Here is a 115,343-nt window from a genome sequence, read left to right as displayed (position 1 = left end):
GCCGCTCATTGATTTCGATCAATTACCGCCTGACGCATCCTGGTGGCAGGCCGATGCCGTCATCTGCACCCTGGGCACGACGATGAAGGTGGCCGGCACCCGGCAAATATTTTCGCGCGTGGACCACGACTATCCGCTGGCCGTGGCGCGGCTGGCGCTGGCGGCCGGCACGCGCACGTACGTGCTCAATTCTGCGGCCGGCGCCGACGCCGCTTCGCGCATTTTTTACAACCGCGTCAAGGGCGAGCTGGAACGCGGCCTGGAGCAGCTGGGTTTTGCATCGCTCACGCACGTGCGGCCCGGGCTGATCGGCGGCGAGCGCGCCGTGGCGCGGGCGGGCGAGGGCGCCGCCTTGCGCATCCTGCGCGTGCTCGGTCCCGTGCTGCCGCGCCGCTGGCGCATCAATCCCGCGCCGCGCATCGCCGGCGCCTTGCTGGAAGCGGCGCTGGCCGCCGCGCCGGGCGTGCATATCGTCGGTTCGGCGCAGCTGGCATGAATGCGCATCGCCTATAATCGGCATTCATGTTCTTTTGAGTACGGAAAATGCAAACAGTACGTCCCTACCGGTCCGGCGACCGCGACGCCTGCCTGGCGCTCTTTGACGGCAATACGCCGCGCTTTTTCGACCCGTCCGAGCGCGCGGACTTTGCCGCCTGGCTCGATACTTCGACGCATCCGTATCTGGTCATCCTGCGCGACGGCCGCATCGTCGCCTGCGGCGGCCATGCCATCGAGGCGGGCGGCAGCGTCGCCAGCCTGTGTTGGGGCATGGTGGCGCACGATGCGCATGGCCAGGGACTGGGCCGGGCGCTGACGCAGGCGCGCCTGGACGCCATCGGCGCCGTGCCGGGAATCGCCAGCGTGCGCATGAATACCAGCCAGCACACGCAAGGCTTTTATGCGGGCTACGGTTTCGTGACGGTCAACGTGACGCCGGACGGCTTCGGGCCCGGCATCGACCAGTGGGATATGGTGTTGCAGCTGCCGGCGCGCGGCGCGCACCGATGAGCGCCGCCAGGCACGGAGGGCGGCATGGCTGCTGACAGCCCGCCGCTCGTCATCGTCGCCAGCAGCGGCACGGGCGGCGACATGCAGCCGTTTATCGCACTGGCGCGGGGCTTGCGGCAACGGGGGCGGCGCGTGCTGCTGCTGGTGCCGGGCTGGCAGGAAGCGGCCGCGCAGGCGTCAATGTTGCCGTATCGCACCTTCGGCAGCGCGGAAGAGGGGCAGGCCATGCTGGGCAACCCGGGCCTGTGGGATGAGCGCAAGGGCTGGGGCGTGGTGTGGAATGGCCTCGTGCCCCACCTGGGCGCTGTGCGCGACATCGTGCGCGGCTTGCCGGACGGCGAGGCTTGCGTGGTGCTGTGCCACCCCATCCTGGTGCCCATGGCCGCCCTGGCACGCTCGGCGCGCCCGGACCTGCGCATCGTCGCGGCCTACCTCGCGCCATCGAATCTGTGCAGCAGCCATGATTTCCTGGCGGCCGGCTCGCTGCGTATTCCCGCCTGGGTGCCGCTGGGCTGGCGCCAGGCCCTGTGGCGCATGATCCACCGCACCATGATTGATCCGCTGATGCTGCCCGGCCTGAACGGCGCGCGCGCGCGGCACGGCTTGCCGCCGGAGGCGCATTTTTTCGCGCACATGCTGGCCGCGCCGGACGCCTCGCTGGGGCTGTTTCCCGCCTGGTTCGCCGCGCCGCAGGCGGACTGGCCGCCGCACTTCGCGCAAGCCGGTTTCACCGCCGCCGCCCCGGATGGCGCCGCGGCGCTGCCGCCGGAGCTGGAACGCTTTCTGGACGAGGGCGAACCACCGATCGTGTTCACTCCTGGCACCGGGCACCAGCACGCGCAGCGCTATTTCTGCATCGCCCTGGAGGTCTTGCGGCGGCTGGGGCGGCGCGGCTTGTTCCTCACGCCCCATGCGGCGCAACTGCCGCAGCACTTGCCGCCGAACGTCATGTGGCAGGCGCACGCGCCGTTCGCGGCGCTGTTGCCGCGCGCGGCGGCCATCGTGCACCACGGCGGCATCGGCACCAGCGCGGACGCCTTCCGCGCGGGCATCCCGCAACTGATCGTGCCGTTCGCCTACGACCAGTTTGACAACGGCTGGCGCGCCAGGCGGCTCGGCGTGGGCGAGGTCTTGCTGGCTAAGCGCCTGTCGGCGGGGCGCATGCGGCGGCAGCTGGCGCGCCTGCTGGCCGCACCCGAGGTCCAGCTGGCGTGCGGCGACGTGGCCCGCCGGATGGCGCAAGGGCCGGAAGCTGCCGGCCTGCTCGATCGGGTGGAGGCGGCGCTGGCCGCCCGGACTGCTTAGGGCATGCTGCGCGGCGTATCGTCGAGGGCGATGACGCGGTCGTCCGGGCCGGGCACGCAGCCGTCGGCGATGGCTTCCCAGCCGCGGTGCACCACCACCTGTTTGCCGTCGTGGCAGATTTCCACGCGCTCGCTGGCGGGCAGGCGCTGGCGCGCGAACGCTTCCAGGCTGGCCGGCAGGCTCACTGCCAGCCGCATCGTGCCGATGGCCTCGGGCGGATGGTCGTCCATGTGCACGAGGGGCACGAAGATTGAACCGAGCATCAGCCAGCGGGCGCCCACGTCGACGGCGGCGGGGGTGTAAGGCGCCGCGCGCAGCCAGTCCTGGGCGCGCGCGCGCAAGTCGCTGCCCTCGGCCAGTTCGCCCCAGGCGGCGGCCAGCATTTCCACCACCCATTGATTGCAGTTCTGGTATTTCAAATTGAATGCATACGCGTTGGCGCTGTAGCGGCCCGCCAGCAGCTGCTGCACGCGCACCGGGTCGAGCAGGGCGCGGCGCAGGGGCGGCACGGTTTCCGCCGGCAGCTTCACCAGCGAGATGTAGCCGAGCGAAGGATTGGCCGTGCCCATGGCGAAACCGGCCGTGCCCTGGTCGAAGATGCGCGGGCGGCCTTCGTCGCAGGCGTAGTACAGCTGGCGCGCGGACCAGCCGCTGTCGTTGTCGTGGCGCCAGGCCAGCGCCGCGTGGGAATAGCGGATGCCGAAGCGGGCCAGGTCCAGGCCGGAGCGGCTGATCAGGGCCACGCTGCCTTCGCTGGCGGCCAGTTCCTCGCGCACGACGGCGGCAAAGCGCAGCAGCCGGTCCTGCTCCGTGGCCGTGAGTTCCTGGGCGCGGTCGCAAAAGCGCGACGAGGCGAGCGAAGTAGCTGCCTGGACGGCGCCAGCCAGGACGAGGGCGGCGCAGCCGGCCAGCAGCGGCGCCAGCTTGCGCAAAATCAAAGGCTGACGGGACGCGTGGCCAGTTCGCCGTACCAGTCGTCGGCCAGCACGAGGAAGAAGGCGGCGCGCGTGTCATTGCGCGAGAATTCGATGCCGTAGGCGCGGTTTTGCGCATGCACCACGTCGCCCTGCGCCAGCTGCTGCTTGTCGAGCGCCGCCTGCGGCAGGTCCAGCACCAGCGGCGTGGCCGTGGCGTCGGCCTGCATGGTCAAACGCGTCATGCCGTCGCGGCCCGGCACGGCGGCCACGTCGATGATGCGGTAGGGGCCATTGGCCACCTTGTTGTCGCGCGAGGAGCTGTTGCTCGACCCGTTGAGCGAATCGGAAATGCTGCCGCTCGACTGGGAACCGGCGCTGGAGGCCGAGGAAACGAAGCTGTCGGCGTTGGCGTTGCACGCCACGGTCAGTGCTGCGGCCAGGCCGAGCATGCGTAAGGAGATAGTCAAGGCAGTTTTCCAGTGGACTGATAGGCAGTGGAGGATATCAACGAAAGCGGGCCGGGTCGTTTCCGGCCTGCGCCATCATAGCAGATCGTCTTTCAGCTGAGGAGTACGGCGATCAGGCCCCTGGCCTCGGCCGAGGGCTGCTCGCGCAGCGCGCGCAGCACGGGATCGCTGTCCAGGTAGGCCCGCAGCCGGTCGCTGACGGTGATGCTGGCCTGCGGCAGCGGCGAGGGCACGGGCGCCAGCGCCTTGGCCAGCAGCAGGGTGTCGCGCAAGCCTTCGGGCGGCAGCATGATGGTCGAGCCTGGCAGGGCGACTATGGCGTCAGCCACGGCCTGCGGCACGCCCAGCTGGCGCATCAGCGCGCGGCCGACGAGTTCCAGCGCGGGCGCCATCTGCGCTTCCAGCTGGGCGTACAGGCCCGGCGTCTTGTCGGCCTGGGCCAGCAGATAAAAACCGGCCACTTCATGCACGATGCCGGCAAACAGCGCCGTATCGGCATCCGTCTGCGTGACGGCGCCGGCGATTTCATGCGACAGGGCCGCCACATGCACGGTATGCGCCCACAGCTGGGTGGCGCGGGTGCGCAAGGCCGTGTCGCGGATGCCGGCGTTCAGCTGGCGGATGACGGCCGCCGTCGCCAGCGAATACAGGTTGCGGTGGCCCAGGCGCTCGACGGCCGCGCGCACGCTGGTGACGGCGGGCGCCTGGCCGCGCGCGAACATGGCCGAGTTGGCCAGCGCCACGGCGCGGGCCGACAAGGTCGGCTCGCACAGCAGCAGCCGGCTGATGTCGGCCGAATGGCAATCGGGGTTGGCCAGCTCCTTCTGCAGGAGCAGGGCCGTATTGATGCTGGTAGGAAATGCCAGGGTTTCCGTTTCGGCGCAGGCCATGAGCTGGGCCAGGCTGCTGAGCGTGTTGACGTGCATGGATGGGGGCCGGGAAGTCGCGATGCCCGATATTATCAGGCAATTGCCGCTTGCATGGCGTCCGCATGCCGAAGCGGCCATGCGCGGCATGGCGGCGTGCCGGGTTCCTGCCGCTTATGGCAACAGCAGCGCATGCTGGCTGGCCGTATGGAAATCGCGCCACACGCGGTTGATGGCGCTGTCTTCGCGCGCCGCGTACAGGCCGCAATACGGATACAGGCCGTCGACGGCCGCGCGGCAGACGGCGACCAAGTCGAGCGCGCTGTCCTGCACGGCCTGCATGGCGTCCGCGTCCAGCGCCGCGCCGCCTGCCACCTGCGCCCAGCTGGCGTCCAGCACGGCGTAGTAGCGGGCGCGGGCGGCAGAGCAGGCGTCTTTTTTGCTTTGCAGCAAGGATATCACTGCCGGCACCGCCAGCAGCGGCAGGCCGGCGCGCGCATGGCGGCGGTGGCCCATGCATTCCTCGGCCAGTTCCATGAAGTGCCTGGCCATGCCGGCCACGTTGGCGGCCAGGGTCACGTAGGCGAGCGAGTAAAACGGGTAGCGGTACAGGGGGCCGGCGGCCGTCGCGGCGGACGCATCGATGGTGAAGCCGTGTTCCTTGCCGACCCATGCGCCGTCGATGCGGTAGCTGTGCGAGGCGCTGGCGCGCATGCCGAGGCTGTTCCACGAGGGCAGCAGCTGCACCTGCGCGGCCGGCACGAGGAAGGCGCGGATGCGCGGCCTGCCTTGCTCGTCGAGCAGGGGCTGGCCAGCGCGCTGCAGCCGGGCGTTCAGGGTGAAGTGGGTCGCCATGGGCGCGCCGCTGGCGTAGTCCCAGCTGCCCGTGATGCGGTAGCCTTCGCCCTCTTCCTCCGCGTAGCCGGTGGCCGCGCCGCTGCCGCCCAGGCAGACGCGCGGCGTGCCGATGATGGCCCGCGCCAGTTCCGGCGCCAGAAAGCCGGCGAACCAGCCGGCGCCCGCGCACAGGGTCAGCACCCAGCCCATGCTGCCGTCGGCGGCGGCCACGGCTTCTTCCAGGCGCACCGCCTGCGGCAACGGCAGTTCCGCGCCGCCCGCGCTGCGCGGCGCCAGCATCGTCAGCCAGCCGCGCCGGTGCAGCAAGGCTTGCTGGACCGGGTGCAGGAAGCGGGCGGCGTCGGCCGCTTGGGCGTGGCGCGCGACGCGGCGCGCGTCGCGCTCGGAAAGGGGAGTAATGGCAGCGTGCGGCATGAGGAAAGTCCGGCAATGGCAAAGGCGGGCATTTTCGCACGGCGCGGCTTGCCGGGGATAGTCTGCGCCTGTTGCGGCGCCAGTCCGGCGCCTGTAAGCTGCGGGAAAGGGGAAAAACATGTGCAAAATCGTCCATGCAGGGAGCGCGGCGGCATTGCTGCTGTGCCTGGCCGCTTGCGCCAGCGTGCCGCCACCGCCACCGCCACCGGCGCCGGTCGTCATGGTGGGCAAGGAAGACATCATCGTGGCGGGCCAGCGCGTCCACACGGTGCAAGAGATGCTGGCCGTCCTGGCCGAGAAGAACATTGCCAGCGTTGCCTTGCGGACGGAGCCGGACGTGCCCCATGAACGCATCGGCGCGGCGATCTATTCCATCTTTCGCGCCGCCAGACAAGTGACGCAAGCGGGCAGCTCCGCGGCGCCGTGAGCCCGCATGCCGCCGTTTTGCCGCACCATGGCGCGGACCCGTGCCAGCCACCAGGAGCCTCGCCATGAGCACACCGGCTGCGACGCAAACGAAGCGCTGGCAGGATGTCAGCGCCGGCCTGTCGATTGCCGGCCTGCTGCTGCCGGAAGCGGTGGCGTATGCCAGCATCGGCAACCTGGCGCCGCAGGCGGGCATCCTGGCCCTGTTCGCGGGCCTGCTCTGCTATGGCGTGCTGGGCACGAGCCGCTTTGCCATCGTTTCGGCCACCTCGTCGTCGGCCGCCGTGCTGGCCGCGGCCATGGCGTCCATGCCGGGCGGCACGGCGGGGCACCGGCTCATGCTGATGGCGGGACTGGTGATGCTGACGGGGGGATTTTTCCTGCTGGCCTGGGTAGCCAGGCTGGGCAGCGTCACGCAATTCATCGCCAAGCCCGTGTTGCGCGGCTTTTCCTTCGGCCTGGCCATCGTCATCATCGTCAAGCAGCTGCCCGGCGTGCTGGGCGTGCAGCCGCCGCAGGGCGACGTGCTGCATCTCGTGCCCGGCTTGCTGGCGCGGGCGGGACAGTGGAACGGGCGCGGCGCGGCCCTGTGCGCGGCGGCGCTGCTGTTGCTGTTCCTGCTGCGGCGCGCGCAGCGCTGGCCCGCCGGCCTGATCGTCATCGCGCTGGGCATCGGCGCGGGCCGCTGGCTGGACCTGCCCGGCCACGGCGTGGCCCTGGTGGGCGCCATCGACGTCAGCCTGGCCATGCCCGTCCTGCCGCGCCTGACCCAGGCGGAATGGACGCGCCTGGCCGAGCTGGCGTTTGCGCTGGCGCTGATCCTGTATGCGGAATCGTATGGCGCCATCCGCAGTTTTGCCTTGAAGCACGGCGACCCCGTGGCGCCCGAGCGCGACTTGCTGGCGCTGGGCATGGCCAATGTGCTGGCGGGATTGCTGCAAGCCATGCCCGTGGGCGCCGGCTATTCGGCCACGTCGGCCAACGAGGCGGCCGGCGCTACCTCGCGCCTGGCGGGCCTGGTGGCCGCCGCCGTGGTAGGCGTCATCGTGCTGACCCTGCTGCCGCTGGTGGCGCTCACGCCCGTGCCCGTGCTGGCCGCCGTGGTCATCCATGCCGTCAGCCATACCCTGAACCCCGTTTCCCTGCAACCCTACTTTGCCTGGCGCCGCGACCGCCTGCTGGTGCTGGCGGCGATTGCCGGCGTGCTGCTGTTCGGCGTGCTCGACGGCTTGCTGGTGGCCATCGCCATCAGCCTGCTGCTGATGCTGCGCCGCCTGTCGCGGCCCGGCATGTCCGTGCTGGGACGGCTGGGCGAGAGCCACGACTACGTCAAGCTGGCGCTGCACCGCAATGCGCGGGCGCAGCCGGAGCTGCTGATATTGCGCCTCGACGAACCCTTGTTCTTTGTCAATGCCGAGCGCAGCCTGCACCTGGCGCGCGCCCTGGTGGAAGAGCGGGCCGGTCCGCTGCGCAAGGTGATCCTCAGTCTGGAAGAGTCGCCCGACCTCGATGGCAGCAGCGTCGAAGCCTTGCGCGACTTCGCCGCGTTCGTGCGCCAGCAGCGGCTGTCCCTGGCCCTGGCGCGGCTGAAGGAGCCGGCGTACATGGTGCTGCAGCTGGCGCTGGGCGACCTGCTGGCCGTCCAGGCGGGGCCGGCGCTGCTGCTCAGCGAACTCAGCGTGGCCGAGGCCGTGCGCCTGCTGGACGCTGCCGCGCCTGAAAAGTAGCGGCGACTATGCTACGCTGGCGGCCAGGCGATGCATATCGGGAGATGGCATGACAAGGGCGAAACCGCAACTGGTCAAGGCAAGGCTGAACAAGCTGCTGCCCACGCAGATCACGGTCGGCATGGCCGAGGTGGCGCTCAAGCGCGCGCACTGGGCCAGCCTGGGCAGGAAGGCGCGGGCGGCGGCGCTGGCCGATCACTGGTTTCCCGGCATCATCGGCCCGGAAGGACGCCACTACATCGTCGACCACCACCATTTCGGCCTGGCGCTGCACCAGGAAGGCGTGAAAACCGTCAGCCTGATGATACTCAAGGACCTGTCCTGGCTGGAACCCTTGCACTTCTGGCATGTGATGGACCACCACCAGTGGGTGCACCCGTATGACAGCGAAGGCTTGCGCCGCGATTTTTCCGCCATCCCCCGCCACCTGAGCGGCTTGCGCGACGATCCCTACCGCAGTCTGGCCGGCGAATTGCGCAGCGCGGGCGGCTACGCCAAGGATGTGACGCCGTTCAGCGAGTTTTTGTGGGCCGATTTCCTGCGCAGCCGCATTGCGCCGGCCAGCCTGCAAAAAAATTTCTCCAAGGCACTGGCGCAAGCGATGAAGCTGGCGCGCAGCCAGCAGGCCCGCTATCTGCCCGGCTGGAGCGGCGTGCTGCCGCCCGCCTGACAGCGTCTACAGCAGGAAGGCGCTGCCGGCCGCCAGGATGCCGGCCGCCGCCGCGCCGACGGAGCCCCACAGCAGCCAGCGGCGCCGCGTCAGCACGGTGATGGCGGCCAGCGCCACGGCGATCTGGATGAAGGTCAGGGCCATGGCCAGGCGTTCGTGCGGGCGCAGCTTGGCTTCCGACGCCTCGCCCAGTTTTTTCGATTGTTCTTCCAGCTGGCGCGCGCCCGCTTGCACGACCCGTTTTTCTCTTTCCTGCCTGGCCTGCTCCGCCAGGTAGCGGGTGCGCACCTCGGGCACCGTGGCCAGGGCGGCCGTCGCCTCGGCGATATGGCCCTTGGTCGATTTCGCCTGGTACAAGGCCCATTGGTCGCTCGCCTGCGCCTGCTTGAGGATGCTTTCGTTCTTCAGGAACATGGCTTCGTTTTGCGCATTGCCGCTCTGGTAGCTGATCAGGGCGCCGACGGTGGCGAGGATGGCCGTCATCAGGGCGATTTTTTGCGTCAGCCCGTCGCGTTCCTTCTCCGTCGCCTCTTCCACGGCATGTTCATGGGGGCTCGGTACTTCGTATTCTTCTTCCATGGCGGATCTTTCGCGGCGGCAGGTGGGAGCGAGGGAGCTGGCGTTGACATGACGATATTACCGCATCCGCCATGCAAACTGGCGAGCGCCGCAACATGGCGCGGACAGGCATAAGCGGGTACAGTACGGCGTTCCCTCCCTGAAAGCGCACAGCCCATGAACACGCCCCGTCTTCCCGATCCGCACTTCGCCGACCGCGTGCGCGCCAGTTTTGACTTGCAAAATGCCATGACCCTGATCCAGGCCAGCCTGCCCGTGGTGGCGCATGGCAGCACGGAAATCCACGTGCCGCACTGGAGCGGCATCGAGCAGCAGCACGGCTTCGTGCATGGCGGCGTGGTGGGCATGATCGCGGACTCGGCCGCCGGTTACGCGGCCATGACCATGGTGGCCGATGGCGCCTCCGTGCTGACGGTGGAATACAAGATGAACCTGCTGGCGCCCGCCGATGGCGAGAAACTGATCGCGCGCGGCAAGGTGGTGCGTCCGGGGCGCACCCTGATCGTCACGCAGGCCGAAGTGTTCGCCGTGCGCGATGGCAAGGAAACCCTGTGTGCGCTGATGCAGCAAACCATCATGGTGATGCACGGCAAGTCCGAAAAGACGTGAGCCGTGCACCACGGCGCGGGATTCAGGCGGCTTTTGCCAGGCCTTCTGCTGCCCAAGCCGCCTTGACGCTGTTGCGCTGGGCCATCCTGCCCAGGAAGGCTTGCACATGCGCCAGCTGCGACAAATCCACGCCCACGTTCGGCGCCCAGCCCGTGACGGCGAACAGATAGGCGTCGGCCACGGTGAATTGCTCGCCGGTCAGGCAGGCGCGGCCTTCCAGGCGGCTGTCCACGTACTTATATTTTTTGCCAAGTTGCTCGATGAATAATTCTTTGGCGGCGGCGTCGTAGCGGGGATCGAACAGGGGGCTGAACGATTTGTGCAGCTCGGAGGTGATGTAGTTCTGCCATTCCAGCACCTGGTAGCGGGCCAGCTTGCCCACGGGCGGCAGCAGGTCGTGCCGGCCCGCCAGTTCGGCCAGGTACTGGGCGATGACGGGGCCTTCGCTCAGGGTGGCTCCATCGTCGAGAACCAGCAGGGGCACCTGGCCTTTCGGGTTCAGTGCGTAGTAATCGCTGCCTTCCTGCGTCCGGTGCTGGCCCAGGTCGACCTTCACGAGGGTGAAGGCCGCGCCCGTTTCGCGCGCGATGATGTGGGGTGCCAGCGAGCAGGCGCCCGGCGAGTAGAAGAGTTTCATGGCGATCCTTGATCAGGTGGGAAAGATGCCACTATAGTCCTGCGCCGCCGCACGGTAAATGCGCGTTCATTCAATTCACTGTTGCCCCCCGGTGAATGATTGCGCTGCCTCAAACTCCCCGATAGCGCAAGGTGTCGAGCAGCACGGTGAACGCCGGCGAGGGGTGGCGCCGGCTCGGGTAGTACAGCTGGTAGCCCGCATACGCGGGGCACCAGTCGTCCAGCACGCGGACCAGGCGGCCGTCGGCCAGGCAGGGCAGCACGATATCTTCGGCCATGCAGGCCAGGCCCAGGCCGTCGAGCGCGCCATGCAGGCGCATGGCCATGTTGTTGACCGTCAGTTGCCCTTCGACGCGCACTTTCAGTTCCTGTCCATCCTTGGCGAATTCCCAGGCATACAGGCCGCCCAGGGTGGGCAGGCGCATATTGATGCAGTTGTGCGCCATCAAGTCCTGCGGCGTGGCGGGCGGCGCGTGGCGGCCGAAGTAGGCGGGCGAGCCGACGATAGCCATGCGGAAATCCGGGCCGATGGGCATGGCGATCATGTCCCTGGCCACTTGCTCGCCCAGGCGCACGCCCGCATCGCAGCGCGCGGCGACGATATCGGTCATGCCGTTGTCGACGACGACCTCGATATTGATGTCGGGATAGTCCGGCAGCAAACGGGCGATGGCCGGTTGCAAAATGGTCAGCGCCGCATGCTCGCCCGCGCTGATGCGGATGTTGCCGGCCGGCTTGTCGCGCCGCTCGCTGAGCAGGGCCAGCTCCGCCTCGATCTCGTCGAAGCGGGGCGCCACCGTGCGCAGCAGCTGTTCGCCCGCGTCCGTGGGCGAGACGCTGCGCGTGGTGCGCACCAGCAGGCGCAGACCGAGCCGTTCTTCCAGCGCGCGCACCGTCTGGCTCAGCGCCGACTGCGACACGCCCAGCGTGGCCGCCGCCCGGGTAAAACTGCCTGCGCGGGCCACGGCCACGAAGGCGAGGATGTCGTTGAAGTTGGTCTGCGCCATTCATTAATCCTGCTAATAAGTTCATGCGGACTTTAGCATCTATTCATCGTAATGCGCCAGCCTTATAGTGGTGGCATGAAAACTCTTCCCGCTCACGCCGCCGCGCCGTCCCCGCCGCACAAGGCGGCCATCCTCGCCATCATCCTCGTCAGCTATGTGATGATCGTGCTCGACACGTCCATCGTGCTGACGGGCTTGCCGAAAATCCATCAGGAACTGGGCTTTACGGATACGGTCCTGGCCTGGGTGCAAAGCGCGTATACGCTGACGTTTGGCGGCTTGCTGCTGCTGGCCGCGCGCGCCGGCGATGCGGTTGGCCGGCGCCGCCTGCTGCAGCTGGGCCTGGCGCTGTTCACCTCGGCGTCGCTGGCCATCGGCCTGGCGCAGTCGCCGGCCATGCTGATCGCCGCGCGCGCCATCCAGGGCGCGGGCGCGGCCATCCTGGCGCCATCCACGCTGGCACTGTTGCAAACCACGTTTGCGGAGGGGCGCGAGCGCACGCGGGCCATCGCCCTGTACAGCGCCGTGGCCGGTATCGCCGCCAGCGTGGGCCTGGTGCTGGGCGGCGTGCTGGCCGAATGGCTGTCGTGGCGCGTGGGCTTCTTCCTCAACCTGCCCATCGGCGCCGCCATGCTGGTGGCCGCGCGCCGTTTCATTGCGGAAAGTGAAACGAGCCGGGGCCGCTTCGACGTGGCCGGCGCCGCCAGCTCGACCGTCGGAATGGCGGCCCTCGTGTATGGCTTGATCCGCTCGGCCGGCGCCGGCTGGGGCGATGCCCTGACCCAAGGCGCCTTGGCGGCAGGCGTGCTGCTGCTGGCCGCTTTCATTGCCATCGAGCGGCGCGCTGCGCAACCGATCTTGCCGCTGCGCCTGTTTGCCGATAGGCAACGCAATGCGGCGTACGGGGCCAGGGTGCTGTTCATGGGGGCCATGATCGGCTTCTTCTTTTTCACCACGCAATTTTTGCAAGTGGTGCTCGGCTATCCGCCATCGTTGACGGGCCTCGCTTTCCTGCCCATGACTTTGGTGAACTTCGGCGTGGCCCTGTGCGTGCCGCGTTTGATGCGCCGCCTGGGCAATGCGCGCCTGCTGGCCATGGGACTGGGCTTGACCCTGCTGGGCATGGCATGGCTGAGCCGTGTCGACGCGGACACGGCCTACTGGCTGGGCGTGGCCCTGCCGATGCTGCTGATCGGCGCGGGGCAGGGCATGGCCCTGAGTCCGCTGACGGCGGCCGGCGTGGCCGGCGTGCCGGCACAGGATGCGGGCGCGGCATCTGGCATCGTCAACGTGGCGCACCAGCTGGGCAGTTCGCTGGGGCTGGCGACGCTGGTGGCCGTGGCAGGCGTGGGCGCGGGCCAGCTGGCGGGCGTGCCGCTGCTGGCGCACCGCGTCACCGTGGCGCTGGGCAGCGCGGCCGCCATGCTGGCGCTGGCCTTGCTGCTGGTGCTGTCATGCCGCCGGCGCGGCTGACCACTCGCGCAGCCATCGGCCGAACGCCTCGGCCGGCGTCGTCAGGCTTGCGCTGGCACAAATCTTTGGCGCCGTGATGCTGTACGGCGGCGTGGCGGCCTGTCTGTGTGCCGCGGCCAGCGGGCTGGTGTTTCGCGCCGGTCGCTCGGGTGCGCCAGGGGCCGGGAGGCTATAATCCGTGCACGTTGACAAGTGTTGCTCAACGTCATTACGAGGCCGCCCATGCATAAACTGATTTCCGCACTCACCCGCCTGTACCTGTTCGAGGAACAGCAGCAATACGTCGATGCGCAGGGCGGCGCCCAGCCTTTGATGCCGGCCGTGCTGGCGCGCCATTTGTCCGGCGAGCAGACGGTGGTCGTGCAGCTGGTGAGCGAACGCGGCCTGGCGCGCGCGCTGGTGCTGGAGTTTGGCGGCAAGGGCGGCGGCGAAGCGCACTGGAGCGCGCTGTGCACGATCGCCAATGCCGTGCAGCATGAGCTGGACTTGCCGGCGCCCGCCGTCAGCATCTCTGGCACGGCGTTCCAATTGTGGCTGTCGCTGGCCACGCCCGTGCCCGCCGCCCAGGCGCGCCAGTTCGCGCAGCTGTTGCGTTCCACTTTTTTACCCGCCTCGACCGACATCCTCGCCGTTGCGCCGCCCGCCTACGTGGAACAGGCGGCGCTGCCGCCATGCCTGCAGCCGTCGGGCAAGTGGGCCGCCTTCATCCACCCCAGCATGGGCGCCGCCTTCGTCGACGAGCCGGGCCTGGACATGCCGCCGCCACCGGCCGCCCAGCTGGGCTTCCTGGAAAGCTTGCGCAGCATCAATCCAGCCCAGTTCGCGCAGGCGCTGGCGAAATTGCAGGGACATGCGGGGCTGGTCGATGCCGTGCCTGCGCCCGTTCCCGTGGCAGCTGCGTTGCCGTCGGTAACGTCTGCCACCGCGTCAGGCTTGCTGCTGCAGGATGCCACGCTGGAAGACATCGTGCGCTGGCTGCACGCGCGCCATATCGAGCCGACGTTCCGGCACCGGTTGCCGTAGCGGAGCGCTGTGCCGGTGTTCCTGCGTTGGCGACAGGCGTCATTGCCGGCCGCTTCCCTCACTCGCTGAACGTATGGCCGTGAACATTGTAGATGTTGAGAGAGCATGAACGTAACGCATTGGCGGGCTCAGGAGTTAAAACATCACTCGGCGCAGATCGTCTGGCTTGATGCGGTGGCTGCGCGACGTGCATATGACTTGCTTGGCCTTTATGACTCGAAGACGCATTCCGGGCTGAACGGCAACAGCGTCGGCTCGGTCGAGCGCTTCGAATGCGCAGAGGATGCGGCCACCGCTACTCAATGGCTGCGTGCTCGCGTGCCGGGAGCGCAGCAGCTTGTCGTTGTGTTTGGAGAGGACGAGTGCTTTTCATGCAGCAGCGTGTTCTTCATAGAAAATTGGCCGGATATCTTTGTCCCTTTACGCGATGACGCGATGGTATATTCGAACGACACGCCTCTTATTCTATTTTATTGCCATGAAAATATATTTGAGCTGGGGCAGCGAATTGTCTTTGATTAACGCCTATTGCGGCTACTAGAATACTAGATTCATGAAGACTTTGCATATTGCTCTTGCCACCATTGTCGCCATTTTATTGCAGCCATTGCCTGGTCTGATTACCTTCCTTGTCATCTTCCCAGGCGAATTTCCTCCCTTGGAAGTGTTGGTTTTTTACCCGGCAGCTGTACTGCTTTTTTCTGGTTTGGCAATACTCTTGTTCGGTATTCCGTGCTTTGATGCGCTACACAAGACACAAAAACTCAATTTCTTCAGTTTAAACGGCTGTGCCACCGTCCTTGCGATGCTCCCTTATATGATTATCGCGCGTCCCCGCAACGTACATGGATATACGACAAATATTCAATGGCATGAGCATGTTTCTATGTTGTATGACCATGGTCATCCGATGACGCCAGCGTGGCTGGAGTATGCTGCAATCGCCCTATGGTTCGGAGTGCATGGTTTTCTCTGCGGTCTGGTTTTCTATGTATTTTGGCGACGATATAAAATATGACAAGCAACTGGCGTGCGGCGTATGGTATCGTTGTTATTTCTCGCGCCAACGGCGCATCTTGACCGGCCACGTCACATGCAGCCAATTTATTATGGGAGTATATGAACGAACGTTCCATCTGCGAAATGTGTGGTTTATATGGCCCGTCAGGCGCAACTGTTTGTATCTGCTGCGGTCTCGTTGTCGATAGACAGGAATGCGCTACTACAGCAGCTAGTGGTACTCAACCTTGCCTGGCCGACTTTGATTACCGACCTGCCGAAACCGACACCGAAATTTTCAAGGAAGCTGAAGCGCTTTACTTATCGAGCCTGTTTGTTGGAAATAGCGCATCGGAAATGGGTTACCGGCGAGAGCAGGTCCTTGAAAACGGCGACACGTTCTACTTTCCGATTGGCTGGATAGGTTGCGGCGGGAATCTTGTCATCAAAAATCCTCGCCGTCTGATCTCTTTCGGTTCCTACACAGGACCTGTTGCCCATATATGGGCGTATTATCAAGGTATCGGCATGGCGCCACTTGGCAAGGATCGAATCAATAATCTCACCATCCTTGATATTCAAGATGAGCAGAATACGCTACGTGTGCTGAAAACCTTTTTAAAACCTGGATGGGTGGACGAATTGCTTCCAAAGTTGGCTTCATTGCCTGTCGAAATTAAAGGAATCGACCTTTACTTCGGGATTCGGGGCTTACTTCAAGCAACAGAAAACAAGTGGTTCAGTTTCCACGTGTCGAATTGAACGAGGCGCCTGCTGCCTCCACGAGGACTTCCGGGCGTGAAGGAAGAGGCGGGAGCGGACGGAATGATCAAGCATAAGATTATGTAAAGGAAATTAATGACAACAGTTCTTCTGGACGTGGTCAATACGGCCAAGCGCGCCATAGATGCCGTTCATGAGCGCTCCAATGGCGGTCTTGATTTTTCTGAAGCCAGCCTTTCAATCGTGGAAGAGATGCTCGCGGAAGCATCAAGTCATGCAGAAGAAATGCCCTAATCCCAAATTTCAGGTTTAGCTCAACTGTTCGGTTGCTATATCCTTGAAGTTGCGCGTACACAGTATGGTGGCGAGTATGCATGGCTGGACGATACGCAAGGCCCCGTACTGGTAGTGGGGGAGCCTGAAACGCACATTGCCATCGCCACCTGGGGCAAAGTACGTGGTCGTTTGCGTGGTGACCCGGCAGACAACATTCCATTCTTCTTCCAAGGCTTTTCCGATATGGCCAGGATGCCAGCAACTGGAAAGCGCATGTTGTTTATCTGATTCAACTGCGATCAAGGATGGATTCGGGGCCGGATGCAATCATTGGTCGCAGCATCCGGACGGCGCGCAGCCAACTGAATAGCTGTCATGGCGGCACGCAGGTGAGCGGCATCCGTACATCAAGCCGTCATTTCCCTTGCCAAGGTCAATACCAGTGCCTCCGCCCCCATTTCCCGCGCCAGCGGCGCGCCCTGGCCGGCCCATTGCGCGGCGAATTCGCTGTCGCCGTGCCGGCTTGCCAGCGCATTCAGTTGCTTGGCGGCATCGTAGGCGACGGGATAATCGGCCGGCGGCGGGCTGCCCGGCGCTTCGCCATATTCGATCAGGCGGTTCACGATGCCGCGCGCCAGGCGGCCAGAGAGCACGCTGGTCAGGCGCGTGCTAGCGGCCCGCGCGCTTTGCAGCTTGGCGCGGTAGCCCGCATTGGCCGACGATTCCGGGCACAGCACGAAGGCCGTGCCCAGCTGGGCCGCCGCGGCGCCCAGGTCCAGCGCGGCGCGGATGCCTTGTCCATCCATGATGCCGCCGGCGGCGATCAGGGGCAGGGTGGTGCGGCCCGCCAGCAGGCGCAGCAGTACTGACGTGCTGTGGCGCTCGTCGGGCGCCTGCGGATCGAACACGCCCCGGTGCCCGCCCGCTTCCACGCCCTGCGCCACGATGGCGTCGACGCCCGCCTGTTCGATCAGCGCCGCTTCGCGCACGCTGGTGGCCGTGGCCATGGTGTAGACGCCGGCCTGGCGCAGGGCGGCGATCTGCTGCCGCGCCGGCAAGCCGAAATGGAAGCTGACGACGGCGGGACGCTGTTCCAGCAACAGGGCAAACGCTGCCTCATTGCCGAGAAACGTTTGATATATCTCATCGAGTGCCACGGGCACAGGCGCGCCCAGCTCCGCGAACAGGGGCGCCAGGTGGGCCAGCCAGGCCGCTTCGCGCCGCGCATCGCGCGCCGCCGGCGCATGGCAGAACACGTTCACATTGAAGGGGCGGTCCGTCAGCGCGCGGGTTTCCTCGATCATCTGGCGCGCCTGCGCCACCGTGCCCGCGCCGATGGCCAGCGAACCGAGGCCGCCCGCATGCGAGACGGCGGCCGCCATGCGCGGCGTGGAAACGCCCGCCATCGGCGCCTGGATGATGGGGTGCTGCAGGCCGAGGCGGCCGAGGAAGCGCTGGATTGAAGTCATGATGTTTCCTTCATCAAGTTGAGGATGCTGCATTCAATTCTTAATTTAAGAATATAATATCATGATAATTCTTCAACCGAGAACATGATGGACATGGAATCCCTGACGATTTTCTGCGCCGTGGCCAGTGAGCTGAGCGTCACCCAGGCCGCGGCCAGGCTGGGCCGCGCGCCGTCCAGCGTCACCACGCGCATCCAGCAGCTGGAAGCCGATATCGGCGCGGAATTGTTCGTGCGCGCCAATAAACGCATGGCGCTGACGGCGGCGGGCGAGCGCTTTCTCGAGTATGCGCGGCGTTTGCTGGCGCTGGCGGACGAGGCCCGCCACGTCGTCACGGGCGGGCGCGAGGGCGGAACCTTGCGCGTGGGCAGCATGGAAAGCACGGCGGCCAGCCGCCTGCCGGCGCTGCTGGCCGCGTATCACGCCCGCTATCCGGCGACCCGGCTGGAACTGGGCACGGGGCCGTCGCGTCCCCTGATCGAGCAAGTGCGCACGGGTCTGCTCGACTGCGCTTTTGTCGCCTTGCCGCCAGCGTTCGGCGGCAAGGCCGCGCTGCAGGAACTGGGCCTGGCGTCGCAAGCCGTGTGGCGCGAGGAACTGTGCTTGCTGCTGCCGGCCAGCGAAGCGCAGGCGCGCCGCCCCGCGGACGTGCGCACGCGCTCGCTGGCGGCATTTCCCCAAGGCTGCACCTACCGCGGCATCGCCGAAGAGGTGCTGGGCGTTGCAGGTTCGACCGATTGGCGCGTGCAGGAGCTGAGTTCCTACCACACCATGATCGCCTGCGTGGCGGCCGGCGCCTGCGTGACCGTGCTGCCGGCCAGCGTGCTGGCGCTGTCCGATGCGCGGGCCGTGCTGGCCACGATTTCCGTCGGGCAAGCCGACACCTTGCTGGTGTGGCGCGCGGGCTTCGACGTGCCCGCTTTCCGGCATTTGCTGGCGCAGCTGGGCGAGGCGGCGCCGTGAGCGGGGCCGCCAGGCTGGGTTCGGCCATCGCCGCGGCGGCCATTCTGGCCATCGGCATGGGCTTCGGCCGCTTCGCCTTCACGGCCATCTACCCGCTCATGGTGGCGGAAGGCGTCTTGAGCTTGCGCGACGGCAGCCTGGCCGCCTCGGCCAACTATGCCGGTTATTTGCTGGGCGCCATCCTGGCCATGCGCGCGCGGGCGTCCGGCGCGCACGGGCTGTGCCTGTGGTCGGTGGTCGGCACGGCGCTGTGCCTGGGCGTGCTGGCGATGCCGATGCCTGTCTGGCTCTTCGTGGCGGTGCGGGGCGCGGCGGGCGTCTTCAGCGCTCTGGCCATGGTGGCCGCTTCCTTGTGGCTGCTGGTGCAGCGCGGGCAGGGGCGCGGGGCGCCGCTGCTGTATGCGGGCGTGGGCGCCGGCATTGCCGTGTCGGCCGAATTGCTGGTGCTGGCAGCCCGCCTGGGCCTGCACAGCGCGGGCATGTGGCTGCTGCTGTCCGGCGTCACCGTGCTGGCGGGGCTGGCGGCCGCGCCGGCGATTGCCGCCGGCGGCCAGGCGCCGCCGGATGCGCCGCCGCAAGCAGCTGCACCGGCGCTGGCATCCGTGGCACCGTGGCCGCTGGTGCTGATCTACGGGCTGGCGGGGCTCGGCTACATCGTCACGGCCACGTATCTGCCCGTGCTGGTGGGCGCGGCCTTGCCCGGACTCAATTCCGCCCACGTGTGGGCCGTCTTCGGCCTGGGCGCTGCGCCGTCGTGCTTCCTGTGGCACCGGCTGCACGAACGCCTGGGCACGCGCCGGGCGCTGCGGCTCAATCTGCTGCTGCAGGCGCTGGGCGTGGCCTTGCCCGTGCTGGCGCCGTCGGCCGCCGGCTACCTGCTCAGCGCCATCCTCGTCGGCGGCACGTTTGTCGGCACGGTAACCATCGCCATGCCGGCCGCGCAGCGGGCCGCCGTCAAGGCCGGGACCAATATGATGGCCAGGATGACGGTGGTGTACGGCGTGGGCCAGATCATCGGCCCCGTGCTGGCCGGCAGCCTGTATGCGCAGTCGCACAATTTTAATAGCGCACTATTGGCCGCGGCCGGCGCGCTGCTGCTGGCCATTGCCGTCAGCCTGCGCTTGTAGGACTCAGAGACATGCGTACGTGCACGCCGGCCTCTGCCAGCGCCGCCAGTTGGTCTGTATGCTGGTTTGTTATCCGCATGATGACTGCCCTGCAGCGGCATGGTTCGTCACTTCCACCCCCAGCCAGCGCGCCACCGATTGCGCCAGCCATTCCCCCTCGTCCAGGGGCAGGTCGTGGCCCGCGTCGCGGTGGATCAGGCAATCGGCCTGCCAGGCGCGCGCCAGGCGCTGCGAGCAGCGGTGGTCGACCAGCCGGTCCTGTGCGCCGGCCATCACCAGCACGGGCATGGCCGGGCGGGTGAGCGGAGCGCGGTAGCGGGCGGCCGACAGCAGCTGGCGCAGCGCGTTGCGGCGGCTGACCGGGTATTGCTGCTGGTAGCTGAGCCAGTCGGCCAGCAGCGCGGGGTTGCCGCCCGCATGCCGGCGGCTGGTCAGGCGCAATATCAATGCTTCCTGGCTGCGCGCGTCGCCCAGCAGCAGCTGGCGCAGCAGGGCGCCGTAATTCTGCCAGCGCAGGCGCCGGTAAAACGGGCTGTACGGCCGCATGCTGGTGTTGACGAGCACGCAGCAGGCGACTTCGTGCGGGTAGCGGTGCGCCCATTCGACGGCCGCCATGCCGCCCAGCGACAGGGCCAGCAGGCGGTACGGCGGCGCAATGCCGCGCGCCAGCAGCTCCTGGCGGCAGCTTTCCACCATGCGCGACACGCGGGTGGCGCTGTCCTGCGCATGCTGCGTGCCATTGCCGGGCAGGTCGGGCGTGATGATGGTGGCGCCGGGCAGGGCGCGCGCCAGGGTGGCGGGAAAGCGGCCCCAGTGGCGCTGCTCGCGCATCAGGCCGCGCAGCAGCACCCAGCGGTCGCCCGTGTTGATCTGCGTCATGTTTCATACCATTGCGCCAGGGCGCGCCGGCGCTGCGCTTTTCTCGCCAGCCCCTCGGGCATCCAGCGGCCGTGGCTGCTGGCGGCGCGCATGAGGAAGTCGAACCACACCAGATGCCGGCGCAGCACGCGCTGCAGGCGGTGCGCGGCCGTGGGGTTGAAGATGCTGACGCGGTTGAACAGCTGGCGCGGGTTTTTCTTGACCCACAGCCAGGAGCCCATTTCCAGCGTCAGCGGCAGGAACACGCGCTCGCTGTAGCTGGTGCCGTTCAAATACAGATAATCCCACAGGTCGCCGTGCGTGCGGTATTGGCGGCTTTGCGGCTCGAACACATAGTTGTGGTTGGGATAGCTTTCGCTGAACAGCTCCTCCAGCGCGCCGATGTCGGCCAGATGCGCGATCGGCACCTTGGTGTGCGCGTGAGGAAACCAGATGCGGTCGCGCAAGCCGAAGCCGGAATGGCAGTCGAGCGCCATGCTGAACTGGCGCGACAGCAGTTCGCGCTCGACGAGCTCGCACACGGCCCGGCTTTCCGGCTCCATCGGCGCGCCCTGCGGCCCCCGGTACCACGGCAGGCGCCGGCTGTAGCGCTGGCCGCCCAGCATGAACGGCACGCTTTCGCGCGCGCTCAGCGGCGCGTTGCGCATCAGGTCCACGCCCTGCGGATTGCAGCGTGTGGCTTGCCACATGCCGCCGGGATTGACCAGCGGCATGAACACGAGGCGCATGGTTTCCAGCTGCTGGTGCAGGGTGGCGTCCCAGCGCAGGCGCGCCAACAGGCTTTCCAGGAAGGACAGCAGCACTTGCGTGCCGATGCGTTCGAGGCCGTGGATGCCGCCGAAAAAGCCCAGCGCGGGCACGTCCGGGCCGGGGTTGCCCAGGGCAATCGTGTACACGGGAAATTCGCGCCCATCCATGGCGATGCTGCAGGGCGTGGCCACTTCCAGGTGGCTGCCGCCCTCGTCGATGAGGCGTTTCAGCATGACCAGCTCGGGCAGGTTCTTTTCGATCATCAGGCGTCTGAAAGGGAAAGTAGCAGCCAGTGTAGCCGAAATTGCCGCCGTGCTCGATGTCCCGCATGGCGAAATTTACGCCGTTCCGGCATGTCACGAAGCCGTCATTTTTGCTGTGTAGGCTATTGCAGTTGACGCAAGAATTGTTACTTGATAACACTCCCATGCAGTGTCTTTCCACCCTTTCACGATAGCGACACGATAGCGATATGACAGGCAGCCCGGCATCCGTTCACGTGCTTGCGCTGGCGGGATACCTGGTCCTGCTGGGCTTTCTGACCGCCGCCGGTCCCGTGCGGGCGCAGGCCGCCGCCGATGGCGCCGTGCTGCAGTTCGATATCGCCGCGCAGAACCTCGGCGATGCGCTCGACCTGTACAGCCGCCGCACGGGCATCGCCGTGCTGGTGGACCAGCGCCATGCGCAGCGCCAGTCCGGCGCCGTGCGCGGCGCGCATGCGCCCGGCGCGGCCCTGCAAATCCTGTTGACGGGCACGGGCCTGCAGGCGCGCCAGTCGGACGCGCAAGCCGTCACCGTGTACGCGCCGGCCGGCGCCGCCGCTACGCCCGAGCCGCCGCCGGCCGCCGTCGTGGCCGCCGCCGACATACCGGGCGCGCGCCAGGGCGGCGCCGATGTGGCGGCCTACGTGAGCCGGCTGCAGCATGTGCTGCTGGGATTGCTGTGCCGCGCGGCGCAGACGCGCCCCGGCGGCTACCGCCTGGCGCTGCAGCTGTACCTGAACCGCGCCGGCGTGGTGGAGCGGGTGCAGCTGCTCGACAGCACGGGCTTGCCCGCGCGCGACACGGCCATCGCCCGCCTGGTGCTGGGCATGCAGGTGGGCGCGGCGCCGCTGCCGGCCCTGCCGCAGCCCGTGTCCATCCTGCTGCTGCCGGATGGGCCGGGCGTGGAAGTCGATTGCGCCGCCCGCGCGCCGGGAAGGCGCGCGCCATGAGCATGCCCGACCTGCGCAGCAAACTGAAACGGCACCTGAGCAGCCGCTACGCCGTGCTGCGCTGGCGCCTCGAGCGCGTCGTCGGCTGCAAGCACAATGCGGCCGATGCGCTGCAGGAAACCTGGCTGCGCCTCGAAGCGATGGCCCAGCCTGTCGCCGTGCACAATCCCGACGCCTACCTGCTGCGCATGGCGGCCAATATCGCCACCGATGCCTACCGCCGCGACCAGATCATCGTCACCGAGCGCGAACGCGAGGAACTGATGCACATGGCCGACGACAGCGCCAACGATGTCAGCGACCCGGCGCGCATCGTCGCCGCCCGCCTCGACGTGCAGGCGCTCGACGCGGCGCTGGCGGGCCTGTCGCCGCGCCGCCGCGCCATCCTGACGGCGGCCCGCGTCGATGGCTTGCTCAACGGCGAAATCGCCGAGCGCTTCGGCATTTCCGTGGCGATGGTGAAGAAAGAATTGCAGGCCGCCATGCAACACTGTAAAACGTGCATGGCCGACGCCGATGCCGCCCAGCGCAGCGATGTGGCGGGCCGACGAAAATATTGATAATGCTCATGAATACTTTTGACCGCGATCAACGCGGGCCTTCTACTACTGCCGACAGCGATGCCGCCATCGGCCAGCAAGCCGCTGCCTGGTGGGCGCGCCTGCGTGCCGACGATTTCACGCGCGCCGACGCCGACGCCTTGCGCGCCTGGTGCGCCAGCAGCCCCGACCATGCGCGCGCCTGGCGCGAACTGCAACAGCTGTGGCAGGCGCTCGACCCCGCCTTGACCCGCGCCGCCGCCGCGCCGCAGCGGGAAAACGTGCTGGCTTTCCCGGCCAGGCCCGGGCGGCGCGCCTTCCTCGGCGGCGCGCTGGCCGCCGGCGTGGCCGCGCTGGCCCTGCGCCCGCCGCTGGGCGCATGGCCGTCGCTGCAGGAGCTGGGCGCCGACTACCGCACGGGCACGGGCGAACAGCGGCAAGTGGCCCTGTCGCCACAGATGACGGTGCAGCTCAATACCCAGACGCGCATCGATGTGCGGGCGCCCGAGTCCATCGAACTGCTGGCCGGCGAGGCGGAAATTCTCGCCAGCGGCGCGCGCCAGCCCGTCAGCGTGGTGGCGGGAGCCGGGCGCCTGCTGGCGCAGTCGGCCCGCTTCAACGTGCGCCACACGGACGACGCCGTCTGCGTCACCTGCCTGGCGGGCGCCGTGGACGTCGTGTGGCGGCAGCGGCGCGTGACCCTGGATGCGGGCCAGCAAGTGGTCTACGACGGGCGCGGCGTGCAGGCGGCCAGGATGGCGGCGCCGGGCGAGGCCAGCGCGTGGCGCACGGGCGCGCTGTCGTTTGCCGGCAAGCCGCTGGCCGAGGTGGTGGCCGAAATCAACCGCTACCGGCCCGGCCGGGTGCTGCTGCGCAACCCGGAACTGGGGCGGCGCCTCGTGCGCATGCGCTTTTCCATCGCCCAGATCGATGGCGCGCTGGCGATGATACGCGACCTGACGGGCGCGCAGATGACCAGCCTGCCGGGCGGCGTGGTGCTGCTGAGCTGATCGCCGCATGTGCGGCGGCAGGGGCTGGCAAAATATTTTTCAAAAAACATTATCCTTTCCGCCACCGAGCTACGTCATGGAGGTGTGGACGCTTGTGCGACAGCCAGGCTCCGTTCCCATCTCACTAGCCAGGAAACCATTGCCATGACCAAGTTTCACACTGCCCAGCGCCCAGTCCCGAACGTCGACACGGGCGCGCAGCGTAGCTCCACGCTGGGCAGCCGCCTGCGGCTCACGCCGCTTGCCTATGCATTGACCACCATGCTGATGGCGGGCGCCTTCAGCACGCCGGCGCGCGCGCAGCAGGCGTTCAGCGGCAGCTGGTTCGCGGCCAAGGGCGCGGCGCAAAATACGGCGGCCACCTCGGGCCGCCTGCCGAACGGCCAGCCGCTGCCGCTGGGCAGCCGCCCCGAAGGGCAGCAACAGCAGGCCAATCAGCAGTTGCAGCGTTCGCTCAACAACCTGAACCTGGCCGCGCGTGCCATTGCCGCGCAGCAAGCGGCTCAGGCGCAGGCGCGCCAGGCGGCCGCCGGCGACGCCGGCGTGCCGAACGGCCTGGCGCAGGGCGGCTTGCAGGTCGACACCAACAGCCTGACGGCCGGCTGGCGCAACGCCCAGGCGCCCGTGCAGACGGTGGCGGCAGGCAAGACGGCCGTGGTGGTGCAGCAGACGGCGGACAAGGCCATCCTGAACTGGGAAACATTCAATGTGGGCAAGGACACGACATTGACGTTCCAGCAACAGAAGGACTGGGCCGTGCTAAACCGCGTCAACGATCCGCAGGCGCGTCCCAGCCAGATCCAGGGCCAGATCAAGGCCGACGGCACGGTATTGCTCGTCAACCGCAACGGCATCGTGTTTAGCGGCACGAGCCAGGTCGACACGCGCAGCCTGGTGGCGGCCGCGGCCCGCATCGGCGACGCGCAATTCCAGAAAAACGGCATCTACAGCGCCGGCACGGCCGGCGCCACGACTTTTACGGACGCGGGCGGCAAGGTGCAGGTGCAGGCGGGCGCGCGACTGGCCAGCAATGCGCCCAAGGGCAGCACGGAAGGGGGCGGTTACGTGATGCTGCTGGGCAAGGAAGTCCACCATGCGGGCGAGATCAGCACGCCCAGGGGGCAGGCCCTGCTGGCCGCCGGCGACAGTTTTACCATCAAAAAAGGCGTGGGCACGGACGGCAATCCGCTGTCGACCACGCGCGGCAGCGAAGTCACGCCGCAGTTTGCCGCCGGCAGCACGGCGGGCAAGGTCGTCAACACGGGCCTGATCCAGGCGCGCGAAGGCGACGTCACGCTGGCCGGGCGCGACGTGCGCCAGGAAGGCGTGGTGCTGGCCACCACCACGGCCGCCACGCGCGGCACCGTGCACCTGAACGCGCTGGGCAGCGACGCTGCCGTCACCGTGGGGCGCGGCGCCACCACGGCCATCGTGCTCGAGGACGACGGCAAGACGACGGCGCTCGACAGCCAGCGCGACGCCATGCGCGGCCCGGCCGTGACGGCGACGGACAACATCGTTGGCGTGAACGACCGCCGCGACCAGTCGCGCATCGAGATCGGCAGCGCCGGCACGGTGGAATTCCTCGGCGACTCGCTGACCCTGGCGACGGGCGGCCAGATCGCCGTCAAGGCGGCCAGCCGCAGCCTGCTGCGCGACGGCGCCCAGCTCGACGTCTCCGGCGCCGTCGGCGTCAAGGTGGCCATGGAGGCCAACAATATCGAGATCAACGTGCAGGGCAACGAGCAGCGCGACGCGCCCGTCAACCGCGACGGCAAGGCCTTGATCAATAACAATATCTGGGTCGACCGCCGCAAGCTGGTGTTCGTGCCGAAAGGCACGAACGGCTACGACAGCGACCGCTGGTACACGGCCGGCGGCTTGCTGGAAGTGGCCGGCTACCTGGGCACGCAGGGCCATTCCGTCAGCGAGTGGATGGCGCAGGGCGGCACGGTGAGCTTCGGCGGCAAGGATGTCGTCACGCAAGCCGGCTCCGCCATCAACCTGTCGGGCGGCACCCTGGACGTGCAGACGGGCGCGCTGCGCCAGACCTGGCTCAAGGGCGCGGACGGCAAATTATATGAGGCGGGCAGCGCGCCGGCCGACTTGCCGTATGCGGGCGTGTACAAGGGCTACGAGGAAGAACATGCGCGCTGGGGCAAGGAAGCGAGCGCCTTCTACGCCAATCCCCTGATCGCGGCGCAACAGCGGCTGGAAAACGGCTACACGGTGGGCCGCGACGCGGGCAAGCTGGTGGTCGCGACCGGTTCGGCCGTGCTGGAAGGGGCGATTGCGGGCGAAGTCTTCCAGGGCGAGCGCCAGACGCAGGCGCCGCAGGCCCTGCTCGACGGCTACCAGCAGTCGCAGCTGGCCGCCGCGCAGCGGGGACAATTGATCGTCGGCCAGTACCAGCCCATGTTCGACAAGCGCACGGGCGTGCTGCAGCACGCATTGTCGGCCGTCATGGACGAGGTGCGCCTGACGCGCGTGCAGGACGGCATCGCCGCCGGCCTCGACGTGACAGGCGTACTGGCGTCAGAGCGCCAGGGCAAGCTGCTGCTCGATACTGGCTTGCTCAATGAGCAACGCCTTGGCGCCATCCGCCTCGCCGCGAAAGGCGCGATCACGGTCGACAGCGCGCTGCAGGTGGCCGACGGCGGCAACATTACCCTGTTCGGCAAGGACCTGGCCATCAACAGCAGCCTGCGCAGCCATGGCGGCAGCATCATGGCCGGCAACGTGCTGAACCAGATCGGCGCGCTGGGCATGGTGGACACCGTCGTCAATCAGGGCGGGCCAGCGGGCAAGCTGGTGCTGGCCGACGGCGTCACGCTCGACACCAGCGGCCTGCTCAGTAATGTGCTGCGCGATCCGCTGGCCGCCGCCGGTTTGCCATATATCAATGGCGGCAATGTGTCGCTGCGGGCGAACGGCGACGTGCGCATCGGCAGTGGCAGCCTGATCGACGCCGGCTCGGGCGCGGCCATCCTGGCGCAGGGCAAGCAGCAGGGCGGCAAGGGCGGCAACGTGACCCTGGCCAGCTATGGCGCCAAGGCCGACCTGGTGCTGGGCGCGGGCGCGCAGCTGCGCGGCCATGGCGTGACGGGCGGCGGCAAGCTGGAATTACAGGCGAACAAGATCGTCATTGGCGACATTGAAAAACCCGTCGCAGGCGCCCTGCAGCTGGGCGGCGACTTTTTTGAACAGGGTTTTTCCAGCTACAGCCTGGTCGGCAAACAGGGCTTGACGGTCGCGGCCGGCACGCAAGTCGATGTGCGCATGCCCGTGCTGCGCGTGGTGGACAACGAGAAACTGGCCCTGTGGACGCCGGAGCCGGTCACGGAGAACCCGCTCAAGGGCACCTTGGCGCAGCGCAAGGGCGCCAGCCTGGCCCTGCAGGTGGGCGATATCCAGTCCGGCGCGGCCGACATGGCCACTGCCCAACTGCTGGTCGGCACGGGCGCCGTGGTGAGCGTCGATGCGGGCCAGTCCATCAAGCTGGCCAGCGTGGGCCAGCTGACGGTGGACGGGCGGCTGAACGCCTGGAGCGGCAAGATCAGCCTGGGCGGCGTGGGCGTGGACGTGAACGTGTCCGAAGCGGTGGAGGCGGCCGGCCATGGCCGTTCCATCTGGATCGGCGAGAATGCCGTGCTCGACGTGGCGTCGCGCGCCGTCACGGCCACGGACGCGCAGGGCCGGCGCTATGGCAAGGTGGCGGACGGCGGCAGCATCGTCGTCGGCGGCGAAATCGACCACGCGCAGGGCAGCACCTCGGCCGCCAGCCTGTTCGTCGTCGTGCGCGACGGCGCCGTATTGGACGCTTCCGGCGCGCATGCCGTGCTCGACGTGAACGGCGCGGCCGTCGACGTGGCCAGCGCGGGCGGCAGCATCGCGCTGGCGTCGAACAACGGCTTGTACCTCGATGGCCAGCTGCGTGCCTGGGCGGGCGGCGCGGGGGCGGCGGGCGGCAGCCTGTCCGTGGCCACGGGCTCGCCCGTCTACCTGAAAACGCTGGCGACGGACAAGGTGCTGCAGGGCCGCCAGCTGGCATTGACGCAGCGCAAGGTTGCCAGCGACCTGGCCGGCGGCGTGCATGCGCAGGATGCGGCGCAGGACGGGCCGCAGGCGCTGCAGTACGGCCATGGCCGCTACTCGGTGGAGCAGGTGGAGGCGGGCGGCTTCGGCAACCTGGCCCTGCTGGGCGCCGCCTCCTTCGATGGCGACGTGTCGCTGACGCTGCAGCAAAGCTTCCAGCTGTATGGCGCGCCCGTGCTGGCGCCAGGCAGCAAGCCCGGCGCGAAGGTCGGCATCGCGGCGCCGTACGTGCGCCTGGCCAGCGTCAAGCCGGCAGCACGCGACTACTATGTCACGCCGGGCACGGCGGGCCAGTCGCCGATGGCCGGCCAGGTCAGCATTGCTGGCGACCTGATCGACGTGCGCGGCCTGGTCGACATTCGGGCGGACGACGTGCGCCTGACGAGCCGCGGCGACCTGCGCTTCCTGCTGTCGCCGCTGGGATGGGATGGCAACCAGGCGACGACGGTGCTGTCCACGCCGGGCGACATGACCCTCGCTGCGGCCCAGCTGTATCCGGAAACGGGCGCCGGCGCCGCCGTGCGCGCCGGCTATAGCAGCATCAATGGCAAGATCGGCTACGATCCCGCCCATGCCCTGAACATCGCGCGCACCACCGACAGCGTGCCGGCCATGCCGTATTCCGCCTTCGGCTCGCTGGAACTGGCGGCCGCGCACATCGAGCAGGGCGGCGTCGTGCGCGCACCGCTGGGGCGCCTGGCCATCGGCGCGGCAGGCTATGACAATGACAAGAGCCTGAGCGTGAATCTGCTGTCCAGCAGCATCACCTCGGTCAGCGGCGCCGGCCTGGTGATGCCGTATGGCGGCACCGTCGATGGCCAGACCTGGAACGTCAACGGCAAGCCGGCCACCCTGATGGGCGTGGGCGGCATCAATGCGCAGGGCGGCCTGCGCATCGGCGTGGACATGGCCGGCGTGGCCGTGGACGTGCGGCCTGGCGCGCTGCTCGACCTGTCCGGCGGCGGCGAACTGACGGGCGCCGGTTTCATCGCGGGCCGCGGCGGCTCGACCGACGCGCGCTACCACCCGCTGGCGCAGGTGGGGGCCAATGGCGGCTTTGTCCTGCCGGGCCTGGCGACGAATCCCGTGTACGCCATCGTGCCCGGCGTACAGGCGCCGCAGGCGCCCGCGGGCGGCGACAAGGGCGCCGCCGATCCAGCCATCGGCCGGCAGGTGACGCTGGGCAGCGGCGTGCCGGGCTTGCCCGCCGGCACCTATACCCTGATGCCGTCGACCTATGCCCTGCTGCCGGGCGCCTTCCGCGTGGAACTGAACGGCCTGGCGGGCCAGGGGAGCGCAGGCACGCTGGCGCAGCCGCTGCGCAACGGTTCCTGGAGCGCGCCCGGCACCCTGTCGATCGCCGGCACGGACATCCGCGCGCCGCTGGCCAGCCAGCTGATACTCACGCCGGCCAAGGCCTTGCGCACCTATTCCCAATACAACGAAACCGGCTATGCGGCCTACGCGCTGGCCGATGCGCAAACGCGCGGCATCCCCCGCGCGCTGCTGCCGGCCGACGCGAAGACGCTCAAGCTGACCCTGGCGCAGGACGGCGGCCCGGACACCTTCCAGTTCAAGGGCACCGGTAAATTCGGCGCCGCCAAGGGCGGCTATGGCGGCACCGTGCTGCTGATGCCGGGCCAGAGTGCCAACGGCGATATTGAAATTCTCGCCGACGGCGCGCCCGCCACCAGCGGCGCCGGGCTGGTCAGCGTGCGCGCCTCCAGCCTGAACAATATCGGCGCTGCCCGCATGATGCTGGGCAATGCACCATCGGTGGAATATGGCCAGGCTGGCAACTACGTGAACTTCGGCGCCAAGTCGGCGCGCGCCATCTACTTGCGCGCGGGGGCCGTCCTGTCGGCGCCCGAGGTGTTCCTCGTCGCCCAGGACCCCAGTAGTTATCTGCTGGGCGATGGCTTGATCGATATCGCGCCCGGTGCCGGCATCAGCACCGTGGGCAAGGGCAAGGCCGCGTATGACGCCAACGACGGCTTCATCTACAAGAAGGGCCGCGCGGACGTGCACATGCTGGCGGCCTCGAACGGCTTGCTCAACGTGGCGCCGGCCAGCGGCACGGCGCGCGGCGGCATCCGCATCGGCGTGTGCGACGACGCCTGCACCGACAAAGGAACAGCGAGCCTGTACTCGGAAGGTACTTTGCTGCTGTCGACGAATGGCAGTTTCGCGCTGGACGACACGGCCCGCTACGGCACGCGCAACCTGAGCCTGGCCGTGGGCGCCATCAACATGGGCAGCGGCGAGGCGCTGGCGGCGGCCCAGGCCAGCGGCACGCGCTCGAGCGGCCTGACCCTGAACCAGGGCGTGCTGGACCGCCTGCTGCGCGGCGATACCGGCACGGGCGCGCCGGCCCTGCAGTCGCTCATGCTGAGCGCGGCCGACAGCGTCAATTTCTATGGCGACGTGGTGCTCGATACCTATGACAAGGGCACGGGGAAATCGACCTTGGAGCGCCTGGTGCTGACCACGCCGGCCATGTATGGCCAGGGCGGCGCCGATACCGTGGCCACCATCCGCACGGCCAACCTGATCTGGGGCGGCGCCCTGTCGCCGGCCGGCAATGTGATCGCGCACGGTGCCGGCACGGGCAGCGGCACCCTGAACCTGGAGGCGCAGCGCATCGATTTCGGCTTCGGCCCGTTCACGCAGCCGGCCGGCGTCGCCTCGTTCGACCGCCTGGCGCTCGGTTTTGGCAACGTCAACCTGAAGGCGTCGGGCCAGGTGACGGCCAACCACAAGGGCAGCCTGTCCGTCTACCAGGCGCAGGGCGCCTACGAGGCCGGCAAGGGCTACCAGTACAGCGGCGGCAAGCTCAATATCAGCACGCCGCTGCTGACGGGCGACTCCGGTTCCGTCCACAGCTACACGGCGGGCGGCGCGCTGACGGTGGCGGCGCCGGCGGGTACGGCGCCGGCCGCGCCCGTCAAGAATACCGATGGACTGGGCGCCCAGCTGGCCTTGAACGGCGACAGCGTGAGCGTGGCGACGGCCGTGGTGTTGCCTAGCGGTAAGTTGGCGATCGGCGCCCGGCGCGACATCACCGTGGCCGACGGCGCGCGCATCGACATGGCGGGCCGCAAGTCCACCTTCTTCGACGTGGACAAATACAGCTGGGGCGGCGACGTGACGCTGGACAGCCGCGCCGGCGATATCCGCACAGCTAGCGGCGCCGTGATCGACGTGTCGGCCGAGAACAACCGCGCCGGCAGCCTGAAGGCCGTGGCCCTCGATGGCGCGGCCGGCATGGTCGACTTGCAGGGCAAGTTACTGGGCGGCGCCAGCGGCAGCTACGACGCGGGCGGCACCGTCGTGCCATACAAGAAGGGCAGCGTGGACGTGCGCGCGCAGACGCTGGGCGCGGGCGGCACGCTGGACAGCCAGTTCGCGTCGCTGAACGCGCGCCTGACGGAAGGCGGCGTGACGGGCGGGCGCAGCTTCCAGCTGAAACAGGGCAATTTGACTATCGGCAATGAACTCAAGGCGGGCGAGGTGCAGGTATCGCTCGACAACGGCAAGCTGTCCGTTGCCGGCACCGTCGACGCCAGCGGCGAGCGCGTGGGCAGCATCCGCCTGGCCGGCAAGCATGGATTGACGTTGGCCGGCAATGCCGTGCTCGATGCGCATGGCACGCTGTTGCGCGTCGACAGCTATGGCAAGATCATCGACAGCCCGAACCGGGCCACGGTGGAACTGAACGGGGGCGAGGGCGTACTCGACCTGGCGGGCGGCGCGCAGATCGACGTGCGCCACGGCACGGCGGCCGTGGCCGGCAAGGGCAAGGGCGAACACGACGGCGCCGCGCGCGGCACCGTGGAATTGAGCGCGCCGCGCCTGGGCCGCGGCGGCGTTCGCACGGATCTTGATGCGGCCACGTTCGGCGACATCGCCATTGCGGCCGGCGGCGGTTTGACGATACGCGGCGCGAAATCGATCGCCGTCAACGCCATGCAGCGCTATGACGACGCGGCCTACGCCGCGGACGTGTCGGCCAGCGGCCGCCCCTACCAGGTGATCGACCAGGCATATCTCGACAGCAAGCATGCGGACAGCACGGCTTTCATCGATGCGGCGTTGGCCAACACGAACTTGCGCAATATCAAGCTGGCGGGCTTGAACACGGCCGCCTATGCCGATGCGCTGCATCTGCGTCCCGGCGTCGATATCGTCAGCAAGACGCCAGACGGCGACCTGGTGGTGCGGGGCGACCTGGATCTCTCAAACATGCGCTACGCCAGCCTGAACCCGCGCTTCCCGCACACGGCTGTGCGCGGTTCGGGCGAGGTGGGCAGCCTGCTGCTGCGCGCCGGCGGCGATTTGAGCATCTATGGCAGCATCAACGACGGCTTCGCGCCGCCGCCCGCCACCCAGGATGACAAGGGCTGGATCTTGCTGCCGGGGCGCGACATCAATGGCAGCGACGTCATCGTGCCGGGCCAGGGCGTGACCGTGGCCGATGGCACTTTGTTCCCGGGCGGCATCGCGCTCAATTACGACGTGCCCCTCAAGGGCTTCAATCTGGACGCGCAGACGCGCCTGCCCGTGGCCATGACCCTGGACCAGGCGGTCACCTTGCCGGCAGGCACGGTGCTGGCGGCCGCCGTGCGCGACAGCGCCGGCAACATCGTCCATGCGGCAGGCAGCCTGCTGGCCACGGCGCAGACCTTGACAGCCGGCATGCGCCTCGACGCGGGCAGCGTGCTGGCGCAAGCGGTCAAGGTGCGCGCCATGACCTGGCCCAAGGGCGTGCCGCTGCCTGGCGTGGCGGGCGAACGCTCGGTGTTTGCACTCAATGGCAACCTGGCGCTGGCCGTGGGGTCGCTGATCCCGTCCGGCACCGACGTCAAGCTGATGGCCGGCGTGGAATCGATCGCGCTGCGCCCGGACGTGGCGGGCAGCCAGGGCAAGCTGTGGGCCATCGCGCCCATGCTGGCGGAAGGCTCGCAGGCATGGGGCATGCGCCTGGTGGCCGGCGCCGACCTGGAAGGGGCCGACACGCGCGGCGTGCAGGCGCATCCCGCGCACGGCAGCCTGCGCCTGGCCGACAGCCATTACGGCATGTACGGCGTGCTGGTGCCGCCGAAGGGCGTGCAGTACTGGACCAAGGAAGCGCAGGAACTGGGCGAGCGCGAGGGCTTCCCCGGCATCGTGGCGGGCGAACCCATCACCGAGGAATTCACCAGCCAGTTCGGCCAGACTGTCGAGCAATTTTGCGCCAACGACCCGACGTTATGCCTGCTGAAGGTGGCCTACGTGTGGACCAAGGCTGGCGCGGAAGAGTATGCGGATGACAAAGTGAAGGCGGGCGACCTGCTCGACCCCGTGGCGCTGAAGTGGCCGACCATTTGCGAGGACAATCCCACCTGGTGCGGCACGGCCAACCCCACGTTCGACTACAAGGCGAGCAGCCTGCGCCACAGCGTGCTGCGCACGGGCACGGGCGACCTGGACCTCGTCAGCGGCGGCGACCTGCGCGTGGACAGCCTGTATGGCGTGTACACGGCCGGCATGTCGTCCGCGCCGACGGCGGCCGGCGACCCGTACAACCTGCCGCGCGCGCGCAATGCCGAAGGCAAGGTGCTGGGCAACCCCGACGGCGCCCATGAACGCCTGGTCGACGGCGGCGCCGACAGCATCTACCGCGCCTGGTATCCGGAGCAGGGCGGCAACCTGCTGCTGCAGGTGGCGGGCGACTTGAGCGGCTCGCTGGTCGACGCGTCCAGTTCCATCAACCTGCGTCCCGTTCCCTTGGATGGTATGGCCGATTCGGTGGCAGTGGGCAACTGGCTGTGGCGCCAGGGCAGCGGCGGCGTGGCCACGGGCGGCGCGCCCCAGCCGACAGCGTGGTGGATCAATTTCGGCAGCTATGTGGGCCGCGGTACGCTGGCCGACACGGTGCTGGGCTTTACAGGCTTCGGCACCCTGGGCGGCGGCAATGTGCGCGCCGAGGTGGCGGGCGATGCTGGCGTGCTGGCGCCGCTGACGGGCAGTTCGTATAACGGCAGCATCAATCCCCGTTCTCAGGGCTTGCTGCTGGCCGTGGGCGGCACGGGACGCGTGCTGGCCGACGGCAGCCTGCTGCAGACGGGCGGCGGCGACCTGGACCTGCGCGTGGGCGGCGCCCTCAACCCCGGCGGCGGCTCCGGTGGCAATCACCTGAACGGCGCGCTGGTGGACTTGCGTGGCCACGCGGAAACGTCGGCCACGCAACTGGGCAGCGTGGCGCTGCATTATGGCACCCAAGCCACCGATCACGTGCCGCTGGAAGCGCGCGCCTACGATGCCTTCCGCGCCACGCGCGCCACGGCCCGGGGCGGCATGACCCTGGTGCCGGGCGACGCCACGTTCAGCGTGGCGACGCTGGGCGACCTGGTGCTGCAGGATGTGGCCGATCCCGGCCGCGTGACCGCGTTCAATGCCACGCCGTTCACCGGCGCGGCCGGTGAGCAGGGCTACGGCTACAGCTGGTTCAGCCTGTGGACGCCGCGCACGGCGCTTGACCTCTACTCCGCCGGCGGCAACATGACGCCGCTGTCGGCGTCCGTCGGCACCGATACCGACCTGGCCACCGTCTATCCGTCCATCGTGCGGGCCGCGGCCGCGAATGGCAGCTTGTACTACGGCAAGACCATCACGGATTGGGGTGCTGCGTCCGCGTATGGCCCGCCGCTGCTGCTGGCGCCGTCTCCCAATGCCCAGCTGCAATGGCTGGCCAGCGACTCCATCTACGCGGGCGGTTTTGCCGTCAGCCAGTCCGGCGCCGCCGCCGACAGCATGGCGACGCCGTTCAAGCCAGCCTTCACGGGCTGGGATATCCGGCCGAATGAGACTAATCCCCTGGCCACGAATGTCTCGAGCACGGGGACGCCGATGGCGAAATGGAACTTCCCGCTGTTTGCCTTCGGCCCCAATTCCTCGGCCGGCCCCGCCAACAGCGGCACGCAGGTGACCCGTATCTATGCCGTCAAGGGCGACCTGGTGGGCGTAAACAGCGGGCGTATCCTCGCGTTTCATGACGCCAGGCGTGCGGGCATCACCTGGTATGAGGGCGGCCAACCCGTGTGGATGAAGGCGGGCCGCGATATCGTCGGCAGCGGCACGGCGCAGCTGGAAGCCAAGAACGGCAGTGCCAGCAACAGCGACATGAGCTTCATGAATATCAGCAACCTGTTCGTGCACAACAATGCGTTTGACGTCTCGGTGGTCTCGGCCGGGCGCGATATCCTGAACAGCTCCTTCAACGTGGCCGGCCCCGGCACGCTCGATATCAGCGCCGGACGCAACATATTGATGCAGGACAAGGGCAGCGTCGTCAGCCTCGGCCCCGTCGTGGCGGGTGACAAGCGCCCGGGCGCCGGCATCGCCATGCAGGCGGGCGTGGGCGCGGCCGGTCTCGACTACCTGCGCTTCGTCAAGCCGTATCTGGACCCGGCCAACGTGGCGCAGGCGGGCGTGCCGCTGGCCGGCCAGGCTGGCAAGGTGGTGAAATCGTACGAGGGCGAACTGGCCACCTGGCTGGCCGAGCGTTATGCTTTCAAGGGCACGGCCGCCGAGGCGCTGGCCTTTTACCTGGCCTTGTCCGAGCCGCAGCAGCGCGTGTTCGCCCGCGACGTGTATTTCGCGGAGCTGAAGGCGGGCGGGCGCGAGTTCAACGATGCGGACAGCCCGCGCCATGGCAGCTTCCTGCGCAGCCGCAACGCCATCGCGGCCCTGGCGCCGGCCACGGACGCCAGCGGCAAGGCCATCGATTATGCGGGCGACATCGTCATGTACCGCGGCCTGTACGCGGTGCGCAATGATGGCGAGCAGCGCTGGGACTATTTCCCCCGCAGCGGCTACGTGCACACCAACTTCGGCGGCGATATCCAGCTGCTCACGCCGGGCGGCAAGCAGGTGTTCGGCATCGAAGGCGAGGCGCCGCCGTCGACCTCGGGCGTCATCACCAAGGGCGGCGGGAATATCGAGCTGTTCTCGCACGGCAGCATCCTGCTGGGCCAGAGCCGCGTCATGACCACGTTTGGCGGCGATATCCTCGGCTGGTCGTCGCAGGGCGACATCAATGCGGGGCGCGGCTCGAAGTCGACCATCGTCTACACGCCGCCCAAGCGCGTGTATGACAACTGGGGCAACGTGACCCTGTCGTCCGACGTGCCCAGCACGGGCGCCGGCATCGCCACCCTGGCGCCGATCGCCGAAGTGCCGGCCGGCGACGTGGACTTGCTGGCGCCGCTGGGCACCATCGACGCGGGCGAGGCGGGCATCCGCGTCTCGGGCAGCGTCAACCTGGCCGCGCTGACGGTGGTGAACGCGGCGAACATCCAGGTCAAGGGCGAAGCGAAGGGTATGCCGGCGGTGGCGTCCGTCAACGTGGCCGCCATGACGAACGCCAGCGCGGCCGCCACGCAGGCCACGGCCGCCGCCCAGGACGTGGTGCAGCGCGAGCGCGCCGCCACGCGTGCCGCGCAGCCGTCCGTGTTCACGGTGCGCGTGCTGGGCTTTGGCAACGACGCCCCGCCCGACAGCGCGCAGGCGGCGCCGCAGGACGGCGCGCGCACTGAAGCGGCCGACTACAACCCGCGCAGCGCCGTGCGCGTGCTGGGCCTGGGCGCCTTGCCGGAATCGGCCGCGCGCCAGCTGACGGCGCAGGAACGCAGCAGGTTGTCGCCATGATGGCCGCTGCAAGCGCCGCGCCGGCGCCCGTGCGGGTGGTACATGCGGCAAGCGCGCCGCCGCGCGGCCTGGCCGCCTGGGGACCGGCCGTGCGCCTGCGCCCGCGGGCGGCCAACGACGTGGCGCCCGCGCCGGGGCAGGGCAGCCAGCTGCAGGCAGTGCTGGAAAGCAATTACGCAAGCCTGCACCGCCGCCTGGCGCGCCACCTCGGTTGCGCCGAGCTGGCCAGCGACTGCCTGCACGACGCCTGGCTGCGCCTGGGCGAGGCGCCGGCGGGCGGCAGCCGCACCGTGGCGCACAGCCCTGTCGCCTACGTGTTCCGCGTGGCCTGCAACGTGGCCACGGACAGCCTGCGCCGCAGCCGCGCCTGGCTGTACGCGGATGAGGAAGAAGGCGAGGCGGCGCTGGTCGACGGCGTGGCCGACACGGCGGCGGGGCCGGAGCGGCTGGCCGAGCTGCATGGCGACTTGCACCGGCTGGAGCAGGCCGTCGCGCTGTTGCCACGGCGCCACCAGCAAGTGCTCGAAGCATTGCGCGTGGACGAGATGAGCCGCCAGGAGGTGGCGCAGCGGCACGACATGTCGCTGCGCAAAGTCGATACGGCCTTGCGCCAGGCGCTCGACCATTGCGCCCGTCACACGGGCTACGCGGCGCTGGCCGGCGTGAGCGCCTCCCGGCGCATGGTGCGGCTGCGCGAAATGTGACAAAGCGTGTATTTCTGGTAATTTCCTGGTGTTATGCTCGGAACGCATGTTGTGGGGCAGTTTTCTGGCCCGCAAGATCATGCAGCCAGGAGATTGCATGGACAGGTCGACAACGCCGCCCCGGATACTGATCGTCGATGACGAGCTGGCGCACGTGCGCGCCCTGTGCGACACCTTGCGCGGGCAGGCGTACGACACGACGGGACTGGCGTCGGGCGAGGCGGCCCTGTCGCTGCTGGCCATCGAATCGTTCGACCTGCTGCTGGTCGACCTGATGATGCCGGGCATGAATGGCATCGCCGTGGTGAAAGCGGCGCGGCTGCTCGACCCGGACCTGGCCTGCATCATCATGACGGGCGAAGGCACGATCGCCTCGGCCGTGCAGGCCATGCAGGCGGGCGCGCTCGATTACGTCGTCAAGCCATTCAAGGTCTCGGGCATCCTGCTGATACTGGCGCGGGCGCTGGAGACGCGCCAGCTGCGCATCGCCAACGCGCGCCTGGAACTGCTGCTGCGCCAGCATACGGCCGAACTCGACGCCATGAACCAGGATCTGCGCCTGGCCCGCGAGGTGGCCGAGCGGGCGAACCAGGAAAAGACCAATTTCCTGTCCAGCATGAGCCACGAGCTGCGCACGCCGCTCAATGCCATCCTCGGCTTTTCGCAGATGCTGACGTCCGACTCCATTCCCTCGACGGCGCAGGAAAAGAAAACCTTTGCCTCGCATATCTACGGCGCGGGCCGGCATCTGTTGACTTTAATCAACGATATCCTCGATATCGCGAAAATCGAGTCGGGCAATCTGTCGCTGTCGATGGAAGCGGTGGGCCTGGCCGACATTTACCATGAATGCTGGCAGATGATGGAACCGCTGGCGCGCAAGCGCGGCATCACCTTGACCTTTGTCGAGGCGGGCAGCATGCATGTGCTGGCCGACCGCACGCGCCTCAAGCAGGTGCTGCTCAACCTGCTGTCGAACGCCGTCAAGTACAACCGCGAACAGGGTGAGGTCCACGTCGATTGCCAGCCCGTCGACGGGCGCCGGCTGCGCCTGTCCGTGCGCGATACGGGCGGCGGACTGAGCGCCGCACAGCTGGAGGCGCTGTTCCAGCCCTTCAACCGCCTGGGGCGCGATGCCCGCGACGAAGAGGGCACGGGCCTGGGGCTGGTCGTGAGCAAGCGCCTGGCCGAAGCCATGCAGGCATCCATAGGCGTGGCCAGCACGCCCGGGCGCGGCAGCACTTTCTGGCTCGATATCGCCAGTTGCCCCGAGCGGGCGCCGCAGCCGGAAAGCCCGCGCCTGCCCGTATTTCCCCGTCCGGCCGAAGCGTTGCCGTTGCCGGAACGCAAGACGCTGCTGTACGTGGAAGACAATCCCCTGAATGTCACGCTGGTGGCGGGCCTGATCCATTTCCGCCCCGACCTCGACCTGCTGTCGGCCGGCGACGGGCAGACGGGACTGGACCTGGCGCGCCGCCACCTGCCGCAGCTGATCCTGATGGATAGCGACCTGCCCGACATCAGCGGCACCCAGGTCATGCAGGTGCTGCGCGCCGATGCCCGCACCGCGCATATCCCCGTCATCGCGCTGACGGCCGTGGCGGGGCCGGCCGACGTGCGCCACGGGCTGGCGGCGGGCTTCTACCGCTATCTGACCAAGCCGATCGACGTGGGCGCGTTTTCCGAGGCCATCAACAGCGCGCTGGAGTCGGCCACGGCGCAGCGCAGCGCATGAATGCCCCGGCGCGGCGCGGGCTCTGGCTGGCGGCGGTCGCGCTGCTGCTGGCGCTGTCCGCCGCGGCCATCTGGCGCCTCAATGCCCGTGCCGGCCCGCCGCCCGGCCCCGTGGAAGTGCTGCGCCTGGCCGTGAATGCGGAATACGTGGGCAGCTGCCCCGTCCTGGCCGCGCGCGGCCAGGGGTATTTTGCGCGCGAAGGCATCCATGCGCTGCTGCAGCCGTATTCGTCGGGCAAGGCTTCGATGGAAGCCGTGCTGCAGGGCACGGCCGACCTGGGCACCGTGTCCGATATTCCCGTGGTGCTGGCCAGCCTGAAAAACCAGGCCGTCGTCATCATCGCCAGCATTTTCGAGGCCGAGCGCGACCACGGCATCGTGGGGCGCCTGGACCGCGGCGTGTCCACGCCCGCCAGCCTGAAGGGCAAGCGCATCGGCGTGACCCTGGGCACCTCGGGCCAGTTCACGCTGGACGCCTTTCTGAACCGCCAGAAGCTGCTGCCGGCCGAAGTCACCTTGCACAACTACGCGCCGGACCAGCTGGCCGGCGCGCTGGCGCGCGGCGAGGTCGATGCGGCGGCCGGCTGGGAACCGTTCCTGACGGGCATGACGCACGCCATCGCCGGCAATGCAGCCATCTTTTATGGCGAAGACGTGTATGCGGGGCTGTTCAACGTGGCCGGCACGGGCGATTACGTGCGCGGCCATCCGGCCACGGTGCGCAAGGTGCTGCGCGCGCTGCTCGCCGGCGCGCGCTTCTGCCGCGACGAGCCCGATGCCGCGCGCGCCCTGTTTTCCAAAGCGTCGGCCAGCGAGGCGGCGCGCCTGCAGGCGACCTGGCACGGCTACGAGTTCGGCGTCGTGCTCGACCAGCGCTTGCTGCTGGCGCTGGAAGACGAGGCGCGCTGGGCCATCAAAAACCGCCTGGCCGGCAGCGGCGAGATGCCGAACTTCCTCGACGCCGTCTACCTGGACGGCCTGGAAGCGGTGGCGCCATCGGCCGTGACGGTCATTCATTGAGAAAACCACCGTGAAAATCGTGACGCGCTTCAAGCTGGCCGAACTGTTTTGCGTGGCGCTCGTGGCCGTCATCGTCGCCGTGCTGTTTTCCACCACCATGGCGATGCAGCGCGAACTGGCGAAAAACAAGGCGGCGGCAGATATCCTGCAAGCCGTCACGTCGCTGCGCTACCTGTCGATCGAATACGCGCTGCACCATGGCGCGCGCACGCGCGCCCAGTGGCAGTTGCGCAGCGAGTCGCTGGCCACGGGGCTGCTGGCCACGCCCGCCTTCAACGGCGGCGAGGAGCGCGCGCTGCTGCGCGAATTGCAGGGCGACCTGGCCGGCGTGGGCACGCTGTTCGAGCTGTTCGTCGCCAACCACCGCGAACTGGGGCAGGACCCGCAGCGGCGCGAAGTGCTCGGCGAGCTGGAGTCGCGCCTGTCCGGGCAGATCATGGGCAAGGTGCAGGGCATGATCTCGGATGCGATGCGGCTGTCCGAATTGAGCCGGCAAGGGGTGCTGGCGGCGCAGCAGCGGGCCAACGTGGCCGTGGTGCTGTTCGGCGGCATGATCATCGCGCTGGTGGCCGGCTTGATCTATTTCACCATCACCAGCGTCACGGGACCGCTGGAAAAGCTGCGCCAGGGAACCCTGATCGTCGGCGCCGGCAAGCTCGATTTTGCGCTCGGCGTGCACACGAAAAATGAAATCGGCGACCTGGCGCGCGCCTTTGACGGCATGACGGAAAAGCTGCGGCGCACCACCGTCTCGCGCGATGAGCTGGCGCGGACGAATACCGCGCTGGAAAACCAGATCGCCGAGCGCCAGCTGGCCGAGCGCAAGGTGCATGAACAGGTCGAGCGCCTGAACCTGCTGCAGCAGATCACGCGCTCGATCGGCGAACGGCAGGACTTGCGCAGCATCTTCCAGGTCGTGGTGCGCAGCCTGGAAGACCAGCTGCCCATCGATTTCAGCTGCATCTGCCTGTACCGGCCGTCCGAGCACGCGCTGCAGGTGACGTGCGTGGGCGTGCGCAGCGAGGCGCTGGCGCAGTCGTTCATGATGGGCGAGCAGGCGCACATCCCCATCGACGAAAATGGCCTGTCGAGCTGCGTGCGCGGCAAGCTCGTGTATGAAGCCGACATCGCCGGGGTGGCGTTTCCGTTTCCCCAGCGGCTGGCGCAAGGGGGGCTGCGCGCCCTCGTCATGGCGCCGCTGCTGGCCGAAAACACGGTCTTCGGCATCCTCATCGTGGCGCGCCGCGCCGCGCACAGCTTCACCAGCGGCGAGTGCGAATTCCTCAGCCAGCTGAGCGAACATGTGGCGCTGGCCGCCAACCAGGCGCAGCTCTACGGCGCGCTGCAGCGCGCCTACGACGATTTGCGCCAGACGCAGCAATCGGCGATGCAGCAGGAGCGCCTGCGCGCGCTGGGCCAGATGGCCAGCGGCATCGCGCACGACATCAACAACGCCATTTCGCCCGTGGCCCTGTACACGGAATCGCTGCTGGAGACGGAAACGAGCCTCAGCCCGCATGGCCGGCATTGCCTGGAGGTAATCGAACGCGCCATCGACGACGTGGCCGCCACCGTGGCGCGCATGCGCGAATTCTACCGCCAGCGCGAACCACGGCTGGCGCTGGCGCCCATCAACGCCAACCTGGTGGTGCAGCAGGTGCTGGACCTGACGCGGGCGCGCTGGAGCGACATGCCGCAGCAGCGCGGCATCGTCATCGTCCTGCACACGGAGCTGGCGGACGAGCTGCCCATGCTGCCCGGCAGCGTGGGCGAAATCCGCGAAGCGCTGACCAACCTGGTCTTCAACGCCGTCGACGCCATGCCGGAGGGCGGCACCCTGAGCGTGCGCACCAGCTGCGTCGGCGTGCCGGGGGGGACGGCGCGGCAGGTGTGCATCGAGGTCGGCGACACGGGCGTCGGCATGGACGACAATACGCGCCGGCGCTGCCTGGAGCCGTTTTTCACCACCAAGGGCGAACGGGGCACGGGCCTGGGCCTGGCCATGGTGTACGGCATGATGGAACGTCACGGCGCCAGCATCGACATCGTCACGGCGCCGGGGCAGGGCACGACGGTGCGCCTGGCGTTTCCCGCCGACGCGGCGCAGGACGTGGCCGAACCGGACGAGGCGGCCCACGTGGTGCCGCCGCGCCTGCGCATCCTCGTCGTGGACGACGACCCGATGGTGCTCAAGTCCCTGCGCGACATCCTGGAAATCGACGGCCACGAGGTGGTGTCCGCCGACGGCGGCCAGGCCGGCATCGACTGCTTCCGGGCCGCATACGGCAGCCACGCGTATTTCGCCGTGGTCATCACGGACCTGGGCATGCCCTACGTGGACGGGCGCAAGGTGGCCAGCGCGGTGCGCCAGTGTTCCCCGGCCACGCCCATCATCATGCTCACGGGCTGGGGCCAGCGCCTTTCAGCCGACAGCGACTATCCCGAACACGTCAACTGCGTGCTGGGCAAGCCGCCCCGGCTGAAGGAATTGCGGCGCGCCCTGAACAAGGTCATTTCGACGGGTTAGCGCCGCCGAGTCGTTCAAGCTCTATCATCCTTGTTTAATCCGTATCAAGCTTCGCTGCGACGTCCGCACAGCCGCGTGACGACTCACTAGACTTGTATGAATGGACCCGTCATTCCAGCCTTTGCCAAAGGCGTGATGAGTTTGTTTGTTATCTGTCCAAGCGAGTCAAACGACTTGTCGTGAATTAGGGCGATACTGTGATCATACCGAGACCCCCGCCAGGAGCGGCACCTGTCCCGACGTACAGCAGCGATTCGCTGAGCAAGAAAATAGCGATCCTCGACCTCGTGACGACCTTGACATATAAACTGGCCGTTGCAGCGGGTGCCATCGTCACGCTGACTTATCTGTTTGACATTCAATTTTTCCCCAGTGGCCTGACGCCAGGGGAAGTGGTGTTCTTTATCTTTGTGGCACTGATGTTCGGTTTTCTGTACTGTATCTTCCTGTTGTTCGGGGCCATGTCCGCACTGTGGCTGCTGCAACTGCTTTCTTTGTCGGAACGGTGTATTGCCACGCGGCGCGCCTTCCATGGGCGCGCGGCCCTGTTTGTCGTTCCAGCCGGGCTGCATGGCGTTGGCTATTTTCTAGTATCGCTTTCCTTTTTTTTGCTGTCCTTGCATTTTGCTTTCGCCGGCGCACAACCTTCCTTGTTTTTGCTGATACTGATCTTTTTTTGTGCCGGTTTCCTTACCCTTTTTATAAGCACGGCTGGTACGCAAGCGGGTATCACGGTCGCAGGCGCGCAGCCGAAGCCGCAGCGCAGATTGGCGCAGCTTGCCGCAGTGTTCGTGGCACCGCTGGTACTCGTGCTGTTCTTCGGGCCGTTCATGAATATGGTGCATATGGCTTTCCAGCTATTGGGTGTGCGTATTCCCGACGTGAGCATTGAATTGCCCGAGAGCGAGCTCGGTGAAATCGAGCGCGTCACGGAAGTCGTCGGCCGCCCCATCCTTGACTGCCGCAGGGGCGCCGGGGGCAGATTGCTGGTACATCATGCCGATGTCTTGTGGACCAGCGTTGGCGGCGTGTCGCTTGTCACGTTCACTGTACGCACGAAGCCGGAGGCCGGCATTTTCAGCCCTGAGCCGACCATCCTCAGGGTTGCCACCCTGCGTCTGGACGCGGCAACGATGCGTGTCATCAAGAGCAGGCCTGCGCTGAATCCCTGTTTCGATCTTTCCAATGACTTGCTGTTCAAGACCGCCAGTGCGCAATTATTGCCAACGGCACAAGCGCGTCTGCAGGCTCTTGCCTCAGCCATTCTGGCAGCGGGCGCCCCGAGTGACATTCTGGTGCGGGGTCACAGTGACGCCCGTCCTTTCGCGAGTAGCATTGCCGGAAAAGCCGTGGATAACCAGCGTCTATCGGAGCTGCGCGCAGAGGCGATCGTCAATGTGCTCAGAACTGCGCTGCCTGGAAAGAAGCTGACATTTACCGCGGAAGGGGCTGGTGCGCGGGAGCTGCGCGTGAAATGCCCTGCCGAGGCAAGTACCACCTCCTATGAAACGGAACAATGCAATGCCTTGAACCGCAGGGTGGAGGTGCGCGTGATGTACGCACGAATGCAGTAGGCGAGCGGTGGCAACGGCGTTTTAGCCGTTGCCACCGCTCGCCTGGCCCTTAATGGCTGTACAACTTGTATCAGAACCGGTACGTCAACGTCCCCCGCACGCTGCGCGGCGCGCCGTACGTGCCTTGCGCATAGGTGTTGATGTTGATGTACTTCTTGTCGAGCACGTTTTCCACGTTCAGCTGCGCCGTCAGCTGGCGCGACAGCTGGTACGTGGCCATCAGGCTGACCGTGCTGTAGGCTTCCTGCGTCACGCGCTCCTTGCCGTTCGTGCCTTCATCGTCAAAGTAGAACTTGCTTTGCCAGTTGACGCCGCCGCCCACGGTGAGGTCGGGGCGCACTTTCCAGGTGGTGAACAATCGCGCCGTCGAGCGGGGCGACAGGGTGTTGATATCCTGCTGTTCGCGGTCCCTGGCGCGGAAGTGGCTGGCGCTGGCCATCAGGTTCCAGCCGGGCGCCAGACGGCCCGACAATTCCGCCTCGAAGCCGCGGCTGGTGGCGCCGCGCGCCGCATAGTATGCCTGCGTGGTGGTGCCGGGGACCCGGTGCGCGCCGTCCGGCTGGGCCAGCTTGTCCTGCTTGATCTCGAAGATGCCGATGGAGCCGTTGGCCTGGCCGCCGGCCAGTTCCCCCTTCACGCCCACTTCCATGCTTTGCCCCGTCAGCGGGTCCAGCCAGGCGCCCGCGCGGTCCTGGTTTTCCTGCGGGCGGAAGATGTCCGTGTAGCTGGCATACGCCGAATACGTGTCGTTCAGGTCCAGCACCACGCCCGCATAGGGCACGAATTTGCTCTTGGCGAAGGCGAAGCGGGCGCTGCCGTCAAAGCCGGTGCGGTCCTTGTCCCAGCGGCTCAGGCGACCGCCGACGATCAGTCTGGCGTTGTCGGCCAGGTTCAGGCGCGCCGCGCCGTACGCACCATATTGCCTGGTCGTGTATTTTTCCGACAGCACCGGTTCGCCCCAGGCCGGCTGCGGGTAGCTGCCGTCCCAGGCGAGGAAATTGCCGATCGGTTCGGGATCGAGCGCCTCCTTGACGCTGAACTCGGCATGCTGCAGCGTGTAATTGGCGCCGATGATGACTTCGTGCTGGCGTCCGCCAAGGCTGAACGGGCCTGACAGCTTCACGTCGGCGCTGCTCTGGTCGCGCTGGCCGATGTAGCGGTTCGGGTAGCCGAGCATGCCCAGGCCCGTGATGCGGTCGGGCCGTTCGGCCAGGAACACCAGCGGCGTGTCTTCCGTGTGCTTGCTGTACATGGCTTGCGCCTGCGCCTTCCAGCCTTGTCCCAGCGCGTGTTCCACGGTGGCGTGCACGTTGGTCTGCTCGGTGGCCCAGGCGGCCCAGCGGGGCGCCGTGGTGACGGAACGGTCGAAATCGGTGCGCGAACCGTCGCTGTACCACAGCGGGAAGCCGCCCCAGTTGCTGCCTTTCGGGTCGTTCTTCTGGTAGCTGGCGCCCACCGTGGCCACCGTGCCGGGTGCCAGGTCCGCCTCGGCGGTGGCGTAGACGAGCTGGCGCTGGTTGGAATAGCCATTCGTAAACGATTTGCGGTCCTGCCAGGCGCCCGCCACGCGGCCGCGCACGGAGCCGTCGCCATTCAGCGGCGCGGCCAGGTCGAGCGTGCCGCGGTAATCGCTCCAGGAACCTGCCGCCAGCGACCATTGCCCCTCGAACTGCCTGGCGCTGGCCCGCTTGCGCACCAGGTTGATGGAGGCGGACGGGTAGCCGGCGCCCGTCAGCAGGCCCGTCGCGCCGCGCGTCACTTCCACGCGGTCGTAGATCAGCGAATCCATTTCCGATTCGCCGCCCGAATACTGCACCTTATAAGTGGTGGGCACGCCGTCGTACTGGAAATTGTCGACGTCGAAGCCGCGCGCGGAAAACGTGCTGCGCTCCGTGTCGAACTGGTTGACGGCGATGCCGGGCGTGTTGCGCAGCACGTCGCGCACCGTCAGCAAGTCCTGGTCATCCATGCGCTGGCGCGTGATGACGCTGACCGATTGCGGCGTCTCGCGCAGGGACAGCACCAGTCCCGTGGCGCTGGCCGTGGCCGGCGTCGTGTACGCATTCGTCCCTTCCGTGCTGGTGCTGCGCTCAGCCGTGGCGCGCACGGCGATGCCGGGCAGGGTGGTTGCCTCGGCCGCCGACGGCAGCCTGCGCACGGCGTAATTGCCGCCGCCCTGGTCGACGGCAACGAGGCCGCTGCCGTCGAGCAGGCGGGCGAAGCCGTCGGCCACGCTGTAGCTGCCGCTCAAGCCCTTGCTCGCCAGGCCCGCGTACAGGCTGGCGGCGCCGGAGATGCTGACGCCCGCGTCGGCCGCAAACGCGGACAGGGCCGTGCCGAGGGGGCCGGCGGCCACCTGGTAGTGGCGCGCGGGGCCATTCTGCGGATGCGGCAGGTGCTGCTGCGCGAATGCGGGCGGCGTCAGGGCCAGGCTGCCCAGCAGGGCCAGGGTCGTGGTGGTGTTGCGGTAGTGCTTCATCAGGTGCTTCCCTTCGTTCATGTGTTGGTCCTGTGTGGATTGACGGGGCACATGCGTGAAAGGGACATTTTTTTCAGAAATTTTTATACTGGTTCGAGCGAAATCCAGAAACGGCTGTGGCGGCGCACGCGGATGGGCAGCGAAGATTGCAATAGTGACAATAATTGATCCGTATCATGCAGCTGGTACACGCCCGACACGCGCAGCCGCGCCACGGCCGGGTCGCAGCGCACCACGCCGTGGCGGTAGCGGGCCAGCTGCGCCAGCACGTCGGCCAGCGGCGCGTCGTCCGCGTACAGCAAACCCTTGAGCCAGGCATCGGCCCGGGGCGCCAGCGGCTGCGGCGCGCCGGCGGCCGACGCGTCGAAGCTGGCTTGCCAGCCCGCCTGCACGATGACGGGGCTGCCTTCGGCGGGCCGCACTTCGACGGCGCCCTGCGAGACGGCCACGCGGGTGCGCGCGCCCAGCAGGCCGTCGTCCTGGCGCACCGTGAAGCGCGTGCCGAGGGCGCGGATGCTGCCATTGCTGGTGCGCACGATGAACGGCCGCCCGAGGGCATCGGGGCTGGTCGCCACGTGAATCTCGCCGGCGCGCAGCAGGACCAGGCGCAGGCTGGCGCTGAAAACGATGTCGGCGGCGCTGGCCGTGTTCAGGCCCAGGGCGCTGCCGTCGGCCAAGGCGAGACGGCGGATTTCGCCCGTCGCCGTGCGCAGCTCGGCCGTCCATGCCTGCCACGGCGCCACCTTCAGCATGCTCCAGCCGGCCGGCCCGGCGACGATCAGCAGGGCCAGGGTTTTCAGCGCGGCGCGGCGGGCGGCGCCGGCCGGGCGGTCGAGCACGGGCAGGGCCAGCGGCGCGGGCAGCATGCCGAAGGCGCGGCAGACCTGCTCGGCGCGCTGCCAGGCCGTTTCATGGTCGGGGTGGGCGGCGCGCCAGCCGTCCAGACCCTGGCGCGCGGCGGCATCCAGTTCGCCGCCCTGCAGGCGCATCATCCAGTGCGCCGCCTCGCGCGCGGCGCGCGCATCGATGGCCGTGCTCATGCCAGCAGCACGATGCACTGTTCCAACGCCTGCACCATGTAGCGCTTGACGGTGCGCTCGCTGACCCGCAGGCGCGCGGCGATATCGGCATACGCCATGCCTTCGAGCTGCGACAGCAAAAAGGCCGTGCGCACTTTCGCCGCCAGGCCGTCGAGCATGGCGTCGATCTGGTGCAGGGTTTCCAGGATCAATAAACGCTCTTCCGCCGACGGCGCGGCGGGCGCGGGCAGCTGCGCCAGCGTGGCCAGCCAGGCCTGCTCCAGCGACTGCCGGCGGTAATGGTCGATCAGCAGGCGCCGCGCCACGGTGGTCAGGTAGGCGCGCGGTTCGCGCAAGGTGACGGCGCGTTCGGCGGGCGTGGCCAGCAGTTTGACGAAGGTGTCCTGCGCCAGGTCGGCCGCGTGGTCGGTGCACGACAATTTGCCGCGCAGCCAGCGCAGCAGCCACGGGTGGTGCTCGCCGTACAGCTGGCTGAGGCAATACGGGCTTGGCGGATCGGCGGCAGGGGATACGGCATACGTCACGACACACTCCAGGTTGGCGCGGAAGTCCATGCGTGGCAGATGCTGGCCCTTCTTAAATGCGAATGGTTCTCATTTTACATGGGCGTGCCTGAATGTCAATGAGGATGGCTGGGCCTGATCTTGCTTGCATGGCATAAAATTGCCACATAGAAATATTTAATGTGTTATCTTTTACGGCAACATTAGTTGTATTGAATAAACTAGTGTTCCATTTAAACTTATTCTGAATCTGGGTGTCTTTGTGTCTAATCATAGTGTGCGTAGTATGTTGAGTGTCTTGCTGGCTGCGGCCAGCGTGCATGCCGGGGCGACCCAGGCGGTTGACGAAGTTGTGGCGAAGCCGGCGGTGGAAGCCACGGCAGAGGCGCCTGCCGTGGCGCAAGCGGCCGCCGTGCCGGCCGTTGCGAAGCTGAGCCTGGTATCTTCGGGCGAGCAGATGGTGGTGGACTACGGCACCAGCAGCAGCGCCGAAGAGTGCAAGGACTTTACGCCGGCGGGCAAGGTGTACGACGCCACGACCTTGCGCGAAAAACTGCTGCCGTTTATCTCGAAGATGGTCGAGCGGTCGCGGCGCATGACGGGCGTGCTGCCGGCCGTGGAGACAACGCTGAGCGCGGGCGAGCCGGTCTGGGTGCAGGCGTACGCCGACTGGCCGGCAGAGCACGGCTTGCGCGCCGGGTCCTGCGGCCCCCTGACCCTGCAGCTGACGCCGGAAGCGGGCAAGAAATACCAGGTGGAATTCCGTTTCCTGGGCGACAACAAATGCAGGCAGGTGCTGCTCGATGTAACGGACCCGGCGGCCAGGCAGGAAATCGCGGCGCCCGTCACCGCCAGCTGCACGGCGCCGAAAAAATCGCTGTTCGGCCTGTTTTAAGCTGCGTTGCGGGCGACGGTGGCCGACTTAACAGAGTGATAATTTTCATTCCGTTATACTGACGACCCGACATCGCCGCCCGACAATCACCATGGATCTCAGTACCCACGCCGCCGTCGTCAATTGCGAAGCGTATCGCAATGGCAGGAAGATCGCCCATTTCGACATCGACAAGGTAGGCGACTTCCTCGGCGACCCTGATTGCTTCGTGTGGATCGGCCTGGCCAGTCCCGACGCCACCGCCATGGGTGCGCTGGAGTCCGCCTTCGGCCTGCATGAACTGGCCGTCGAGGATGCGCAAGCGGCGCACGAGCGGCCCAAGCTCGAGGAGTACGGCGACACCCTGTTCATGGTGCTGCACACGGCCAGCCTCGATGGCGACGCCATCGTCTACGGCGAGACGCACGTCTTCCTTGGTTGCCGTTTTATTATCACCGTGCGCCACGGCCCCTCGGCCGGCTATGCGAAGTTGCGCGAACGCAAGGAAAGCGTGCCGGACAAGCTGGCCAGCGGCCCCGGCTATGTGCTGTATGCCATCATCGACTTCATCGTCGACCAGTACCAGCCCTGCATCGACCATTTGCAGGCCAGATTCCAGCAATACGAAACCCAGCTGTTCAAGCCCAGCCTCTCGGAAGACAAGCTGCAGGATTTTTACCAGCTCAAGACGGAACTGCTGAAACTGGACGCGGCCGTCAACCCGCTGCACGAGATCTGCACGCAGCTGATCCGTTTCCACGGCGATATCGTGCCCAAGGAAAACCGCATCTATTACCGCGACATCCTCGACCATGTGAAACGGGTCACGCACACGGCGGGGCAGATGCGCGAAATGGTCAATTCCGCCATGCAGGTGGCGCTGGGCCAGATTTCGCTGCGCCAGAACGAGGTCGTCAAGCGCCTGGCCGGCTGGGGCGCCATCCTGGCCGTGCCCACCATGGTCTTCAGCCTGTACGGCATGAATTTCGAGTTCATGCCGGAGCTGAAATGGCGCGGCAGCTATCCGGCCGTGATCGCCGGCATCCTCGTCGGCTGCTACCTGCTGCACCGGCGCCTGAAGCGCGACGGCTGGCTGTAGCGGCGGGCGGCGGCGGCCATGCAAATATTGGAGAGTTTTGCCGCGAAATAAGCTGCTACGATGAAGTGTCTGAGTGAAGGTGGTTGACGGTGCTTGAACCTCCTTGGCGTGGATGGCGTGTCCGGCCGGCGCTGTACCCCAGAGCCGCCGGTGCGGCACACATTTCCTGTCCGACGCCACAAGGCTCCTGAACCCCAGGAGCCTTCTTTTTGCCCGTGCCGTTCATGCCTGCGCCACGGCGCCCGCCGCTTCCAGGATCAGCGCCGCCACCTCGACGGGCCGCGAAGCGAGCGAAGCGTGGCTGGCGTTCAGCGTAATGACTTTTCTTGCCTGCAGGCGCGCCGCCATGCGTTCCTGGTTGACGGGGGAAATCATGCGGTCGGCGCTGGAAATCTGGTACCACGACGGCTTGTGGCGCCATGCCGGGTCGCTGACGGTGTCGCCGAAGGTGCCGGCCAGCGGCGCTTTCTGGACCACGCCCAGCACGGCGCCTTCTTCCGCATCGAGGTCCTGGCAAAAGCTGTCATGGTATTGCTCTGGCTTGACCCACAGGTAGCCGTCGCTGTCGCCCTGCAGGCTGGCCGCGCCCAGGGGCGGGTGCTCCTGCGTGATGCTGCCCGGACTTTCGCCCGCATCGGGCGCGAAGGCGGCGATGTAGACGAGTCCCTGCACGTTGGGCGCATTGCCGGCCACGCTGATGACGGCGCCGCCGTAGGAGTGTCCTACCAGCAATACTGGCCCCTCCACCTGCGCCACCATCTTGCGCGTGCGTTCGGCGTCGTCGGCCAGCGACGTCAACGGCAGCTCGACGGCGCGGATGGCCGTGTGGCCCTGGCGGCGCAATTCGACGATGACGCGGCTCCAGTGGGCGGCGCCGCCCCAGAAACCGTGGACGAGGATGATGGTGGCTGGCTGGCTCATGCGCATACTCCTGATGGCAAAGGAAACGGCGGAGACCGCGTAGTTGCATTAGGGCAACCGCGCGGCGGACGGGTGCGCCTCCATTGTAGACCTTCCCGCGCCGCCGCCGGCGTCGCTTTATCTTTCCCAGCGCATGGCCGCGCTAGTGCGACACCAGCACGGGCAAGGTCGTTTCCTGCAGCACCGTGCGCGTGACGCCGCCCAGCAGTGCTTCGCGCAGGCGCATGTGGCCGTAGCAGCCCATCACGACCAGGTCGCACTGGCGCTGCGCCGCCATGGCCAGCAGGGCCGCGCCCACGTCCTGGCCTGGCGGCGTGTCGTGCTGCAGCACGTCGACGTTGACGCCGTGGCGCGCCAGGTACAGGGCCAGGTCGGCGCCCGGCTGCTCGCCATGCGCGGCCGGCTGGGCGTGCGAATTGACGACGGCCAGGGTGACTTGCTGCGCGCGCTGCAGCAGCGGCAGCGCATCGGTGATGGCGCGCAGCGCCTCGGCGCTGCCGTTCCAGGCCAGCAGCGGGCGCTGGCCCGTGTGCGCGGGGACGGCGGCAGGGGCATGCGGCACCATCAGCACGGGACGGCCGCAATGGAGCATCAGGTATTCGGCCGTGCCGGCGATGACGCGCGAGGGCGTGTCCTGCGGGTCCGTCTGGCCGAGGATCACCAGGTCGCAATAGCGCGCCTGCAGCAGCAGGGCGCCTTGCGCATCGTCGTCGACGAAGCGCGTTTCATAGGCGCCCAGGCCCTCTTCGCGGGCGATGCGCTCGAAGTCGTGCAGCGCCTCGCTGGCCTGGCCGCGCAGCGCCTGCATTTGCGCTGGCGCAAACTGCAAGGCGTTGACGCCGCCGCCGTACGCATAGCGCGAGATGCCGCTCATGGCCGAGCCGATCAGGTGCGCGCCTTCGGCGACGGCCAGGCGCACGGCCAGGCGGACGCGCTGCGCGCAGTGGCGTGAATTGTCTACATGGACCAGCAGGGTAGTGTAGGGCATGGCGTTTTCCTCGGTTGTCGGGTCTCGGTTGTCAAGGTTGCAGCACGTAGCTGCCGGGAGCGTCGCCCAGGTCGGGGCCCATGGCCGGCGGCGCCACCTGCGCGCCGGAGCGCTGCGCCAGCCACGCCTGCCAGGCGGGCCACCAGGAACCCTGCTGGCGCGGCACGTCGTGCTGCCAGCTGTCGGCGTCGATGTAGGGCTCGTCGTGGCGGTGCGTGGCCAGCTGGTAGCTGCGGCGCGGCTGGCCCGGCGGCGAGACGACGCCCGCGTTGTGGCCGCCCGAGGTGAGCAGGAAGGTGACGTCCGTGTCGGTAAGCAGCTGCAGCTTGTAGACGGAGCGCCACGGCGCCACGTGGTCCGTCAGGGTGCCCACGGCGAAGATGGGCGCATGGATGTCCGGCAGGGCGATGTGGCGGCCCGCCGTGCGGTAGCGGCCCTCGGCCAGGTCGTTGTGCAGGAACAGCTGGCGCAAGTATTCCGAGTGCATGCGGCAGGGCATGCGCGTGGCGTCCGCATTCCAGGCCATCAGGTCGCTGTCCTGTTCATCGAGTCCCAGCAGGTAATGGCGCAGGCGGCGCGACCAGATCAGGTCGTTCGAGCGCAGCAGCTGGAAGGCACCGGCCATCTGCCGCGTATCGAGGTAGCCCTGCTTCCACATGGCCGCCTCCAGGAAGCTCACCTGGCTGTCGTCGATGAACAGCGACAGCTCGCCCGGTTCCTTGAAGTCCACCTGCGAGGCCAGCATGGTGATGCTGGCCAGGCGCGCGTCGCCGTCGCGCGCCATCGTGGCGGCGGCAATCGCCAGCAGGGTGCCGCCCAGGCAGTAGCCGGCCGCGTGCACCTGGGGCGCGCCGGTGATGCGGGCGACGGCGTCGAGCGCGTCCATCACGCCCAGCTGGCGGTAGTCTTCCAGCGACAGCTCGCGGTCCGCCTCCAGCGGATTTTTCCAGGAAATCATGAAGACCGTGTGGCCCTGTGCGACCAGGTAGCGCACCAGCGAATTATGCGGCGACAGGTCGAGGATGTAGTACTTCATGATCCAGGCCGGCACGAACAGCAGCGGCGTCGCATGCACGCTTGCCGTGGCCGGCGCGTACTGCAGCAGTTCGATCAGGTCGTTGCGGTAGACCACCTTGCCCGGCGTGACGGCCACGTCGGCGCCGACCCGGAATGCTGCCTCGCCGGGCGCGGCGGGACCCATGGCGGCGCGGCGCCAGTCCTCGGCCAGGTGCCGCATGCCGCGCGCCAGGTTGGCGCCGCCGCTGTGCAGTGTTGCTTCCTGCACCACGGGATTGGTCAGCATGAAGTTCGACGGCGCCAGCATGTCGAGCCACTGGCGCACCGTAAAGGTGACGACGTCCTCGTGATGCGGCGAGACGCCGCGCACGCCCGTGGTGGCGCGGTGCCACCATTGCTGCTGCAGCAAGAAGCCCTGGTAGATGAGGTTGTACGGCCAGCGCTGCCAGGCCGGGTCCTCGAAGCGCCGGTCCTGCGGCAGCGGCGCGATGCACGGCTGCTCGAACGTGGTGCCGGGCTGCGCCGACTGCAGCGCGTACTGCTGCCAGCGCGCGAGCTTCTTCCACGCTTCCTGCAGCAATGTTTGCTGCTTCGACGGCGCCAGCGCCAGGTGGCTGAGCCAGTCGGCATAGGCATTGCCCAGCGCGGCGGGGGAGATGCCGCCCGTGAACTTGCCCAGCCAGGCGTTCAGGAACAGGTCCAGGGTGGCGCCTGAGGGCGCGTTTTCCGGGTAGCACGGCGCGGGCACGCCTTGCCAGGCGCTGCCCAGGCGTTCGTTGTCTTGTGTAGCGTGCTGCGTGATGCTCATAGGGGCTCCGGCTATTTTTTTACAGGATAGCAAGAGCTTGTTCAAAAAATTATGATCTACATCAAGTTTGCCCGGATGCGTGCAGCAGGCGCGGCGTCTCCTTGATGGCCGCTCCCGCTTCCTCCGCAAACAGCCGCAGCTGGGCTTCCAGCGCATCGACGCTTGCCAGCAGCGCCGCCGGCCCGGCGGACGCCGCTTCGCCTTCGATGGCCGTGGCGATGGCGATGGCGGGGACGGCATGGAAGTTGCCCAGCAAGCCGGCCAGGGTATGCGCCTGGCGGCTGACGGTGGCCCGGTCGTCCGCCTGCAGGGCCGCGCGCAGGGTCGCCAGCTGCGCCGGCAAGCCGGCCAGGAAGGACGCGCCGATGATGGCGATCACGTCGGCGTCGGCATTGGCCAGCGCGGCGCCATAGTGAAAGTCGGGTGCGCTGTGCGTCGCCGGCGGCGCCGCGTCAGGCGGCATGGCGGGGCGCGGCGCATGTTTTCTTATTTGCAACACGTGCTGCCGGATCAGGCTCTGGAAGGCGGCCGTGCGGAACGGTTTGGACAGATAGTCATCCATGCCGCCGGCGATGCAGCGTTCGCGGTCGCCTTCGAAGGCGCTGGCCGTCATGGCGATGATGATGCTTTTCGGCATGCCCTGCGCTTCGCGCTGGCGGATTTGCGCCGTCGCTTCGAAACCGCCCATTTCCGGCATTTGCAGATCCATCAGGATCAGGTCGAAGCGGCCGGCCGCATGGCGTTCGAGCGCTTCGCGGCCATGCGCCGCATGCGCGACCCTGTGCCCCGCATTCGTCAGCAGCACGGTGGCCAGTTCGCGGTTCATGGCATTGTCTTCGACCAGCAGGATGTCCAGGCCGGGCATGCTGTCCCGGTCGCAGTGGCGCGTGGCCGCGGGCGCGGCGCCGGGCGTGCCGCGGCACGTGCCCAGCACGCTCAGGGTGATGCTCAGCAGTTCCTCGGCGCTGGCGGGCTTGAGCAGGTAGCCCTGGATGCCCAGTTCGCGGCAGCGCGCCGCGTCGCCCAGGCTGCCGCTCGATGACAGCATGACGATGGGCACCTGGCTCCAGTGGGGCAGGGCGGCCAGGGCCGTGGCCGTGTCGAAGCCGTTCATGCCGGGCATGGCGCAGTCCATGATGATGCAGTCCGTCGGCAGGCTGGCGCGGCAGCTGTCCAGCGCCGCCTCGCCGGACTCGCAGGCGGCGACCGTGGCGCCGCAGTGCTCGAAGATCCTGCGCAGGATGGCCAGGCTGCTGGGATTGTCGTCGACCAGCGTGATACTGCGTCCCGCCAGCGAGGCGCCGGGCGGCGGCGGAGGCAGGCGGTTGCCGCTGACGGGCAGGGCCAGGTCCACGCTGAAGGTGCTTCCCTTGCCCAGTTCGCTCGACAGGCGGATCTCGCCTTTCATCATCGTCACCAGGCGCCGCGTGATCGACAGGCCCAGTCCCGTGCCGCCGAAGCGCCGCGTGGTCGAGCCGTCTTCCTGCTGGAAGGCGTCAAAGACGGCCTCCTGCATGTCGGCGGCGATGCCGATGCCGGTATCGCGCACGCCCAGCTGCAGTTGCGCCATGCCGTCGCCGCTGGCGCGCAGCCGGGCGCTGACGATCACTTCGCCATGCGGCGTGAACTTGATGGCGTTGCCCGTCAGGTTGGTCAGCACCTGGCGCAGGCGGCCAGGGTCGCCCAGCACGGTCTGCGGCAGCGCGGGATCGAGGTCGAGCACCAGCTCCAGGCCGCTGGCCTGCGCGCGCATGGCGTGGGCGCGCATGGTTTCCTGCATCAGCTGGCGCAGGTCGAAGGGGATGCTTTCCAGCGTCAGCATGCCCGCCTCGATCTTCGAGAAGTCGAGGATGTCGTTGATGATGCACAGCAGCGCGTCGGCCGATGCCTTGACGATTTCCAGGTACTTGCGCTGGTGGGCATCGAGCTGGGAGTCGAGCACCAGGTCCGTCATGCCGAGGATGCCGTTCATCGGCGTGCGGATCTCGTGGCTCATGTTGGCCAGGAACTCGCTCTTCGAGCGGCTGGCCGATTCGGCCACTTCCTTGGCCAGCAGCAGCGCGCGTTCGGCCGCCTTTTGGCTGGAAATGTCGACCAGGGTGCCCACCAGGCCGCTCAAGCCGCCGTCCGACTTCAGCAGGGCCGCCTTGCTGAACAGCACATCGACCTGGCGCGCGCCGACGGTCAGCCGGTCTTCATACGTCTGCTTGCCCTTGTCGAGCATCAGGCGCACATCCTGCCGCGCCACCTGCTGCGCCTCCTGCTGCGGCAGCAGGTCGGCCGCCGTCCGCCCCAGGATGTCCGGCTGGGCGCGCTGGAAGAAGGCGCAGAAGGCGCGGTTGGCGCGCAGGTAGCGGCCCTGCACGTCCTTCAGGTACAGGGGAATCGGGATGGTCTCGATCAGCGCGTCGACGAAATTGAGGTTGTGGCGCAGCTCGCGCGCCGCCAGGCGGCGCTCCGTGATGTCGGTCAGGCTGCCCGTGATGCCGGCCAGCCGCCCGTGGCCGTCGTGTTCGGCGCGCGCGCACACGTCGATCCAGCGCACGTTGCCGTCGCGGGTGACATAGCGCGCTTCATGGCGCATGCTGTCCACCTGGCCCGATTGCAGCTGGGCCAGGCCGGCGGCGGCGCGGTCGCGGTCGCGCGCGTCGATAAAGTGCAGCACGTTGCGGCCCAGGCTGTCGGCGATGGCAAAACCGGTGATGGTATGCCAGGCCGGATTGAGGAAGGTCCAGGCGCCCTGCAGGTCCGTGCGGAACACCACTTCATTGAGGCTGTTGACGACATTGCGGTATTCGCGCTCGCTTTTCGCGATGGTCTCGGCCATGCGCTTGCTTTCGCTGATTTCCGTGCGGATGGCGATGTACTGATAGGGCTTGCCGGCCGCGTCGAGGAAGGGCACGATGGTGGCGTCCACCCAGTATTGTCCGCCGTTCTTGGCGTGGTTGCAGATTTCGCCGTGCCATACCTGGCCCGTGGTGATGGTTTGCCACATCTGCGCGAAAAAGGCGTCCGGGTGCGCGTGAGAATTGATCAGGCGGTGCGTCTGGCCGATCAGCTCTTCGCGCGCGTAGCCGCTGATGGCGCAGAACTTGTCGTTGACGTAGATGATGACGCCGGCCGTGTCGGTGATGCTGACGATGGCGTGTTGATCCATCGCAAAGCGCTGGTTCAGCAGCTCGATGCGGCGCAGTTCCTGCTGCGCCACCAGGTCGGCCAGCAGCACCGACAGGCCCTCGACATCGCCTTCCTGTGGCAGGTGCAGGCCGGAATCGTTGGTGTCGAGCAGGCGCGCGGCCGCCACGCGCAGCGATTGCAGGACGCGGTTGCGGCTGGCCAGTTCCGTGCGCAGCAGGTCATTGGTCAGGCTCAGTTCCGTGGAACTGAGCTCCAGGCTGCGCGTTCGCAAGTCCAGGTCGCGCTCGGACTGGTCGTAGGCGCTGTCGATGCGCTGCAGCAGGGCCGGCAGGCCGGCCAGGAAGCCAGCCAGTTCGGGCGGCGTGCCGGGCAGCGCGCCCGCCGCCTGCGCCTGCGCCAGCAGGGCGTCGCGGGCGCCCTCCGAGTCGATGTTGCAGACCCGGCTCAATTGGCGTGCGAGGGTGCGGTTCATGTTTCGCTCAGCACGGTCACGGTCATCGTCTGGTTATGCAGCTGGCACGCGCCCTGCGGCTGGGCGATGCCGATTTCGCCATTCGAGTAGAACCCGGCGATGCAGGTCGCGCCGCCGCCGAGCAGGTCGGCCACGGCCTCGACTTCTTCATCGACCCGGTCGCCCATGACCAGCTTGCGCCCCACGCAGCTGACCAGCAGGGCCAGCTGCTCACCCACGGCGTCGGGCTGCGGCGCGACGCCGCGGGCGGCCGTTTCCGCGCCGTCGATCAGTTTATTGGTGCTCGAATGCATCAATTTCAGATAGCCGTCGGCGAGGATGTCGCCGGCCAGGGTCAGCGAGCCCTGTTCCTCGTCGACGGCCAGGATGGTGCGGAAGACATTGCTTTTCTCATGCGCGGCCGACAGCATTTCAAAGGGGAACAGCAGGCCCGAGCCGGGCAGGTCGCGCGCATAGTCGCCCAGGTACAGCTTGTAGATGTCGAGCGCGCGCGCGCCGTCGAGGCCATACAGCACGTTGCCGACGCAGCGCGTCACCTTGCGCGCGGGGCCGAACGCTTCCCAGCCCGCATGGCTGCCGTAGCCGAGGCGGATGCGCTCGCCGTACAGGCCGACGGCAACGACGGTATTGTCGGCCGCGCCGCGCGGACCCAGGGTCCACGTCTGGCGGAAGGCGCCGCCATCGGCCGCCAGCCCGCCGGACACCGTCACGCCGGGCGGCAGGTTCGCCTGCAGGCCGGCGATCAGGGCGCTGCCGTTGATGGCCACGCCCGTGCCCAGCATGAAGACGGCCGCCAGGCCCTCCTGCGGCAGCGCCTGCGCCAGGCGCTCGCCCGTATCGTGCGAATCGGCCATGTCGCAGATGATGGCGTCGGCGATGGCCACCGTCGTATGGGCAAAGCGGATGGCGGTGATGACGCAGCTGTCGTCGTAGACGCGCTTGCCGGCGATTTCGCCGGCGGTGGAGCAGCCGGCGATGACGGCCCCCGGCAGGCGGCGCCGCAGCGCCGCGCTCAGTTCGGGCGCGGCAAAGTAGGCGCAGGCGCCGAAGACCAGCACCAGGTGCGGCTGCATCAGCGCCAGCGGCGCCAGGGCCGCGTCGAAGTCGGCATGGTTGTTCAGGATCAGTTGTTGCAGGCGCATGGCAGGCTCCTCGCTTAGAGTGGGTGGGCGTGGGGATGGACGGGGTCGGGCAGGCTGTCGCGGATGGCCAGCACCTCGTCCCAGGCGCCCAGGAAGGCGTCGATGCAGCGCGGGCAGAAATGGCTGCCCTTGTTCTGCTGCAGGAACAGGCGCGCCTGCTCCAAAGGCCAGGCCGGCTTGTACGGGCGCTCCGAACTGAGGGCGTCGAAGACGTCGGCCACGGCCACGATGCGCGCCGACAAAGGTATCCGCTCGCCCGCCAGGCCGCGCGGATAGCCGCTGCCGTCGTATTTTTCATGGTGGCCGCTGGCGATTTCCTCGGCCAGGCGGATCAGCGGCGAATCGCTGCCGGCGAGGATCTGGCCGCCGATTTCCGCATGCTGGCGCATGATGGCCATTTCATCGGGGTCCAGCCGGCCCGGCTTGAGCAGGATGTGGTCGGGCGTGGCCAGCTTGCCCACGTCGTGCATGGGCGCCGCCTTGAGCAGCAGCTCCTGCCATTCCGGCGTCAGTCCCAGGTTGCTGGCGATCAGCGCCGAGTAGCGGGCCATGCGCATGATGTGGCCGCCCGTTTCGGGGTCGCGGAATTCGGCCGCCCGCGCCAGGCGCGTGACCAGCTCCATTTCGCGCGCCGTAACGTCGGCGATGGCCTGGCGCACCTCGTGCTCGAGCAGCTTGGCGCGGTCGGCCAGCATGGTTTGCGCCGTGCGCAGGGCCAGCAGGTTGCGTACGCGCAAACTGAACTCGACGGTGTCGACGGGTTTGGTGAGAAATTCCGTCACGCCCAGAGAAAACGCCTGGTTGCGCACGGCGCGGTCGTTTTCCGTGGTCACCATGATGATGGGGATATCGGCCATGTGCGGCATCTTGCGGAAGATGCTGAGAAATTCATTGCCCGACAGGCTGGGCATCCGGTAGTCGAGCAAGACCAGGTCCGGCACGTGCGATTCGCACCAGTACAGGGCATCGATGGGATCGTTCATGCAGACGGGATCGATGGCGCTGGCCTTGTGGGCCAAACTCGAAAGCAGGTGCAGGTTGGTGTCGTTGTCGTCGACGATCAGGATGCTCATGGTGTCTCCGGCGGGGCGGGTTCGTATGCTGGAAGGGGCTGGCGGCTGTCTCAGGCCGCCAGTTTTCCGCCGGCGTGCATGCCCATGCCCGCCAGCAGGCTATCCATGTCGAGCACGATCAGCATGCGTTCGTCCAGGGCGCCGATGGCCGTCACGTGGCCGGCCATCGCCGAGCCGTGCAGCTGCGGCGGCGGCTTGATCTGCGCCGGCGCCAGCGGCACCACGTCGGCCACGCGGTCGACCACGATGCCGGTGGCGCCATGCGCGAAGATCAGGATGATCACCACGGTCGAGGCGTCGTAGGCGGGGTCGGCCTGGCCCAGCGAGATGCGCAGGTCGACCAGCGGCACGATGCTGCCGCGCAGGTGGATGAAGCCCTTGAGGAAGGCGGGGGCGTTGGCGATGCGGGTGACGGCGCCGTAGCCGCGGATTTCCTGCACCAGGCCGATGTCGATCGCATATTCCTCCTTGCCGAGTCCGAAGACCAGCAATTCCCGGGCGTCCGCTTGCGCCAGCTGGCTCGCTGCTGCGGCGTGTGTCGTGGTGGTTTCCATGTGCTTGCTCCTGTCAGGTGCTGCGTGGTGAATGAAAAGCCGGATGTGGCCGGGTACTCAGGCTTGCTCGATGCGGTTGCGGCCATTGTTCTTGGCCTGGTACAGCGCGGCGTCGGCGCGCATGAAGCCCTCCTTCCAGTCGCCGCTGTCTGGCAGCGGCGCCAGGCCGATACTGATCGTCACGGGAATGTGCAGCTTGCCGAACTCGAAACGCGTCTCTTCCACGGCGCAGCGTATGCGCTCGGCCACCTGGCAGGCCTTGGCCATGTCCGTATGCGGGAACAGGAAGCCGAATTCCTCGCCGCCCACGCGGGCGACGACGTCCGAGGCCCGCGCCTGGAACTGGAACACGGCGGCGACGGCTTGCAGGACGGCGTCGCCGGCGGCATGGCCATGCTGGTCGTTGACGTGCTTGAAGAAATCGATGTCGGCGATGCCGATGGCCAGGGAGCTGCGCGCGCGCCTGGCCCGCGCGGCCGAGCGCACGGCTTCGACCTCGAAGGCGCGGCGGTTGGGCAGGTGGGTCAGCGGGTCGCTCAGGGCGATGCGCTGCAGTTGCTGCCAGCGGGCCGCATTCTGCTGCTCGATGGCGCGCTCGCGGCGCTGGTCGATGAAAAAGGCGCCCATGTAGTTGTCGTCGCCGAGCTTGCCCAGGTCCATGGCCTTGAGCACGATGGGCAGCATCGAGCCGTCGTGGTGGCGAATGGCGAAATGGCGCTTGTGCCCGAGAACCCTGGATTTCTTTTCGCCGGCCAGATAGGCGCTGATCTGCGCGCCGTGCTGCTCGCGCACGGCGTCCGGCAGCAGCGCCTCGATTTGCTGTCCCGCGAGGCTGCCCGGCGTATAGCCGCTCAGCGCATACATGGCGTCGTTTGCATACTGGATGCGTGAAGCGGCGTCGATGATGACGGCAGCGTCTTCTGCGGCGTCGAGCAGGCGCAAGGCCAGGACTTTGTTCATGCGTATCTCCCCTACATAGGTGCGGATTTCCGAAGGCGAAGCCACGATGTCTTCGCATCGGTTTTATTTCCCCATGTCAATCATCATACCTCAAATAAAATAGAATGCAATGAATTTCATGATTTTAATGATTTGTATTCATGGCGCAACTGTGGTTTTTTTGCTTGATATCCGCCTGGTAGCGTGTTTTTCACTGTGGCGGCGCGGGAATCTATCCGTTTGTCACCATTTCAAAAATGACAAATTCGTTTAAATTTTTAATTTAAATGTTGTAATTGGTAAATTTATGTAGCAAAATAAATTTGATCTAAATCAAAAAGTAGTGAATGAGCGGCAGGATGAGGAGTTGTTGCAACGATGCTCCTCCCGCTCCTTCGGGATCCAGGCAGCAGCCAGTAGTGAATGGCGCTCAAGCGGACGGTGCAAGCCCGGTCAATGTAGATAGAGGAGACAGACATGCGTACAAATATGCCGGTAACGAACAGGGAATATGTGCTTCACGATGGTCAGACGGTGGTATCGAAGACTGACCTGAAGGGCAATATCACCTATGTCAACCAGGATTTCATCGACATCAGCGGCTTTTCGGCCGAGGAGCTGATCGGCGCGCCGCAAAACATCGTGCGCCATCCGGACATGCCGGTCGAGGCCTTCGCCGACTTCTGGCGCACCATCAAGAGCGGCAAGGCGTGGACGGGCATGGTCAAGAACCGCTGCAAGAATGGCGATTACTACTGGGTGGAAGCGAATGCCGCGCCGATGCTGGAAAACGGCCAGATGGTGGGCTACACCTCGATCCGCGTGAAACCCAGCCGGGAACAGGTGGCCGCCGCCGAGCGCGCATACCAGGCCATCAAGCAAGGCAGCACGACGCTCGAAGTGCGCGAAGGCGCCGCCGTGCCCCGCTCGGCCCTGCGGCGCCTGAAGCTGATGGCGCAGCTGTCGCTGCGCGCCAGGATGGGCCTCGTCTTCGGCACCCTGGCGCTGCTGTTTGTCGCCGCGCCGGCCATTTCCTACGTGGCGGCGGGACACGCCGGCATGCCGATGCTGTTCAGTACCCTGTGCGGCGTGGTGTCGTGCGCGGCGGGCGGCTACACCTTGCAGCGCTCGGCCGTGGCGCCGCTGGAGCGCATGCGCAGCGATATCGAGCGCATGAGCGCCGGTGATTTATCGGGCAGCATCAGCGCCAGCGGCAACGACGAACTGACGGCGGTAGTGCAGGCGCTGCGCGTGCTGCAGACGAACGTCAAGCTGCTGGTCGGGCAAATCAAGGAATCGACGGGGGTGGTGGGCCGCGGCGCCGAGGAAATCGCCGCAGGCAATGCGAACCTGTCGCGGCGCACGGAGTCGCAGGCCAGCACGCTGGAGGAGACGGCGTCGTCGATGGAAGAGCTGACGGGCACGGTCAGGCAGAATGCCGACAATGCGCGCGAGGCGAACCGCCTCGTCAGCACCGCATCGGAGACCGCGCACAGGGGCGAGCAAGCCATGTCGCAGGTGATCGCCACCATGGGCACGATCCAGGACAGCTCGCGCAAGATCGTCGACATCATCGGCGTGATCGACGGCATCGCCTTCCAGACGAATATCCTGGCCCTGAATGCGGCCGTGGAAGCGGCGCGGGCCGGGGAACAGGGGCGCGGCTTTGCCGTGGTGGCGTCCGAGGTACGCAACCTGGCGCACCGCTCGGCCCAGGCGGCCAAGGAAATCAAGGTGCTGATCAGCGATTCGGTCGACAAGGTGGACGTGGGCAGCAGGCTGGTACAGGACGCCGGCAGGACGATGGCCGATATCGAGCAGTCGGTGCGCCAGGTGGCCGGCTACATGGCCGACATCACGGCCGCCAGCCAGGAGCAGAGCGAGGGCATCGAGCAGGTCAACCATGCCATCACGCAGATGGATGACGTGACGCAGCAAAATGCGGCCCTGGTCGAGCAGGCCGCCGCCGCGGCGGCCGACATGCAGCAGCAGGCCGTGCAACTGGCAACGCTGGTCGATTCCTTCCAGCTGGTGCGCAGTGTGGCGGCCGGCGCCCCGTCACGGCCGCCCGCCCGGGCCGCCGCAGCGCGCAAGCTGTTGTCCGTGCCGGGGCCGGCGCGGCCGCTGCCGGCGTGAGGGCGGCAGCGGTGCGCGGGCCGGTCAGGCTGGCGGGTGCAGCAGCGAACGCCGGCGCGCGTAGCCGAAGTAGATGGCCAGGCCGATCACCAGCCAGATGGAAAAGGCCATCCAGGTGACCCAGCTGAGGAAGCTCATCAGGCCCACGCACAGGATCACGGCCAGCGCCGGCACGTACGGCACGCCGGGGCAGCGGAAGGCGCGCGGCAGGTCGGGACGCTTCTTGCGCAGCACCACGACAGCGACGGAGACCATGGTGAAGGCGGCCAGCGTGCCTATGTTGATCAGCTCGGCGAGGATGTTGAGCGGGATCGTGGCGGCGATCAGGCCGAAGACGATGCCGACCAGCCAGGTGGCGAAGAACGGCGTGTGGAAGCGCGGGTGCACGGTCGACAGGCGCTTGGGCAGCAGGCCGTCGCGCGACATGGCGAAGATGATGCGCGTCTGGCCGAAGGCCATCACGAGGATCACCGTGGTCATGCCGAGGATGGCGCCCAGGTCGACGAAGCCGGCGATCCAGTTTTCGCCCGCATACTGCAGGGCCAGCGAGACGGGATGGTCGACGCCGAGGAATTTTTGATATGGCACGATGCCCGTCATGATGGCCGAGACCACCACGTACAGCACGGCGCACACGGCCAGCGAGCCGATAATGCCGATCGGCAGGTCGCGCGACGGCTTCTTGACTTCCTCGGCGGCCGAAGTGACGGCGTCAAAGCCGATGAAGGCGAAGAAGACGAGGGCGGCGGCGCTCAGCATGCCGTGGTAGCCGAACGGCATGTAGGGCTGCCAGTTGGCCGGCTGCACGTGACGCGCGCCGAAGATGATGAACAGCAGCACCACGCCCACCTTGATGGCCACCATGATGTTGTTCAGGCGCGCCGATTCGCGCACGCCCCAGCCCAGCATGGCCGTCAGCAGCAGCATGATGACGAGGGCCGGCAGGTTGATGAAGGTGGTCACGCCGGGCAGCGCGCCCGGTGCGGCCGTCAGGGCCACGGGCAGGGTGACGCCAAATCCGGACAGCAGCGACTGGAAGTAGCCGGACCAGCCGACGGAGACGGCGGCCGCGGCCAGACCGTACTCGAGCAGCAAGTCCCAGCCTATCATCCAGGCGGCCAGCTCACCGAGGGTGGCATAGCTGTAGGTGTAGATGGAGCCGGCCACCGGCACGGTGGAGGCGAATTCCGCATAGCAGAGGGCGGCGAAGCAGCAGGCGACGGCCGCCACGACGAAGGACAGCGACAGGGCCGGGCCGGCCGTCAGGGCGCCTGTGCCGGTGAGCACGAAAATACCGGTGCCGACGATGGCGCCTATGCCCATGAGCACCAGGTCGAAGGGCCCCAGCACCTTGGCCAGTCCTCCCGGCTTCTTGCTGTGGGCAATCATATCATCCAAATTCTTGGTTCTAAATAAGCTCACTGTGTCTCCTGGTGGTTTTTTGTCATGGCGCCATTGCCGCCTCGTGAGTAGCACGACGCAGCCAGATTCTAGCCCACGCGCCCATGATTCCAGAAGGAAAACCGTACGGTGCCGTGCGCACCAGCGTTGTAAACTTGCCTGACAGGCAAAAAAACAGCCCCGGATGGTGGTCCGGGGCTGGAAAGGAGAGTGCTACAGTTGGTTACCTGGAAAAGTGCGCTTCGATCTCTTCCAGGGTCTTGCCCTTCGTTTCGGGGAGCAAAATTGCTGCGGCCAGGAAATACAGCACGGTGCAGCCGGCGCCGAAGAAGAACAGGGTCGAATAGCCATGCAAGCCCACGGTGGGCAGGAAGATGGCGGCGATCACCGTCGAGACGAACTGGTTCACCAGCAGGGCGATGCTCATGCCGTTCGAACGGATACGCGTCGGCATCAGCTCCGACAGGGCCAGCCACACGCACACGCCCGGTCCCACGGCAAAGCTGGAGACGAACACGCAGATGGCGACGGCCACCAGCCAGCCATGCGTGGCAGAAGGCACGGGACCCAGGCTGGCCTTCTCGATGCGCAGCGGCGCCTCGCGCCCGGCGGCCGGGTCGGCGAACGGGTTCAGGTGCAGCTTGCGGAAGAATACGCCGATCACGCTGTCGGCCTGCACGGCGTCTTCGCGGGCGATCGTCACCTGGCGCAGCACGGGATCGTCGCTGCGCAGGCTTTTTACGTTGGTGAAGGGGCCGTAGGCGTAGGCGATGGTCAGCTGCTGCGGCGTGCCGTCGGCGGCCGCGCCCAGGGCCTGCAGGGCCGGTGCATCGAGGTGGACGGCCAGGCCGTCGTTGTGCGCCTGGGCGGCGATGGCGGGGCGCACGTCGGCCAGGTGGGCTTCCGCGCCGCGGAACAGCAGGCCGGCCGCCAGCAGCGAGACGATGATGCCGCCCGTGCCCAGCATCAGCAGGAACTTGCGGCCCTTGCGGTCGACCAGCAGCACGGCCACCACCGTCATCACGGCGTTAAGTACCTTTAAAAGTACATCTGCCATATTCGCCGAGGCGCCCGACAGGCCCGCCTGGTTCAAGATATTGACGACATAGGCGAGGATGGAATTGATGCCCGTCGCCTGGGTGCAGGCGAGGATCAGGCACGCAAGCAGGAAGGGCAGCACGTAGCGGCGGCTCAGCAGCGGGTCTTTCGCCTTGCCGCTGGCCTTGGCCGCGTTCTCGGGCGTATCGAGCATTTCGCGCAGCTCCAGCTCGGCGGCGGCGGGCAGGCGCGTGCGCAGCAGCGACTGGCGCGCCTGTTCGATGCGGCCGCGGCGGACCAGCCAGCGCGGCGATTCGGCCAGCAGCAGGGCGCCGATGGTAAATACGAGGCCTGGCGTCAGGCAGACCCAGAAGATGCTGCGCCAGGCGTGATCCTTGGCCGTGAAGATGGCGGCGATGCGGTCTGCTTCCGGCAGCGCTTGCGCCGCCTGCGTGGCCGTTTCCACCGTCTGCGCCTGCAGCAGGCCGATCAGGGCGGCCGCCACCAGGCCGATGGTCAGCAGCAGCTGGAACAGGGCGGCACCGCGTCCTCGCTGCTGCGCGGGCAGGCATTCGGCCAGGTACAGGGGCACGACGACGCCGATCAGGCCGCCGCTGATGCCTTGCAGCAGGCGTCCCAGCAGCAGCGGCGTGTAGCCGTCGGCCAGCGCGATCAGCGGGATGCTGGCGCTGAACAGGGCGCCGGCCAGGAACATCAGCCAGCGCCGGCCCAGCAGGTCGGCCAGGGCACCGGCGAACAGCGACGAGAGTACCGAGCCCAGCAGCACGGCGGCGACGATGAAGCTCAGCTGCTGGGCCGTCAGTTTCCACGCCACCGAGGCCGTCGATTCCAGGTAGGGCAGGGCGCCGGCGATGATGCCGATGTCTATGCCATACAGCAATCCCCCCATGCCGGCAATAAATAGCAGGTAGCGCATGGCCCACACGGGGGCCTTGTGTGACGTGTCGTGCATGGTAACTCCGGGACGGGGTTGAGGTGGGTGGTAGGGGTCTAGCGGGTGGAAAGATCGATGGCCGCGCCTTCGACGAAGACGGACACCGGCTGTAACCGGGAATCGAGGACGACGATATCGGCCCAGGCGCCGGGCGCCAGGCGGCCCCGTTCGGATTCGCCCAGGTAATCGGCGGGGTACAGCGAGAGGCGGTTCGAGGCGTCGGCCAGGTCCAGGCCCAGGTCGACGAAATTGCGCAGCGCCTGGTCCATGGTCAGCACGCTGCCGGCCAGCGAGCCCGTGGCCAGGCGCACGCAGCCCATGCATTTGTAGACGCGCTGCGTGCCCAGGCCGTATTCGCCATCTGGCATGCCGGTGGCCGAGGTGGCGTCCGTCACGCCGTACAGGCGGGGGATGGCGCGCAGGGCCGCGCGCAGGGCGCCCTTGGCCACATGCTGCAGGTCGGGGATGATTTCCGCGTATTCGGCATGCGCCAGCGCCGCGCCCACCATGCCGGGGTCGTAGTGCGTCATGCCCGTCATGCCGTTGTACAGGTGGGTAAAGCCCGAGACGCCGGCCTGCAGCGCCGCCACGCCTTCGTCATACGTGCCGGCGCTGTGGCCGATCTGCACGCGGATGCCCATGGCCGCCAGTTGCGGGATCAGTTCCAGGTGGCCGGCGATTTCCGGCGCCATGGTCAGCACCTTGATGGGCGCGATGGCGTGGAAGCGCTGCACCAGCGCCAGGCTGGCCTGCACCACGTCGGGCGGCTGCGCGCCCAGGCGGTGCAAATTTAAAAACGGCCCTTCCAGGTGCACGCCCAGCATGCGCGCGCCGTTGGAGGGGCGTTCGGCGATGACGCCGGCCAGGCCTTGCAGGGCGCGCACGATCGACGGTTCCTTGGCCGTCAGGGTGGTGCCCAGCAGGGCCGTGGTGCCGTGGCGCGCATGCACCTGCGCCACGCTGGCGCCCGCGTTTGCGCCTTCCATGATATCGACGCCGGCCGCGCCGTGCACGTGCAGGTCGATGAAGCCGGGCAGGATGGTCAGCGCGCTGTCGGCGGCGGGGTCTTCCTGTATCTGGACGATGCGCTGGTCAAAAGTGATGGTGCCCGTGATCCAGCCAGATGGGGTAAGGATTCTGCCGCTCAGCATGTGTTATTCCGCTATAAAAAGTTCGATGCCCAACTTGTGCAGCCCTTCGCGGTACTCCTGGCTGATGCTGGCATCGGTGATGACGGTATCGACGCGGTCCAGCTGCACGATGCGGTGCAGGCTGACGCGGCCGAACTTGGAGGCGTCCGTGAGGACGATGATTTTCTTCGCCCGTTCCACCATCTTGTGGTTCAGGCTCGCTTCCGCTTCATGGTGGGTAGTGACGCCAAACTGCAGGTCGAAGCCGTCCACGCCCAGAAACAGCTTGTCGAAACTGTAGGCCTGCAAGCAGGTTTCGGCCTGGCTGCCCTGGATCGACAGCGACTGCTTGCGCAGCAGGCCGCCCGTGAGGATCAGGTCCACGCCGGGCGCGTCGGCCAGCTCCCAGGCGATGTTGAGGCCATTCGTGGCCACCGTCACGCCGGTCGCGTCGCGCAGATGGCGCGCCAGCGAGATGGTGGTGGTGCCCGAGTCGATGATGATGTTGTCGCCCGGTTCCACCAGCCGCGCCGCATAGGCGCCGATGCGCTCCTTCTGCTCGTGGTTGATGGCGTCCTTCTGGCGTATCGTGTGTTCGGGCGGCGGCGTGCGCGTCAGGGTCGCGCCGCCGTGGCTGCGCGTGGCCATGCCTTGCGCTTCCAGCGCATTCAAGTCGCTGCGGATGGTGACCGCGGACACGCCGAGCTTTTCCACCAGATCGGTCACTTGCACCGAGCCCTGCTGGGCAAGCATTTGGAGGATGGATTCACGGCGTTGGCTGGTATTTCGCATGGTGGCGGGCTCGGTAAAAGTGAAAATACCGAGCTTAACAGATTGCCGCTTCGGCAATGACGGGCAGCGCCGCATTGCGGTTGCAGGCGCGCGCATATTGCGCCAGCAGGCTGCCGATCTTGTGCTCGATCAAGGCCGGCGCCTGCGCCGGCAGGCCGCCCTGCACCACGGCCAGGTACTGTTCCGGCAAGTGCTGGCTCAGCAGCGGCAGCGGAATCGCCACGGCGTCGAGGTTGGCCAGCAGCTTGCCGACGGCGGCCGCCACTTCCGGCTCGCCCCAGTAGTAGCGGCAGCGGTCGCTCAAGCCGTAGCGGCGCATCAATCGCTGTTCTTGCGGCGTGCCCAGGTAATGCTTGATCCAGTTCTTCGGCTTGGCCACCATCACGTCGTCGAGCACCTGCATCAGCTGCGAGGTGGCGTGCGCCGGCAGCAGCTCCTGCTCGATCTGGCACAGCGCATACAGCGCTTCGCGCAAGGCGAAGGTGGCGGCCGGACCCACTTTCAGGATGGCGAAATGGTCGCGCACCATGGCGTGCAGGGCCGATTCGCGCTGGTAGTCGGTGGAATGGGCTTCGAACACGAGGCCGGGCTGCTCGGCGACAAAGGCCGACAGCTCGGCGGCGGCCTGCGCATCGTAATGCTGGATGCTGCTCTGGTCGAAATCGACGCCAGGCTGCACCACCATGGCGATGACGCGGCGCCAGGCGCCGTGCAGCTCGTTGTCCAGGAAGGCGCGGCGGTGCACGTCCAGCGTGCGGCGCGCGGCCTGCGGGCTGGTGACGGCGCCGGCCTGCGCCAAGGACGCTTCGCCGCCGGGAACCGGCACTTCCGTGCCGATCACGTAGACGGGCGGGGCGAAGCCGGCGGCGGCGGCCGCCGTTTCGGCGACGATGCACAGGCGCGCCGAACGGGCGGCCACGGTTTCATCGTCGAGCTGCAGGGGATCATCGGCACAGCGCATGCTGCAATCGAGGTGGATTTTATGGAAGCCGGCCGACGCATACGCGGCGATCAGGGTCTCGGCGTGGGCCATGGCGGTGGCCGCGTCGAGCTGCTGCCAGGCGTTCGGACCCAGATGGTCGCCGCCCAGCACCAGGCGCTCGGTCGGGAAACCCTGTTCCCGGGCCAGTGCCAGCATGGTGTCGCGGAAAACGTGTGGTGTCATGCCCGTGTAGCCGCCGAACTGGTCGACCTGGTTCGAGGTCGCTTCGACCAGCAGCACGGTGTCGTACTCGCTGGCCACGCGCATGGCGGCGCGCAGCACGCTCGGGTGGCTGCAGCAGACGGCGTACAGGCCCACGCGCTCGCCGCGGCGGTGCGCCTTGATCACTTGCTGGATGGGCGACAGGGTAAAACTCGGGTTTTCCGCTTGCTTCATCATGTTGACGCCTTTATATGTTGTCGTATCAAAAGGGCCGCGCCGCGCGCGCCGCCGGCGTCGCCAAAGCGGGGCGGCAGGATGGGCGGCACGTGCACGCCGGGGAACAGGTGGCGTTTGATGGCGGCCGGCAGCTTGTCGTACAGGTGCGGCAATTTGGACAGGCCGCCGCCGAGCACGATGACGTGCGGGTCGTAGGCCAGCACCAGGCCGGCCAGCGCGTGGCCCAGCACGTCGAGGTGCACGGCCACCGTGCGTTCGGCCACGGCGTCGCCCATGTTGGCGCGTGCCACGATGGCCAGCGGCTCGGCGCCGTCGCCGCCGAAATGCGCGTGGAGTTTACTCATGGCGGGGCCGGAGACGTAGCGTTCCAGGCAGCCCGCCTTGCCGCACGGGCAGGCGTAATCGATCAGGCCATGCTGCGCCAGCAGGGTGGCGGGCAGGCTCCAGTGGCCCCATTCGCCGGCCACGCCGTTCAAGCCGCGCAGCAGCTGGCCGCCCACGCAGTAGCCGCCGCCGGCGCCCGTGCCGAGGATGGCGCCGAACATGCTGGCGGCATTCTCGGCCGCGCCGCCCTGCGCTTCGGACAGGGCGAAGCACTGGCAATCGTTGCCGATGGCGACGGGGCGCTGCAAGGTTTGCTGCAGCGTCTGCGCCACCAGGCGGCCGTTCAGCGCCGGCACATTGGAACTGAGCTGCCGGCCCGTGGCGCTGTCGATCACGCCAGGCAAGCCGATGCCGACGGGCGCCGTCGTGCCGAGGGCGGCATCGCCATGGGCCACCAGGTCGACGATGGCCTGCACGAAGGCGCTAAAATCGTCGCCCGGCGTGGCCACGCGCTCGCGGAACACCTCGGTCAATGCGCCGTCGCGGTCGGCAAAGGCGACCAGCTCCATCTTGCTGCCGCCGATGTCGATGCCGTGAAAGCCCTGGATGGAATTAGAATTGGTCATGGCCATAGATGGTGACGCCCTGCACGACACGGTTGACGATGCCGCCGGCGAATGGATTGTCGGGGCGCAGTTGCAGCAGCGCTGACTGGTGCAGCGCATATTGCTGCGCCATCAGCAGCCACAGCGGGGCCAGCCAGGCGTCGGGCCAGGCCGCGGCGTCGGCCGCCAAGTTGGCAGATAAGTCGCCGCCGATGCCCACCGTCAGGCACGTCTGCGCCACGCTGTCGCGCTGCAGTTCCTGCAGTAAGTCGTCTTCGTACTGGCGCGCCAATGGCTTGCTGCTGCGCAGCAGGATCACCAAGGACTCCGTGGTGACTGCCGATTTCGGGCCATGGCGGAAGCCGAGCGGCGTATTCGCCATGGCCATCACGCGCCCGCCCGTCAACTCGAGGATTTTTAATGCCGCTTCCTTGGCCAGCGCTTCCAGCGGGCCGCTGCCCAGGTAGACGACGCGCTGCACCGGCTGCGAGCCCAGCTCCGCCACGGGGGGCGACCAGTCGCGCAGGGCGTCTTCGCCCAGCTGCGCCAGGGTCTCGAGGCGCGCCACGTCGACGTCCTTGCCCAGTACCGACAGGGCCGCCAGCAGCATGCTGCTAAAGCTGCTGGTCATGGCGAAGCCCCGGTCGCAGCTGCCTTCCGGCATCAACAGGTTATAGGTATGGTCGTCGTTGGCGCCCTGGCGCGCCAGCTTGCCATCGGCGTTGCAGGTGATGTTCAGGAAGCGCGCGCCGGGCACGACCTGGCGCAGCAGCTCCACGGCCGCCAGGCTTTCCGGGCTGTCGCCGCTGCGGGCAAACGAGACGAGCAGGGTGGGTGCATCCGCCTCCAGGTACAGCTCATGGTGGGTCAGCAAAGTCGTGGTGGCGATGGCGCGGATCTGCGCGGGCCAGGCCGCGTTCAGGGTGTCGACGACGATTTCGCCCACATACGCCGAGCTGCCGGCGCCCGTCAGGATGACGCGCTGCTGCGGATGGGACAGCGCGTCGCCGAGGAAGGCGGCCAGGCTGGCTTGCTCCTTGCGCAAAATGCCGGCCAGTGCGCGCCAGATGGCCGGCTGGTGGGCGATTTCCTCGGCCGTGTGCAGGCCGCCGATGTCGCGCCAGGTTTGAATGTCACGCTGAAGAAGGGTAGTCATGTGAGGTCAGTAAAGTGTTTGTTGTGGTAAAGCATAAATACTAAATTTCGAAAAGTCAAATACGAAAGCAAAACGAAAGTAAATTGTCTGGTCGCTTGCGAAACAATGCCGCTTTATGGTGCTTGCACCATGCTGCGCTGCCGCATGAACGGGCTGGCGCTGCGGCCTGTCGCTGAAATGCCACGATAACGAAAGTGTGTTTTGTGGGATTTTGGCAAAACGTAAGAAAAATGTGCCAATTTTGGGCATTTTATTAATAAATTGACGTCATAACTTTCTTTTGATTGACGATATTTATTTTTCTTCTTAAAGTATTTCCATCGCATCGACTTTTTTGAAAGCCATCAGATGAAACCTCTCCCGCTTCCCCGCCGCGTGCTTGCCGCCTGTGTCCTCGCCGCCCTCGGCACCCTGGTCGCGCCGGGCCTGCAAGCCGCGCCTATCGGCAATTTGCAGACTCTCTCCGCCGTGCACGCGGCCGATGTGGCCAAGGGCGAGGTGCTGGGCTGGGATGTGCGCAGCGATACGGGCATGCAGCTGCGTATCAGCCTGCCCCAGGCGGACGTGCTGCGCATCCAGGCGGGCGGCAAGGGCGGCTTGACGGGCCCGGGCGACAAGGCCGCGCCCATCGTCGTCGGCCAGCCTGCCGCGCAGGTGGCGTACCAGATCGATGAGCAGCCCGGCCATATCGTGATCAGCACCGAAGCCCTGAGCCTGCGCATCGACCGCAAACCCTTGCGCTTTACCCTGTTCCGCAAGGGGGACACGGCGCCCCTGTGGCGCGAAGTGCAGCCGCTGTCGCTCGACGACAAGCAGGGCGTGCAGGTGCTTTCCAGTTTGCCGGGCGAGCGCTATTTCGGCGGCGGCCAGCAGAATGGGCGCTTCGAATTCAGGGGCAAGCAGGTGCCCGTGTCGTATTCGGGTGGCTGGGAAGAAGGCGACCGCCCGAATCCCGCGCCATTTTTGATGAGTTCACGGGGCTGGGGCATGCTGCGCAATACCTGGTCCGATGGTAATTACGACTTGCGCGACAGCCAGCAGATCTCGCTGCAGCACGCGGAAGGGCGCTTCGACGCGTATTTCTTCGTCGGCAAGGACCTGCGCGACGTCGTCGCCCGCTATACGGACTTGACGGGCCGCGCGCGCATGCTGCCGCGCTGGGCGCTGGAATACGGCGACGCCGATTGCTACAACGATGGCGACAACGTGAAGAAACCCGGCTCCGTGCCGAAGGGCTGGACGGACGGCCCCACGGGCAAGACGCCGGACGTGGTGCAAAGCGTGGCGCGCCAGTACCGCGAACACGACATGCCGGGCGGCTGGATCCTGCCCAACGACGGCTACGGCTGCGGCTACACGAATTTGCCGGAAACGGTGAAGGGGCTGGCAGGCTACGGCTTCCGCACGGGCCTGTGGACGGAAAACGGCGTCGACAAGATCGCCTGGGAAGTGGGCCAGGCGGGCAGCCGCGTGCAAAAGCTGGACGTGGCGTGGACGGGCAAGGGCTATCAGTTTGCCATGGACGCGAACAAGTCGGCCTATGACGGCATCCTGAACAACTCCGACAGCCGCCCCTTCCTGTGGACGGTGATGGGCTGGGCCGGCATCCAGCGCTACGCCGTGGCGTGGACGGGCGACCAGAGCGCCAGCTGGGACTACATCCGCTGGCACATTCCGACCCTGATCGGCTCGGGCCTGTCCGGCCAGGCGTATGCGTCCGGCGACGTGGACGCCATCTTCGGCGGCAGCCCGGAAACCTATCTGCGCGACTTGCAGTGGAAAAGCTTTACGCCCGTCCTGATGGGCATGTCCGGCTGGGCCGCGGCCGAGCGCAAGCACCCGTGGTGGTTCGATGAGCCATACCGCGACATCAACCGCCGCTATTTGAAACTCAAGATGCGTTTGACGCCGTATATGTATACGCTGGTGCGCGAAGCGGAGCAATCGGGCGCGCCGCTGGTGCGCGGCTTGATGTGGGATTACCCGCAAGACCCGGTCGCCTATACGGAAGCCTACAAATACCAGTTCCTGCTGGGTCGCGACGTGCTGGTGGCGCCCGTCTACCGCAGCCAGGCCGTCAGCGGCGGCTGGCGCAAGGGCATCCACCTGCCGCAGGGCACGTGGTACGACTACTGGGATGGCCGCCAGGCCACGGCGGACGCGAAGGGGCGCGACCTCGATCTGCAGGTCACCCTGGACAAGCTGCCCGTGTTCGTGCGCGCCGGTGCCATCCTGCCCATGTATCCGGAAATGCTGTACGACGGCCAGAAGCCGAAGGACCAGCTCACGCTCGACATCTACCCGCACGGCGAGTCTGAATATACCTTGTATGAAGACGATGGCAACACGCGCCAGTACCAGGGCGGCGCCTTCAGCCAGCAAGTCATCCGCATGCGCCAGGCGGGCGGCGACGTGCGCGTGGACATCGGCGCCGTCGATGGCAACTACCAGGGCCAGGAAGCGCGCCGCGGCTATGCGCTACGCATGCTGGCGGGCCAGCGCCCGGCCGCCGTCAAGGCGGGCGAGCGCGTGATCGCGACCTCCTCCGACCGCGCCGCCTACGACAAGGCGCCCGAAGGCTGGTATTTCGACGCGGCAGACAGGCAAGGCACCGTGCACGTGAAAGTGGCGGCGCAGGATATCCGCCAGCCCTTGACCTTGCAGGTGGCCGGCGCGCTGGCCGTGGCGCGTATCGATGCCGACTTCCCCGCCGCCCCCGTGCCGGGCCGCGCCTTGCCGGCCGACGCCATGCAGGTGGTGGCGCGTCCTGCGGAAGAAAGCGGCTACCCGCTGGAAAACGCCTTCGATGGCAAGCCGGAGACGTGGTTCCGCACCGTGCGCAGCCCGTCCGTGAAAAGCGGGCCGCACGAATGGGTGATCGGCTTTACGGAGCGGCGCCTGGTCGATGGCATCGAACTGGCGCCGCGCAACGATCAGCACTGGAAGCATGGCCAGGTGCGAGACTACGAAATCTACATCGGCGACAACAACGGCGACTGGGGCGCGGCGCTTGCGCGCGGCACCCTCAAGCTGGAACAGGGCGTACAGACGATCAATTTCCCCGCCACGGCCGGGCGCTTGCTGCGCTTCCGCGTCATGAGCACGCAAAATCCGGAAGGCGACGGCGCCGCGTCCACCGATCCGATGGTCACGGCGGCGCAGGCCGGGCCTGTGGCGCGCGCGTTCGACGCGGCGCTGGCGACCGACGTGGCGCCCGTCACCTTGTCCGCATTCCGCGTGCTTGAGCACCGCGTGGCCGATGGCGAGGAGGTACAGCGCTATCTGTCGGACCTGGCGCTGCCGAAGGCTGTCGCGAAAGACCGGCCGGCCGGCAAGGCCGCCGAGATGCGCATGAACGGGCTGTGGTTCCGCAAGGGCCTCGGCGTGGGGCCAGCCAGCCGCATCGACCTGCAGCTGGCGGGCAACTGGAATCTGCTGCGCGCCGACCTGGGCGTGGACGACAGCTGCCGCGGCGCGGGCGGCTTGCAATTCCAGGTCTGGAGCGGCGAGCGGCTGCTGTACGACAGCGGGCTGGTCACGGCTCCCGGGGTGGTCAAGCCCGAAATCGACGTGCGCGGCCTGAGCCAGCTCAGTTTGCGCACCCTGGGCGCGCGCGGCGCCCGACCGGCCCAGGTGTGCGGCAACTGGGCCAACGCCATCTTGACCGGCACGCAAGGCGCGACTGTCAAGCCGCGCTAACTACTTCAATCATTTCACTAACAAGGAGCCCCTCTTCGGACCGGGGAGGGGCTCTTGCAGCCTGACGAAAACAAATCACTTATAAAAGGGAGATGGGAATGCACTTGAAAAAACTGATGGCCGCCATGGTGGCGGTAGGGCTGGCGTCGACGGCGCTGGCAGCGGAAGAGGACAAACTGGCGCGCGTCGAAGTGACGGGTTCCAGCCTGAAGCGCATCAACGCGGAAACGGCGTCGCCCGTGCAGGTGATCAACGCCAAGCAGATCGAAAACATGGGCGCGCTCACCTTGCTGCAGGTGCTCGACAACCTGCCTGCGGCCCGTCCGGCGCAGCAGGATTTCCGCTCGATGTTCACGGGGTCGGACGGCGGTTCGCAGGCGAACCTGCGCGGCATGGGTGCGCAGGGCACCCTGGTGCTGCTCAATGGCCGCCGCCTGTCGTTCTACGGCGCGCCGGCCGGTTTCCAGACCATGTTCGTCAATATCGACGCCATCCCGGCCGCCGCCATCGAGCGCATGGAAATCCTGACGGACGGCGCGTCGGCCGTGTATGGCTCCGATGCCGTGGCCGGCGTCATCAACGTGATCACCAAGAAGTCGTATCAAGGGCTGGAGGCGCGCGCCAACGGCGAGTTTTCGCCCAGCGTGAAAGCCTATGGCGAACGCCAGGCCAGCGTGCTGTATGGCGTCGGCGACATGGCCAGCGACGGCTACAACATCTATGGTTCCGTCAACGTCTACCAGCGCGACCGCATCGCGCTGGCCGATACCTGGCAGAAGCGCCCATCATATTTTTATGTGAATAATCCGAATTTCATCCCCAACATGCGCGTGGGCGTGGGCAGCGAGCCGGGCGTAATGAACCCGGGGACCTTCTTTGTCTTCGACAAGGCCAACAACAATGCGCGCACCCAGCGCGCCGCGCCAGGCTGCAACACCAGCATCAGCGAGGCGTCGGGCACGCGCTGCGTGTGGAATGCGCTGCCCAACCAGCTCGACACGGGCCCCACCTCGGAGCGCGCCACGGCTTACCTGAGCGGCCGGCTGAAGCTGGGCGGCGACATGGAAGCGTTCGCGGAAGGCGCCTACACCCACATCAAGATGCGCGGCGAGAATGGCCCCTCCAGCTTCAACAGCGGCAGCACGAACAACTGGTTTGCGCGCAACACGGGCACCACCCTGAACACCTTCGCCACGCCTTTCCTGAGCCCGAATAACGTCTACCTGAAGGGCAAGCTCGATGCCGACATGGTGGCCAAGATGGGCGGCGCGGCGGGCCTGAACTACCTGCTGCAGGATGCCACGGGCCATTTCGGCCAGAAGAACGTCGATGAAAACTACCGCGCGCTCGTCGGCCTGCGCGGCGGCATCGGCGGCGGCTGGGATTTTGAAACGGCGCTCAGCGTGGCGGGCAGCCATTCCACCCTGTTCCAGACGGCCAACCTGAACATCAATGGCTTCAAGCAGGCGTTCGGCCCGTTCACGAAAGATCCCGTCAGCGGCCGCACGTATATCGCGGACAATCCCGCCTACAAGTTCGGCGAAATCAGCGAGGCCAATGCGGCGCTGCTGCGCGCCGCCTACCCGACCTTCGCCATTGAATCGTGGACCAAGCTGATGACGTGGGACGCCAAGCTGGAAGGCACGCTGTTCAAGCTGGGCGAGCGCGAAGTGCGCGCCGCCGTGGGCACCAACGTCATGCGCGAGAGTTTTCTCACGCCCGGCAACGCGGATGCGGCCAATGGCCTGATCACGCAGCAGGGCGGTTCCTGGTTCGATGGCAAGCGCACCATCGCGGCCGTGTTTGGCGAAGTGGTGCTGCCGCTCAGCGACACCCTGGAAGTCAATGCGGCCGCGCGCCTGGACAAATACCCGCATTTTTCGGCCAACCTGGCGCCCAAGCTGGGCGTGATCTGGCGCGCGCGGCCCGACCTGATGCTGCGCGGGACGTATTCGGAAGGCTTCCGCGCGCCGAACCTGGCTGAATCGGGTTCGGGCGGCGTGTTTGCGCAGGTGGGCGGCATCCGCGACACGGTGCGCTGCGATGAAACGAATGCCATGGCGCGCGCCCTGATGAAGTCCAAAGTGGCGACGGATGCGGACCTGGGCAAGAGCCTGCTCAATTCGAACTGCTCCACGACTGTGGGCGGCCTGACGCCGCCGAACCAGAACCTGCGCCCGGAAAAGGCCAAGATTTCGACCGTGGGCCTGGTGCTGCAGCCGGCCAAGGACGTGAGCATCTCGATCGACTACTGGTTCATCAACCGCCGCGACGAAATCGTGCGCCAGGACTTCAACGAGCTGTTTACGGAACTGGTGGGCAAATACGGCCCGACCCTGGCCGGCACGTCGAGCGCCATCCGCAACGACTTGACGGACACGGACCGGGGCAATATGGCGGCGGTGGCTGCCATGTGCGCCAATCCAGCCAACGCGGGCGTGTGCGCGGGCGGCGTGCCGGGCTACTCGGTGGGCAACCTGGGCGGCTTGATCAACTCGTACTCGAACCGCGGCCGCACTCTGATGGACGGCGTGGACATCGACGCGCGCACGCGCTTTTCGCTCGGCGACTGGGGCAAGCTGAGTACCGGCATCGCCGCCACCATCCGCAAGCGCGACACCCATGACAGCGAAGACGGCAGCGATATCAAGGGCAATACCGTCGGCTACTACGATTCGCCGCGCTACCGCGCGACAGTCAACGCCGACTGGAGCTACCGCAACTTCGTCAGCAGCGTGTTCATCAACTATTCGGGCAAGACGCGCTGGGCCTACGGTCCGTGGGACAAGGACAACACGCCGGAAAACTGCACTGCCGCTTCCGTGTCCCTGCCAGCGGGGCAGTGCAAGGGTGCGCCGTCGTACACGACGGTCAACCTGGCCTTCAGCTGGAAGCCGTTCAAGAACTTCGACGTGGGCCTGAACGTGAAGAACGCGTTCAACAAGCAGCCGTACTACGACCCGAACGGCTGGGAAGGCTACAACCATAGCCAGGACCTGTTCGGCCGCCAGTTTGCCCTGTCGGCCAGCTACAAGTTCTTTTAACACCTGATGCCGCCCCGGCCTGCCTGCGGGCCGGGGTATTGCGATGAAAAGAAAAAGACAACATTCCGAAATGCGCAATACGAAAGATAAACGTAAGTTATGGGCGATTGTCCTGTCGTCTTTCGCGTTTTTCTCTCCCCGTCACTGCGCGATTTGTGCCTTCCCGACGGTCTCCTTGTGTGCGCGTGTATCTGCTACACCACGATAACGAAAGTTATCTGCGGAGAAACTCATTAAAACGAAAGATAAATCGCATTTATTTGCTCATTTTAGAGATAAATTTGCGTTATTACTTTCTTTTCATTGACGGTAGTTATTTTTCTTTTTAAAGTATTTCCAAGAAAACGAAAATCAGCCGATACGGACTGGTTTCCCGGAAGGTGCAACTGCCTGGCTCCGCCTTCCGACGATCACCATAAAAATGGCGCCCCACGGCTTCGTCACGGAGCGAGGGAAGGCGCCGATAACCCTCGAATAGATGGAGACACCCATGCATAGCACACGACTCAAATTGCGCGACATCAGCCGCGCCGCCGCCATCGTCATCGCCCTGGCGGCCGGCGTGCCAGGCCAGGCCTGGGCACAGTCGAACGCCACCAGTACCATCTTCGGCGAAGTGAGTGCGCCGGCTGGCGCCACCGTGGTGCTGGAAAACCTGGCGACGGGCGTGCAGCGCACCCTGACGCCCGATGCGTCGGGCCGCTACGTGGCCAACTCCATGCCGCCGGGCCGCTACGCGGTGCGCGTGCTGCGCGCCGGTGCGGTCGAAGCGACGCAGGAAGTCGAGGCCTTGATCGGCGCGGGCGCCGAAGCCAACTTCGGCCCGGCCAGCGCGCCCGGCCCCGTGGGCCAGGAACAGACCGTCGTGGTGAAGGCGTCGCGCAATCCGATCGACGTGTCGAACACCAACAATGGCGTGATCTTCACGGCCAAGGAGCTCAAGGCGTTACCAGTCGGTAACGATGTCGCCTCCATCGTGCAGCTGACGCCGGGCGTTTCGCGCGGCACCAACAGCGTGTATGGCAATGCACCATCGATCGGCGGCTCGGGCCAGTCCGAAAATGCGTTCTACGTCAACGGCTTCCCCATCACTAACCTCCTGACCCAGGTGGGCGCGTCGGAGCTGCCGTTCGGCGCGATCTCCAACCTGCAGGTGCTGTCGGGCGGCTATGGTTCGGAATTCGGCCGCTCCACGGGCGGCGTGATCAACATCACCACCAAGAGCGGCGGCAACAAGGTCGAATTCGGCGGCAAGGTCTCCATCATCCCCCGCTCGCTGAAGGGCACGACGGAAAACCGGTATTACCCGAACACGGGCGCCAATCCGAAGACGGATGGCACCTTGAAGTACTGGAACCGCGATAACGGCAGCACCAGCAAGGTCGTCGGCCTGTACGGCAGCGGACCGCTGATCAAGAACAAGCTGTTCGCCTTCGTGGCGCTGGAACAGACGCGCACGGACGGCGGCGCCGTCGCCGGTGCGCGCGACGACCTGGTCGACAAGGTGCTGCCGAACGGCTGGCGCGAGAGCAAGAGCAAGGTTGACCGCATGATGGCCAAGCTGGACTACAACCTGACGGACGACCATCACTTTGAATATACCAAGCTGTATGACCGCACGACGACGGACAGCCAGAGCTATGGTTTCGACTATGCCACCTTGAAACGCAACAACGTGCCTGGCGGCGGGAGCGAGACCACCTTCAACTGCTGCGGCTCGTCGGCCGCGCCGGGCGCGAATGTCGACATCTTCAAGTACACGGGCTACCTGACGGATAACCTGACGGTGACGGCGATGATGGGGCAGTCGCGCACTTCGCACCGCCGTACCCCGGAAGGCTACAATCCGCTGCTGGCGCAAACGTCGTCGAATGAATCGACCCAGGTGCCTGGCCTGACGTACACCAATCCGCAAACGGTGACCGGTACTCTGGTCGACCCGTCGTCGGAAGACCGCCAGAAGGCCAAGCGCCTGGACCTGGAATACAAGCTGGGCAAGCATTCGCTGCGCGGCGGCATCGACCGCATCGACGTGGAATCGAAAGTGGGCCTGAGCCTGGCCGGCGGATACCGCTGGAGATACGAGAAGGTCAAGGATCCGACGCTCCTGATCAACGGCGCCTTTGAAACGCCGGCACAGGGCAACGGCTACGGCAAGGATGGCTATTACGTCAGCAAGGAATTGAACGCCAACCTGGCGCGTCCGACCAGCGTGCAATCGGCGCAGTACATTCAGGACCATTACCAGGTCACGGAACGGGTGCTGCTGGACCTGGGCCTGCGCCGCGAACAGTTCACCAACTACAGCACCGATGGCGTGGCCTTCATTTCACAGCGCAACATGATCGCCCCGCGCGTGGGCGCCACCTGGGATTACCTGGGCGACGGCACCCTGAAATTCTTCGCCAATGGCGGCCGTTACCACTTGCCGGTGCCGTCGAATTTGTCGAGCAACATGGCCAGCCCCTTCCTGGCCACCAGCGAGATGTTCACCTACACGGGCGTCGATCCCGTCACGGGCGCGCCGACGGGCCTGCACGCCATCAGCAAGCCGTATTCGGCCAACAACGCGTATGGACAGAGCCGCGATGCGCGCGAAGTGACGGCCGTCGGCCTCAAGCCGCTGTCGCAGGATGAATTCTCGCTGGGCTTCGAACGCGCCCTGAGCAAGAAGCTGGTGGTGGGCGCCAGCTTCCTGTACCGCAAGCTGAACGACACCAACGACGACACCTGCGACGAGCGTCCGCTGCAAGCCTGGGCCACGCGCAACGGCGTCGATACGGGCAACTGGAGCGGCTTCCAGTGCGCCATCATCAACCCGGGCCGCGACAACAGCCTGATGGTGGACTTTGACGATGGCAAGGGCCTGCGCCGAGTGGATATTTCGGCGGCGGAGTGGGGCAACCCGCTGCCATCGCGCACCTACCGCGCCTTGAACATGTTCATCGAGCACCCGTACACGGATGGCTGGTACGGCAAGCTGACCTACACCTTGTCCGGCCTGAAGGGCAATATGGAAGGCCAGACGGACAGCATCGGCGGCGGCGACGTGGGCCTGACGGTGAGCGACGACCACAAGGAATTGATGTACAACGCGTATGGCTACCTGCCGGGCGACCACCGCCACGCCTTCAAGGCCTACGGCTTCATGCAGCTCATCCCGGACGTGATGGTGGGCGCCAACCTGTCGCTGATCTCGGGTGCGCCGCGCAACTGCATCGGCGCGCTGCCCGATAACCTGAAGTTCGAGAACAATTACGGCGATTCCTACTTCTATTGCAATGGCAAGCCGGCGCCGCGCGGCAGCCAGGGCCGCCTGCCATGGCAAGCCCAGCTGGACATGAATGTGGCCTATACTCCCAGCGCCGTCAAAGGCCTGAGCCTGAAAGTGGACGTGTTCAATGTGTTCAACAGCCAGACCGTGACCCGTTACACCGAAACGCGCGAAGACCATGGCGCCATCTCCCGCAATTACCTGCAGGTCGATGGACGCACGGCGCCGCGTTCCGTGCGCTTTACGGCTGAATACACCTATTAAACTGCAGCCGGCCCGCCGTGCGGCGGGCCGGTGACGATCATTACCAACGGAAGCGAGTAGAGACCAATGACAACACAAATCAATCGACGCAATTTCCTCTCCGCCAGCGCCGCGCTGGCCGGTGGCGCCATGGCCGGCAGCGCACTGCTGCCCGGCGACGCCAACGCCGCCCCTGTGGCCGGCCGCGACAAGGTCCGCCTGGGCGTGATCGGCACGGGCATGCGCGGCCAGGTGCTGCTGGCCGAACTGGTGCGCCGCGACGACGTGGAAGTGGTGGCCCTGTGCGATATCGAACCGATCATGCTGAAACACGCGCTGGGCCAGGTGGCAAAAGCCGGCAAGCCGCGTCCGCGCACGTATGGCGAAGACCGCGACCAGAAAGCCTACAAGCGCATGCTGGACGCGGGCGGCCTCGATGGCGTGATCATCGCCACGCCGTGGGAATTCCACGCACCGATGGCGATTGCCGCCATGCAGGCGAAAATCGCCGTCGGCTGCGAAGTGGTGGCCGGCATCACCCTGCAAGACCACTGGGATGTCCTGAATACCCAGTTGAAGACCGGTACGCCGTACATGTTGCTGGAAAACGTGTGCTACCGCCGCGACGTGATGGCGGCGCTGCAGATGGTGCGCGCCGGCCTGTTCGGCGAACTGCTGCACCTGCAGGGCGGCTATCAGCACGATCTGCGCGCCGTCAAATTCAACAGCGGCAATCCCGCCAAGCCGTACGGCGGCGGCGTGGAATTCGGAGAGAAGGGCTGGTCGGAAGCCCATTGGCGCACGCAGCACTCGGTCGAGCGCAATGGCGAGCTGTATCCGAGCCACGGCATCGGCCCGTGCGCCATGTACACCAACATCAACCGCGGCAACCGCTTTACGCGCATCAACGCCTTCGCCAGCAAGGCGCGCGGCTTGCACGACTACATCGTCAAGCAGCCGGGCGGCGCGCAGCATGCGAACGCCAAGGTGAAATTCAAGCTGGGCGATATCGTCACCACCACCCTGGCCTGCGAGAACGGCGAAACCATCATCCTGCAGCACGATACCAGCCTGCCGCGCCCGTACTCGCTGGGCTTCCGCGTGCAAGGCACGGACGGCCTGTGGATGGACCTGAATAATTCCATCCACATCGAAGGCGTCAGCAAGCCGCACCAGTGGGACGATTTCAAACTCTACCAGGACAAGTATGACCACCCCGTTTGGCGCAAGTACGCGGCGCAAGCCGAAGGCGCGGGCCACGGCGGCATGGACTTCTTCGTCATCCACGCCTTTGTCGAAGCATTGAAGGCCAACGCGCCGATGCCGATCGATATCTACGACGCCGTGACGTGGAGCGCCATCACGCCCCTGTCCGAGCAATCGATCGCCGCCAACTTCCAGACCCTGGATTTCCCGGACTTCACGGGCGGGCAGTGGAAATCGCGCAAGCCGATCTTCGCCCTCGACGGCAAGTACTAAGCCTTAACGACCCGCTACCGCACCAGTTGCCGTAGCGGGTTTTTTCTATCCCCATGCGTTTTTCAACCGCGGCGCAGGTGCGCAGGCCAGTGTTCGCCCGTCGCAAAGCTTCACCACCAGGAGACGTCGATGAAACACAGAAGTGCATTATTCCATGCCATCCTTCCCGTCATGCCCTTGCTGCTGGCGGCCTGCGGCGGCGCCACCGCCACGGGCAACGGCAATACGGCCTTGCTGGCCGCCAGCGTGGCCGCGCCCGCCACGTCCGCCACCGTGGAACTGGCTGGCAACGCCTTCATCACGAGCGGGAATGAGGGCGCCGTCATCAGCGAGCGCGGCCTGTCCGGCTGGAGCAATCCCGCTGCCGTCGCCAGCACCTACTTCCGCGTGGCCGGGGCGGGCCCCGTGCAGGTGGCGCTCGACGCCAGCCTGGCCGACGGCGGCAACAGCACCATCCGCGTGAAGATCAACGGCACGCCGTTCGACGTCAAGCTGGCCGGCAAGGAGCGCAAGACCTATGCCGTGGGCACGGTGAACGTGGCGGCGGCCGGCTATGTGAAGGTGGACTTGCAGGGACTGTCGCGCGCAAAGGCCACGTTTGGCGACGTTGCGGCGCTGAAGGTGACGGCGAACGCCGCGCTCAATTACGCCAACGATCCCGCCAATTACTACTGGTCGCGGCGCGGCCCGTCCGTGCACATGGGCTACGCGGTACCGGCCAATACCGAGTATTTTTATAACGAGATGACGATCCCCGTGGGCCAGGACGCCGTCGGCTCCTACTTCATGGCCAACGGCTTTGGCCAGGGCTACATGGGCATCCAGGTGAAATCGCCCGGCGAGCGCTGGATACTGTTCTCCGTGTGGGACGCCGACAATGGCGCGAAGACCACCCTGGTCAGCAAGGGCGCCGGCGTGGTCGACAATGCGTTCGGCGGCGAGGGCACGGGCGGGCAGACCTATCTGTCGTATAACTGGGCTGCCGGCACGACGTACCGTTTCATCACGCGCGCGCGGCCCGACGGCAATGGCGGCAGCGATTACTCGGCCTGGTTCTTCGCGCCCGAGACGGGCAAGTGGCGCTACATCGCCACCTGGAAGCGGCCGGCGATTTCCACGTATTTGACGGGCGTGCATTCCTTCCTCGAGAATTTCATCGATACCCTGGGCTACACGGAGCGCCGCGTCCAGTTCGGCAACCAGTGGGCAAGGAGTGCATCGGGCACCTGGTCGGAAGTGACGGCGGGGCGCTTCACGGGCGACGCCACGGCCACCAATGCGCAGCGCATGGATTACGCGGGCGGCGTGGAAAACGGCAGGTTCTACCTGCATAACGGCGGCTTCTTTGCCGACTATGTGAAGACCAGCCAGAACTTCACGCGCCCGGCCACGGGCCTGCCGCCCGCCGTCGATGTGAGCGCCTTGCCGGTGCAATAGGCGTGGTCTCTCAGAACGGCCGCTTGCCCACCGTCGCTTCAATGCCGCGATAGTAAGTGAGCGGCCGGACTATCGTCACTCCCATCAATGCCGCCGCCTGGATGATGTCGTCTGTATCGCGCCGGTACACCACCAGCGCATCCATTTCGTCGGAGCCGTTGCCGTCGATCTGGATCAGCTCATAGCCGCCGTCGTCCACGGCGCGCTGCGCCAGTTCCGTGTCCAGCCATTCGAAATAGGGCAGCGCGCTGCCGCCGCTGTCCTCGAGCATCTCGTACGGGAAGTCGGGGAATTCGTCGAATATGTCCTGTATCTGTTCGTGCAGTTCATCGAGCTTGTCGCTCGACGCCGTATAGCAGGCCAGGTGCAAGAGGATCGCGTCCGTGTAGGCTTGCGCATCGCTGTCGACCCACTCGTTGCGTGGCGCGGAGGGCGCAGCAGTGATGGCGGTGACGGCTTCGTCGAGTTCCTCGCCTTCCAGGTCGCCGCAGGTGAGCTTGGTCAGCAGTTCAGATAGCAGCATGGTTGCCTTTCAATAGTGTGGATGCATGGCCAGGGAGGCCTGCGTGTTGAAGTGTTGCCAATACTATCATTGCCGCGTATCTGGGCGCGCTCTGCAGAACTTGCAACGTGCGCTACGCCGGCGGACGCGATCATCATGGCAGCGTTTGCAAGCAGCGCGTCAGGCAGGCATTTGCCGGGCGCTTGCGCCGCAGCACCGCATAGATATAGAATGCGAATCATTATTATTTGCGAACCAGGGAGTATGCGACGTGTCGGCTGCCCAACCCGGCGTTCACCAGGAGGTGGGCAGCCTGTATCACGATCACCACCGCTGGCTGCAAGGCTGGCTCAGGCACAAGCTGGGCAACGCCTTTGATGCGGCCGACGTGGCGCACGACACCTTCATGCGCCTGCTCAATCGCGAGGAAAGCATCGCCGCGCGCGAGCCGCGCGCCTTCCTGACGACGGTGGCCAAGGGTGTGCTGGGCAATCTGTACCGCCGGCGCGACCTGGAGGCGGCCTACCTGGAAACGCTGGCCAGCCTGCCGGCGCAGCACGCGCCCGATCCCGAGGCGCAGGCGATCCTGCTCGAAGCCCTGTTCGACATCGACCGCCGCCTCGATGGCCTGGCGCCTGCCGTGCGCCGCGCCTTTCTGTTGGCGCAGCTCGATGGCATGCCGCAGGCGGCCATCGCGCTGGCACTGAATGTCTCGCTGGCCACCGTGCAGCGCTACCTGGTCAAAGCCATGCACCAGTGTTTCTTTGCGCATCCGGCATCGTGACGGGCGCCTTCACGCCGGAAGCGGCCAGCCTGCAAGCGGTGGAATGGCTGGTCCGCCTGCAGGCCGGCGACGCGACGGCGGAAGTGGAGCACGCGTGGCGCGCCTGGCGCGACAGCGACCCCGAACATGAGCAAGCCTGGCAGCATGTGGAAGGCTGCATGGCGCGCATGCGTGCCTTGCCCGCGCCGCTGGCGCATGGCACGCTGGCGCGCAAACCCGCGCATGCGCAGGCGAATGCGGCGCGCCGGCAGTCGCTCAAGCTGCTGGCGTTGCTGGCCGTGGGCGGCGGCGCCTGGCTGGCGGGCGGCGATGAACAGGCGCGTTTCTGGTTCGCGGATTACCGTACCGGCACGGGAGAATTACGCCACGTGGTGCTGGATGACGGCACGCGCATCGCGCTCAATACGGCGTCCAGCATCGACGTGCGCTATGACGCGGGCCAGCGCCTGGTGACGCTGCTGAAGGGCGAAATCATGGTCACTACGGCGCGCGACCCGGCCGGCCGGCCATTTTTCGTGCAAACGGCGCAAGGCCGCTTGCAACCGGTGGGCACGCGCTTTGCCGTCCGCATGGAAGGCGACCGCACGCAGCTGGGGGTGTTCGCCGGTGCCGTCGTCATTCAACTGGAACATGCGCCCGATGCGGCGGGCAGGCTGCAGGCGGGCCGGCAAACCAGCTTTACGGCGGCGCAGATCGGCGCGATTCGGACCTTGCCCGCCGGCGCAGACGCGTGGACGGCCGGCATGCTGGTGGCGCACGACATGCCGCTGGCGGAGTTTATCGGCGAGCTGGCGCGCTACCGCCCTGGGCGCCTGGCTTGCGATCCGGCCATCGCCCACTTGCGCGTGTCAGGCATCTACCCGCTGGCCGATACGGGGCAGGTGCTCGACATGCTGACGCGCACCTTGCCCGTCGACGTGCGCCAGAGCACGCGCTTCTGGGTGAGCGTGACGCCGCATCGGCAGCATGCATGAATATTTTCTGAAAAGTGAGGGGTTTGCGATTTTCGCGTGACATAGCAAGTGAACCCTTCATTCACTTTCAGGAAAACAGTCCGCATGCCCAGCACAACACTTATTCACGTTTCTTCCGCTTCCAGTACCTGCCGCCGCAGCGTGGCGGCGCTGGCCGTCAGCCACGCCCTGTGGCTGCTCGCCGCCAGCGGCGCTTTCATCTCGGCTCCAGCGGCCCAGGCCGCGAATGCGGCGCGCATCGCGCTGGAGATACCGGCCGGCACCCTGGAACAGGTGCTGGTGCGCTTCGGCCAGCAGACGGGCACCATGATTTCCTATCAGGCCGCGGCGCTGGCGGGCAAGCGCAGCGCCGGCCTGGCGGGCAGCTACAGCGTGCCAGAAGCGCTGGGCGCCATCGTCGCCGGCTCGGGCCTGCGCGCCGTGCCGCAGGCCAATGGCGGTTATGTGCTCGACGCGGCAGCGGCCGATGGCGGCCAGACCATGCCCGAGATGAAGGTCAGCGCCCGCTTTGATGCGAACGGCGCGACGGAAGGCAGCGGCGCGTACACGACGCAGAGCATGCGCTCGGCCACGCGCCTGGGCCTGTCCGTGCGCGAGACGCCGCAGGCCGTCAGCGTGGTCACGCGCCAGCAGATGGATGACCAGAACCTGCAAACGGTGGAAGAGGTGCTGCAAAACGCGGCCGGCATCGCCATCAACCGTTACGACAGCGACCGCACTTCGTTCTTCGCGCGCGGTTTTTCCATCGCCAGCTACCAGTATGACGGCATACCCACCACGGTCGACAATGCATTCAACGTGGGCGACAGCACCCTGGACATGACGGCCTACGACAGGGGCGAGATCGTGCGCGGCGCCACGGGCCTGCTGACGGGCGCGGGCGAGCCGTCCGCCACCATCAACCTGGTGCGCAAGCGCGCGTCATCGAGGCAGCTGGCCGGGAATGCGGCCCTGAGCCTGGGTTCCTGGAACAATGCGCGCGCCAGCGCCGACCTGTCCACGCCCCTGAGTGCCGACGGCAAGGTGCGCGCAAGAGTCGTGGCCAGCTACCAGGACAGCGAATCGTATGTGAATCTGTATCATGGCAAGAAGGCCATGGCGTATGCCACCGTCGAGGCGGATCTGGCGCCCGGCAGCGTGCTGATCGCCGGCTATGAATACCAGGATAACCGCCCGCGCGGCGGCATGTACGGCGGCCTGCCGCTGTGGTATGCGGATGGCGAACGGGCCACGTTTTCCCGCGCCACCACCACGGCGACCGCCTGGAGCCGCTGGTTCAGCACCAGCCAGACGGCTTTCCTGCGCCTGGAGCAGGAGCTGGGCAAGGGCTGGAACCTGACGGCCATGCTGAATCACGGCTGGGGCAATTATTCGGCGGCCGAACTCTTCGCCAATACCTGGCCGGACAAGGCCACGGGCCAGGGCGTGACGGGCTATGCCGGCTTTTACTCGGGCACGCGGCGCCAGGACAGCGTCGACGCCTATGCGCAGGGGCCGCTGCAGCTGCTGGGCCGCACGCACGACCTGGCGTTCGGCGTCTCGGGCAGCAACCAGTTCGCCAGCAACCCCGGCATTGCCGGCGGCAGCGTCGACTACGGCAATTTCCATCAATGGCAGGGCGTGACGCCGGAGCCGGACTGGAACGACCCGAATTTCTCGCGCTGGAAGCTGCTCGACACGGTGCAGCAGCGCGGCATCTATGGCACGGCGCGCTTTTCGCTGGCCGACCCCTTGAAGCTGATCGTCGGCGCGCGCTACAGCCGCTACAAGGCTGATCATATCGATGACTGGGGTGGCGGCTACGCCTACGCCAAGCATGCCGTCACACCGTACGCGGGGCTGGTATGGGATATCGATGCGCAGCACGCGCTGTACACCAGCTACAGCAAGATCTTCAAGCCGCAGGGCTACCAGGACCGGTTCGGCCGCTATCTCGACCCCGTGCAGGGCAAGAATGCGGAGGCGGGCGTGAAGGGCGAGTATTTCGGCGGCAAACTCAATGCGGCGCTGGCCGTGTTCCGCATCGCGCAGGATGGCCTGGCGCAGGAAGACACGGGCCATTTTGTCGGCAACTCCCTGACGCAGGCGTACTACGCGGCTTCGGGCACCACCAGCAAGGGCGTGGAACTGGACGTGTCGGGCGAGCTGGCCAAGGACTGGAACGTCTCGGCCAGCGTGTCGCACGCGGCGGCCGAGGACAACACGGGCGCGCGCCTGAACAGCTATGTGCCGCAGACCCTGGCGCGCGTGTTTTCCACCTGGCAGTTGCCTGGCGGCTGGCGCGCCTTGTCGCTGGGCGGCGGCGTGAACTGGCAGAGCGGCGCTTACCGCGATGCCACGGGACCGAACGGTGTCGAGCGCGTGGAGCAAGGCGGTTATGCGGTGGCCGGCCTGATGGTGAAATATGCGCTGTCGCGTCAGCTGTCGCTGCAGGCGAACGTCAACAATCTGTTCGACAAGCATTACTACAGCCAGCTTGGCATGTACAACCAGGGCTACTGGGGCGCGCCGCGCAATGCCAGCGTCACCCTGCGCTACCTCTTCTGATGCGCTTACCTGGTGCTACAGCGGCCATGCCTGTTTGGTAACGGCCACGGCGACGATGTAGGCGAATACCAGCACGGCTGCCGCGAAGGCGGCGCCGCGCACGGCCGGCGTCTTGCCCCGCTTCAGGGCGATGGTGCCCAGCACGATGTAGGCCAGCAGCGCGCACAGCTTGGCGGCCAGCCACGGCTGGCTGCCCGGCGACTGGCCGCTCCACACGGCCAGGCCGATGGCGCTGGCCAGCAGGGCCGTGTCGATCAGGTGCGGCAGGATTTTTACCCAGCGCTGCTGCAAGGCGGGCGAGGCGCGCAGCATCCAGGCGCCGCGCAAGAGGAACAGCGCTCCGCTGGCGGCGGCGCAGCCCATGTGAAAATGCTTGAGGCTCAGATAATCCATGCGTGATGTGGTGGGCGTTGATTGATCGTGGCGACAGCATAGCCGCCTTTGGCCTTCCGCACCATACGCCGTCGGGATGAGACGGGACTAAGGCAGGAATTTGACGTACACCAGCTCAGGGTCGCCCTCGTCGAGATGGTCGATCCGGCCGCTGCGCACGAAGCCCGCGCTGGCGAACAGCCCTTGCGCGGCGCCGTTGGACTGGTTCGTCGACGTAAACAGTTTGGCCGTCGTGCACGCGTGCGCGGCGGCCGCCAGCAGGCGCAATCCCACGCCGCGGCGCTGGTGCGCGGGCGCGACCACCGCCAGCGAAACAAAACCGTGGCCGAAGAAGTCGTCGTGCGTGAGCACATAGCCGGCCACCTGACCGGCCCGGATGGCCACCTGGCACTGCCCCTTGCCGACGGCGGCGCGCACGGCCTCGCCGCGCTCCGGGTGCGCCTGGGCATAGGCATCGCAAGCCAGCATGGCTGCCACATCGCCAGCCTGGGCCGCGCGGGTGATGATCTCGTCTGCTTCGTGCCTGTTCTGCATGCCGTTCCTTTTCTCCAGGCGCCGAGTGTGCCAAAAATGCGCCGGTTTGTAAAACACCCGCCATCCAGGCTAGGCCCGCACCGCGCCATCTAGTCACTTTTGCCGATGCGGCTATCCAGATTGCCTTCCCAGAATCACCCTGTGGCCGATAGTGCCTTTCGCCTCTGCCACGTAAGCTGGTCGGGACGGCTGGCCAGACGGCCAGTGCATTCATGGAGAAACATCGTGGCTACCCTAGATGGCACTAAGAACAACAGTATTAACAAGGCAGTCGAACCGGGCATGCGGCGCAAGCAGGCATCCGTATTGATCAGCAGTACCTTCGCATTTACCATCTGCTTTGCGGTTTGGATGATGTTTGCCGTGCTCGGCATCCCCATCAAGACCAGCCTGGGCTTGACTGAAACACAATTCGGCCTGCTGGCCGCCATGCCCGTGCTGACGGGCTCCCTCGTGCGCGTTCCCTTGGGCATCTGGACGGACAAATACGGCGGACGCCGCGTCTTCTTCCTGCTGATGCTGGCCAGCGTGGTGCCGATCTACCTGATCTCCTACGCCACCGCCTACTGGCATTTCCTCGTGCTGGGCATGTTCGTGGGCCTGGCGGGCGGTTCCTTTTCCGTCGGCACGCCCTACGTGGCGCGCTGGTACGAGAAGGAGCGCCGCGGCCTGGCGATGGGCATCTTCGGCGCCGGCAACTCCGGTTCCGCGCTGACCAAGTTCGTCGCTCCCGGCATCGTCGCCGCCTTCGGCTGGCAGATGCTGCCCAAGGTGTATGCGGTGGCCATGCTGGCCACGGCCATCATCTTCTGGCTGTTTTCGTTCACGGACAAATCGCACCTGGCCCCATCGGGCGAGAGCTTTTCCGCGCAAATGAAGGTGCTGAAAGACCCGCGCGTATGGCGCTACTGCCAGTACTACTCGGTGGTGTTCGGCGGCTACGTGGCGCTGGCCCTGTGGATGACGAAGTACTACGTGGCCGAATACGGTTTCGACCTGAAGCACGCGGCGCTGCTGGCGGCCTGCTTCTCGCTGCCGGGCGGCGTGCTGCGCGCCGTGGGCGGCTGGATCTCGGACAAATACGGCGCCGCCAAGGTGACGTGGGCCGTGATGTGGGTGTGCTGGGTGTGTTTCTTCCTGCTGTCGTATCCGCAAACGCAGATGGTCGTGGAAACCGTCACCGGGCCGCTGGCCTTCCATATCGGCCTGTCGCCGCTGTGGTTCACCGTGCTGCTGTTCATCGTCGGCATTGCCATGGCCGTGGGCAAGGCGTCCGTCTTCAAGTTCATCGGCGATGACTTTTCCGACAACATCGGCGCCGTCTCGGGCGTAGTCGGCCTGGCCGGCGGCCTGGGCGGCTTCATCCTGCCCGTGATGTTCGGCGCCCTGGTGGACTTCACCGGCGTGCGTTCGAGCTCCTTCATGCTCCTGTACGGCACCGTTTGCGTTTCCCTCGTCTGGATGCATTTCTCGTTCAAGCCGCTGCGCGCGGCGCCCATCAATCAACCCGCAGGAGTACAAGCATGAGCCGCTACATGATCAATACGTGGGAGCCGGAAACGCCGAGCTTCTGGCAAAGCACGGGCAAGGCCACGGCCGCGCGCAATCTGTGGATTTCGATTCCCGCATTGCTGCTGGCGTTCGCCGTGTGGATGGTGTGGAGCGTGGTGGTGGTCAACCTGCCCAACATCGGTTTTACCTACAGTAACAACCAGCTGTTCTGGCTGACGGCCTTGCCGGGCCTGTCCGGCGCCACCTTGCGCATCTTTTATTCGTTCATGGTGCCGATTTTCGGTGGCCGCCGCTGGACGGCCATTTCCACGGGTTCGCTGCTGATCCCCGCCATCGGCATCGGCCTGGCCGTGCAGGATGTGAACACCGGTTATCCGACCATGCTGATCCTGGCGCTGCTGTGCGGCTTCGGCGGCGGCAATTTCGCCTCGTCGATGGCCAACATCAGCTTTTTCTATCCGAAGGCGAGCAAGGGCTTCGCGCTGGGCATGAATGCGGGCCTGGGCAACCTGGGCGTGTCGGTGGTGCAGTTCGTCGTGCCGCTGGTGATCACGTTCGCCGTCTTCGGCGCCTGGGGCGGCGATTCGCTCACCTGGGTGAAGAATGGCGTGAGCAAGGACATGTGGCTGCAAAACGCGGGCTTCATCTGGGTGCCGTTCATCGCCTTGAGCACCTTGCTGGCCTGGTTCGGCATGAATGACCTGGCGTCGGCCAAGGCCTCGTTTTCCGAGCAGGCCGTGATCTTCAAGCGCAAGCACAACTGGCTCATGTGCTGGCTGTACACGGGCACCTTTGGCTCCTTCATCGGTTACTCGGCCGCGTTCCCGCTGCTGATCAAGATCCAGTTCCCTGACGTCAATCCGCTCGATTACGCCTTCCTGGGACCGTTGGTCGGCGCCCTGGCGCGCGTGGCCGGCGGCGTGATTTCCGACAAACTGGGCGGCGCCCGCGTCACCCTGTGGTCGTTCCTGCTGATGATAGGCGCCGTGCTGGGCGTGCTGTACTTCATGCCGCAAGGCGGCGCAGATGTGCACGCTGCGGGCAGCTTCAACGGCTTCTTCTGGATGTTCATGCTGCTGTTCGCCGGCACGGGTATCGGCAATGCCTCGACCTTCCGCATGATTCCCGTGATCTTCCTGACGGAGCACCAGCGCGCGGCGGCCGGCAAGGGCAAGGCGGCGCAGGAGCAGGCCATCGTCGACGCCAACAAGGAAGGCGCGGCCGTGCTGGGCTTCACGTCGGCCGTGGCGGCCTACGGCGCCTTCTTCATCCCGAAAAGCTATGGCACCTCGATTGCGCTGACGGGCAGCCCCGACGCGGCCCTGTGGTGCTTCATCGGCTTTTATGTGAGCTGCATCGCGATTACCTGGTGGTGCTACGCCCGTAAAAATGCGCCGATGCCTTGTTAATTGAGCAAAACGTCTGGCAGGTCGCACTTGTCAGGCGTTGTTTACAGTATCAGAGGTAGTCATGGAAGAACTGGAAAAATTCGTCAACGGCTTCAGCCTGTTTCAGCAGCAGTATTTCAGCGAGCCGCAGACCTTGTACGACAGCCTGCGCGACGGGCAGCGGCCTTCGACCTTGCTGATCGGCTGCTGCGATTCAAGGGTCGACCCCATGCTGCTGACGGGCAGCGACCCGGGCGACATGTTTGTTGTGCGCAATATCGCCAACCTGGTGCCGCCGTGCACGCCCGAGGCGCCGCCCGGCGTCAGCTCGGCCATCGAGTTCGCCGTGTGCAAGCTGGAAGTGGCCAGGGTCATCGTGCTCGGGCATGCGCGCTGCGGCGGCATCCGCGCGCTGCTGCAGCCGCAGCCGCGCTCCGAAGAGCAGGAAACGGACTTCGTGGGACAGTGGATGCGCATTGCCGAGCCGGTGGCGCAACGCGTGCGGCGCGACCTGGCGCACCGCTCGTCGGAAGAGCAGCACCACGCGTGCGAACTGGCCAGCATCCTGCAGTCGCTGGACAACCTGCTGACCTACCCGTGGCTCAAGCGCCGGGTGGAGCAGGGCTTGCTGAAACTGCATGGCTGGTATTTTGATATCGACAGCGGGGCGCTGATGGCGTATTCGGCGCGCCAGCAGCAGTTTTTGCCGCTGGTCTGCCCTATAGAACGGGCGCGTCATTTGCATGAGCGCCCGTGGCCGGATTCAGCTAAAACGCAATAAATCCCCGCTGCGGTCAAACGCCAGCAGGCTGTCGATGCGGCCTTGCTCGATGGCTGTCACCATGGCGCGCAGCGGCGCTTCGCAATCCTCCGGGGCGGGCGGCAAGCCTGCGCGCCCCGCCAGTCCGGCCACGAAGACCACGTCCCAGTGCGTCTGCATCTGTTTCGATTCCTCCTCCAACGCTTCAAAGCTGCCCAGTTCATCGGGCAGCTTGTCGGCGCACATCACGGGCGTCAGCGAGCGGCCCTGGCCGCCGGGCTGGGCCTGCGCCTGGGTAAAGGTGAACAGCAGGCGTTGCGGCTGCTCCTGGCTGCGGGCGCTGCGCAGCAGGCTGGCGTAATCGGTAATGGACATGGTTTTTCTCCTGGTTGAATGATAGTGGCAGCGATGGTGACAGATATACCGCAGCGTGGACTTGCCGCCCATAGGCAATAGTGACTATCCGGGTGACTACGCGCCTACGCATTCCTGGTGCCGGAAACCGACTTCTTGCCAATACCGCCGGGCACGGCGCATCGATAGACTGCTTGTATCGACGCTTGAGCCATCCTGCTTGCAGCGTTTTTATGACCTGGCGCCGCTCCTGCGGCGCAATGTGGAGGTAGCATGAGTCACTTTCTGGACCGTCTTAAATTTTTTAGCAAGCCCGCCGAGCCGTTTTCAAACGGCCATGGCACCGTGGTCGATGAAGACCGCACCTGGGAAAACGCCTACCGCCAGCGCTGGCAGCACGACAAGATCGTGCGTTCCACGCATGGCGTCAACTGCACCGGCTCGTGCAGCTGGAAGGTGTATGTCAAGAATGGCCTGATCACCTGGGAAACCCAGCAAACCGATTACCCGCGCACGCGGCCCGACCTGCCCAACCACGAACCGCGCGGCTGCCCGCGCGGCGCCAGCTATTCCTGGTATGTGTATTCGGCCCAGCGCGTGAAATATCCGATGGTGCGCGGCCGCCTGATGGAAATGTGGCGCGAAGCGCGCAAGACCATGGACCCCGTCACGGCCTGGGACTGGATCAGCCAGGATCCCGTGCGTTCGCAGCAGTACAAATCCATCCGCGGCCTGGGCGGCTTCGTGCGCGCCACGTGGGAAGAATCGAATGAAATCATCGCCGCCGCGAATGCGCTGACGATCAAGAAATACGGCCCGGACCGCATTATCGGCTTCTCGCCGATTCCCGCCATGTCCATGGTCAGCTATGCCTCCGGCACGCGCTATCTGTCGCTGATCGGCGGCGTGGCCCTGAGTTTTTATGACTGGTACTGCGACTTGCCGCCAGCCAGCCCGCAAGTGTGGGGCGAGCAGACGGACGTGCCGGAATCGGCCGACTGGTACAACTCGACCTACCTGATGGTGTGGGGCTCGAACGTGCCGATGACGCGCACGCCCGACGCCCACTTCTACACGGAAGTGCGCTACAAGGGCACGAAAACCGTGGCCATCTCGCCCGACTACGGCGAAATGGTGAAGTTCGGCGACATCTGGCTGGCGCCCAAGCAGGGTACCGACGCCGCGCTGGCGCTGGCCATGGGCCACGTGATCCTCAAGGAATTCCACTCGGAAGGGCAGAGCGCCTACTTCCGCGACTATGCGCGCCAGTACACGGACTTCCCCATGCTGGTGCTGCTCAAGGAGCATAACGGCACCCTGGTGCCCGATTACTTCCTGCGCGCTTCGCACCTGGACAACAATCTCGACGAAACCAACAATCCGGAATGGAAAACCCTCGTCATCGATGAAACCACGGGCGCCATCACGGCGCCGGCCGGCTCCATCGGCTTTCGCTGGGGCGAGTCGGGCAAGTGGAACCTGGAGCAGAAGGCGGGCGGCAGCGGCGCACCCATCGTGCCGATGCTCTCCATGATCAATGACAGCGACGCCGTCACGGAAGTGGGTTTTGCCTACTTCGGCGGCAAGGACGCGTCCGACATGCTGCTGCGCAAGGTGCCGGTGAAAACCATCCGCCTGGCCGACGGCACGACGGGCCTCGTCACCACCGTGTTCGACCTGACCCTGGCCAACTACGGCATCGACCGTGGCCTCGGCGGTGCCAATGTCGCGGAAAGCTATGACGACGACGTGCCGTACACCCCCGCGTGGCAGGAAAAGCACACGGGCGTGAAACGCGCCGACGTCATCACCGTGGCGCGCCAGTTCGCGGAAAACGCCGACCAGACGCGCGGCAAGAGCATGGTCATCGTGGGCGCCGGCCTGAATCACTGGTACCACATGGACATGACGTACCGCGGCATCATCAACATGCTGATGATGTGCGGCTGTATCGGCCAGTCGGGCGGCGGCTGGGCCCATTACGTGGGCCAGGAAAAGCTGCGTCCGCAAACGGGCTGGACGCCTTTGGCCTTCGCCCAGGACTGGGTGCGTCCGATGCGCCAGATGAACGGCACCTCGTTCTTCTATGCCCACACGAGCCAGTGGCGCCACGAAAAGCTGGAAACGGGCGACATCGCCTCGCCATCGGCGGCCGGCGGCACGGGCGACCTGACCCTGCTCGATTACAACGCCAAGGCCGAGCGCATGGGCTGGCTGCCATCGGCGCCGCAGCTGCAGACCAATCCGCTGGAAGTGGCCAAGGCCGCCAAGGCGGCAGGGCAGGCGCCGGCCGCGTATGCGCTCGACCAGATCAAGGCGGGCCAGCTGCAGTTCTCGTGCGACGACCCGGACAATCCGGCCAACTTCCCGCGCAATATGTTCGTCTGGCGCTCGAATATCCTGGGCAGCTCGGGCAAGGGCCATGAATACTTCCTGAAATACCTGCTCGGCACGCAGAACGGCTTGCTCAGCGATGAAGACGACTGCATCACGCCGAAGCAGGTGAAGGTGCGCCCGGCCGCCGAAGGCAAGCTCGATCTGCTGGTGGTGCTGGATTTCCGCATGTCGACCACCTGCCTGTATGGCGACGTGGTGCTGCCGACGGCCACCTGGTACGAAAAGGATGACTTGAACACCTCGGACATGCATCCGTTCATCCATCCGCTGTCCGAAGCCGTGCAGCCGCTGTGGCAATCGAAGTCGGACTGGGAAATCTACAAGGGGCTGGCCGAGAAATTCTCGGAAATCGGCGGCGATTTGCTGGGCACCCAGCAAGACATCATCCTTACCCCGCTGATGCACGATACGCCGGGCGAACTGGGCCAGCCTTTCGATCCCAAGGACTGGCGCGCCGGCGAATGCGATGCCATCCCCGGCAAGACCATGCCGAACATGACGGTGGTCGAGCGCAATTACCGCGACGTCTACAAGAAGTTCACCTCGATCGGACCGCTGCTGGAAACCATCGGCAATGGCGGCAAGGGCATTTCCTGGAAGACGGGCCATGAAGTCGAGGTACTGCGCGGCATCAACCGCACGGTGCTCGATGAAGGCGTGTCGCAGGGCCAGCCGCGCCTCGATACGGCCATCGATGCGGCCGAGATGATCCTGTCGCTGGCGCCGGAAACGAATGGCCACGTGGCCGTCAAGGCCTGGGCCGCGCTGTCCGCCATCACGGGACGCGAGCATACGCACCTGGCGCTGCCGCGCGAACATGACAGCATCCGCTTCCGCGACGTGCAGGCGCAGCCGCGCAAGATCATTTCGTCGCCCACCTGGTCGGGCCTGGAAAGCGAAGAAGTCAGCTACACGGCCGGCTATACCAACGTGCATGAACTGATCCCTTGGCGCACCCTGACGGGCCGCCAGCAGTTCTACCAGGATCATTTGTGGATGCGCGACTTCGGCGAGGGACTGTGCGTGTACAAGCCGGCCATCAACACGAAGACGACGGAGGCGCTGCTGGGCACCCGCCCGAACGGCAACAAGGAACTGGCGCTGAACTTTTTGACGCCGCACCAGAAGTGGGGCATCCACTCCACGTATTCGGACAACCTGCGCATGCTGACCCTGTCGCGCGGCGGACCGCACGTGTGGCTGTCGGAGACCGACGCGAAGGCGGCCGGCATCGTCGACAACGACTGGATCGAAGTGTTCAACGTGAACGGCACCCTGACGGCGCGCGCCATCGTCAGCCAGCGCATCCCGGCCGGCATGACGATGATGTACCACGCCCAGGAAAAGATCATCAACGTGCCTGGCGCCGAGATGACGGGCAAGCGGGGCGGCATCCATAACTCGGTGACGCGCGCCGTGCCCAAGCCGACGCACATGATAGGCGGCTACGCCCAGCTGGCCTACGGCTTCAATTACTACGGCACGGTGGGCTCCAACCGCGATGAATTCGTATTGGTGCGCAAGATGAACAAGGTTGACTGGCTCGAAGGCCCGTTGCAGGAACAAGGAGCATAGTATGAAAATCAGAGCGCAAATCGGCATGGTGCTGAACCTGGACAAGTGCATCGGCTGCCACACCTGTTCAGTCACCTGCAAGAACGTGTGGACCAGCCGCGACGGCGTCGAGTACGCATGGTTCAACAACGTCGAAACCAAGCCCGGCATCGGCTATCCGAAGCAGTGGGAAAACCAGGATAAGTGGAATGGCGGCTGGCGCCGCACGGACGCGGGCAAGATCGAGCCGCGCCAGGGCAGCCGTTTGAAGATCCTGGCCAATATCTTCGCCAATCCGAACCTGCCCGCCATCGACGAGTACTACGAGCCGTTCACCTACGACTACGAGCACCTGCAAAGCGCGCCGCTGTCGCAGACGCCGCCGACGGCCCGTCCCATCTCCGTGCTGACGGGGAAAAAGATGGAGAAAATCGAGTGGGGTCCGAACTGGGAAGATGACCTGGGCGGCGAGTTTGCCCAGCGCAGCAAGGACAAGCTGTTCGACAACATGCAGAAGGAGATGTACGGCACGTTCGAAAACACCTTCATGATGTACTTGCCGCGCCTGTGCGAGCATTGCCTCAATCCGACGTGCGTGGCGTCCTGCCCGTCCGGCTCCGTGTACAAGCGCGAAGACGACGGCATCGTGCTGATCGACCAGGACAAGTGCCGCGGCTGGCGCATGTGCATCTCCGGCTGCCCGTACAAGAAGATCTACTACAACTGGTCGTCCGGCAAGGCGGAAAAATGCACTTTCTGCTTCCCCCGCATCGAAGCGGGCCAGCCTACCGTGTGCTCGGAAACGTGCGTGGGCCGCATCCGCTACCTGGGTGTGCTGCTGTACGACGCCGACAAGATCGAGGCTGCCGCCTCCGTGCCGCAGGAGCAGGACCTGTACCAGGCGCAGCTGGACCTGTTCCTCGATCCGCACGACCCGGCCATTATCGCCGAGGCGCGCCGCCAGGGCATCCCTGACCTTTGGCTGGAAGCGGCCGTCAAGTCGCCCGTCTACAAGATGGCCGTCGAGTGGAAAGTGGCGTTCCCGCTGCATCCCGAATACCGCACCTTGCCGATGGTGTGGTACGTGCCGCCGCTGTCGCCGATCCAGGCGGCCGCCGAATCGGGCAAGCTGGGCGTGAACGGCATGCTGCCGGACACGCAAAGCCTGCGCATTCCCGTGCAGTACCTGGCCAATTTGCTGACGGCCGGCGACCAGCCGCCCATCGTCTCGGCGCTGGACCGCATGCTGGCCATGCGTGCCTACATGCGCAGCAAGACCGTCGAGAAGGTGGAAAACCTCACGGTTCTCAAGCAAGTGGGATTGACCCAGGCGCAGGTGGAGGACATGTACCACATCATGGCCATCGCCAACTACGAAGACCGCTTCGTCATCCCCAGCAGCCACAAGGAAATGGCCGAGGACAGCTTCAACGAGAAGGGTTCGTGCGGCTTCAGCTTCGGCAACGGCTGCTCGGACGGCAGCAGCGAACCGACCTTGTTCGGCAAGAAAAAACACGGTTCGGCCATCTTCATGCAGATGCCGAAGTCGCGCAAAACGGCGCCAGGCGCTTAAGGAGACGATATGACACACGCTATGCATCACTATCAAGTCCTCTCGCGCCTGCTGTTGTACCCGGAGCCTGAGCTGATCGCGCACCTGCCGCAGCTCGATACGGCACTGGAAGCGACGCCCGAGTGGCAGGCGCTGCTGCGCCCGCTGCTGGCGCATCTGGGAAGCAGTACCCTGATCGACCTGCAGCAGCAGTACGTGGCCACGTTCGACCGCAATCCGTCGCACTCGCTGCACCTGTTCGAGCATATCCACGGCGAATCGCGCGACCGGGGCCAGGCCATGGTCGACCTGATGGAGGAATACAAGCGCCACGGCCTGCAGATGGTGGGCGACGACTTGCCCGACTTCGTGCCCCTGTTCCTGGAGTTTTTGGCGCAGCTCGACGAGGAAGTCTCGGCGCCGCTGCTGGGCGACGCCGTCCACGTGCTGGCGCACATCGGCCGCAAGCTGACGGCCAACGGCAGCCCGTATGCGCCCGTCTTCACCTTGCTCGAACGCCTGAGCCCCGTGGCGGCAGAAATGCTGGCCGAACCGCCGGTGCGCGACATGGATGAAGCGCTGGAAACCTTCGGTCCCGGCGCGGACGGCGTCGAGCCGCTGCTGCGCCAAGGTCTGGGCCAGGTCGCAGGCGGCGTCCATCCCGTGCATTTTCACCCGCAGCCGCGGCGCGCCGCCTAAATGGCCCACTGCGCCCGCATGAGGAGAGTACATCATGAGTAATTATTTGCATCAATTTGTGTATGGCATTTATCCATACATCGCGCTGGCCATCTTTTTCCTGGGCAGCCTGATCCGTTTCGACCGCGAGCAATACACGTGGAAGTCCGATTCCAGCCAGCTGCTGCACCGCGGCAGCCTGCGCCTGGGCAATATCCTGTTCCACATCGGCATCATCGGCCTGCTGTTCGGCCATGCTGCCGGCCTGCTTACCCCCGTCTGGGTGTGGGATACGCTGGGCGTGTCGCATAGCCTGAAGCAGGGCGTGGCCATGGCGGCCGGCGGCGTGATGGGCGGCCTGTGCCTGGCCGGCATCCTGATCCTGCTGGCGCGCCGCTTCGGCAATGCACGGCTGCGCGCCGTCACCACGGCCGGCGACAAGCTGGTGATGGCGTGGATCCTGCTGACCTTGTTGCTGGGCCTGTCGTCGATCTTCGTCTCGGCGTCGCACATGGATGGCCACATGATGGTCTTGCTGATGAACTGGGCGCAGCACATCGTGACCTTGCGCGGCGACGCGGCCAGCTTCATCGTCGACGCGCCGCTGGTGTTCAAGCTGCACCTGTTCATGGGCATGTCGCTGTTCGTCATCTTCCCGTTCACCCGCCTGGTGCACGTGTGGAGCGGCTTCGGCGCCGTCGGATATCTGGGCCGCGCTTATCAGCTGGTGCGCCGCCGCTAAAAAACGCCATGAAAAATCTACTGCGCGTAGCGATTTGCGGCCAGCGATGCTCACTGTGCATCCGCACAGCTGCGCTTCTCAGCCGTAACTCATCTCCGCTCGCTACGATTTTTCAGGCTATTTATGGAAGGAAAGTAAGATGGGAATCTCCGTCAATGGCATCGATATCGACGATGCCGACATCGCGCAGGAACTGCCGCATCACGACGGCGCCGGCAACCCGTTGAAACAGGCCGTGCATGAACTGGTGCTGCGCAGGCTGCTGCTGGACGAGGCCGAACGCCTCGGCGTGCCGGGCGCCAGCGATGACGACCGCATCGAGGCGTTGTTCGCGCAGGAAGTGCGCGTGCCACCCGCCGACGATGCGGCTTGCCGCACCTTTTATGCGCAGCGCCCGCAGCTGTTTCGCAGCGGCGCGCTGGTCGAGGCGCGCCACATCCTGTTCCAGGTGACGCCGGAAGCTCCCCTGGAGCTGCTGCGCACGACGGCGCAAGCCGTGCTCGACGCCTTGAAGCTGGCGCCCGAGCGCTTCGGCGAACTGGCGGCACAGTACTCGAATTGCCCGTCCGGCGCCCTGGGCGGGAGCCTGGGCCAGCTGTCGCCGGGCCAGAGCGTGCCGGAGTTCGACGCGCTCGTGTTCCGCCTGGAAGAGGGCGCGCTGGCCGGCCACTTGCTGGAAACGCGCTTCGGTTACCACATCGTGCAGGTGCAGCGCCGCGTTGAAGGCCAGGCCATTCCCTACGAGTCCGTGCAGGCACAGATCGCCGACCGCCTGTCGCGGGCGGCATGGCAGCGCGCCGTGCACCAGTATCTGCATTTGCTGGTGGGACGCGCAGAGATTGCCGGTATCGAACTGGAAGGTGCCAGCGTCGAAGGCACAGCCAGCCCGCTGGTGCAATAGCTAAAAAGGCGTAGGCCGCTAGGCCTTCTGGGGCACAGCCAGATTCTGCCCCAGCCTTTACAATCAAGGAAGAAACAGGAGTTGTATCATGGGTAGCGTCAAGTTGAAGGACCGTTTTGGCCGATCGATCGACTATGTGCGGCTGTCCGTCACCGACCGTTGCGACTTGCGTTGCAATTATTGCATGCCCAAGGGGTTTCGCGGTTTCGAGGAACCGAAGGACTGGCTGACGTTCAATGAGATCGAGCGCCTGCTGGGCATTTTCGTGCGCCTCGGCACGCGCCGCGTGCGCCTGACGGGCGGCGAGCCCCTGTTGCGGCGCAATCTGCCCGAGCTGGCGCACAGGCTGTCCGCGCTGCCCGGTCTGGACGACCTGTCGCTGTCGACCAACGCCACCCAGCTGGGCAAGCACGCCGTGGCCTTGCGCGCGGCGGGCGTGGACCGCATCAACGTCAGCCTCGATTCGCTGGACCGCGCTTGCATGCAGCAGATCACGGGGCGCGACAGCCTGCAGCCCATTCTAGACGGCCTGATGGCGGGCAAGGCGGCCGGTTTCGACCCGATCAAGATCAATATGGTGGCCATGCGCGGCGTTAATGACGGCCAGATCGAGGCCATGGCGGCCTTCTGCATCGAGCAGCAGTTTATCCTGCGCCTGATCGAAGCCATGCCGATGGGCAGCACGGGGCGCAATGCCAGCTACATGCCGCTGGGCCCCGTGCGCGAGCGCCTGGCGGCCCGTTTCGGCCTGGTGCAGCAGGCGGTGGAACTGGGTGGCGGGCCGGCGCGCTACATGGCGACCCCCGATGGACGCTCGAGCATCGGCTTCATCACGCCCATGTCGCAGCATTTTTGCGCCACCTGCAACCGCGTGCGCCTGTCCGTCGATGGTACCCTGTACCTGTGCCTGGGCCAGGAAGAGAAATTCGCGTTTGGCCCCATGCTGCGCGGCGGGGCCACGGATGCAGAGATCGAGGCGGCGATCCGCGCCGCCATCGAACTCAAGCCGCAGCAGCATGATTTCAATACGCAGCCGGACAAGATTATCCGGTTCATGGCGCAGACGGGCGGCTAGCATGGACAACTGACCAAACCTGCTGCGCGGCGCGCTTTGCGGCTCGCGATGCTCACCGTACTAGAGTACGGTTGCGCTTCCCGGCCACAGATCACTGCCGCTCGCTACGGTTTTGCCAGGTGTCGCGGCGCCAGGGGTGTGCTTGTTAAGGCAAAAGGAACTATGAAATTGAAGGCGATGTTTTCCTCCTGGCAGAAGCTGTCGACCAAGATCGTCGGCGCGCTGCTGCTCATGCTGGTGCTGGCCTTGAGTGCCATCGGCTGCACCCTGTTCTTGTCGTGGCAGCTCGAAGGCAGTTCGGCGGCCATCAACGAGACGGGCCGGCTGCGCATGCAAACCTATCGTTTGACCTTGCTGATCGCCAGCGACGCCGGCCAGCAGGCGCAGCGCCAGGTACTGCTCATCGACGAGACCCTGGCCAAGATCGCCCACGGCGATCCGCAGCGCCCCTTGTTCCTGCCCCCCAGCACCGCCATCAAGGCGGAATTCGAGCGCATCGGCCTGGACTGGCGCGGCAGCCTGCGTCCGGCCGCGCTGGCGGCCGATTCGGCCGCGCGCGCGCGCCAGTTCGAGCACGAAGCCGATACCTTTGTCGGCCGGGTCGACCAACTGGTGCGTCTGATCGAACACGACAGCGAACAGCGCACCTTCTGGCTGCGCGCTTCGCAGCTGATCCTCGTGGGCATGGCCGTCATCGGCACCGTCAGCATGATTTATCTGATGTTCATGCTGATCATCGAACCGGTGACGCGCCTGCGGCTGGGCATGCAACGCATGAAGGAGCGCGATTTCAGCGTGCGCCTGGCCGTCGAGAGCAATGACGAATTCGGCCAGCTGGCCAGCGGCTTCAACCAGATGGCCGACCGCCTGCAGGCGCTGTACGGCAACCTGGAAGAGGGCGTGCGCAGCAAGACGGCCACCCTCGAATACCGCAACCGCGAACTGGCGCTGCTGTATGAAAGCGCGGCCTTTTTGCAGCGCCCGCAGCCCCTGGAAGACATTTGCGGCGGCTTCATGCAGCGCATCGTCGATTATTTCGAAGCCGACGGCTCCACCGTGCGCGTGCTCGACGCCGAGCGGGGCAACCTGCACATGGTGGTGCATACTGGCCTGTCCGAGGAACTGGTGGCGTCCGAGCATTGCCTGAAGGTGGGCGACTGCCTGTGCGGCACGGCCGTCGAGATGAAGGTGGCGAAGGTGCACGACATGCGCCGCATCGACAAGGCGCACGAGCTGCGCTGCCACCGCGAGGGCTTTGCCACCGTCTCCGTCTTCCACATCCACGCGCACGAGCAGCACCTGGGCTTTTTCAACCTGCATTTCCGCCATGCGCGCGTGTTCTCCGCGCGCGAGCTGGCCTTGCTGGAAACCCTGGGCCAGTTGCTGGGCATCGCGCTGGAAAACCTGCGCCTGGCCGCGCGCGAGCGCGAAATGGCCATTTCCGAGGAGCGCAATCTGGTGGCGCAGGGCCTGCACGACAGCATCGCGCAAAGCCTCAATTTCCTCAACCTGCAGGTGCAGATGCTCGACGACTCCGTGCGTAACGCCCGTTTCGACGAGGTGGCGGGCATCGTGCCGGCCCTGCACGCGGGCGTGAAGGAAAGCTACGAGGACGTGCGCGAACTGCTGGCGAACTTCCGCAGCCGCCTGATGGAGGACGACCTGATCGGCTCATTGCGCGCGGCGGTGGACAAATTCCGCCGCCAGACGGGCATCGACGCCGAACTGCTGGCAGATGTCGACGGCGCGCCATTCCCCCGCGAGCAGCAATTGCAGCTATTATTCATCGTGCAGGAAGCGCTGTCGAACATCCGCAAGCATGCCCAGGCCAGCCACGTCGAGGTGCGCCTGGCCGATCACCAGGACTTTACCCTGACGATCAGCGACAATGGCGTCGGCTTCGACGCCGCCGCCGTGCTGGAAAAGGGCGACAGCCATGTCGGCATCCACATCATGCGCGAGCGCGCGCAGCGCATCGAGGCCACGTTCGACGTGCATGCCTGCCCTGGCGGCGGCACCACGGTCGAACTGCATTTGTCGCGCGAGCAGCGCCGCACCGCCTAAGCCACTATCAGAAAGTACAAAAATGGAGACTCCCGATAAACCGATCACCGTCATGCTGGTGGACGACCACGCGCTGTTCCGCAGCGGCATACGCTCGCTGCTGCAGCGCCACACGGAGTTTTCCGTGGTGGGCGAGGCCGCCGATGGCGTCGAAGGCATCAAGCGCGCCATCCAGCTGCAGCCCGACGTCGTGCTGCTGGACCTGAACATGGCCGGCATGTCCGGCGTGGAAGCGCTGCAGCTGATGCAGCACGACTGTCCCGACACGGCCATCGTCATGCTGACCGTGTCCGAAGACGCCGAAGACCTGGCCACGGCCCTGCGCGCGGGCGCTTGCGGCTACCTGATCAAGAACATCGACGCGGACTACCTGGTGCGCGCCATCCGCCGCGCGGCCGCCGGCGAAGTCGTCATCGCCGAAGCGATGACGGGCAAGCTGGTGGCGCAGCTGCAGGCGGGCACGCGGCGCGAGGAGCCCGTGTCGGAGCTCGACAAGCTCACGCCGCGCGAAAAGGAAATCATCGACTGCCTGTCGCGCGGCGAAAGCAACAAGGGCATCGCGCGCACGCTGGACCTGGCCGAAAGCACGGTCAAGATCCACGTGCAGAACGTGCTGAAAAAACTCAACCTCACCAGCCGCGTGCAGGCGGCCGTGTACGCGGTCGAGCACCGCCAGGGCAAGTAGCCGAGTAGATGGGGTCTGACCCGCCGGGCCGGACCCCATGGATATTATCTCTAGTCCTTTATGCCGATGGCGGTGTTCGCGCTTTTAAAGTAGTATATTGAATATATCTTTAGCGCGAGTCCATCATGGCCATCACCCCGATCAGCGAACCATCTTCTTCTCCCGCCGCCACCGGCGCCGCTCCCTGGCACGCCGGCCACGCCGTCTGGCAGCTGGGTTTCCGCCCGTTCTACCTGCTGGCGGCCGTGTTTGCGGCCATCAGCATACCGCTGTGGCTGGCCAGCTATTCCGGCGTGCCGGCTGGCGGCCTGCAGGTGGGCCTGGGCTGGCACATGCACGAGATGGTATTCGGCTTTGCCGTGGCCGTCGTCGTGGGCTTTTTGTACACGGCGGGGCGCAACTGGACGGGCTTGCCGACGCCGCGCGGGGGGGCGCTGATGGCGCTGGTCGGCCTGTGGCTGGCCGGGCGCGTGGCCATGCTGTGCTTTCCAGGCGTGGCGGCGGCGCTGGTCGACTGGCTGTTCCTGCCGCTGGCCGCCTGGCCCCTGTACCAGGTGCTGCGCCGTTCGGGCAATACGCGCAACCTGTTCCTGGTCGGTTTGCTGGCGTTACTGGCGCTGGCCAACGGCCTGTTCCACGCGGCCGTGCTGGGCTGGCTGCCGCTGTCGCTGTTCATGCCCGTGCAGGCGGCCATCTTCATCATCGTGCTGATCGAATCGGTGATCGGCGCGCGCGTCATCCCCATGTTTACCCGCAATGGCGCACCTGGCAGCACGCCCGTGGCCAGTCCGCAGCGGGCCATGATCGCCGTGGCCTGCATGGCGGCCGCCGCGATTGCCTGGCTGGCCGGTGCGCCGGGCGCGGTGACGGCGCCGCTGGCCTTGTGCGCGGCAGCCGTATCGCTGGCCAATCTGCTGGCCTGGCAGCCGCAGCGCACCGTGCGCGTGCCGCTACTGTGGATTTTGCACCTGTCGTATGCGTGGATAGGCATCGGTTTTGCGCTGCTGGCGGCCGCCAGCCTGCACCTGCTGCCGGCCAGCGCCGCGTTTCACGCGCTGACGGTGGGATCGATGGCGGGACTGATCATCGGCATGATGACGCGCACCACCCTGGGCCACACGGGGCGGCCCCTGCAGGGCGGCAGGTCAGAGGCGGGCATGTACTGGCTGATCCAGCTGGGCGCGCTGGCGCGCCTGCTGGGCGCCGTCGGCCCCGCTCCGCTGCTCATGCCCGCGCTGCTGGCGGCAGGCCTGTGCTGGACGCTGGCCTTCGTGCTGTATGCCGTCGTGTATGCGCCTTACCTGTGGCGCGCCCGGGTGGATGGGCGCGAAGGTTGAACCGCCGTCAGAAAGGACGCCAGGCCAGCAGCTTCTTGATTTCCGGCGCCCAGTAGGACAGCGATTCGCCCACGACGAACAGCAGCATGCCCAACATGAAGGCCTTCAGCAGCAAATCCCTGCACCAGATCATAGCGTTCCCCAAATTTTCATGTTGGCAAGTTTACCATCGGTGTGCGCATCCATGGTGACTTTCTGGTATGGCGCCGGCGTCATGCGACTGTCTCCACGTCGTCGAACTGCTCCTTGATCGCCAGCAGTTGCGGCATCAGTTCGACGAACAACTGCGCCAGCCAAGGGTCGAAATGGCTGCCGGCGCCCGCTTTCAGGTGAGCGATGATGTCGTCGACGGGCCAGCCCGGCTTGTAGGGGCGGCACATGCTGAGCGCGTCGAAGACGTCGGCCAGGGAGACGATGCGAGCCGATTGCGGTATCTCTTCGCCGCGCAGTCCGTCCGGATAGCCGCTGCCGTCCCATTTCTCGTGGTGGCGCAGCGACACCTCGGCCGCCAGGCGGAAAACGGGTGCCTCGCTGCGCGACAGGATGTCGTAGCCGATTTTCGGATGCGTGCGCATGATGGCCCATTCGGCCTCGTCGAGCGGCCCCGGCTTGCGCAGGATGGCCTGGGGAATGCCCAGCTTGCCCATGTCGTGCATGGCGGCGGCCAGCTTGAGCCGGGCGCAGCGTTCGGCATCCCAGCCGGCGGCGCGGGCCAGGGCTGCCGCATAGGCGGCCATGCGCCAGATATGCTCGCCCGTGTCCGTATCGTTGTAGTGACCCGCATGACCGAGCATCTCGATGGCGTCGCGGTAGCTGCGTTCGAGTGCCGTGGCGCGCACCAGCGACAGGTGGGCCGCCACGCGGGCGCGCACGATGGGCGCGGAAACGGGCTTGACGATGTAGTCGACGGCGCCCGCCTCGAAGCCGGCCGATTCCTGCTGCGTGCCGCCATATGCCGTGACGAAGATCACCTGCATCGCTTGCGTGGGATCGATCTGGCGCAGCTGGGGGCACAGCGCATAGCCGTCGATGTCCGGCAGGCCCACGTCGAGCAGCACCAGCGCCGGGCGGTGCTTGAGCACGGCCGCCAGCGCATCCCTGCCATTGCAGGCGAAGACCAGGTGGTACGCGTCGGCCAGGATGGAGCGCAGCAGGCTCAGGTTCGTCGGCTCGTCATCGACCACCAGCACGGTCGGCAGCTTCATCCCGGCACTCCCGCCGCCAGGCTGTCGGCCAGCTGGCGCGTGGCCCGCTCGGCGCCGCGAAAATCAAAGTCGGCAAGATGACTGCGCAAGGCGTCGAGGCTGCCCGCTGGCAGCACCTGCCCGAGCTCCTGCAGCAGCGCTTCGGCCGGCGCCGGATCGTCGCGGTCGAGCGCGTCGAGCAGGCGCGCCAGCAGCACGCCGGCCGGCGCGCTGGCGGCCGTGGCAGGCTGGCCGGGCGGCGGCGTCTGCGCCGTGAATGCCGTGACGGCATCGATGGCGTGCGCCAGGGCCTGTTCCAGGGCGTCGAGCGCGGCGGCCGCGTCGTTGCCGGCGTGGAGCAGCTGCTCCGCGCGCTGGGCCGCGTGCAGGGTGGCGGGCAGGGCCAGGCTGCCCGCCACCCCCGCCAGCTTGTGCGCCAGCGCGGCGGCGTCGTCGCGTGCATTGGCCGCCAGCAGGGCGCGCATGGTGGCGACCGTATTGTGGTAGGTGGCGCCAAAACGCGACAGGTGCTGGCGGTACGGCGCTTCATCGAGCCACTGCGCCAGTCCTTGCGCCAGGTCGATCACGGGCGCCGCGCCGGCCGGCGGCACGGGCATCGCCGCCGCGCTGATGGCCGGCGGCAGGGCCGGCAGACCCTGCGCATGGCGGCGGTGCACGCGCGCGATCAGGGCGATGGTCTGCGGCACGTCGAACGGCTTGCTGATGAAATGGTTCATGCCCGCTTCCAGCGCCGCTGTCTGCTGCGTCTGGAATGCCCCCGCCGTCAGCGCCACCACGGGCAGGTCGTGGAACTGCGGCAGCTGGCGCAGCGCGCGCGTGGCCTGCAAGCCATCCATGACGGGCATCTGCACGTCCATCAGCACAATGTCGACATCGTCGGGGTGCTCCAGCAGCCAGTCCAGCGCCTGGCGTCCGTCGCAGGCGAACGAGGGCAGGGCACCCTGGTCGCGCAGGATATGGTTCACCACGTCCCGGTTGATTTCGCTGTCGTCGACCACCAGCACGCGCACGCCGGCGAGCTGGCGCGCTTCCAGCGCCGCGTGGCTGGCATCGAGGCCGGCCGCTTCGGCGCGCCGCTGGCGCGCGTCCATCGTCGCGTTGTACAGGCTCGAAGCCGTGACGGGTTCGTTGAGGATGGCATCGGCCGGATTATCCGGATCGGTGTGGCGCCGCGCGGGCGCCGTGGCCGGCGTGCTGCTGTTTGCCAGGATGACGACGGGGCAATCCTGCGGCGGCAAGTGCTCGCGCAGCGCGCGCGCGACGGCTTCGCCATCCATGTCCGGCAGGTGCGCGGCCAGCAGGACGACGCCGGGGCGCGCGTCCTCGGCGCAGTCGAGCGCGTAATCGAGCGCCGCTTCGCCGCCAGGGACCGCATGCACGCTCCAGCCCAGGCCCTGCGCCACGGCGCTGACCACTGCGCGGGTGGCGGCGTGGCCGTCGGCCAGCAGCACGTGCAGGCCCTGCATGTCGGGCACGCAGCGCGGCCGTGCGGGCAGCAGTTGCAGCGGCGCCGTGAAACTGAATTCGCTGCCCTGTCCCAGGGCGCTTTTCAGGCTCAGGGCGCCGCCCATCAGGCGCACCAGCTGGCGGCAGATGGTCAGGCCCAGGCCCGTGCCGCCGAAGCGGCGCGTGGTGGAGGTATCGGCCTGGGTGAAGGCGGAAAAGATGGTTTCCTGCACCTCGGGAGCGATGCCGATGCCCGTGTCGCGCACACTGAAGCGCAACACGGCGGCGTCGCCTTCGCGGCTCTCCAGCGCCGTGTGCAGCTCGACCGAGCCCTGCGCCGTGAACTTGATGGCGTTGCTGGTGAGGTTGACCAGCACCTGCTCGAGCCGCAGCGCATCGCCCAGCGCATGGTCGACGCCGTCCGGCAGTGGGCCGATGCGCACGGCGATGGGCTTGTCATGCACGGCCACGCCCATGCTGGCGGCGATCTTTTCGATCACCTCGGCCAGGCGGAACGGCGCCTGTTCGATGTGCATATGGCCCGCTTCGATTTTCGACACGTCCAGCACATCGTTGATAATGCCGAGCAGCGACTGGCCGGCGGCGCGGATCTTGCGCGCCATCAGCAGCGCCTCGCCATCGAGGCTGCCCCTCTCCAGCAGCCAGGCCATGCCGAGGATGGCATTGAGGGGAGAGCGGATCTCATGGCTCATGTTGGCGAGGAATTCGGCCTTGCTGCGGTTGGCCGCCTCGGCCCCGTCGCGGGCCAGCAGCATGGCTTCCTCGGCCTGCTTTTGCGCGGAAATATCCTGCACGAAGATCAGCGTTGCCGGCCCATCCTTGAGCATCACGCGGGCCGTCGTCTTGAGGACGGGCACGGGCCGCCCCTGCTTGTCCAGGCCGACGGCTTCGAATACCTGCTCGCTGGCGGAATCGGCCTCGATCAGCGCCTCGCTGCTCGCCAGCGCCGCCTGCGATTCTGCCGTGAGCATGCTGCGCCACGGCAGGCCGCTCAAGTCATCCTCGAGGGCGTAGCCGTGCAGGTGGCGGTAGCGGGGATTCGAATAGACGAAGCGGCCATGGCGCAGGATGGCGATGGCCAGCGGCGCATCTTCGATCAGCGTGCGAAAGCGCGTCTCGCTGTCCGATACGGCCTGCATGGCCTGGCGCGCGCTTTCCTGCTGCGCGTGCCAGGCGGCCAGGTGCCGCCGGCGCCGCTGGCTCCAGTACAGCAGCGCGCTTCCGGTGGCGGCCAGGATGGCAAAGAAGATGGCATAGCCGACGGCCTGGCGCCGCAGCGGGGCGGCGATGGCCGCTTCCTCGCGGCTCAGGCCGATGATCAGCGCGCGGTCCATGTGCAGCGCCGGCGGCGCGATCGTGGCCATGGCCATCGTGCGCGGCGGGCTGGCAGGCTGGCCGGGCACCAGCACGCCGTCGAGCACTGCCGATGGCTGGCCGCTGTCGCGCAGGCGCCGCAGGAAGCTGCCTGGCACGTCCAGGTTGCTGCCGTCGACGGCGCCCTTGGCCGGGTAGTTGAGGAACTGGCGCCCGTCGCCATGCAGCACCACGGCCCACACGTCGGCCGCATACATGGCGGTGCGGAACTTGCCCGTGAAGTATTCGGGGTCGAAAGTGGCCATCACCAGCCCCGCGAAGCGGCCCTGCCGGTCCGGCACCATGCGCGCCGCCGTCATCACCAGGTCATTCTTGAACGAGCGGAAGGGCGGCGACAGGTACAGCATGTGCGCGTCGGGCGCGTCGCGCACGGTCTGGAAGTAGCCGCGGCGCGAAAAATCCTGTTGCATCAACTCCGGGATATTCGTGGCCAGCGGCTTGCCGCTGGCGTCGAGGACCAGCATGGTGCGCACGCCGGGCATGGCGTCGACCAGGGCGCTCAGGCGCCGGGGCAGGGCCTGGCTGGCGCCCGTTTCCGCCGCAGGACCGAGGAAGTCGCGGATCACGCCTTCGAGCACCAGGTTGGTGGCGGCCAGGTCGACTTCGATATTTTTTGCCAGCAGCGCCGTGAGCACCTCCAGCCGCTCGCGCTCGGCCGCCGCATGCCGCGTCGTTTCGGCAAGGTGCAGGTAAGCCAGGGTGGCGCCGATGATCAGCAGTCCGAGGAGAAAAAAAAGCCACTCAATCAGTCGTCTGTGCACTGCGTCGCCACCTGGTAGTCGGGTCATGTGACGATGCTATACCGGATATGGAAGAAGAACAACTTTTCCCGGTAACTACTCAGCCGATAGTGTGGTCAATTTGTCGAAGTGGCCCGCCGTTTGCCCCGCGCCGGCCAGCGGCAGGCAGAGGCTGAACACGGCGCCCCGGCCTGGCGACGATTCCACCGCGATGCGCCCGCCCATCAGGACAGCCAGGTGGCTGGCGATGGCCAGCCCCAGGCCCGCGCCGCCGTGGGCACGGCTGGGCGTGTCGTCCGCCTGCGAGAATTTCTCGAAGATGCCGGCCTGCTGCGCCTGCGCGATGCCGACGCCCGTGTCGCGCACGGCGATGCGCAACTGGCCCGCGTGGCGCGCCACGCGCACGTCGACGCGGCCGGCGGGCGTGAAGCGCAGCGCGTTGTCGAGCAGGATGGCGAGCAGGCGCACCAGGCGGGGACGGTCGCAAACGAGGTGCGACGGCGCGTCCGCGGCGGCGCTCCAGTCCAGGGCGATGCCCTGGTCCGCCGCCCGCTGGCGGAACGGCGCCAGGGCCTGGGCCAGCACGCCGGACAGCGGTTCCGGCGCGCATTTGAGCTGCAGCTGGCCGCCCTCGAGCGCGCTCAGCTCCATGGTTGCCTCGACCAGCGACAGCAGCTGGCGGCCGCTGGCGCGTATGGCATGCGCGTGGCCGGCCAGTCCGGGCTGCTGCTGCAGCTGCTCCAGCAGCAGCTCGGAAAAGCCGAGGATGCCGTTGAGCGGCGTGCGCAGCTCGTGCGACATGTTCGACAGGAAGCGCGACTTGGCTTCACTGGCGGCGATGGCCCTGGCGCGGCTGTCGATCAGGCGCCCGATCAGCAGCACCAGCGCGGCCCACGACAGCACGATCAGCGCGCTGGTGACGGCCGCCATCAGCAGCGCCTGGTCGCGGCGCGAGCCGTAGTCGGCCAGCACCGTGTCGCGGTCCAGGCCGATCAGCATGTAGAGCGGATAGTGCGCCAGCTTTTCAAACGCGTAGTAGCGCAGGGCGCCGTCGATGGGGCTGCGCTGCAGGAAGCTGCCGCGCGTCTTGCCGCGCATCTGTGCGAACAGGGCGCTGTCGCCGACGTCCTGGCCAATGGTGTTGACGCTGCCGACGCGGCGCGCGCGCAAGACGCCATCGGTGCCGATGAGGGCGATGGAACTGTTCTTGCCCAGGTCGACCTCGTCATACAGGCGCGTGAAGTAATACGGGTCCATCGACGCCACCACCACGCCCTTGAAGCTGCCATCGGGGTGATTGATGCGCCGCGTCAGCTGAATCGACCACTTTTTCGACACGCGGCCCAGCACGGGCTTGCTGATGTACAGTTCGCCGCTGTCGCCGCGCACGTGCACCTGGAAGTGCTCGCGGTCGGCCAGGTTGGTGGGCTTGAACGGCTTGCTCGTCAGTACCGTGTCGCCCCGCTCGTTGACGATGGTAAACAGGTTGTACAGGGGGCCGGGATTGAGTCCCTGCTGCAGGTCGGTAACGATGTCGAGCTTGTCGCCCAGCGCGTTGTAGCGGCCGCGCAGGTAGGTGACGGCCTGGTCAGCCCCTTCGATGGTGCGTATCGCATGTTCGTCGAAGACCCGCGCCATGCTGCGCGCATCGCGCTGGGCGTCGGCGACGGCGCGGTCGCGGGCGTGGTCGAGCTGCAGCAGGGTCACGGCCCACAGGCCGGCCAGCAGCAGTGCCACGAAAACCGACAGGACGATGCGCGTGTCGAGCCGCTCCCAGGGCAGGGCTTGCCATTTCAATGGTGGTGTGATGTCGTGCCGCATGCCGCCTCCCACAGTATGTCTCCCCTGACCGCCGCCGCGAGGGCGGGCGTAGATCCGGGCCGCATTACTCTCTGCGATCAATTATATCGAATATAAATGATTTTATCGATTAAATTGAATTATTTGTGGTAAGTGTTGCATTTGGTCACTGTCGCTGTGATTCAGCCTGGCGTGCCAGCCACTGCTCCACCAGTTCGCGCAGCTGGGCCGCCGTGAAGGGCTTGGACAGGTAGTCGTCCATGCCGGCGTCCATGCAGCGCTGCCTGTCGTCGTCGGTGACGCCCGCCGTCAGGGCGATGACGGGCGTGCGCACCGCGCCGCTGCGCAGTTCGCGCGCGCGCAGGGCCAGGCAAGCCTGGTAGCCGTCCATGACGGGCATCATGCAATCCATCAGCACCAGGTCGTAGCGCCGCGCCGCCAGGGCCAGCAAGCCCAGCTCGCCGTTTTCCGCCGTATCGATGGTGTAGCCGCGCCCGCCCAGCTGCAGGCAGACCAGCTGGCGGTTCAGCGCCGTGTCCTCGACCAGCAGGATGCGGGGCGCGGCCGCAGCCTCCGGCTCCGGCGCCGCTGCGGGGGCGGCCGGCGCC

85 protein-coding genes (1 of these 85 running past the window's edge) are annotated in these 115,343 nt (G+C 66.5%); 47 read left to right on the top strand and 38 right to left on the bottom strand.

Features of this window, described 5'->3' with window-relative positions; genetic code table 11:
* The 3 genes in view from AC07VI_RS11420 to AC07VI_RS11410 are tightly spaced (at most 47 nt apart) and all read left to right on the top strand, a layout consistent with a single transcriptional unit that may run on beyond the window.
* Positions 1-496, top strand: the 3' portion of a protein-coding gene (locus AC07VI_RS11420; RefSeq protein ID WP_086147708.1) for a Rossmann-fold NAD(P)-binding domain-containing protein. Its footprint begins 134 nt before the window's first position; only the last 496 of its 630 coding nucleotides appear in the window; its start codon lies off the left edge, out of view; the stop codon is at positions 494-496.
* A gap of 47 nt (positions 497-543) precedes the next feature.
* Complete coding sequence (locus AC07VI_RS11415) at positions 544-1,008, top strand: GNAT family N-acetyltransferase (protein WP_086147707.1); 465 nt, start codon at positions 544-546, stop codon at positions 1,006-1,008.
* A gap of 24 nt (positions 1,009-1,032) precedes the next feature.
* Positions 1,033-2,313, top strand: a complete 1,281-nt coding sequence (locus tag AC07VI_RS11410; RefSeq protein ID WP_492993824.1) for a glycosyltransferase — start codon at positions 1,033-1,035, stop codon at positions 2,311-2,313.
* On the opposite strand, the gene AC07VI_RS11405 is transcribed toward AC07VI_RS11410, so the two are convergent.
* From AC07VI_RS11405 to AC07VI_RS11390, 4 genes are all read right to left on the bottom strand, one after another.
* Positions 2,310-3,251: a DUF2145 domain-containing protein gene (locus tag AC07VI_RS11405; RefSeq protein ID WP_086147705.1), complete on the bottom strand. Its 942-nt coding sequence runs from the start codon at positions 3,249-3,251 to the stop codon at positions 2,310-2,312. The genes AC07VI_RS11410 and AC07VI_RS11405 overlap by 4 nt on opposite strands.
* Positions 3,248-3,679 carry a hypothetical protein gene (locus AC07VI_RS11400; RefSeq protein ID WP_086147704.1) on the bottom strand — a complete coding sequence of 144 codons (432 nt, stop codon included), beginning with the start codon at positions 3,677-3,679 and terminating at the stop codon, positions 3,248-3,250. Before AC07VI_RS11400 ends, AC07VI_RS11405 begins: the two co-directional genes overlap by 4 nt.
* Before the next feature lie 110 nt (positions 3,680-3,789).
* Positions 3,790-4,623, bottom strand: coding sequence for an HDOD domain-containing protein (locus tag AC07VI_RS11395; RefSeq protein ID WP_226935611.1), 834 nt, complete (start codon positions 4,621-4,623; stop codon positions 3,790-3,792).
* A 114-nt stretch (positions 4,624-4,737) separates the two neighbouring features.
* Positions 4,738-5,835, bottom strand: coding sequence for an acyl-CoA dehydrogenase family protein (locus tag AC07VI_RS11390; RefSeq protein WP_086147703.1), 1,098 nt, complete (start codon positions 5,833-5,835; stop codon positions 4,738-4,740).
* Positions 5,836-5,953: 118 nt separating this feature from the next.
* On the opposite strand from AC07VI_RS11390, the gene AC07VI_RS11385 reads away from it, so the two are divergent.
* The 3 genes from AC07VI_RS11385 (at position 5,954) to AC07VI_RS11375 (ending at position 8,658) form a co-directional block, all read left to right on the top strand.
* The gene (locus AC07VI_RS11385) at positions 5,954-6,262 is read left to right on the top strand and encodes a hypothetical protein (RefSeq protein WP_492993827.1); all 309 of its coding nucleotides are present in this window, start codon (positions 5,954-5,956) and stop codon (positions 6,260-6,262) included.
* A 64-nt stretch (positions 6,263-6,326) separates the two neighbouring features.
* Positions 6,327-7,988 (top strand): SulP family inorganic anion transporter, encoded by a 1,662-nt coding sequence (locus AC07VI_RS11380; protein WP_086147701.1) that lies wholly within the window; start codon positions 6,327-6,329, stop codon positions 7,986-7,988.
* Positions 7,989-8,037: 49 nt separating this feature from the next.
* The gene (locus AC07VI_RS11375; protein WP_099420793.1) at positions 8,038-8,658 is read left to right on the top strand and encodes a ParB-like protein; all 621 of its coding nucleotides are present in this window, start codon (positions 8,038-8,040) and stop codon (positions 8,656-8,658) included.
* 6 nt (positions 8,659-8,664) lie between these two features.
* Here AC07VI_RS11375 and AC07VI_RS11370 read toward each other — a convergent pair whose 3' ends face one another.
* Positions 8,665-9,237, bottom strand: coding sequence for a DUF4337 domain-containing protein (locus AC07VI_RS11370; RefSeq protein ID WP_086147699.1), 573 nt, complete (start codon positions 9,235-9,237; stop codon positions 8,665-8,667).
* A 156-nt stretch (positions 9,238-9,393) separates the two neighbouring features.
* On the opposite strand from AC07VI_RS11370, the gene AC07VI_RS11365 reads away from it, so the two are divergent.
* A complete protein-coding gene (locus AC07VI_RS11365) occupies positions 9,394-9,846 on the top strand; it encodes a PaaI family thioesterase (RefSeq protein WP_086147698.1) in 453 nt (150 codons plus the stop codon).
* Between the two features lie 22 nt (positions 9,847-9,868).
* Here AC07VI_RS11365 and gstA read toward each other — a convergent pair whose 3' ends face one another.
* Both gstA and AC07VI_RS11355 read right to left on the bottom strand, forming a co-directional pair.
* Positions 9,869-10,483: a glutathione transferase GstA gene (gene gstA, locus AC07VI_RS11360; protein ID WP_492993830.1), complete on the bottom strand. Its 615-nt coding sequence runs from the start codon at positions 10,481-10,483 to the stop codon at positions 9,869-9,871.
* Positions 10,484-10,592: 109 nt separating this feature from the next.
* Positions 10,593-11,489 carry a LysR family transcriptional regulator gene (locus tag AC07VI_RS11355; RefSeq protein ID WP_492993832.1) on the bottom strand — a complete coding sequence of 299 codons (897 nt, stop codon included), beginning with the start codon at positions 11,487-11,489 and terminating at the stop codon, positions 10,593-10,595.
* A 75-nt stretch (positions 11,490-11,564) separates the two neighbouring features.
* On the opposite strand from AC07VI_RS11355, the gene AC07VI_RS11350 reads away from it, so the two are divergent.
* The 6 genes from AC07VI_RS11350 to AC07VI_RS11325 all read left to right on the top strand — a co-directional run bounded on the left by AC07VI_RS11350 (position 11,565) and on the right by AC07VI_RS11325 (position 16,001).
* Positions 11,565-12,962, top strand: coding sequence for an MFS transporter (locus AC07VI_RS11350; RefSeq protein ID WP_492993834.1), 1,398 nt, complete (start codon positions 11,565-11,567; stop codon positions 12,960-12,962).
* A 222-nt stretch (positions 12,963-13,184) separates the two neighbouring features.
* Positions 13,185-13,985 (top strand): TOTE conflict system archaeo-eukaryotic primase domain-containing protein, encoded by an 801-nt coding sequence (locus tag AC07VI_RS11345; protein ID WP_492993836.1) that lies wholly within the window; start codon positions 13,185-13,187, stop codon positions 13,983-13,985.
* Between the two features lie 105 nt (positions 13,986-14,090).
* Positions 14,091-14,507, top strand: a complete 417-nt coding sequence (locus AC07VI_RS11340; RefSeq protein ID WP_086147693.1) for a hypothetical protein — start codon at positions 14,091-14,093, stop codon at positions 14,505-14,507.
* A 31-nt stretch (positions 14,508-14,538) separates the two neighbouring features.
* Positions 14,539-15,003, top strand: coding sequence for a hypothetical protein (locus AC07VI_RS11335; RefSeq protein ID WP_492993838.1), 465 nt, complete (start codon positions 14,539-14,541; stop codon positions 15,001-15,003).
* Positions 15,004-15,104: 101 nt separating this feature from the next.
* Positions 15,105-15,746: a hypothetical protein gene (locus tag AC07VI_RS11330; protein ID WP_492993840.1), complete on the top strand. Its 642-nt coding sequence runs from the start codon at positions 15,105-15,107 to the stop codon at positions 15,744-15,746.
* A 96-nt stretch (positions 15,747-15,842) separates the two neighbouring features.
* Positions 15,843-16,001 carry a hypothetical protein gene (locus AC07VI_RS11325; RefSeq protein ID WP_157792397.1) on the top strand — a complete coding sequence of 53 codons (159 nt, stop codon included), beginning with the start codon at positions 15,843-15,845 and terminating at the stop codon, positions 15,999-16,001.
* Between the two features lie 15 nt (positions 16,002-16,016).
* On the opposite strand, the gene AC07VI_RS11320 is transcribed toward AC07VI_RS11325, so the two are convergent.
* Both AC07VI_RS11320 and AC07VI_RS11315 read right to left on the bottom strand, forming a co-directional pair.
* Positions 16,017-16,286 (bottom strand): hypothetical protein, encoded by a 270-nt coding sequence (locus AC07VI_RS11320; RefSeq protein WP_492993841.1) that lies wholly within the window; start codon positions 16,284-16,286, stop codon positions 16,017-16,019.
* Between the two features lie 104 nt (positions 16,287-16,390).
* Positions 16,391-17,452, bottom strand: coding sequence for an NAD(P)H-dependent flavin oxidoreductase (locus tag AC07VI_RS11315; protein WP_086147691.1), 1,062 nt, complete (start codon positions 17,450-17,452; stop codon positions 16,391-16,393).
* Between the two features lie 87 nt (positions 17,453-17,539).
* Between AC07VI_RS11315 and AC07VI_RS11310 the strand changes: the two genes are divergently transcribed.
* Both AC07VI_RS11310 and AC07VI_RS11305 read left to right on the top strand, forming a co-directional pair.
* Positions 17,540-18,415 (top strand): LysR substrate-binding domain-containing protein, encoded by an 876-nt coding sequence (locus tag AC07VI_RS11310; RefSeq protein WP_086147723.1) that lies wholly within the window; start codon positions 17,540-17,542, stop codon positions 18,413-18,415.
* Positions 18,412-19,542: a YbfB/YjiJ family MFS transporter gene (locus tag AC07VI_RS11305; RefSeq protein WP_492993842.1), complete on the top strand. Its 1,131-nt coding sequence runs from the start codon at positions 18,412-18,414 to the stop codon at positions 19,540-19,542. The genes AC07VI_RS11310 and AC07VI_RS11305 overlap by 4 nt, the downstream gene beginning before the upstream one ends.
* Positions 19,543-19,611: 69 nt before the next feature.
* On the opposite strand, the gene AC07VI_RS11300 is transcribed toward AC07VI_RS11305, so the two are convergent.
* Both AC07VI_RS11300 and AC07VI_RS11295 read right to left on the bottom strand, forming a co-directional pair.
* Positions 19,612-20,421: an alpha/beta fold hydrolase gene (locus tag AC07VI_RS11300; protein ID WP_086147690.1), complete on the bottom strand. Its 810-nt coding sequence runs from the start codon at positions 20,419-20,421 to the stop codon at positions 19,612-19,614.
* Positions 20,418-21,434 carry a M14 family zinc carboxypeptidase gene (locus AC07VI_RS11295; RefSeq protein ID WP_086147689.1) on the bottom strand — a complete coding sequence of 339 codons (1,017 nt, stop codon included), beginning with the start codon at positions 21,432-21,434 and terminating at the stop codon, positions 20,418-20,420. The genes AC07VI_RS11300 and AC07VI_RS11295 overlap by 4 nt, the downstream gene beginning before the upstream one ends.
* Positions 21,435-21,643: 209 nt before the next feature.
* Here AC07VI_RS11295 and AC07VI_RS11290 point away from each other — a divergent pair, with 209 nt between their 5' ends.
* From AC07VI_RS11290 to AC07VI_RS11250, 9 genes are all read left to right on the top strand, one after another.
* Complete coding sequence (locus AC07VI_RS11290; protein WP_143450716.1) at positions 21,644-22,384, top strand: STN domain-containing protein; 741 nt, start codon at positions 21,644-21,646, stop codon at positions 22,382-22,384.
* Positions 22,381-22,944: an RNA polymerase sigma factor gene (locus AC07VI_RS11285; protein ID WP_139842713.1), complete on the top strand. Its 564-nt coding sequence runs from the start codon at positions 22,381-22,383 to the stop codon at positions 22,942-22,944. The genes AC07VI_RS11290 and AC07VI_RS11285 overlap by 4 nt, the downstream gene beginning before the upstream one ends.
* Before the next feature lie 8 nt (positions 22,945-22,952).
* On the top strand, positions 22,953-23,933 hold the full coding sequence (locus tag AC07VI_RS11280) for a FecR family protein (RefSeq protein ID WP_492993845.1): 981 nt from the start codon (positions 22,953-22,955) through the stop codon (positions 23,931-23,933).
* A gap of 144 nt (positions 23,934-24,077) precedes the next feature.
* A complete protein-coding gene (locus AC07VI_RS11275; RefSeq protein WP_492993847.1) occupies positions 24,078-36,716 on the top strand; it encodes a filamentous hemagglutinin family protein in 12,639 nt (4,212 codons plus the stop codon).
* Positions 36,713-37,420, top strand: a complete 708-nt coding sequence (locus tag AC07VI_RS11270; RefSeq protein WP_492993849.1) for a sigma-70 family RNA polymerase sigma factor — start codon at positions 36,713-36,715, stop codon at positions 37,418-37,420. The genes AC07VI_RS11275 and AC07VI_RS11270 overlap by 4 nt, the downstream gene beginning before the upstream one ends.
* Before the next feature lie 97 nt (positions 37,421-37,517).
* Complete coding sequence (locus tag AC07VI_RS11265; RefSeq protein ID WP_086147419.1) at positions 37,518-39,155, top strand: response regulator; 1,638 nt, start codon at positions 37,518-37,520, stop codon at positions 39,153-39,155.
* On the top strand, positions 39,152-40,174 hold the full coding sequence (locus AC07VI_RS11260; RefSeq protein ID WP_492993851.1) for an ABC transporter substrate-binding protein: 1,023 nt from the start codon (positions 39,152-39,154) through the stop codon (positions 40,172-40,174). Before AC07VI_RS11265 ends, AC07VI_RS11260 begins: the two co-directional genes overlap by 4 nt.
* 10 nt (positions 40,175-40,184) lie before the next feature.
* Complete coding sequence (locus AC07VI_RS11255) at positions 40,185-42,701, top strand: ATP-binding protein (RefSeq protein ID WP_492993853.1); 2,517 nt, start codon at positions 40,185-40,187, stop codon at positions 42,699-42,701.
* Between the two features lie 296 nt (positions 42,702-42,997).
* Positions 42,998-44,275, top strand: a complete 1,278-nt coding sequence (locus AC07VI_RS11250; RefSeq protein WP_086147416.1) for an OmpA family protein — start codon at positions 42,998-43,000, stop codon at positions 44,273-44,275.
* Positions 44,276-44,345: 70 nt separating this feature from the next.
* Here the strand turns inward: AC07VI_RS11250 and AC07VI_RS11245 are convergent, their stop codons facing one another.
* From AC07VI_RS11245 to AC07VI_RS11235, 3 genes are all read right to left on the bottom strand, one after another.
* Positions 44,346-46,775 carry a TonB-dependent siderophore receptor gene (locus AC07VI_RS11245; RefSeq protein ID WP_492993855.1) on the bottom strand — a complete coding sequence of 810 codons (2,430 nt, stop codon included), beginning with the start codon at positions 46,773-46,775 and terminating at the stop codon, positions 44,346-44,348.
* A gap of 62 nt (positions 46,776-46,837) precedes the next feature.
* Positions 46,838-47,794 (bottom strand): FecR domain-containing protein, encoded by a 957-nt coding sequence (locus tag AC07VI_RS11240; RefSeq protein ID WP_099375390.1) that lies wholly within the window; start codon positions 47,792-47,794, stop codon positions 46,838-46,840.
* Positions 47,791-48,318 (bottom strand): sigma-70 family RNA polymerase sigma factor, encoded by a 528-nt coding sequence (locus tag AC07VI_RS11235; protein ID WP_253251967.1) that lies wholly within the window; start codon positions 48,316-48,318, stop codon positions 47,791-47,793. Before AC07VI_RS11235 ends, AC07VI_RS11240 begins: the two co-directional genes overlap by 4 nt.
* 265 nt (positions 48,319-48,583) lie before the next feature.
* On the opposite strand from AC07VI_RS11235, the gene AC07VI_RS11230 reads away from it, so the two are divergent.
* Both AC07VI_RS11230 and AC07VI_RS11225 read left to right on the top strand, forming a co-directional pair.
* Positions 48,584-49,192: a hypothetical protein gene (locus AC07VI_RS11230; RefSeq protein WP_139842589.1), complete on the top strand. Its 609-nt coding sequence runs from the start codon at positions 48,584-48,586 to the stop codon at positions 49,190-49,192.
* Positions 49,193-49,283: 91 nt separating this feature from the next.
* A complete protein-coding gene (locus AC07VI_RS11225) occupies positions 49,284-50,270 on the top strand; it encodes a magnesium and cobalt transport protein CorA (protein WP_086147412.1) in 987 nt (328 codons plus the stop codon).
* 222 nt (positions 50,271-50,492) lie between these two features.
* Here AC07VI_RS11225 and AC07VI_RS11220 read toward each other — a convergent pair whose 3' ends face one another.
* The 8 genes from AC07VI_RS11220 to AC07VI_RS11185 all read right to left on the bottom strand — a co-directional run bounded on the left by AC07VI_RS11220 (position 50,493) and on the right by AC07VI_RS11185 (position 61,343).
* Positions 50,493-51,191 (bottom strand): alpha/beta hydrolase, encoded by a 699-nt coding sequence (locus AC07VI_RS11220; protein WP_492993858.1) that lies wholly within the window; start codon positions 51,189-51,191, stop codon positions 50,493-50,495.
* 142 nt (positions 51,192-51,333) lie between these two features.
* The gene (locus AC07VI_RS11215; protein ID WP_099375394.1) at positions 51,334-52,179 is read right to left on the bottom strand and encodes a universal stress protein; all 846 of its coding nucleotides are present in this window, start codon (positions 52,177-52,179) and stop codon (positions 51,334-51,336) included.
* A gap of 31 nt (positions 52,180-52,210) precedes the next feature.
* Positions 52,211-54,004 (bottom strand): PHA/PHB synthase family protein, encoded by a 1,794-nt coding sequence (locus AC07VI_RS11210; protein WP_086147409.1) that lies wholly within the window; start codon positions 54,002-54,004, stop codon positions 52,211-52,213.
* A gap of 61 nt (positions 54,005-54,065) precedes the next feature.
* Positions 54,066-57,614 (bottom strand): response regulator, encoded by a 3,549-nt coding sequence (locus tag AC07VI_RS11205; RefSeq protein WP_099375396.1) that lies wholly within the window; start codon positions 57,612-57,614, stop codon positions 54,066-54,068.
* Positions 57,611-58,756 carry an FIST signal transduction protein gene (locus AC07VI_RS11200; RefSeq protein WP_099420471.1) on the bottom strand — a complete coding sequence of 382 codons (1,146 nt, stop codon included), beginning with the start codon at positions 58,754-58,756 and terminating at the stop codon, positions 57,611-57,613. The genes AC07VI_RS11205 and AC07VI_RS11200 overlap by 4 nt, the downstream gene beginning before the upstream one ends.
* A gap of 14 nt (positions 58,757-58,770) precedes the next feature.
* Entirely contained in the window at positions 58,771-59,829 is a 1,059-nt protein-coding gene (locus tag AC07VI_RS11195) for an HD domain-containing phosphohydrolase (RefSeq protein WP_492993861.1), read from the bottom strand.
* Positions 59,830-59,879: 50 nt separating this feature from the next.
* Positions 59,880-60,383 carry a chemotaxis protein CheW gene (locus AC07VI_RS11190; RefSeq protein WP_086147405.1) on the bottom strand — a complete coding sequence of 168 codons (504 nt, stop codon included), beginning with the start codon at positions 60,381-60,383 and terminating at the stop codon, positions 59,880-59,882.
* A gap of 57 nt (positions 60,384-60,440) precedes the next feature.
* A complete protein-coding gene (locus AC07VI_RS11185) occupies positions 60,441-61,343 on the bottom strand; it encodes a GGDEF domain-containing protein (protein ID WP_086147404.1) in 903 nt (300 codons plus the stop codon).
* A 456-nt stretch (positions 61,344-61,799) separates the two neighbouring features.
* Here AC07VI_RS11185 and AC07VI_RS11180 point away from each other — a divergent pair, with 456 nt between their 5' ends.
* Entirely contained in the window at positions 61,800-63,458 is a 1,659-nt protein-coding gene (locus AC07VI_RS11180) for a methyl-accepting chemotaxis protein (RefSeq protein WP_494808792.1), read from the top strand.
* Between the two features lie 24 nt (positions 63,459-63,482).
* Here AC07VI_RS11180 and bcaP read toward each other — a convergent pair whose 3' ends face one another.
* The 7 genes from bcaP to AC07VI_RS11145 form a co-directional block, all read right to left on the bottom strand.
* Positions 63,483-64,880 (bottom strand): branched-chain amino acid transporter BcaP, encoded by a 1,398-nt coding sequence (gene bcaP, locus AC07VI_RS11175; RefSeq protein WP_086147402.1) that lies wholly within the window; start codon positions 64,878-64,880, stop codon positions 63,483-63,485.
* Positions 64,881-65,082: 202 nt separating this feature from the next.
* Positions 65,083-66,870 (bottom strand): MFS transporter, encoded by a 1,788-nt coding sequence (locus tag AC07VI_RS11170; RefSeq protein ID WP_086147401.1) that lies wholly within the window; start codon positions 66,868-66,870, stop codon positions 65,083-65,085.
* 38 nt (positions 66,871-66,908) lie between these two features.
* The gene (locus tag AC07VI_RS11165) at positions 66,909-68,003 is read right to left on the bottom strand and encodes an N-acetylglucosamine-6-phosphate deacetylase (protein ID WP_099420470.1); all 1,095 of its coding nucleotides are present in this window, start codon (positions 68,001-68,003) and stop codon (positions 66,909-66,911) included.
* A gap of 3 nt (positions 68,004-68,006) precedes the next feature.
* On the bottom strand, positions 68,007-68,774 hold the full coding sequence (locus AC07VI_RS11160) for a DeoR family transcriptional regulator (protein ID WP_070223655.1): 768 nt from the start codon (positions 68,772-68,774) through the stop codon (positions 68,007-68,009).
* Between the two features lie 34 nt (positions 68,775-68,808).
* Entirely contained in the window at positions 68,809-70,152 is a 1,344-nt protein-coding gene (locus AC07VI_RS11155; protein WP_492996306.1) for a D-tagatose-bisphosphate aldolase, class II, non-catalytic subunit, read from the bottom strand.
* Positions 70,152-71,105, bottom strand: coding sequence for an ROK family protein (locus tag AC07VI_RS11150; RefSeq protein WP_492993867.1), 954 nt, complete (start codon positions 71,103-71,105; stop codon positions 70,152-70,154). Before AC07VI_RS11150 ends, AC07VI_RS11155 begins: the two co-directional genes overlap by 1 nt.
* Positions 71,092-72,240, bottom strand: a complete 1,149-nt coding sequence (locus AC07VI_RS11145; RefSeq protein WP_492993869.1) for an SIS domain-containing protein — start codon at positions 72,238-72,240, stop codon at positions 71,092-71,094. The genes AC07VI_RS11150 and AC07VI_RS11145 overlap by 14 nt, the downstream gene beginning before the upstream one ends.
* Before the next feature lie 348 nt (positions 72,241-72,588).
* Between AC07VI_RS11145 and AC07VI_RS11140 the strand changes: the two genes are divergently transcribed.
* The 5 genes from AC07VI_RS11140 (at position 72,589) to AC07VI_RS11120 (ending at position 85,416) form a co-directional block, all read left to right on the top strand.
* Complete coding sequence (locus AC07VI_RS11140; protein WP_492993871.1) at positions 72,589-75,939, top strand: TIM-barrel domain-containing protein; 3,351 nt, start codon at positions 72,589-72,591, stop codon at positions 75,937-75,939.
* A 98-nt stretch (positions 75,940-76,037) separates the two neighbouring features.
* Entirely contained in the window at positions 76,038-78,983 is a 2,946-nt protein-coding gene (locus AC07VI_RS11135; protein WP_492993873.1) for a TonB-dependent receptor plug domain-containing protein, read from the top strand.
* Positions 78,984-79,473: 490 nt separating this feature from the next.
* Positions 79,474-82,521, top strand: coding sequence for a TonB-dependent receptor (locus AC07VI_RS11130; RefSeq protein WP_099375401.1), 3,048 nt, complete (start codon positions 79,474-79,476; stop codon positions 82,519-82,521).
* Between the two features lie 66 nt (positions 82,522-82,587).
* Positions 82,588-83,979: a Gfo/Idh/MocA family protein gene (locus tag AC07VI_RS11125; protein WP_216356388.1), complete on the top strand. Its 1,392-nt coding sequence runs from the start codon at positions 82,588-82,590 to the stop codon at positions 83,977-83,979.
* Positions 83,980-84,108: 129 nt separating this feature from the next.
* Positions 84,109-85,416 (top strand): DUF3472 domain-containing protein, encoded by a 1,308-nt coding sequence (locus AC07VI_RS11120; RefSeq protein ID WP_492993876.1) that lies wholly within the window; start codon positions 84,109-84,111, stop codon positions 85,414-85,416.
* Between the two features lie 10 nt (positions 85,417-85,426).
* On the opposite strand, the gene AC07VI_RS11115 is transcribed toward AC07VI_RS11120, so the two are convergent.
* On the bottom strand, positions 85,427-85,939 hold the full coding sequence (locus tag AC07VI_RS11115; RefSeq protein WP_492993878.1) for a hypothetical protein: 513 nt from the start codon (positions 85,937-85,939) through the stop codon (positions 85,427-85,429).
* A 250-nt stretch (positions 85,940-86,189) separates the two neighbouring features.
* Here AC07VI_RS11115 and AC07VI_RS11110 point away from each other — a divergent pair, with 250 nt between their 5' ends.
* The 3 genes from AC07VI_RS11110 to AC07VI_RS11100 all read left to right on the top strand — a co-directional run bounded on the left by AC07VI_RS11110 (position 86,190) and on the right by AC07VI_RS11100 (position 90,223).
* Positions 86,190-86,702: a sigma-70 family RNA polymerase sigma factor gene (locus AC07VI_RS11110; protein WP_492993880.1), complete on the top strand. Its 513-nt coding sequence runs from the start codon at positions 86,190-86,192 to the stop codon at positions 86,700-86,702.
* Positions 86,675-87,676 (top strand): FecR domain-containing protein, encoded by a 1,002-nt coding sequence (locus tag AC07VI_RS11105; protein ID WP_492993882.1) that lies wholly within the window; start codon positions 86,675-86,677, stop codon positions 87,674-87,676. The genes AC07VI_RS11110 and AC07VI_RS11105 overlap by 28 nt, the downstream gene beginning before the upstream one ends.
* An 84-nt stretch (positions 87,677-87,760) precedes the next feature.
* Positions 87,761-90,223: a TonB-dependent siderophore receptor gene (locus AC07VI_RS11100; RefSeq protein ID WP_492993884.1), complete on the top strand. Its 2,463-nt coding sequence runs from the start codon at positions 87,761-87,763 to the stop codon at positions 90,221-90,223.
* A gap of 15 nt (positions 90,224-90,238) precedes the next feature.
* Here the strand turns inward: AC07VI_RS11100 and AC07VI_RS11095 are convergent, their stop codons facing one another.
* Positions 90,239-90,616 carry a SirB2 family protein gene (locus tag AC07VI_RS11095; RefSeq protein WP_086147392.1) on the bottom strand — a complete coding sequence of 126 codons (378 nt, stop codon included), beginning with the start codon at positions 90,614-90,616 and terminating at the stop codon, positions 90,239-90,241.
* Positions 90,617-90,703: 87 nt separating this feature from the next.
* Complete coding sequence (locus tag AC07VI_RS11090) at positions 90,704-91,150, bottom strand: GNAT family N-acetyltransferase (protein WP_492993886.1); 447 nt, start codon at positions 91,148-91,150, stop codon at positions 90,704-90,706.
* A gap of 282 nt (positions 91,151-91,432) precedes the next feature.
* Here AC07VI_RS11090 and AC07VI_RS11085 point away from each other — a divergent pair, with 282 nt between their 5' ends.
* From AC07VI_RS11085 to AC07VI_RS11075, 3 genes are all read left to right on the top strand, one after another.
* A complete protein-coding gene (locus AC07VI_RS11085; RefSeq protein WP_086147390.1) occupies positions 91,433-92,677 on the top strand; it encodes an MFS transporter in 1,245 nt (414 codons plus the stop codon).
* A complete protein-coding gene (locus AC07VI_RS11080) occupies positions 92,674-94,071 on the top strand; it encodes a NarK family nitrate/nitrite MFS transporter (protein ID WP_099420465.1) in 1,398 nt (465 codons plus the stop codon). Before AC07VI_RS11085 ends, AC07VI_RS11080 begins: the two co-directional genes overlap by 4 nt.
* A gap of 61 nt (positions 94,072-94,132) precedes the next feature.
* Positions 94,133-94,831, top strand: coding sequence for a carbonic anhydrase (locus AC07VI_RS11075; RefSeq protein WP_086147388.1), 699 nt, complete (start codon positions 94,133-94,135; stop codon positions 94,829-94,831).
* On the opposite strand, the gene AC07VI_RS11070 is transcribed toward AC07VI_RS11075, so the two are convergent.
* Entirely contained in the window at positions 94,814-95,185 is a 372-nt protein-coding gene (locus AC07VI_RS11070) for a ribonucleotide reductase subunit alpha (RefSeq protein WP_086147387.1), read from the bottom strand. The genes AC07VI_RS11075 and AC07VI_RS11070 overlap by 18 nt on opposite strands.
* 252 nt (positions 95,186-95,437) lie before the next feature.
* Between AC07VI_RS11070 and AC07VI_RS11065 the strand changes: the two genes are divergently transcribed.
* From AC07VI_RS11065 to AC07VI_RS11025, 9 genes are all read left to right on the top strand, one after another.
* Positions 95,438-99,136 carry a nitrate reductase subunit alpha gene (locus AC07VI_RS11065; RefSeq protein WP_193068847.1) on the top strand — a complete coding sequence of 1,233 codons (3,699 nt, stop codon included), beginning with the start codon at positions 95,438-95,440 and terminating at the stop codon, positions 99,134-99,136.
* A 1-nt stretch (position 99,137) separates the two neighbouring features.
* A complete protein-coding gene (gene narH / locus AC07VI_RS11060) occupies positions 99,138-100,688 on the top strand; it encodes a nitrate reductase subunit beta (RefSeq protein WP_086147385.1) in 1,551 nt (516 codons plus the stop codon).
* A gap of 21 nt (positions 100,689-100,709) precedes the next feature.
* Positions 100,710-101,366 (top strand): nitrate reductase molybdenum cofactor assembly chaperone, encoded by a 657-nt coding sequence (gene narJ / locus AC07VI_RS11055; protein WP_086147384.1) that lies wholly within the window; start codon positions 100,710-100,712, stop codon positions 101,364-101,366.
* A 34-nt stretch (positions 101,367-101,400) separates the two neighbouring features.
* Entirely contained in the window at positions 101,401-102,087 is a 687-nt protein-coding gene (gene narI, locus AC07VI_RS11050; protein WP_099375407.1) for a respiratory nitrate reductase subunit gamma, read from the top strand.
* 139 nt (positions 102,088-102,226) lie between these two features.
* Positions 102,227-102,988 (top strand): peptidylprolyl isomerase, encoded by a 762-nt coding sequence (locus AC07VI_RS11045; protein ID WP_492993890.1) that lies wholly within the window; start codon positions 102,227-102,229, stop codon positions 102,986-102,988.
* Between the two features lie 88 nt (positions 102,989-103,076).
* On the top strand, positions 103,077-104,063 hold the full coding sequence (gene moaA / locus AC07VI_RS11040) for a GTP 3',8-cyclase MoaA (protein ID WP_086147381.1): 987 nt from the start codon (positions 103,077-103,079) through the stop codon (positions 104,061-104,063).
* Positions 104,064-104,225: 162 nt separating this feature from the next.
* Positions 104,226-106,127 (top strand): type IV pili methyl-accepting chemotaxis transducer N-terminal domain-containing protein, encoded by a 1,902-nt coding sequence (locus tag AC07VI_RS11035; RefSeq protein ID WP_086147380.1) that lies wholly within the window; start codon positions 104,226-104,228, stop codon positions 106,125-106,127.
* Positions 106,128-106,149: 22 nt separating this feature from the next.
* The gene (locus AC07VI_RS11030) at positions 106,150-106,812 is read left to right on the top strand and encodes a response regulator (protein ID WP_086147379.1); all 663 of its coding nucleotides are present in this window, start codon (positions 106,150-106,152) and stop codon (positions 106,810-106,812) included.
* A gap of 125 nt (positions 106,813-106,937) precedes the next feature.
* Positions 106,938-108,149: an NnrS family protein gene (locus AC07VI_RS11025; protein ID WP_492993893.1), complete on the top strand. Its 1,212-nt coding sequence runs from the start codon at positions 106,938-106,940 to the stop codon at positions 108,147-108,149.
* 7 nt (positions 108,150-108,156) lie between these two features.
* Here the strand turns inward: AC07VI_RS11025 and AC07VI_RS11020 are convergent, their stop codons facing one another.
* From AC07VI_RS11020 to AC07VI_RS11000, 5 genes are all read right to left on the bottom strand, one after another.
* Positions 108,157-108,282 carry a hypothetical protein gene (locus tag AC07VI_RS11020; RefSeq protein WP_264296471.1) on the bottom strand — a complete coding sequence of 42 codons (126 nt, stop codon included), beginning with the start codon at positions 108,280-108,282 and terminating at the stop codon, positions 108,157-108,159.
* A 79-nt stretch (positions 108,283-108,361) separates the two neighbouring features.
* Positions 108,362-109,354 carry a response regulator gene (locus AC07VI_RS11015; protein ID WP_086147377.1) on the bottom strand — a complete coding sequence of 331 codons (993 nt, stop codon included), beginning with the start codon at positions 109,352-109,354 and terminating at the stop codon, positions 108,362-108,364.
* Positions 109,351-112,956: a response regulator gene (locus AC07VI_RS11010; RefSeq protein WP_193068848.1), complete on the bottom strand. Its 3,606-nt coding sequence runs from the start codon at positions 112,954-112,956 to the stop codon at positions 109,351-109,353. The genes AC07VI_RS11015 and AC07VI_RS11010 overlap by 4 nt, the downstream gene beginning before the upstream one ends.
* A gap of 75 nt (positions 112,957-113,031) precedes the next feature.
* Positions 113,032-114,756, bottom strand: a complete 1,725-nt coding sequence (locus tag AC07VI_RS11005) for a cache domain-containing sensor histidine kinase (protein WP_226935623.1) — start codon at positions 114,754-114,756, stop codon at positions 113,032-113,034.
* 145 nt (positions 114,757-114,901) lie between these two features.
* The coding region (locus AC07VI_RS11000) for a response regulator (RefSeq protein WP_494808791.1) at positions 114,902-115,343 on the bottom strand (442 nt) is incomplete at its 5' end.

This window comes from Janthinobacterium sp. GW821-FHT03A03 (assembly GCF_059421435.1).
This window is presented reverse-complemented; position numbering and strand designations above follow the sequence as displayed.

What these genes read in the sequence shown, in the direction of transcription:
- AC07VI_RS11415 (WP_086147707.1), top strand. Translation starts at nt 544, where the DNA reads ATGCAAACAGTACGTCCCTACCGGTCCGGCGACCGCGACGCCTGCCTG.
- AC07VI_RS11410 (WP_492993824.1), top strand. Translation starts at nt 1,033, where the DNA reads ATGGCTGCTGACAGCCCGCCGCTCGTCATCGTCGCCAGCAGCGGCACG.
- AC07VI_RS11400 (WP_086147704.1), bottom strand. Translation starts at nt 3,679, where the DNA reads ATGCTCGGCCTGGCCGCAGCACTGACCGTGGCGTGCAACGCCAACGCC.
- AC07VI_RS11395 (WP_226935611.1), bottom strand. Translation starts at nt 4,623, where the DNA reads ATGCACGTCAACACGCTCAGCAGCCTGGCCCAGCTCATGGCCTGCGCC.
- AC07VI_RS11390 (WP_086147703.1), bottom strand. Translation starts at nt 5,835, where the DNA reads ATGCCGCACGCTGCCATTACTCCCCTTTCCGAGCGCGACGCGCGCCGC.
- AC07VI_RS11385 (WP_492993827.1), top strand. Translation starts at nt 5,954, where the DNA reads ATGTGCAAAATCGTCCATGCAGGGAGCGCGGCGGCATTGCTGCTGTGC.
- AC07VI_RS11380 (WP_086147701.1), top strand. Translation starts at nt 6,327, where the DNA reads ATGAGCACACCGGCTGCGACGCAAACGAAGCGCTGGCAGGATGTCAGC.
- AC07VI_RS11375 (WP_099420793.1), top strand. Translation starts at nt 8,038, where the DNA reads ATGACAAGGGCGAAACCGCAACTGGTCAAGGCAAGGCTGAACAAGCTG.
- AC07VI_RS11370 (WP_086147699.1), bottom strand. Translation starts at nt 9,237, where the DNA reads ATGGAAGAAGAATACGAAGTACCGAGCCCCCATGAACATGCCGTGGAA.
- AC07VI_RS11365 (WP_086147698.1), top strand. Translation starts at nt 9,394, where the DNA reads ATGAACACGCCCCGTCTTCCCGATCCGCACTTCGCCGACCGCGTGCGC.
- gstA (WP_492993830.1), bottom strand. Translation starts at nt 10,483, where the DNA reads ATGAAACTCTTCTACTCGCCGGGCGCCTGCTCGCTGGCACCCCACATC.
- AC07VI_RS11355 (WP_492993832.1), bottom strand. Translation starts at nt 11,489, where the DNA reads ATGGCGCAGACCAACTTCAACGACATCCTCGCCTTCGTGGCCGTGGCC.
- AC07VI_RS11350 (WP_492993834.1), top strand. Translation starts at nt 11,565, where the DNA reads ATGAAAACTCTTCCCGCTCACGCCGCCGCGCCGTCCCCGCCGCACAAG.
- AC07VI_RS11345 (WP_492993836.1), top strand. Translation starts at nt 13,185, where the DNA reads ATGCATAAACTGATTTCCGCACTCACCCGCCTGTACCTGTTCGAGGAA.
- AC07VI_RS11340 (WP_086147693.1), top strand. Translation starts at nt 14,091, where the DNA reads ATGAACGTAACGCATTGGCGGGCTCAGGAGTTAAAACATCACTCGGCG.
- AC07VI_RS11335 (WP_492993838.1), top strand. Translation starts at nt 14,539, where the DNA reads ATGAAGACTTTGCATATTGCTCTTGCCACCATTGTCGCCATTTTATTG.
- AC07VI_RS11330 (WP_492993840.1), top strand. Translation starts at nt 15,105, where the DNA reads ATGAACGAACGTTCCATCTGCGAAATGTGTGGTTTATATGGCCCGTCA.
- AC07VI_RS11325 (WP_157792397.1), top strand. Translation starts at nt 15,843, where the DNA reads ATGACAACAGTTCTTCTGGACGTGGTCAATACGGCCAAGCGCGCCATA.
- AC07VI_RS11315 (WP_086147691.1), bottom strand. Translation starts at nt 17,452, where the DNA reads ATGACTTCAATCCAGCGCTTCCTCGGCCGCCTCGGCCTGCAGCACCCC.
- AC07VI_RS11310 (WP_086147723.1), top strand. Translation starts at nt 17,540, where the DNA reads ATGGACATGGAATCCCTGACGATTTTCTGCGCCGTGGCCAGTGAGCTG.
- AC07VI_RS11300 (WP_086147690.1), bottom strand. Translation starts at nt 20,421, where the DNA reads ATGACGCAGATCAACACGGGCGACCGCTGGGTGCTGCTGCGCGGCCTG.
- AC07VI_RS11295 (WP_086147689.1), bottom strand. Translation starts at nt 21,434, where the DNA reads ATGATCGAAAAGAACCTGCCCGAGCTGGTCATGCTGAAACGCCTCATC.
- AC07VI_RS11290 (WP_143450716.1), top strand. Translation starts at nt 21,644, where the DNA reads ATGACAGGCAGCCCGGCATCCGTTCACGTGCTTGCGCTGGCGGGATAC.
- AC07VI_RS11285 (WP_139842713.1), top strand. Translation starts at nt 22,381, where the DNA reads ATGAGCATGCCCGACCTGCGCAGCAAACTGAAACGGCACCTGAGCAGC.
- AC07VI_RS11280 (WP_492993845.1), top strand. Translation starts at nt 22,953, where the DNA reads ATGAATACTTTTGACCGCGATCAACGCGGGCCTTCTACTACTGCCGAC.
- AC07VI_RS11275 (WP_492993847.1), top strand. Translation starts at nt 24,078, where the DNA reads ATGACCAAGTTTCACACTGCCCAGCGCCCAGTCCCGAACGTCGACACG.
- AC07VI_RS11270 (WP_492993849.1), top strand. Translation starts at nt 36,713, where the DNA reads ATGATGGCCGCTGCAAGCGCCGCGCCGGCGCCCGTGCGGGTGGTACAT.
- AC07VI_RS11265 (WP_086147419.1), top strand. Translation starts at nt 37,518, where the DNA reads ATGGACAGGTCGACAACGCCGCCCCGGATACTGATCGTCGATGACGAG.
- AC07VI_RS11260 (WP_492993851.1), top strand. Translation starts at nt 39,152, where the DNA reads ATGAATGCCCCGGCGCGGCGCGGGCTCTGGCTGGCGGCGGTCGCGCTG.
- AC07VI_RS11245 (WP_492993855.1), bottom strand. Translation starts at nt 46,775, where the DNA reads ATGAACGAAGGGAAGCACCTGATGAAGCACTACCGCAACACCACCACG.
- AC07VI_RS11240 (WP_099375390.1), bottom strand. Translation starts at nt 47,794, where the DNA reads ATGAGCACGGCCATCGATGCGCGCGCCGCGCGCGAGGCGGCGCACTGG.
- AC07VI_RS11230 (WP_139842589.1), top strand. Translation starts at nt 48,584, where the DNA reads ATGTTGAGTGTCTTGCTGGCTGCGGCCAGCGTGCATGCCGGGGCGACC.
- AC07VI_RS11225 (WP_086147412.1), top strand. Translation starts at nt 49,284, where the DNA reads ATGGATCTCAGTACCCACGCCGCCGTCGTCAATTGCGAAGCGTATCGC.
- AC07VI_RS11220 (WP_492993858.1), bottom strand. Translation starts at nt 51,191, where the DNA reads ATGAGCCAGCCAGCCACCATCATCCTCGTCCACGGTTTCTGGGGCGGC.
- AC07VI_RS11215 (WP_099375394.1), bottom strand. Translation starts at nt 52,179, where the DNA reads ATGCCCTACACTACCCTGCTGGTCCATGTAGACAATTCACGCCACTGC.
- AC07VI_RS11210 (WP_086147409.1), bottom strand. Translation starts at nt 54,004, where the DNA reads ATGAGCATCACGCAGCACGCTACACAAGACAACGAACGCCTGGGCAGC.
- AC07VI_RS11205 (WP_099375396.1), bottom strand. Translation starts at nt 57,614, where the DNA reads ATGAACCGCACCCTCGCACGCCAATTGAGCCGGGTCTGCAACATCGAC.
- AC07VI_RS11200 (WP_099420471.1), bottom strand. Translation starts at nt 58,756, where the DNA reads ATGCGCCTGCAACAACTGATCCTGAACAACCATGCCGACTTCGACGCG.
- AC07VI_RS11195 (WP_492993861.1), bottom strand. Translation starts at nt 59,829, where the DNA reads ATGAGCATCCTGATCGTCGACGACAACGACACCAACCTGCACCTGCTT.
- AC07VI_RS11190 (WP_086147405.1), bottom strand. Translation starts at nt 60,383, where the DNA reads ATGGAAACCACCACGACACACGCCGCAGCAGCGAGCCAGCTGGCGCAA.
- AC07VI_RS11185 (WP_086147404.1), bottom strand. Translation starts at nt 61,343, where the DNA reads ATGAACAAAGTCCTGGCCTTGCGCCTGCTCGACGCCGCAGAAGACGCT.
- AC07VI_RS11180 (WP_494808792.1), top strand. Translation starts at nt 61,800, where the DNA reads ATGCGTACAAATATGCCGGTAACGAACAGGGAATATGTGCTTCACGAT.
- AC07VI_RS11170 (WP_086147401.1), bottom strand. Translation starts at nt 66,870, where the DNA reads ATGCACGACACGTCACACAAGGCCCCCGTGTGGGCCATGCGCTACCTG.
- AC07VI_RS11165 (WP_099420470.1), bottom strand. Translation starts at nt 68,003, where the DNA reads ATGCTGAGCGGCAGAATCCTTACCCCATCTGGCTGGATCACGGGCACC.
- AC07VI_RS11160 (WP_070223655.1), bottom strand. Translation starts at nt 68,774, where the DNA reads ATGCGAAATACCAGCCAACGCCGTGAATCCATCCTCCAAATGCTTGCC.
- AC07VI_RS11155 (WP_492996306.1), bottom strand. Translation starts at nt 70,152, where the DNA reads ATGAAGCAAGCGGAAAACCCGAGTTTTACCCTGTCGCCCATCCAGCAA.
- AC07VI_RS11150 (WP_492993867.1), bottom strand. Translation starts at nt 71,105, where the DNA reads ATGACCAATTCTAATTCCATCCAGGGCTTTCACGGCATCGACATCGGC.
- AC07VI_RS11145 (WP_492993869.1), bottom strand. Translation starts at nt 72,240, where the DNA reads ATGACTACCCTTCTTCAGCGTGACATTCAAACCTGGCGCGACATCGGC.
- AC07VI_RS11140 (WP_492993871.1), top strand. Translation starts at nt 72,589, where the DNA reads ATGAAACCTCTCCCGCTTCCCCGCCGCGTGCTTGCCGCCTGTGTCCTC.
- AC07VI_RS11135 (WP_492993873.1), top strand. Translation starts at nt 76,038, where the DNA reads ATGCACTTGAAAAAACTGATGGCCGCCATGGTGGCGGTAGGGCTGGCG.
- AC07VI_RS11130 (WP_099375401.1), top strand. Translation starts at nt 79,474, where the DNA reads ATGCATAGCACACGACTCAAATTGCGCGACATCAGCCGCGCCGCCGCC.
- AC07VI_RS11125 (WP_216356388.1), top strand. Translation starts at nt 82,588, where the DNA reads ATGACAACACAAATCAATCGACGCAATTTCCTCTCCGCCAGCGCCGCG.
- AC07VI_RS11120 (WP_492993876.1), top strand. Translation starts at nt 84,109, where the DNA reads ATGAAACACAGAAGTGCATTATTCCATGCCATCCTTCCCGTCATGCCC.
- AC07VI_RS11115 (WP_492993878.1), bottom strand. Translation starts at nt 85,939, where the DNA reads ATGCTGCTATCTGAACTGCTGACCAAGCTCACCTGCGGCGACCTGGAA.
- AC07VI_RS11100 (WP_492993884.1), top strand. Translation starts at nt 87,761, where the DNA reads ATGCCCAGCACAACACTTATTCACGTTTCTTCCGCTTCCAGTACCTGC.
- AC07VI_RS11095 (WP_086147392.1), bottom strand. Translation starts at nt 90,616, where the DNA reads ATGGATTATCTGAGCCTCAAGCATTTTCACATGGGCTGCGCCGCCGCC.
- AC07VI_RS11090 (WP_492993886.1), bottom strand. Translation starts at nt 91,150, where the DNA reads ATGCAGAACAGGCACGAAGCAGACGAGATCATCACCCGCGCGGCCCAG.
- AC07VI_RS11085 (WP_086147390.1), top strand. Translation starts at nt 91,433, where the DNA reads ATGCGGCGCAAGCAGGCATCCGTATTGATCAGCAGTACCTTCGCATTT.
- AC07VI_RS11080 (WP_099420465.1), top strand. Translation starts at nt 92,674, where the DNA reads ATGAGCCGCTACATGATCAATACGTGGGAGCCGGAAACGCCGAGCTTC.
- AC07VI_RS11075 (WP_086147388.1), top strand. Translation starts at nt 94,133, where the DNA reads ATGGAAGAACTGGAAAAATTCGTCAACGGCTTCAGCCTGTTTCAGCAG.
- AC07VI_RS11070 (WP_086147387.1), bottom strand. Translation starts at nt 95,185, where the DNA reads ATGTCCATTACCGATTACGCCAGCCTGCTGCGCAGCGCCCGCAGCCAG.
- AC07VI_RS11065 (WP_193068847.1), top strand. Translation starts at nt 95,438, where the DNA reads ATGAGTCACTTTCTGGACCGTCTTAAATTTTTTAGCAAGCCCGCCGAG.
- narH (WP_086147385.1), top strand. Translation starts at nt 99,138, where the DNA reads ATGAAAATCAGAGCGCAAATCGGCATGGTGCTGAACCTGGACAAGTGC.
- narJ (WP_086147384.1), top strand. Translation starts at nt 100,710, where the DNA reads ATGCATCACTATCAAGTCCTCTCGCGCCTGCTGTTGTACCCGGAGCCT.
- narI (WP_099375407.1), top strand. Translation starts at nt 101,401, where the DNA reads ATGAGTAATTATTTGCATCAATTTGTGTATGGCATTTATCCATACATC.
- AC07VI_RS11045 (WP_492993890.1), top strand. Translation starts at nt 102,227, where the DNA reads ATGGGAATCTCCGTCAATGGCATCGATATCGACGATGCCGACATCGCG.
- moaA (WP_086147381.1), top strand. Translation starts at nt 103,077, where the DNA reads ATGGGTAGCGTCAAGTTGAAGGACCGTTTTGGCCGATCGATCGACTAT.
- AC07VI_RS11035 (WP_086147380.1), top strand. Translation starts at nt 104,226, where the DNA reads ATGAAATTGAAGGCGATGTTTTCCTCCTGGCAGAAGCTGTCGACCAAG.
- AC07VI_RS11030 (WP_086147379.1), top strand. Translation starts at nt 106,150, where the DNA reads ATGGAGACTCCCGATAAACCGATCACCGTCATGCTGGTGGACGACCAC.
- AC07VI_RS11025 (WP_492993893.1), top strand. Translation starts at nt 106,938, where the DNA reads ATGGCCATCACCCCGATCAGCGAACCATCTTCTTCTCCCGCCGCCACC.
- AC07VI_RS11020 (WP_264296471.1), bottom strand. Translation starts at nt 108,282, where the DNA reads ATGATCTGGTGCAGGGATTTGCTGCTGAAGGCCTTCATGTTGGGCATG.
- AC07VI_RS11015 (WP_086147377.1), bottom strand. Translation starts at nt 109,354, where the DNA reads ATGAAGCTGCCGACCGTGCTGGTGGTCGATGACGAGCCGACGAACCTG.
- AC07VI_RS11005 (WP_226935623.1), bottom strand. Translation starts at nt 114,756, where the DNA reads ATGCGGCACGACATCACACCACCATTGAAATGGCAAGCCCTGCCCTGG.